Genomic DNA, 113,410 nt, shown 5'->3' on the forward strand with positions numbered 1-113,410 from the left:
CAGAACCGGCTAATGGGCTTCCGATAGGGCTTCAGGCTCTATTCTGGACGCCCTAACCGGCATGAACTTTCAGTCTTATCCCCAGCTCAGGTGAGTTGGGGTTTTGGAGAGAGACGATGGCAAAGGCTAAATTCGAGCGGACGAAGCCGCACTGCAACATCGGCACCATCGGTCACGTCGACCACGGCAAGACCTCGCTGACTGCTGCAATCACAAAGACGCTGGCAAAGACCGGCGGCGCTGTTTTCAGTGCATACGATCAGATCGACAAGGCGCCTGAAGAGCGCGCACGTGGTATCACCATCTCCACGGCTCACGTTGAGTACGAGACCGCGAAGCGTCACTACGCTCACGTTGATTGCCCGGGTCATGCTGACTACGTCAAGAACATGATCACTGGTGCCGCTCAGATGGACGGTGCTATTCTGGTCGTTTCTGCTGCAGACGGTCCGATGCCCCAGACGCGTGAGCACATTCTGCTCGCTCGCCAGGTTGGTGTCCCTGCTCTGGTTGTGTTCCTGAACAAAGTTGATCAGGTTGATGATCCCGAGCTTCTTGAGCTCGTTGAAATGGAAGTGCGCGAGCTTCTTTCATCTTACCAGTTCCCAGGAGACGATATCCCCATCGTTAAGGGTTCCGCTCTGGTAACTCTTGAAGATGGTGATCCGGAGCTCGGTGAGAAGCGCGTTCTTGACCTGATGGAAGCAGTGGATGACTACATCCCGCAGCCAGAGCGTCCGGTTGATCGCCCGTTCCTGATGCCGATCGAAGACGTGTTCTCGATTTCCGGCCGTGGTACGGTTGTGACGGGCCGCGTTGAGCGTGGTGTAGTTAATGTTGGTGACGAAATTGAGATCATTGGTCTCAAGGATACCATCAAGACGACAGTCACGGGCGTTGAAATGTTCCGCAAGCTGCTTGATCGCGGTGAAGCTGGTGACAACATCGGTGCGCTGGTTCGTGGCACGAAGCGTGAAGACGTTGAGCGTGGTCAGGTTCTTGCAAAGCCGGGTTCCATTACTCCGCACAAGAAGTTCAAGGCCGAGGCATACATCCTGACGAAGGAAGAGGGTGGTCGTCATACGCCATTCTTTACCAACTATCGTCCGCAGTTCTACTTCCGTACGACTGACGTCACGGGTGTTGTTCAGCTGCCGGATGGCGTTGAGATGGTCATGCCTGGCGACAACGTTGCTATGGATGTCGAGCTGATTGCTCCGATCGCCATGGACGAAGGCCTGCGTTTCGCTATTCGCGAAGGCGGCCGTACGGTGGGTGCAGGCGTGGTTGCTTCAATCAGCGCCTAAGTCCTGACTAGCCGTTGGAATGGAAGCCCCGGTCAGATTAAGTTCTGGCCGGGGTTCCCTTTCAGATGCAATGGCGGTAGGACGAGACCCGAATTTTTGAGTTGGACGAATTAAGACTATGGACAACCAGAACATCCGCATTCGCCTTAAGGCGTACGATCATCGCGTGCTAGACAATAGCACCAAAGAGATCGTAAACACTGCGAAGCGTACGGGTGCGCGGGTTCGGGGTCCGATCCCGCTGCCGACGCATATCGAACGGTTCACGGTGAACCGTTCGCCACACGTGGATAAGAAAAGCCGCGAGCAGTTCGAAATTCGAACCCATCGCCGGCTGCTCGACATTGTCGAGCCGACCCCGCAGACCGTGGACGCCCTCATGAAGCTCGACCTCGCCGCTGGCGTTGATGTCGAGATCAAACTCTAAGGTCCAGACGATGCGTACCGGATTGATTGCAAAAAAGCTGGGGATGACCCGGCTGTTTAAGGAAGATGGCACCCATGTGCCTGTGACGGTGCTGCACCTCGATAATCTCGAGGTTGTTGATACCCGCACGAATGAACGCGATGGCTACACCGCTGTTCAGCTCGGTCTTGGAACTGCCAAGGTGAAGAATGTCACCAAGGCCAACCGTGGCCACTTTGCCCGTACCAAGGTCGAGCCGAAGAACAAGCTTGTCGAATTCCGCGTAGCGGAAGATGCCCTGCTTGAGGCTGGAACCAAGATCTCGTCCAACCACTTTGTGGTAGGGCAGAAGGTCGACGTGACCGGTCAGAGCAAAGGTAAGGGATTTGCGGGTGTTATGAAGCGTCATAACTTCGCTGGTCTTGAAGCTTCTCACGGTGTTTCTGTAAGTCATCGTTCTCACGGCTCTACAGGCCAGCGCCAGGATCCTGGTAAGGTCTTTAAAGGCAAGAAGATGGCGGGTCACATGGGTGACGAACGCGTCACCACGCTCAACCTGGAGGTTGCTGCGGTGGATGAAGAGCGTAACCTGATTATGGTGCGCGGCGCTATTCCTGGTGCGAAGAACGGCTATGTGCTGATTCGCGATGCAATCAAGAAGGCCCGCCATGCGGACGCGCCATATCCGGCAGCGACGCTGGCGGCCGCCGGTTGAGGGCGAGGGGCATGGAACACGATATCAAAACCCTCGATAATGGCAGCGCTGGCTCAGTCGCGCTCCCAGAAGAGATTTTCGCCGTCGCGCCTCGCGCTGACATCATGGCTCGCGTCGTACACTGGCAGTTGGCCAAGCGTCGCGCAGGGACTCACCGTACCAAGGGTATGGGCGAAGTATCTGGCACGACCAAGAAGCCATACAAGCAGAAGGGTACGGGCTCCGCTCGTCAAGGTTCTCTTCGCGCTCCGCAGTTCCGTACTGGTGGCGTTGTCCATGGTCCTGTTGTGCGTGATCACGGATACGATCTTCCTAAAAAGGTGCGTCGCCTCGGCTTGATTTCTGCGCTTTCGCAGAAGGCTGCTGAAGGTAAGCTGGTCGTTCTTGATGCTGCTACCGGTATCAGCAAGACCCGTGAAGCAGCTGCGAAGGTAAAGGCTCTGGGCTGGTCCTCCGCTCTGATCGTCGACGGTGCTGTGGATGAGCAGTTTGCTCGCGCGATTGCCAATCTGCCGAAGATCGACGTTCTGCCGACGATCGGTGCCAATGTTTACGACATCCTCAACCATGACGTGTTGGTTATTACCCGCGCTGGTCTTGAGGGGCTTAAGGAGCGTCTGGCATGACCACGAACATCGTCATGAATGCGCAGAAGACTGCTGCAAATATGTCGCAGGAAGCTCTGTACGACGTCGTTCGCGCACCGTTGATCACCGAAAAGGCTACGCTTCTTTCTGAGCGTAACCAGTTGGTCTTCAAGGTCGCGCCGACTGCTACGAAGCCACAGATCAAGGCCGCTGTCGAAAAGCTCTTCAACGTTAAGGTTACTGGCGTTAATACGCTGGTCCAGAAGGGTAAGGCGAAGCGTGTCAAGGGACGTCCGGGTCGTCGTTCCGACATCAAGAAGGCGTATGTTCAGCTTGCCGAGGGTCAGTCAATCGACCTGACGGCGAAGCTGGGCTGACGCGCGGGGTAAGATACCATGGCACTAAAGCACTTTAATCCCACGACGCCGAGCACCCGCGGCACCGTGCTGATTGATCGCAGCGAGCTCTGGAAGGGCAAGCCGGTCAAGCAGCTTACGGAAGGTAAGAACAAATCGGGCGGCCGTAACAACCACGGTCGTACCACTGTTCGTTTCCGTGGCGGCGGGCACAAGCAGTCGTATCGTTATGTCGATTTCAAGCGTCGTAAGTTTGATATCGGCGCTACGGTCGAGCGTCTTGAATATGATCCGAACCGTACGGCATTCATTGCTCTCATTAAGTATGATGATGGTGAACTGTCTTACATTCTGGCTCCGCAGCGCATTAAGGCCGGTGATCGCGTGATCTCTGGACTTCACACTGACGTGAAGCCAGGAAATGCGATGCCGCTTGGTGCAATGCCAGTTGGAACGATCGTTCATAACATTGAGCTGAAGCAGGGCGCAGGTGGAAAGCTTTCCCGTTCTGCTGGCACATATGCTCAGCTCGTTGGCAAGGACGGCGGCTACGCTCAGGTTAAGCTACAGTCCGGTGAGCTACGTCTCGTCCGTGGCGAATGCATGGCAACAGTTGGTGCGGTGTCCAATCCGGACAACATGAACCAGCACATGGGCAAGGCAGGTCGTTCCCGTTGGCTCGGACGTCGTCCACATAACCGTGGCGTTGTCATGAACCCGGTCGACCATCCGCATGGTGGTGGTGAAGGTCGTACTTCTGGTGGCCGTCATCCGGTTACGCCTTGGGGTATTCCGACCAAGGGATATAAGACACGCGTTAACAAAAAGACGGATAGCCTAATTATCCGTCGCCGTAAGTCCGGCAAGTAAGAGGGGGCAAACAGAGATGGCACGTTCCGTCTGGAAGGGCCCGTTCGTTGACGGGTATCTGTTCGGCAAGGCAGAAGCATCACGTGCTTCTGGTCGTAGCGAAGTGATCAAGATTTGGTCGCGTCGTTCGACAATCCTTCCGCAGTTCGTCGGACTTACGTTCGGCGTCTACAATGGTCACAAGTTCCTGCCAGTGCAGGTGTCTGAGAACATGGTTGGGCACAAGTTTGGTGAATTCTCGCCGACGCGTACCTACACAGGCCATGGCTCTGACAAGAAGTCGAAGCGGGGCTAAAATGAGCAAGCCGAAGCATATCCGCACGCTCGCTGACACGGAAGCGCAGGCAGTTGCCCGCAACATCCGCGTAAGCCCCCGTAAGCTGAACCTGGTTGCGGCAATGATCCGCAATCAGCCAGCCGACAAGGCTATTGCAGCGCTGACATTTTCGCGTCGTCGTATCGCCCAGCAGGTCAAGAAAACACTTGAGAGTGCTGTCGCGAATGCGGAGAATAATCATCAGCTTGATGTGGATCAGCTGGTGGTCAAGACCGCTGAAGTCGGCAAGTCAATCGTCATGAAGCGTTTCCATGCACGTGGTCGTGGTCGTTCCGCTCGTGTTGAGAAGTTCTTCAGCCACCTGAAGATTGTTGTCGCTGAGCGTGCAGAAGCACCAGAAGAGACTAAGCCGTCTCGCGCGAACAACAAAGAACAGAAGGCAGCCTGACCCATGGGACATAAGGTCAATCCGATCGGGCTCCGGCTCGGTGTAAACCGCACCTGGGATAGCCGCTGGTACGCTGGTGCAGATTATGCCCGTCTTCTGCACGAAGATCTGAAGCTACGCGCATTCCTGCGTCGCAAGCTTTCAGGTGCTGGCGTATCTCGCGTAGTTATCGAACGTCCGGCGAAGAAGCCGCGTGTTACGATCTATGCAGCGCGTCCCGGTGTTGTCATCGGCAAGAAGGGGCAGGATATTGATGCTCTGCGTAAAGAGCTTAGCCGTATGGCTAAGGCTGACGTGGCGCTGAATATTGTTGAAATCCGCAAGCCGGAAATCGACGCAACTTTGGTTGCTGAGAACATCGCTCAGCAGCTTGAGCGCCGTGTTGCTTTCCGTCGTGCCATGAAGCGTGCAATCCAGTCTGCTATGCGTCTCGGTGCCCAGGGTATCCGCATCAATTGCGGTGGCCGTCTGGGTGGCGCTGAAATCGCTCGTGCCGAAAAGTATCGTGAAGGCCGTGTGCCATTGCATACTCTCCGTGCAGACATCGATTATGGCACAGCAACCGCAAAGACGACATATGGCACCTGCGGCGTCAAAGTCTGGATTTTCAAAGGTGAAATCCTGGCGCATGACCCGTTGGCTCAGGATCGTCGTGCAGCGGAGCAGGCTCCCCAACGCTGAGTACTATGGGCGAAAGCCCATAGTCCTTTCATTGTGGTGCTGATTTGAGGATTTAACATCATGCTTTCTCCAAAGCGGACAAAGTTTCGTAAGGCCCACAAGGGCCGCATTCATGGTCTGGCGAAGAGTGGCACGCAGCTGAACTTCGGTGCTTTCGGTCTCAAGGCTCTTGAGCCGGAGCGTATTACTGCGCGCCAGATCGAAGCTTCCCGTCGTGCCATTACTCGTGCGATGAAGCGTGCAGGTCGTGTATGGATTCGTATCTTTCCTGATACTCCGGTCTCGACAAAGCCTGCAGAAGTGCGTATGGGCTCCGGAAAAGGATCTCCTGAGTACTGGGCAGCTCGCGTCAGGCCTGGACGTATTCTTTTTGAGATCGAAGGCGTTCCGCCTGAGGTCGCTCGTTTGGCCTTGAGCCTGGGCGCTGCAAAGCTTCCTATCAAGACCAAGTTCGTTCAGCGTATCGGGGATGCTTCCTAATGGCAGACACGTATAAGCCAGCCGATTTGCGTGCGAAGAGTGAAGATGAGCTGAACGCTCTTCTTCTCGACCTCAAGCGCGAGCAGATCAACCAGAGATTCTCCGCGGCTACTGGTCAGTCGGAGAACACGAGCCGTGTTAAGGTCGTTCGTCGTGCAGTTGCACGCATCAAGACCCTGGCACAGCAGTCGAAGAACAGTGCGGGCGCAAAAACGTCCGCCTCTAAGTCCTGAGAGGAGACGGACGATGCCAAGGCGCGTCCTGACGGGTAGGGTCACGAGCGACAAAATGGACAAGACAGTTACTGTTCTTGTTGATCGTCGCATCATGCATCCGCTCTATAAAAAATTCATCCGCCGTTCCAAAAAATACGCGGCACATGATGAAGCTAACGAATGCCAGGTCGGCGATTTGGTTCGCATTGAAGAATGCGCACCGATCTCCAAGCGCAAGACGTGGGCGGTTGTTTCGCGTAACGGTGCAGATGTTGGCGTTGCCGCATCCGCCGCTACTGCATAAGGGGAAGATAAATGATTCATCCCGAGACCAACCTTGAGGTCGCCGATAATTCCGGCGCGCGTCAGGTGCAGTGCATTAAAGTGCTGGGCGGTTCCAAGCGTAAGACTGCCTCGGTCGGCGACGTCATTGTCGTTTCCGTCAAGGAAGCCATTCCCCGCGGCAAAGTGAAAAAGGGTGATGTTCATCAGGCGGTTATCGTCCGGACGTCATACCCGGTTCGTCGCGCCGATGGTTCGGCCATCCGTTTCGATAAGAACGCTGCTGTGCTGATCAACAAGCAGCAAGAGCCTATCGGTACGCGTATTTTTGGTCCGGTGGTCCGTGAACTGCGTGCTCGCAAGTTCATGAAGATCATCTCGCTGGCACCGGAGGTGCTGTAATGGCTGCTCGTATTAAAAAGGGCGATCAGGTTCTGGTGCTTTCGGGTAAATCCCGTGGTGCCCGTGGCGAAGTCCTTTCCGTTTTTCCGAAAGCGGAAAAGGCAGTTGTTCGCGGCGTGGCTATTGCCAAGCGTCATACGAAGCCTAACCGCGCGGGTGGAGAAGGTGGCATTATTGAAAAAGAAATGCCAATCCACCTTTCCAATCTGAAGCTGGTTGACCCGAAAAGCGGTAAGCCAACTGGTGTTGGTTTTCGTGTTCTCGAGGACGGTCGCAAAGTTCGTGTCGCTAAGGTGACCGGCGAAGTGATCGAAGGCTGAGGAGCATAACGATGAGCGATAACAAGAACGCCGTTCTGCCCCGTATGCAGCAGCGCTACCAGGATGAGCTGAGAACGCTTCTTCTTGAACAGTTCGGCTACAAAAATCCCATGCAGGTTCCCAAGCTCGAGAAAATCGTGCTTAACATGGGTGTCGGTGAAGCTGCAGGCGACCAGAAGAAGCTTGATGCAGCTGTAGCCGAAATGACGGCGATTGCCGGTCAGAAGCCAGTCAAGACACTTGCACGTAAGGCGATTGCAGGTTTCAAGATTCGTGAAGGTCTGCCCATTGGCTGTAAGGTAACTCTTCGTGGTACGCGTATGTATGAGTTTCTTGACCGTCTGGTGACGGTTGCGATGCCTCGTATTCGTGACTTCCGTGGTCTTCCGGCGAACAAGGGCTTTGACGGTCGTGGTAATTTTGCCATGGGCATCAAGGAACAGATTGTTTTCCCCGAAATCGAGTATGATAAGGTTGATGCCGTACGCGGTATGGACATTATTTTCGTGACTTCTGCGAAGACTGATGCAGAGGCAAAAGCTCTGCTTAAGGCATTTGATCTGCCGTTTACGGCTTGATCGACATTTTTCAGACCGATCACGGATAAAATATGGGATTCGGCCTTCCATTGGGAGGCCGCTTTCCTTTATAGACACGTTGATTGGAAAACCGTCGGGATTGGCCTGACAGGTTCCGGGAGAAAATTCGAGATGGCGAAGATCTCTGCGGTTAACCGTAATAACCATCGCGCTGCTCTGGCAAAGCGCGATAAGGCGAAACGGACCGCACTTAAAAATATCATCAAGGATCGCTCGCTTCCGGTTGAAGACCGGTTTGAAGCGACCATGAAACTCGCTCAGCTTCCCCGTAATGGTTCCGCTACTCGCGTGCGCCTTCGTTGCAAGCTTTCTGGCCGTCCCCGTGCCAACTATCGCAAGTTTGAGCTGAGCCGTATCGCTCTGCGTGATCTTGCGTCTGCCGGCCAGATTCCTGGCATGGTTAAGTCGAGCTGGTAAGGGATAGTCTGAATGTCTTTGTCTGATCCGCTGGGTGATATGCTTACCCGGATCCGCAACGCTCAGCGTGCCCGTCATGCTGCATGCGTAGCGCCTGCCTCTAAGCTCCGCGTCAATGTTCTTGAAGCTCTCAAGCGCGAAGGTTACATCCGCGGCTTTTCCTCCGAAGAGCTTCGTAAGGGTGTTTCGCAGCTTCGTATCGAGCTGAAGTACACTGAAGGCCAGCCTGTCATTAAGGAGATTCATCGTGTCTCCAAGCCAGGTCGTCGCGTTTATTCGAAGATCAAGGAACTGCCGCGCGTTTATGCCGGTCTAGGTGTCTCGATCCTCTCCACCCCGCGTGGCGTTCTTTCGGACGTCGAGGCCCGCGCTGCCAATGTTGGTGGCGAGGTTCTCTGCCGCGTCTTCTAAGGAGGGATGCATGTCTCGCGTAGGTAAATATCCCGTCGAAGTGCCCGCAGGTGTTCAGGTCGTGGTTGCTAATGGCGTTCTGACCGCTAAAGGCAAGCGTGGCGAACTGAGTGTTCCTCTCTCGCGCTACGTCGAAGTGAAGATCGAAGACGGTAAAATTGCCGTTGCTCCTGTCGGTGCGCGTTCTCGCGACAACTGGACGATGTGGGGGACAACTCGTGCTGTTGTCGCTAACGTTGTCAAGGGTGTCTCCGAGGGCTTCACTAAGGCACTTGAAATCCAGGGTACTGGTTTTCGTGCTGCTGTGCAGGGGTCCAATTTGGTGATGAACCTCGGCTTTTCGCATGATGTCGTTTATCCGATCCCGGCTGATATCAAGATCACCACGCCCCGTCCTACCGCGATTGTCGTCGAAGGTAACGATAAGCAGCGCGTTGGTCAGGTAGCTCTCGATATTCGTAGTTTTCGTAAGCCTGAGCCTTACAAGGGCAAGGGTGTCCGCTACGAGACAGAGGTTCTGCGTCGCAAGGAAGGTAAGAAGAAGTAATGGCATCGCAGCAAGGATTGCAGGAGCGTCGTCGTCAGCGACTGCGTTTCCAGCTTCGTCGCAAGAGCGGCGGCCGGCCGCGTTTGTCGGTCTTCCGCTCCAGCAAGCACATTCACGCACAGATCATCGACGACGCGCAGGGTATTACGCTTGCATCTGCCTCGTCGCTTGAAAAGTCTATTCGTGAAGCAGGCAAGACGGGCGCCAATGTTGACGCCGCTACGGCTATCGGTAAGCTCGTTGCAGAGCGCGCTGTTGCTGCGGGCGTCACCACGGTCGTTTTCGACCGCGGATCGTATCTGTATCACGGCCGGGTCAAGGCCCTGGCAGAGGCTGCCCGTGAGGGCGGACTCTCGTTCTAAGGAGGATCACACATGGCACGAGAGCCAAGAGAAGGCGGCCGTGGTGGTCGTGAGCGGGAGCAGGGCGACGACCTGGTCGACAAGCTCGTAACCATCAACCGCGTAGCCAAGGTTGTTAAGGGTGGACGTCGTTTTGCCTTTGCTGCTCTGGTAGTTGTCGGTGACCAGAAAGGTCGCGTCGGGTACGGTGCCGGTAAGGCGCGTGAAGTTCCCGAAGCTATTCGTAAGGCGACCGAGCGTGCGAAGCGCACCATGATCCGCGTGCCCATGAAGGAGGGTCGTACCCTTCATCATGACATGTTTGGTCATTATGGTGCGGGTAAGGTTATCGTTCGTGCCGCTGAAGCTGGTACCGGTATCATTGCTGGTGGCCCTATGCGTGCTGTTTTCGAAAGCCTTGGCGTCAATGACGTTGTTGCCAAGAGCCTCGGAACCAGAAACCCGCATAACATGATCAAGGCTACATTTGCCGCTCTCGAGCGTGCCAGCAGCCCACGTCATGTTGCGTCTCGCCGCGGCAAGAAGGCTTCCGAGCTTTTTGGTAAGCGCGAGCAGGCCGAAGTGGAGGCAACCAATGTCTGAAGCTTCTGGTAAGACTGTCCGCGTGACGCAAATTTCTTCTGTGATCGGTCGTAAACCAGGTCAGTCTCAGACTATTGTTGGTCTGGGTCTTCGTGGGATCGGTACGTCACGTACGCTGGAAGATACGCCTGCCGTTCGTGGGATGATCCGCAAGGTTGCCCACCTCATTACGGTGGAGGGTTGAAATGAACCTAAACGAACTGCGTGACAACGAGGGATCTCGTTATCGCAAGAAGCGTCTTGGCCGTGGCATTGGTTCCGGTAAAGGCAAGACTTCCGGTAAGGGTCATAAGGGACAGAAGGCTCGTGAGGGCGTTTCCCTTAATGGCTTCGAAGGTGGTCAGCTCCCACTTTATCGTCGTATGCCGAAGCGTGGATTCGTGAACATTTTCCGCAAGGAATATGCTCCGATCAACCTTGGTGCACTCGATAAGGCTGTAGCTGAGGGTAAGCTCGACAAGTCGGTTGCTGTAACAGAAGAAGTTCTGCGCAATGCTGGGCTTGTCAACGGTAGCAAGGTCGTTGGTGTTCGCCTTCTTGCGAAGGGTGAGCTTTCTCATGCTCTGACCATTGAGGTTGCTGGCGCATCTGCTGCTGCTGTTGCTGCTGTAGAAAAAGCCGGTGGAAGCATTAAGCTTCTGGCATCTAAGAAGGAAGAACAGGCTGCGGCTTGATTCTTCATCTCCCAGGCTTGTCTGGGATGTGGTTATCTAGTGAACAGCGTCCCGTACCTTGTGCGGTGACGCTGTTTTCATGAAAGGACAGGTGGATGGCTTCCGCAGCAGAGCAGCTTGCCGCCAATCTGAATATGAGTTCTTTTGCTAAGGCAACCGAACTTAAGAAGCGTATTTGGTTTACGCTCCTTGCTCTCGTTGTCTACCGTCTTGGTACTTATATTCCGGTGCCTGGAGTAGATGCGACGGTAATGGGCCAGCTTCTCGCTCAGCATCAGGGCGGGATTCTGGGTATGTTCGATATGTTCACGGGAGGTGCTCTTGGGCGCATGACTGTGTTCGCTTTGAACATTATGCCATATATCAGTGCGTCGATTATTATTCAGCTTCTCTCAACGGCTCTTCCCTCACTGGAAGCCATGAAGAAGGAAGGTGAGGCAGGTCGTAAAAAGCTTAATCAGTACACTCGGTATCTCACCGTGTTTATTGCGCTTTTCCAAGCCTATGGCATTGCTGTTGGACTTGAAAACATGACGTCACACGGTGCCGGTGCAGTGGTAACGCCAGGACCATTTTTTCTAACTTCCTGCGTGGTCACGCTGGTTGGTGGAACGATGTTTCTGATGTGGCTTGGTGAGCAGATTACCTCTCGTGGTGTTGGTAACGGAATTTCGCTGATTATTTTTGCCGGTATCGTGGCAAATCTTCCACACGCCTTAGCCAGTCTTTTTGAACTGGGGCGTACCGGGGCACTTTCTCCGATATTCGTCATTATCCTGCTTGTCCTTGCGATTGCGGTTATTGGTTTCATCGTATTCATGGAGCAGGCTCAGCGGCGTGTGGTAATTCAGTATCCTAAGCGTCAGGTCGGTAACCGGATTTTTGGGGGTGATTCGACGCATATGCCCCTTAAGGTGAATACTGCTGGTGTTATCCCACCGATTTTTGCTTCTTCAGTGCTTCTCATTCCGGTGACGATTTCTGGATTTATGAGCAGTCATTCCATGCCGGGGTGGTTGTCCGTTTTGGGGCAGCAACTGGGGCAGGGGCAGCCGCTTTATATGCTCTTCTACGCAGCAATGATTTTGTTCTTTTCGTATTTTTATGCTGCAGTGACCTTCAACCCTGAAGAGACTGCCGAAAATTTACGTAAACAGGGCGGATTTATTCCAGGGATTCGCCCCGGAGCAAGCACGGCTTCCTATTTCGACAAAATACTTTCGCGCCTGACGACAATTGGAGCGATTTATCTCGTTCTTGTGTGTCTGCTGCCGCAGATTTTGATCAGTAAATACAATGTTCCATTTTATTTTGGTGGGACGAGTTTGATCATCATTGTGTCAGTGACGATTGATACCGTTACACAAATTCAGTCGCATCTTGTGGCTCATCAATACCAAGGTCTTATTCGCAAGCAGCGCGGTCGTTCATCAGCGCGTGGACTGCCTCAAAAGGGAGGACGTCGTAAGTGAATATCATTCTTCTGGGGCCACCTGGCGCCGGTAAAGGCACGCAGGCCAAGCGGCTCGAGACCATGAGAGGCATGCGGCAGATCTCCACCGGGGATATGCTGCGTGCAGAGGTTGCCGCGGAGACCCCTATTGGTCTGGACGCAAAAGCCATTATGGCGAAGGGGCAGTTCGTTCCTGATCCAATTATGGTCCAGATGATTGAAAACAGGATTTCTCAGCCCGACTGTACACAGGGATTCATTCTGGATGGCTTTCCGCGTACGGAGAGTCAGGCTGAGGCGCTTGATGTCATGCTCCGAAAAAAGGACATGAATATTGCTGCGGTGATTCTGCTTGATGTTGCTGAAGATCAACTGGTTGAGCGCATTGCTAGTCGTCGTGATGAAGCAGGTATGCGTCGTCCAGATGATGAACCGGACGTAGTACGTGCGCGTCTGAAGGTTTATCGCGATCAGACGGCTCCGATTCTTCCTTACTATGAGAAGGGCGGCCGCCTGGAGCGCGTTGATGGTATGAAGTCTGTTGAAGACGTTGGTCTTGCCATCGACGCAATTTTGCAGAGAGTGTCTTAGAAAGGATATTCTTGATTATCTATCACGAAAAAGTGATCGGTAATATTTGACTCGGGGGGGCGTCACGGTATATTGCGCGCCCTCGACACAGGTGCAGCCTGACCGCGTGCCCGGAAGCAAGAATCGCTCCGGGAAATGTCCGATCAGCTGCGATGCAATCGATCCGGTTTCGGCCGGACAGGAAACAGGCTGACGCGACGAGATGTCGCGTCGATGGGAGTAAGTGGCGTGGCGCGTATTGCCGGCGTAAACATTCCGACCAACAAGCGGGTGGTCATCAGCCTGCGTTATGTCTACGGCATTGGCCCGTCGACAGCGCAGGCAATTTGCAACAAGCTCGAGATTCCTGATGCGAAGCGCGTCAATGAGCTTTCTGATGATGAGATCGTAAAGATCCGTGAACTGATCGATGCAGATTTCCGCGTCGAGGGTGATCTTCGTCGTGAAACTGCGATGAACATCAAGCGTCTGATGGATCTTGGTTGCTACCGCGGACTGCGTCATCGTCGCGGTCTTCCGGTTCGCGGCCAGCGCACTCACACCAATGCCCGTACCCGTAAGGGTAAGGCTGTTGCGATTGCAGGTAAGAAGAAGGTGGCGCGCTAATCTAGCGCTCCATTCTCTTTCCCGCTGCTATCTGCGAATATTTAGGACGAGTTCACTATGGCCAAGGCCGCCACTCCGCGCATCCGCAAAAAAGAGCGCAAGAACATTATCTCTGGTGTCGCGCACGTTCTTTCGACGTTCAACAACACCATGATCACCATCTCCGATGCGCAGGGTAATTCCATTGCCTGGTCGTCTTCGGGTGCGCAGGGCTTCAAAGGCTCTCGTAAATCGACGCCATACGCTGCGCAGGTCGCTGCAGAAGATGCAGGCCGTAAGGCACGTGAGCACGGTATGGAGACGCTGGAAATCGAAGTTTCCGGTCCTGGGTCGGGTCGTGAGAGCGCACTTCGTGCCCTTCAGGCTGTTGGATTCTCGATTACGTCGATCCGCGATATGACGCCGGTGCCGCATAACGGCTGCCGTCCGCGCAAGCGTCGTCGTGTCTGATTGACCTTTGGTCCTGTTGGCTCGAAACCTGACGGGACCAGCGTTGATAGAATTCTCCACCGCACTTCACGTGCGGGCCAGGCGCCGCCAATTCCTTGGCGGGCTTCGTTGTTTGAAAGGCCACGACCTTGGTTCTCCAGAAAAACTGGCAGTCCCTCATCAAGCCGGAGAAGCTTGAAGTCGAGCCCGGCCCGGTCGCTTCGCGCATCGCCACAGTAGTGGCAGAGCCGCTGGAGCGCGGTTTCGGTATGACGCTGGGTAATGCCCTGCGCCGTATTCTGCTCTCGTCTCTTCAGGGCGCTGCTGTAACGGCTATCCAGATTGATGGCGTTCTGCACGAATTCTCTTCCGTGGCGGGTGTGCGCGAAGACGTTACGGACATTGTCCTGAATGTTAAGCAGCTTGCACTGCGCATGCACGGCGAAGGCCCGAAGCGCATGATCCTCACGGCAACAGGCCCTGGTGAGGTGAAGGCTGGGCAGATTCAGGCAGGTCATGATATTGAAGTCATGAATCCTGACTTGGTGATCTGCACGCTCGACGATGGCGTAAAGCTGGGCATGGAATTTACCGTGAACATGGGTAAGGGTTATGTTGCTGCGGCAGCAAACCGTCCCGAGGACGCGCCTATCGGAATGATTCCGATTGATGCGATCTATTCCCCTGTTCGCCGTGTTTCTTACAAAGTTGAGCCAACGCGTGTTGGTCAGGTCACGGACTATGACAAGCTTTTGCTGACCGTTGAAACCAACGGTTCGGTCACGCCGGAAGACAGTCTGGCTCTGGCGGCTCGTATTCTTCAGGATCAGCTTCAGCTCTTCATCAATTTTGATGAGCCCCGTCCGGTTCGTCATGAAGAGCCGCAGGACGACCTGCCGTTCAACCGTCATCTTCTTCGCAAGGTTGATGAACTCGAGCTCTCGGTGCGTAGCGCCAATTGCCTCAAGAACGACAACATTGTTTACATTGGCGATCTGGTGCAGAAGTCCGAACAGGAAATGCTCCGTACGCCTAATTTCGGGCGCAAGTCGCTCAACGAGATCAAGGAAGTTCTCACCGGTATGGGGCTGTCGCTCGGCATGAGCGTTCCAGCCTGGCCGCCCGAGAACATCGAGGATCTGGCCAAGCGTCTCGACGAGACGTTCTGAGAACTTTCAAGGTAAGGAAAACTAGCAATGCGTCATGGTGTGAGCGGGCGTAAGCTCAATGTCACCTCTTCTCACCGCGCTGCCATGTTCCGCAACATGGCCGTGGCTCTCATCAAGCACGAGCAGATCACAACGACACTGCCCAAGGCGAAAGAACTTCGTCCGGTCGTTGAAAAGCTGATCACGCTTGGCAAGCGCGGTGACCTGCACGCTCGTCGTCAGGCATTTGCGCAGCTTCGTGACGAGGCTGTTGTTAGCAAGCTCTTCAGTGCTGTTGCTGAGCGCTACAAGGCCCGCGCAGGCGGTTATTCCCGCGTGCTCAAGGCTGGCGTTCGTTACGGTGACAACGCCGACATGGCAGTCATCGAGCTGATGGATCGCGATGCAGGTGCCAAGGGCCTTGATAGCGGACCGAAGCAGAATGTTGCTGAAGAACAAGAAGCTGCATAAGCTTTTTGAAGGCTTCTAAACGTTAAAAGGTCGATCTCCTTGGGAGATCGGCCTTTTTTTATGTAAAAAAGCGGTTCACATGAATCTGTGGCCCGTGATAGACATAATTATCTCTTGCAGGATAAATTTCGTCTTCTACGACGGAAAAGCAGACTTCTGAGCCTTCGGGGGCTTTTCAGAGACATCGCTTTGACCTGACCGGCACTTGATCGGTCTCTCGTGTCACCTGCATCATTCTGAGAAACGGGTTCGAGCACTCTCGTAGGACCCGCAACGACGCATCCCATATCACCTTCGGTAATGATGCCGGGGCAGGTTCGTGATGCGCCTATGTCTGGAGAGCTTTCAGTGTCCGAAATTACCGCCGCCAAACGGGGCATTGCGGAAATACTTGGTATCCCACGTCCTCTTTTTTGGGCTTTTGTTGGTCAGCTGCTGTTCATGGTGGGTGATGGTGTTGAGGCTGGATACCTTGATACTTACATGCTGCATCATGGACACACGCAAGGTTTCGTAAACGAACTGTTCACGTTCTATGGCATCACTGTCATGATCGCAGCATGGTTCTCGGGGCCACTTTCCGACCTGCTGGGCCCTAAAAAGGTCATGTGGATTGGCCTTGTACTCTGGGCCGTGCTTGAGGTTGGTTTCCTTGCGCTGGGGCTTGGACCAAACAACAGTTTCATGATTTTGCTGTTTTATGCGCTTCGTGGTTTTGCATATCCCTTATTCGCTTACGGTTTCCTTGTTTGGATTGCTGCTGCGACCCCCACTGCGATGTTAGGATCTGCGGCTGGCTGGTTCTGGTTCTCATTCTCTGCTGGACTGCCAACGCTCGGTTCCCAGTTCGCTCGTTTTGCCATTCCTGAGATTGGTGAACTCAAGACGTTCTGGTGTTCTTTGATTCTGGTGATTATCGGTGGTCTGATTGCACTGCTCTTCACAAATGAACCTACTGGTAAGAAGCGGCTCCTGCCGGCGCATATACCTACCAAGGAGATTTTCTTTGGTTCGTTGAGCATTATGTGGCGTGAACCGAAGACGCTGGTTGCGGGCATTGTCCGGATTATCGACACGTCGTCCGAGTACGCTTTTCTGGCAATCATGCCTGCCTTTTTTGTGGATCACCTTGGCTTCACGTTAGGGCAGTGGCTGAACCTTCTGTCGCTTGTTTTCCTGAGCAACATTTTGTTCAACCTTGTTTCCGGAATGGTGGCTGATACGCTTGGACATCGTTTCGTTGTTTCTGTTTTTGGCGGTATCGGTGGCTTCATCGCGATCCCACTGTTCTACTATGTACCGCTTTGGTACCCGGGAAATTTCTGGGCAGCGGCGGTCGTTGGGATTTTCTATGGTGCGACGGTTGCGGCGTTTGTTCCGCTTTCCGGTTTGATGCCTCAGATTTGCCCACGTGAGAAAGCTGCGGCACTTTCCGTCCTTGGTCTGGGGGCGGGTGCTTCCACCTGGGTTGGCCCTGCGATTGTGACGTTGTGTGAAGCAGTTTTTGGTCCGGGTTTGCAATATGTGATCTGGACGTTTGCGGGCATCTATCTCGCATCTGCTGGGATGACCATGTACCTGACTATTTCGCCTGAAGCGCGTAAATATACGGAAGAAGCTGACCGGCGAGGTGAGACGAGTGCGGTGATCGGTCACTGAGACTGACTCCTGTTGATCTCTCGCGGCATTAACGCATCTTTCGAAAGGAGCCAGTCTGGAAGCGGACTGGCTCTTTTTGCGTTAGGTTGGGGGAACAACAGAAAACAGGATTGTGCAGAATGAACGATGACCTTTCACCTTATCTCGATGCCGGAATTGAGCGACTTCAGGATGGAGCGAACACTGTTTTTGGTCAGGCTTTTGCCAGGCTATTTCGGACACTATTAAGAGAAATTGCGGATTTTTTGGCTGACCTCATGTCTGATCAGCCTGCTTTATGGATGACAGTTGCCTTTGTTGCAGGTTTATTTTTTGGAAAAACACTAACGCGACCAAAGAAACCTTTTTCTATTCGCTGACGTTACGCTGTGACCACGACTTATACGCAAGGAAACATTGGTCATGCTGCACTACGCTATCGTGTTCTTCATCATTTCCATCATTGCTGGCGTTTTCGGGTTCACGGGAATTTCGGCTGCCACGGCAGGCATCGCCAAGCTATTCTTCGTGATTTTCCTGGTTCTGGCAGTTCTTGCAATCCTGGCTGGCGTTGCAGGTCTTCACGCTCTCTAAGCCAGTATATCGCACCCACAAAAAAGGGCGGGGCCATCTGGCACCCGCCCTTTTTTTGTTCAGTTCTTGTCTTTTTGGATGAATGAAGGGAGCAGTGGATTGTCCGTCTGGAGCGAGGCCTTTGTAGGCAGTTCGCTAGAGTTCCAGCCGCCGCCCAGATCTGCGATCAGTTTTACTTCTGCAACCAGTCTCTGCTCTCGAATGGAAAGCTGGTTTTGTTCGTATTGAAGGGCGTTCTGCTGTGCTGTGATGACGGTTGTGTAGATTGCGGTACCAGCCAGATACTCGTTCATGGAGACCGTTACGGCCTGGTCAGCGCTCTGGACAGCCGCGTTTTGAAGGGCAAGCTGATCCTCAAGATATCGCAGATTGGACATCTGATCTTCGGTATCCTGCATGGCGCTCAGGACTGTCTGACGATATGTGGCGACAGCGTTGTCGTAGTCAGCTTCAGCTTCCCGGACAGCGGCGCTTCGTGCTCCACCGTTGAAGATCGTTTCTGAGGCACCGGCGCCGAGAGACCATGTGCGCGTGGCAGCCTGAATGAGTTGGCTCAGTGGGTTGCCGCTATAGCCATATGATGCGTCCAAAGTAAATTGTGGATAGAAAGCACCGATCTCGTATCCAATCTCGGCGTTGTAGCTTGCCATGTTGCGCTCTGCCTGCGCGACATCCGGGCGGCGTTCAAGCAGCATGGAAGGTACAGCGACTGGAGCAGGGGGGAGGCTTACCGGAAGCTTCGTGGCAGGAATCGTCAGAGCTGAAGGCGGGCGCCCTGTCAGAACAGCAATGGCGTGTTCGTATTGTGCACGTGCAATATGGGCGTTTGCTAGGCTTGCCTGAGTAGATTGCAGGAGGTAGCGCGCCTGTAGAACGCTGGTCGGATCTGCGACACCTGCGTCAAGTTGGTTTTGCAGTATTTTGAGATTGCGCTGATACAGGTTCACATTGCGTGCGTAGAGGTCGATCAGGCTATCCTGATAGAGTAGGCTGAAATAATCCGTTGCCAGTTCCGACTGATACGACAGGCGCATGTTTGCCACGATTGCGGCGCTGGCCTGTGCGGAGGTGACCTGCTCCTGAATCTGCCTGCGGATCATACCCCAGACGTCGACGGTCCAGCTTACTGAGGGGCCTGTAGTCCAAGTATTGGAGGTGTAGGAATGGCTGGTGGAATAGGTGAAGCCATTGGTGCTGTTCTGTGCGCTGCCTCCCTGGGCATTACGGGCAAAATCAAATTTTCCGCTCAGGGTGGGGAACAGCTGGGCACGCACGGAATCAATCATCGCACGTGATTTGCGGTATTGGGCTTCGTATTCTTTCAGGCTCTGATTTGATGTTGCTACCTGTTCCTCAAGACCGTTGAGGAACGGGTCATTGAAGATTTTCCACCAGTCGCCTTTGGGCATTGCAGCCACATCCGGACGCGCCTTCTGCCAACCAGGAGGCGGTGGAGCCTCTTTGAACTGTGGCGATATGATCGCTTGAGGGCGATGGTAATTCGGTCCGACCATGCAGCCCGACAGGAAGGGCAGGGCCGCCGCACCCAGCAGGAGAGTGCGCAGAGAAGTGTTGCGAAGGGCGGTCATCAGATTTCCGTTTCCCGGGGAGAAAGGTGAAGAGCGATGGCGAATTGTTGGCGGAGACGTTGAAGTGCCTTGCCGAAGCGATCGAGGTACAGGAACACGACTGGTGTGCTGTAGAGGGTCAGAAGCTGACTGACGATTAGTCCACCAAGGATCGAAATGCCGAGCGGACGACGCAGTTCGCAACCGTAGCCGTTGCCAATGATAAGCGGTACGGCGCCGAAAGCGGCGGCAAGAGACGTCATGAGGATCGGGCGGAAGCGCAGACGACTGGCCTCACGGATAGCTTCCGTTGCGGTTGCACCGTTGCGCTGTGCGACCATAGCGAAGTCGATCAGCATGATGGCGTTCTTCTTGACGATACCGATCAGCAGGATGACACCGATCATGGCAATGAGTGAGAATTCTTCACCGCAGACCTGAAGAGCCAGTAATGCCCCGACACCTGCTGAGGGCAGAGTAGAGAGGATTGTCAGGGGGTGGATCAGACTCTCATACAGGACGCCAAGTACAATGTAGACGGCGGCGAGGGCCGCAAGGATCAGGATGGGTTCGTCCCCCACAGATTTCTGGAATGCGGCAGCGTTGCCCGCGAACCCACCTTGAATGGTCCGCGGAACGTGCAGCTTGAGCAGAGCCTCCTGAACAGCACTGACGGCCGGGCCAAGGGCGGCGCCAGGGGCCAGGTTGAACGAAACCGTGGTGGCAACGAACTGTCCTTGATGGTTCACGGCCAGCGCAGCATTCGTTTTGTGCTGGAGTGAAACCACCGAGAGCGGGACCATAGTCTCCGCACTTGTTGTCACTGCCGCGCCGCTGGATGCGGATTTTCCGCCAGCCAGCGAGTTGGCGACCGAATTCTGATATGAGAGTTCGCTCTGAGAGAGTGTGGTGGCCGTGGTTGATGTGCGAACACGAATATTATTTGATGCGGTCCCACCTGCTGCCGTGCCACCTGAAACGCTGACCCACATCTGTTTCAGGGTCTCTGGATTGCTCCAGAACCGTGGGGCGGCTTCCATCACCACGCGATACTGGTTCAGGTTCCCATAGATGATGGACGCGGCACGCTGGCCAAAAGCATCATAGAGGGAATTGCTGACCAGCTGCGGGGTGACCAGATAACGGGCCTCCGTGTCCCGATCCAGACGAATGTCGACCATTTGGCCGCCCTCTTCGATATCCGACGTAACGTCCATCAATTGAGGCAAATGGGAGAGCGCGGTGACGATTTTGGGGGTCCACTCATAAAGCTCTTCAGCTGACGCCCCCTGAAGGGAGTACTGATATGCCCCATCGGAAGACCGTGCGCCCGTTCGAACGCTTCCCGGCGCCATGAGGCGCAGCTGTGCGCCCGGCACGTGGGAGAACTTCTGTGTAATTCGGCGAATTGTTGTTTCCAGGCTGTCCGTGCGCTCAGATTTTGGCTTCAGCGACACGAACATGTTCGCGGAGTTCGCTGCGCGGCCACCCAGTCCCCCCATTACACCGCGTACGTCAGGGTCGCTCGCGATGACTTTCTGTGCGCGGCTCGCGAGGTCTTGCAATGCATGGAATGAAATCGACTGATCTGTGACCAGTCGTCCCATGATCTGACCTGTATCCTCGGATGGGAAGAAGCCCTTGGGAAGCTTCACGAACAGAAAACCGGCGAGGACGAGCGTAGCGGGCAGGGAGAGTGCCACGAGGAAGCGGTGCTGCAATGACCAGTCCAGCGAACTTTCGTATCCCCTTGCAACGGCATCAATTGCCGCCTCAAGCTTGCGCCCAGTGCGGCTCCAGAAAGTATTGCTTTCTTCATCTGCATGTTTGAGCAGGTGTGCGCTGATCATTGGGGTCAATGTCAGGGAGAGCAGCATCGAAATGGCGAGGGTAATGACCATCGTGATTGCAAATTCGTGGAAGAGCCTGCCTGCAATACCGCCCATGAGGAGGATCGGGGTGAAGACCACGACGAGCGAAACGGTAATGGACACCACGGTGAATGCCACTTCGCTGGCTCCACGGATTGAGGCTTCCTCTCTCGAGTAACCCATCTCCATGTATCGTGTGATGTTTTCGAGAACGACGATTGCGTCATCCACAACGAAGCCCGTGGAGATTGTCAGGGCCATCAGTGACATGTTGTCGAGCTGGTAACCAAGAACAGCCATTGCCCCGAAAGTGCCTATGATTGAGACTGGGACAACGATGGCGGGCACGATGATAGCCCGCAGGCTCCGCAGGAAAAGAAGCACCACACCCACGACCAGTGCCACGGCAATGATAAGCGTCTGCTTGGTGTCATCGAGTGAGGCACGGATCGTAACCGAACGGTCGATCAGAACGCTCATATCCGTGTTGCCGGGAAGGGCTTCTTTTAACATCGGAAAGCGCGCGCGGATGCCATCAATCGTTTTGATGATATTGGCTCCGCCTTGCGAGAACACGGTACAGATAATGGCGCGCTGACCGTTGAGGAAGCCCGCCTGACGAAGGTCTTCAACGCTGTCATTGACTTCCGCCACGTCAGAAAGCCGCACGGGCTGGTTGTTGCGGTAGGCAATGATCAGATCACGGTAAGAAGCCGCTTTTGTAGCTTGATCGTTGGTCGAGAGTGTGAGGCGTGTGCCCTGTGCTTCGATAAAGCCCTTGGGCGTATGTGCGTTGGCTGAGGCGAGTGCTGCGCGGATGTCTTCGAAACCAATACCGTAGCGGAAGATACGCAGAGGATTAATCTCCACCCGCACGGCCGGGAGCGATGAGCCACGGATATCGACCTCACCCACGCCCTGAATCTGGCTCAGCTGTTGCACCAGCACGTTACTCGCGAAGTCGTAGAGCTGTTGAGGGGTGCGGGTTTTGGAGGTGAGAGTGACGGCGAGGATCGGTGGGCCGTTCGAGTTGGCTTTTTGATAGGTCGGATTAGCGCGGAGTGTAGTTGGCAGATCCTGACGTGCCGCCTGAAGAGCTGCTTCGACGTCTCGGGCAGCGCCATTGATGTCACGCGAAAGCTCGAACTGGAGCGTGATCCGCGTCTGGTTGACGGTAGACTGGGAGGTCATCTCCGTCAGGCCGGAAATAGCGCCCAGGTGACGTTCCAGAGGTTCGGCAATCGTGGCCGCGATCTCGGAAGGAGAACCACCGGGTTGGGTGGCCGTGACCACTATGACGGGAAAGTCCACGTTTGGAAGATCGGCAACAGGCAGGCTGAAATAGCCAAGAATGCCGCCGATCAATAACGCGACTGCCAGCAGGGTGGTGCCGACAGGGCGCAGGACGAAGAAGCGGATGGGGTTCACGGGGCTGTATGCTGTTCGCTGGAGACGCTGCTGTCGTTGCGGACACCCACGATGCCACGAACCTTTTTACCAACTTGATCCATGAAGAGGTAAATGACGGGTGTCGTGAACAGAGTCAGAAGCTGCGAGAGCAGCAGACCGAACACGATTGCCACACCAAGTGGACGGCGTAGTTCTGAACCCACACCATGACTGAGCATCAGGGGAAGGGCGCCGAAAAGTGCCGCAAGCGTTGTCATGAGGATTGGGCGAAAGCGTAGCAATGCTGCCTGTCTGATGGCCTCGAGCGGTGTATGTCCTTCAAGACGTTCGGCTTCGAGCGCGAAGTCGATCATCATGATGGCGTTCTTTTTCACGATACCGATCAGCAGGACGATGCCGATGATTCCCATGATGTCGAGGTCCATCCCGAAGAGATAGAGGCCGACGAGGGCTCCGATCGCTGCAGAAGGCAGGGTCGAGAGGATCGTGATCGGATGGATGAAGCTCTCATAGAGAATACCCAGCACGATATAGACGGCCACCACAGCAGCCAGGACCAGCCAGACTTCGTTGCCCAGTGACGAGCGGAAAGCCGCGGCTGTGCCCTGGAATGCGGTCTGGAATGCAGGCGGAAGATTTATCTGCTTTTCGACGCGTTCAATGGCATCCGTAGCCGCTCCCAGTGAGTAGCCGGGGCTTACGTTGAAGGAGACCGTTGTCGCCGGGAACTGACCAAAATGCGTGATCAGCAATGGTGACAGACTATGTGTTACAGTTGTGACCTGCTTTAGCGGAACCAGTCCGGATGTTGGCTGACGGGTCGGGCCCGACGTACTTCCGCCTGCAGATGATGAAATGCCAGGCAGGTAAAGCTGATCGAGCGCATTCAGGTTTGTCTGAAGTTTCGGATCTGCTTCTAGAATGACGCGGTACTGATTGGACTGTGTGTAAACAGTGGTGATCTGACGCTGGCCAAAGCTGTCATAGAGCAGGTTGTCCACGGTTTGCGGCGTGATGGAATACCGCGCGCCATTCGTGCGATCCAGAGATAGCATCGCCACCATGCCAGCAGCCTGTAGATCGGATGTAACATCCGAAAGGGCCGGCTCTTTGCGGAGCTCGTCTACAAACTTCGGAACCCAGGTCTTGAAGGTGTCATAATCCGGGTTTTCCAGCATGAACTGGTACTGCGTGGCCGCGATCGAGGAATCGAGCGACAGGTCTTGAATGGGCTGCACATAAAGATGTGCGCCAACCACCTGCTGCCCCTCGTCTGACAGGCGACGCAGGATGGTTGAAAGATCTGCAGAGCGCTGTGCGCGGGGCTTCAGATTGATCAGGAAACGGCCGACATTGAGTGTCATGTTCTGACCGTCAATGCCTACGAACGACGAAATACTGGCGACGTCCGGGTCCTTGAGGATGGCATCGCCAAGAGCTGCCTGTCGGTCCTTCATGCCTTCAAAAGAGATTGCCTGAGACATGACCGAAATGCCTTGAACCACGCCTGTATCCTGCGTTGGGAAAAAGCCTTTCGGAATGGTGATGGCGAGGACGGCAGTCAGTACGATTGTTGCCAGAGTTACCAGAAGCGTCAGGCCACGGAAGCGGAGCACGACATCAAGCCAGCGTCCGTAACCTGCAATCAGACCGTTTATCGCAGCTTCGGTAGCGTTGGAGAAGTGGCCCCAGAAGCCGTTCTTTTTTGATGGTGCATGCGTGTCCGTCAGCATACGGGCGCACATCATCGGAACCAGAGTGATTGACACGATGGCGGAAAGAACGATCGTGATGGCCAGTGTCATCGCGAATTCGTGGAACAGGCGCCCGACGACATCCTTCATGAACAGCAGCGGGATGAGAACAGCAATGAGCGAGACAGTCAGCGAGATAATCGTGAACCCGATCTCGCCAGCGCCCTTCAATGCTGCCGTGTAACGATCCTCACCAGCTTCCACGTAACGGGCAATGTTCTCAATGACCACGATTGCGTCATCGACGACAAAGCCTGTCGCGATGGTCAGGGACATGAGCGAGAGGTTATCGAGCGAGAAGCCCAGCAGATACATCGCCGCCAGTGTGCCGATCAGGGAAAGCGGAACAGACAGGCTTGGAATGATCGTGGCGGGCACATTGCGCAGGAATACGAAAATGACGCCCACGACCAGCAGCATGGCCAGTCCGAGTTCGAATTCGACATCCTCGACTGACGCGCGAATGGTTGTCGTACGATCCGTGAGGGGGGTGATGTCGATCCCAGGAGGCAGGTCGCGGCGCAGTTGCGGAAGGACGGCGAGGACGTTGTCCACAACGCCGATGACGTTTGCGCCGGGCTGGCGTTGTACATTCAGGATCAGCGCGGGCGTTCTGTTGGACCATGCCGCGAGTTGTGCGTTCTCAGCGCCCTCCACCACAACAGCCACATCGCGCAGGCGGATTGGGCCGTTGTTCTGGTAGGCGATGACCTGATTCATCAACTGGTCAACGGACTGGATCTGGCCATCAATGCGTAGTGAGGTCGAGCGCTTGGGGCCGTCGAATGTACCAGTCGGGGAGTTGACGTTAACGGTACCGATGATGGTTCGCAGCGTGTCGATTGCGATGCCGTATGAGGTCAGCTTCGGGATGTTGACCTGAATACGGTACGCCTTGCGATTTCCACCTGAGAGCGTGACGAGACCGACACCGGAAATCTGACTGATCTTCTGCTCAAGGCGTGTGTTGACGTAGTCTTCGACTTCCGGAAGCGGAAGGGTTTTGGACGTGATGCCAAGTGTCAGAACCGGTGTGTCAGCAGGGTTCACCTTGGCGTAGATTGGAGGCGCGGGCAGATCCGTTGGAAGCAGGGAGTTGGCGTTGTTGATCGCAGCCTGAACCTCTTGCTCGGCCACGTCCATGGACATGTCCAGACCAAAGCGCAGCGTGACCACCGAAGCGCCGCCCGATGACTGGGACGTCATCTGGTCGAGGCCAGCCATCTGCCCAAGCTGCGTTTCCAGGGGGGCTGTGACGGACGTTGTCATCACGTCCGGACCCGCTCCCGGGTAAAAGGTGGAGACGGTAATCGTCGGGTATTCGACCTGCGGCAAAGCCGAGATCGGCAGGAAATGATAGCCGAGCAGACCACTCAGCAGGATGGCGAGCATCAGGAGGCTGGTAGCCACCGGACGCTCGATGAACAGGCGGGACGGATTCACGGTCTTGCTGTTCCCTGTGGGCGATCAGTGTTTATCGGAAGTTGAGGCAGGGTCGTTGCTCTTGGCCGTTGCATCTGCGCTTTGCTGACCATTACGGTCCTTGCGATGCTGGCGGCCTGTGGCAGCGCTCTGCTCGGATGTGCTTGCAGCGGCGTTTGTATCGGGGATCGATACCTTCGCGCCGGGCCGCAGATGGCTGACGCCATCGGTCACGACGCGGTCACCGAGGCTGACACCAGAAAGAATTACAGCATCTGAATCGTTGGTGGCGCCAACCTTCACGGGAACGTCCGCAACTGTCATGTCTGGCTTCACAACATACAGGAACTGCCCGTCCGGGCCGGTTTGCAATGCATTGCCAGGTACCAGAAGGACGTTTTGCAGTGTGTTGACCAGCAGATGCGCGTTTACAAACTGGTTCGGGAAGAGCGTCTCGTCTTCGTTGGTGAAGATAGCACGCATACGGACGGTACCGGTGGCTGTATCAATCTGGCTGTCCAGTGCCTTGACGGTGCCGCTTGCGATCTTCTGTGTGTCCTCACTGTTCCAGGCTTCGACGTTCAGGCTGCCGCTTGCGCGGAGGTGCTCTGCAACAGAGCCAAGCTGGTTCTGCGGGACGGTGAAGATAACCGAAATCGGTTGCATCTGGGTGAGTGTCGTCAGACCACCGGACTGTCCAGCCGTTACGTAGTTGCCCATATCCAGCGCGCGGATGCCGACGCGGCCTTCCACGGGTGCGATAATATGGCAGTACATGACGTTCAGCTGGGCATTGCGAACGTTGGCTTCGTCAAATTTCACCTGGCCTTCAAGCTGCTGAACCGTGAATTCCTGATCCCGCGCGGTCATGGCGGATGTGGAATCCTGGCGAATCAGGCGTTGATAGCGAGCGTTGTCCACCCGAGCTTTTTCAAGCTGTGCACGATCAGCGGCCAGCGTACCTTCATACTGTGCGAGCGTTGCTTCGTATGGGCGGGGATCGATGAGTTCAAGCTCGTCTCCGGCATGCACGTGCTGACCTTCCTGATAATAAACTTTCAGGATGTGGCCGCTGACGCGCGGCGTAACCGTTACGTTCGTTACAGGAACGACGGTGCCGATCAGATGGAGAATGACCGGCATATCGCCCGTACGGACCGTGGCGACCGCTACAGGCTGGACGTCGCCTGCGCCAGCAGTCTGCGCATGCCGACGGCCAGTGCCTTTGTTCTGACCTGAATGAGGGCGCAGAATGGCAAAGGCGATCAGCAATGCCACGAGGGCAGCAATGCCGATGACAATCCATTTTCCACGGGATCGCCGGGGAGGAGGCGCTCCTGTCGTATGAGTGTTGCCATCAAGGCGGTCGTTTGAGCCGGCCGTCTGATCGTTCATGTTCGTTCCGTCTTTCCCGTGCACCAATGTGGCGCGTATCCCGCGATGCGCCCTTTTAACCTTATTCTATAAGCGAGGGATTTCGTTCTCGCCATGACGGGACCTTAAATCCTGTTCAGTTTTAGCAACGAATGACAGCAGATTTCATTTTGAGACGTGCTGTTACGTTGATTCAGCCCCTTGCGGGGGCGGTCAGGAAATATCATATCGCCTTGGAACTAGGCACCTGTCGTTCCGTTAGGGATCAGACAGAGGCACAAAGAGATTGCAGGAGAATTATCATGGCCGACACAACCACCATCAAGGCTGAAGGTCTCCTCGACGAAGCCAAGGGTAAACTGAAAGATGGTTTCGGTGGCCTGACTGGCGACGCGTCGACTCAGGCTGAAGGAAAATTTGACCAGCTTTCCGGCATGGCTCAGCAGGAATTCGCTGATCTTTATGATGAAAGCGAAACAAAGCTCGAGGCAGCAACGGCATTCGTTCAGGACCGCCCCCTGATTTCTCTTGCGATCGCGACGTTTGTCGGTGCTCTGATTGGCGCATTGTTCTTCGGACGCCGCAGTTCCTGATCCATCGCACCTAACAGCGATGATGTGCTAAGAAGCCTCCTGGGATACTCCGGGAGGCTTTTTTTATGGAATGGTTCTACGAGGATAACGGTCGGCAGGCAGGCCCTGTGTCACGTGCCGAGATCCTGCGTCTGATCCTTCAGAAACGGATAAATCCGGAGACGCTTGTCTGGACTGCGGCGTTCGGTAATGAGTGGAAGCAGGCATCTCAGGCAGGGCTGGTCTCGACCGTGACCGGGCTTGTGCGCCCGTCAGCAGGAATTGGCTCTCACTGGGCCTGGGTTGCTCTGGCTGCGCCATTCGCCATCGACTGGCTGACGCTAGCTATACTTGAATTTCGCCATCTGCCTGCAGATAAGTGGGGCGCTCCCCTGAACACTGTCATGTTGCTGCACATGGGTGTGTTTTTTACAGCATTGCTTCTGGATCGAAACGCGGTTCGTGAGGGCGGGGTTAAGCCGCCAAGCTTCTGGTGGTGGCTGTTCATGCCGGGTTATTTCTGGGTGCGTATGCGTCGGACCGGGCATGGGAAAGTGCTTTTTGCCATGAGTATCGCGTTGCGCCTCCTCGATATCGGCATAGGCATTGTTGAGATGCCAAAAATTCGTCAGGAAATTTCCCATTCAGTACATTCGCAGCAGGAGCCGCAGAAGAGTGGGGGAAACGACTCTCAAGAAAGCGATAACGAAGAAATCTAAACGCTTCTTGACAACGTAATTCGACCTAAATGTCATTTTTGGGCTTCCCTTTCGAGTCGCGTTGATTCAAAACCGATTCGGCCACCATCACGTGGGCCAGATCGGCCAGGGAGCGAACTGAAAATGCCAGACTATGCTCTCGAAGCCGCACATGGTGGTCTCGTTGCAGGAATCGACGAAGTGGGGCGTGGTCCGCTGGCAGGGCCGGTTGTCGCGGCAGCTGTCGCTTTCACCAAACCGCCTTCAGAATTACTTGCAGCGTTGCTTGATGATTCCAAGAAACTTACAGCTCGTCGCCGTAAGGTCGCATTCGCGGCGTTGATGAACGCGCCAGATATTCTGATCGGTATCGGAGCAGCTTCCGTTTCGGAAATAGAACAAATAAATATCTCACAGGCCTGCTATCTGGCGATGAGGCGGGCGCTCGAAAGGCTCGATCCCCAGCCGGATCTGGCTCTGGTCGATGGCAAGCACGCCCCAAGGCTCCCATGCCCGCTGAAAATGGTGATTGGCGGGGACGGCGTGAGCCTCTCGATTGCGGCGGCTTCCATCGTGGCAAAAGTGACCCGTGACCGTCTCATGGAGCGTCTTGCCGTTCGGCATGCCGCATACGGATGGGAGCGCAACGCTGGATATGGCACCGCGGCACATTTTCAGGGCCTGAGAACACAGGGCGTTACGCCTCATCATCGACGTGCATTCGCACCCATTAAAAATATGATCGCAGCAGAGGCACACGCAGCATGATTGGCGCACTTCCCATCGACCAGATTCTGCGTGGTGAATGCATCGAGACCATGAAAACACTGCCAGACGGCAGTGTGGACTGTATTTTCGCTGATCCTCCGTACAATCTTCAGTTGCGTGGAGAACTCCGCCGGCCGGATGAAACTGTCGTCGATGGCGTTGATGACGCCTGGGACAAGTTTGACGACTATGCGACGTATGACAATTTTACGCGTGAATGGCTGACAGAAGCACGCCGGATCCTGCACAAAGACGGCACGATCTGGGTGATCGGCTCTTACCATAACGTGTTCCGTCTGGGCGCGATCATGCAGGATCTTGGGTTCTGGATCCTTAATGACATCGTGTGGCGTAAATCCAACCCGATGCCGAATTTCAGGGGCCGTCGTTTTACGAATGCTCATGAAACGCTGATCTGGGCGTCACGTAGCCCTCAGAGCCGTTATCGTTTCAATTATCAGGCCATGAAGGCGCTGAACGACGATCTTCAGATGCGTTCCGACTGGTACCTGCCGCTATGCACGGGCAACGAACGTCTGCGAAACGAGCATGGTTTAAAGCTGCACCCGACACAGAAGCCTGAAAGTCTGTTGCATCGCGTTCTAGTGGCTTCGACCAATGCAGAAGATCTTGTTCTGGATCCTTTCTGTGGAAGCGGCACCACAGCTGCGATGGCGAAACGGCTTGGACGCAGGTTTATAGCGATTGAGCGCCATCCTGATTATGTGGATGCAGCGCGTGCGCGTGTTGAGAGGGAGGTGCGTCTTTCCTCGGATGAACTGGCCATCACCCCTGCAAAGCGTGAACTGCCGCGCATTCCTTTCGGCAGCTTTGTCGAAACGGGGGCATTGCCGGCGGGTACAAAGCTGTTTGATCGCCAGAAACGTCTGAGTGCAACGGTCACGCCTGATGGAACGCTGGTTTCCGGCAAGCAGCGGGGATCCATTCATAAGCTTGGTGCACTGTTGACGAATGCGCCGTCCTGTAATGGCTGGACGTTCTGGTATTTTGAGCGTGATGGTGAAGTTGTGCCGTTGGATGTGCTGCGTCAGGAAAATGTCGCCCTGCGTAACGCAGGATAATACGGGCTGCTCTCGGCCCAGACGCTACTGTGAAATCTTGGTGAAAAAGCGTGTCTCTGTCTGATCCAGAGGCACGCTTTTCTTTTAATGCGCTGCGAATCCGAGGAAACCCTCGGCCGTGTTGGCTGTGCCGCCATGTGTATCGAATTTTGCCGCAGGCTTCGTTGCTTTGGTGGCAGCGTGACCGCCAATGGTCAGATGGCCGCTGCCGTTCTTCATTTCGACACCGCTATCTGAAACGTTGGCGCTGTCGAGGCGGCCATCAGAATTGTATGTGCGCATGGAGAGCAGCAGAAACATGATGTCGCTGCGGTTGAGGTCGATCGCCATGTCGAGCGGGGTCTGATCGAGAACGTTATGGGCGTTCATGTCTGCGCCGCGGTTCAGGGATTCTCTGGCTGCGTTAAGTGACCCCCGGTTGATCGCGTCAAAAAGTGCGACTGTCGGGTTTACGTCCACGCGGGAGTGACCTGTATCGTCTTCGCTGGACTGCGCGCCTGGAAGCGCTGTTGGTGCCGCTGCACGTTGTGCTGCTTTGCGGGCTTCTGCTTTTTTCTGGGCCTCTTCGGCTTCCTGTTCAGCCTCTGCGTCATCAGCATCCTGCGCATGAGCAGCATGCCAGGGCATGAGAACGAGTGGTGTCGCTGCAAGTGCAGCGATCAGCATCAGGCGGGGCAGGTGCAGGGAGGGGAGCAGTCGCATTCAGACAATATAATGCGATCTGCGTCCGTGTGCGAGTCTCTACCGGCCCTCGCGCCACCATCCGAGCGCAAGAAATGCAAGAGCGAGCACAAGCGCGAACCACGCCGGCACCAGATCGCTTGTTCTTGTCTCTCCTGAGACGGCAGCGTGCGTGATTGGCAGGCCGATCCAGTCGCTGCCTGAGAGAACATTACCAGCTTCCACCTGACGCAGGTGCGGCGTGTTCTGTGCGATCCAGTCGGTGGCACCTCCCGATGCCTGAGCCAGTCCGGACATGACTGTTGCCGTCGCGCGAAGATCCTGTCGCTCCAGGGCGTCGCGTGTGACGGGACTTGCAAATGCGACCAGACCATCTTGTCGTATGGTCCAGATTCCACCAGCAGGAGCTGTCATCTCTCCGTGCCAGAGTCCATTACCGCCACGCATGGTAAGTGGAATTCTGGAGCCGTCTGGTGAAGTGACCATTGCCTGAGCAGAGGCTGTCTGGCCTGCGGCATGTCGTTCAACGGTCAATTGTCCGTCTTCTATACGTGCTGTCAGGCGGTTTTCCTCCAGCTCTGGTTCTTTCATGAGCCAGTGTGAGAGGCGGCGTAAGAGTTCAGCCTGTGGGCCTCCGCCGCCCTCGCCACGAGACCAGAGCCAGAGCTGATCAGACAGTAACATGGCAACGCGGCCATGCTGCACATGATCCAGAAGCAGAAGAGGCGATCCGTCTGGTCCATTCATCAGGTCTTCGCCATGTGACTGATCAGTGTGCAAAGCACGATACCAAGGGCCCCAGTCTGTGTTGAGTCCAGCCGTGACGGGATGTGTTTTGCCGAGAGCTGTAAGCGTGGGACGGAATGCCTGAACCATGACGCCATTTTCCGGGACATGTGCCGGAAATACCTGCGAAAGGGGTGTATCCTGAAGTGTACCGTCCTTGACGAATTCTGGTCCGGCAGTGAGCAGCAGACCGCCGCCGTTGCGAACGTAATCAGCAATATTGGTTAGATATTCTTCAGGTAGAATATTGCTGTTCTGGAAGCCGTCCAAAATGATCAGATCGAAGCTGCGAATTTTCTCCTGAAAAAGCTCTCGGATTGGAAAGGGGATCAGCGCCAGATCTGATAGTGGGGTGTTGTCGTCCGTATTGGGTGAACGAAGAATTGTGAAATGGACCAGATCAACGGACGGATCGGCCTTTAGCAGGCGCCGCCATACGCGTTCACCCTGATTGGGCACACCTGAGACAAGCAGAACACGGAGCCGGTCCCGCACGCCACGGATGCGGACAACAGCGGAGTTGTTCAGGTCCGATGATTCGCCACTCAGCGGTGATACGGACAGGCCGAGCAGCGTTTCACCTGGCTGACGAACAGTAACTTTGATGTCCTGCGGCTGCCCCGTGATAATTTCTTTTGTTGTGGGTGTTGACTCGCCGGAACGGACGGTCAGGGTTGCGTGTTCACCGGCGGCAGCGCCGAGGTCATCAACCTGCACGCGAACAGTCGCATCCTGTCCTACGATTGCGTAGGGAGGGGTGCTGAGGATTTTCAGGCGGCGGTCATGTTCTTCGCCCCGTGCTCCGAGAAGCAGATGCAAAGGCAGGGGTTTGCCGTCGGCGCTATGGAAGCGTGCAGGCAGACTTGCTGGTGTATCATGGTCCATGCCGTCCGTGAGAACGATCGCTCCGGCAAAACGCCCCTGAGGAATGTCAGCCTGATTTATGGCATTAAACAGACGTGTGCCATGACCGTCACCGCCGGGCACATCCACACGATGAAGGGTCAGACCAGGAAGACGCTCTGCTTCGGCGGTCAGACTCTTTGCGGCACGCTCCACAATGGCAGCGCGGTCTTGTACCTCCATAGACGATGAATGGTCGACGACGAGGAGTGCGTCCTGTGGAACGGGGCGCATCACCGGATGAACGCTTCTGGGGCCGGATAGCCATGCAATCATGACGAGGACTGCGAGGCCGCGCCACAGAAGTCCTCGTGCTCCGCGGATCATTCCATAGACCGTGCCAAGGAAAACGATGGCGGTGATTATGCCCAGAATCCAAAGCGGGAGGGCGGGCGCAAAATCAATGCTCATGGTGCGTCCTCCTCATCCTGATCGGTCGTTGGACCGGAGCTTTCAGGTGTTGCCCCTCCGCCGAGACGCCGGAGCATTTCCGGGTAATGAGCCTGATCGCTCTTGTAGTTCCCAGTCAGGGCATAAAGGACCATGTTCATGCCAAAGCGGTATGCCTGCGTGCGTTGGTCTTCACCTCCGGGCACAACGGCAAAAGGCGTGCCGCCTGAGGAGTCCACCGCCCAAGCATGTGCCCAGTCGGAGCTTCCGATAATGACTGGGCTCACATCATCGTTGGATTCGTCCCCATTGCGGGCGACGTAGACAGGTTGCCCGGCAAGGCGTCCCTGGAAGCCGTGGAGCAGGTAGAATGTATGTGCCAGAACGTGTTTGTCCGTCAGTTTTGCGAGGGGCGGGATGGTCAGGCCGTCGGTAACACGCTGAAGGGCTGCCTTGACGGCTGCCCCCGATCCGCCGTCGATATCACTGCCTGCGCCCTGTTCGTCGATCAGGATGATCCCGCCATGTTCCATGTAAGCGTTGAGGGCTTTAGTCCGAACGGGATCGGCCTGCGCATCTGCTGTGATGGGCCAGTACAGGAACGGGTAGAATGCAAGATCGTCTTTGCCCGGCACAACGCCATCTGGCTTTCCGAGCAGGGCTGAGCTGCGAGCACTGACATAGTCTGATAAACCCTGAAGGCCTTCGCGAGACACATTATCCACATCCTCATGTCCTGTAAGGACATAGGCCAGTCGTGTTTCAAGGGCGGCCTGCGGGACTTTGGACGTAGGGGTGCTCTGTGCTGATGCGCCTGCAATCGACGTGGCGCCAATTATCAGAACTGCGGCTATTGGGCCGAGTAGCCCACGCCTTTTGAGAGAGAGCAGTAGGTCCAGCATCAGGAGCAGGAGACCTGCTGCCATGAGCCATGGGCCAAACGGATGATCGGTCTGGGCACCATTCGGGTTTAGCAATTTTCCGAGCAGCCGTTCTTCTTTGAGTGGCGCCATGGTTTGAGCAAGATTCAGGGCCCGTGTGCCATGTGCGGGACCGTATAGTCCTGCCGGATGAGTGACGTTAACCATCGTGTTGGCAAGTGCATCGGCTCGTATCGCGCGGGCGGCCTGAGGTGGAGGCGCGAGTGTTCCGTCAATGGAAAGTGCCCGCCATGGTGCGAGTTCCGCTGGGCCATTGCCAGAAACACCTGCAGAACGCTCGATCAGTCGTTCCAGCATTTGCGGGAACAGTCCTGAGAGGGGCAGGTTGGACCAGTCAGGGGAGGCCGTTATGTGGAACAGAACGATTTCACCATTGCCCTCACTCCGAGCGGTGACCAGTGGGGTTCCGTCAGTCAGGGCAGCCCAGACGTGTTCGTCGAGACCCGTTTCCGGACGCGCCAGAACCTGACGGGACACCGTAACTTCAGCAGGTGGAGTGAGACCTGCAAAGGGGGACTGGTCTGCAAAGGGGGCAAGCTTCTGTGGTGCTCCCCAAGACATGGGGCCGCCGAGCTGGCGCATTCCGCTCATCAGCTTGACGGGCAGTAGTGGGTCGGGTGCAGCGTCAGGAGCGTTGGTTGCTTCAGGCGACTGGGCGGCCGCAAGACCCGCTCCCGCGAAGCGCACAAGCATACCACCATGTCGAACCCATGCCAGAACGCGAGCACGGGTTTGATCGCCCGAGAGTGCGCCGTCTGGAGCAATGAGCACTGAGAGGGGAGCTCCCAGCAGTGCTGGGGCATCGCCTGAATGAAGTTCGGCAATGGGGCTGAGAGCACGATTCAGAAAGAAAGCCGATCCGACCAGCGGCGTGCTGTCACCGGGTGTCTGTAATACGCCAACTGGCCGACGCTGGTCGGCTTCACCCATAAGGTGTGTAGTGGCGGGGCCGGGCAGCCCTTCGATTGAAAGGCGATCCAACTGGTTGCGTAAAAGAGCTGGTAGCGAAACAGGCTGTTCCTTGCCGACCGTAAATGGATAGGCTGCGAGGGTGCCGCCATTTGCTGACACGGCTCTGAGCATAACATTTCGTCCATTACAGCCAAGGCTGTCCACGCGGGCATGGAGTGCTCCGTCAGCGCCGTTACTGGCGTTCAGAAGTAGGACGTCACAGCCGTTCCAGCGCATGTCCTGCGTGATGGCTGCTTTCGTGACGACATTTTGCAGGTCATCATCGGACTGGGTGGCAAGGCCGTCAGACAATATAAGGAGCCTGCTCCGGGATAATTCGGGCAGGTTGCGAAGGAGGTTTGCAAGTGCAGTACGATCAACAGGCCAAGGTTGTGGTCTGAGGCGCGCTATATGCTCTGAAAGGGCATGGGGATCATGGGTTGTGAAAGGCTCGGGCATCGAACCGTCAGGCGCACGTGCCGCATGGAGTAAGGTTACATTACTCCCGTTACGGAGAGTGGGTTGTGCAGATGCCAGAGCGGCTGAAATCCGTTCATTCCAATGGGGCATTGCGGCCCAGCCATCGTCCAGCACCAGGACAAGAGGCAAGTTGCCCGTTTCGGGATCTCGCGCAATCAGGACAGGCCGTGCCAGACCGATAATGAGGAGGGCCACCGCGGCTACTCTGAGTAGGAGGAGCCATAGGGGGGAACGTGCAGCATCTTCCTGACGGGCCGTCAGACGCTTCAGAATGATCAGGGACGGGAAGCTGCGTTCCTGCGGAGAGGGTGGCGTAGCGCGTACCAGCCACCAGATGGCAGGCAGAGCCAGAAGACCAAGAAGTAAAATCGGGGCGAGCAGGATCATCGGCGGCTTCCCATCGCCATGACGAGAGCAAGAAGGGCGGGTAGTGGGTCCTGCCCGGTGGTGTGGATAATGCAGTCTGCCTGAACGGATGCAGCATTTCCGATCAGGGAATCGAGATGGTTTTGCATGATACGATCGTAGTGGGCGTCGAGCGTCTCAACGGCAGGAAGGGTCAGGACACCGCCTTCAAGCCCTTCGAAGCGGATACGTCCTGCGTAGGGGAGTGCTCGCTCTGCAGGATCTAGGATGCACAGCATATGCACGCGAACGGGCCGCCCTGCGCATTGCTTCAGGAGTGCGTCAATACGCTTTTCTTCCCACAGAAAATCCGAGACGATGACCAGATCTGCGTTGTTCGGTACGCGGAGAATATCTGGAAGCTCGTCATCGTGTTCTGATGGATGCAGAAGAGCTTCCCCAAGACGTGGCAAAACATGCCGCCCAGCGAAAGTACGACCGGCTTCAGGGCCTGTGAGCAGCCCAACCCGCTCTCCGCCACGAAGGGCGGACGATGCCAGCGCTAACGTAGAGAGCTGCGCCTGCTCACGTTTAGTCGGAAGGGAAGTGGAGGAGCGCCAGTTCATTGAGGCGGAGGGGTCACACCATAGCAGAAGCGACTGTGCGTTTTCGCGCTCGCGCTCCCGGACCCAGTATGTCTGGTCGATTGGTGCCCGGGCAGATTGACGCCAGTCAATCGACGTAGCCGGCTCACCGGCGCGATATTGCCGGAACTGCCAGAAATCCTCACCCGCGCCAGAACGTCTGCGGCCATGCACGCCTGCATACAGGCCTGTCGCGATTTTCTCGGCGGCAAGCAGTAGGTCGGGCAATGGCAGCGTCTCTGCTGGCGCAACCATGGCATCTGCAACAGTGTCGTTGCGACGGCCAAACAGGCCACGAAGCGTCTCGGTTGGGCTTTTCACGATGATCAGAGAATCACTGATGCCTGAGCGCGGATCAGGCCTGCGATATCCGTTCCGGAGGCGCGGGCACCAAAGCCCAGCCCTATGCGGTGAGACAGTACAGGTTCTGCGAGAGCTGCGACGTCATCAAGGCTTGGAGCGAGGCGACCGTCAAGCAATGCACGGGCTCGTGTCGCGATCATCAGGGCCTGTGCAGCGCGTGGGCCGGGACCGAAAGAGACTGCGTCCCGCACGGCGGCGGAAGCTGATGGATCTTCAGGCCGCAAGGAGCGTGTCAGGTTGAGGATTGCATCCACGACCTGATCTCCGACCGGGAGGCGTCGCACGAGGGACTGTGCAGCAAGAAGGGCATCTGCATTGAGAAGAACGGGTGCCTGAGCCTCGGCCGCACCTGTCGTTTGGATCAGCATGCGACGCTCTGCATTACGATCAGGGAAATCCAGGTTGATGCGTAGCATGAACCGATCAAGCTGTGCTTCAGGCAGCGGATAAGTGCCTTCCTGCTCGATTGGGTTCTGGGTCGCGAGAACGTGAAATGGGCGGGGTAGGGAATAATCCTTGCCGCCCTGGGTTACCCGATGTTCCGCCATGGCCTGAAGTAGTGCGGATTGCGTTCGAGGACTCGCGCGGTTGATTTCGTCAGCAAGCACCAGTTGTCCGAAAATTGGGCCGGGCAGAAAGCGGAAAGCGCGATGGCCTTCTGCGTTCTGGTCCAGAATTTCGGCACCCGTGATGTCAGATGGCATGAGATCTGGTGTGAACTGGATGCGTGTGGCTTCCAGACCGAGCACTTTTGATGCCGTATTGACCAGAAGCGTCTTGCCCAGGCCTGGCGCGCCGATCAAAAGGGCATGCCCACCGGAAAGTACGGTGACGAGAACCTGTTCGATCACCGCATCCTGACCCAGGACGATATTGCCAATCGCCTGACGGATCTGTTGAAGAACGGGTGTCAGGCGGTCGGCTTCTGCCACGTCCGCTTCGCCCCGGAGGGTTCCGGCATTATTGTCGGAGGAGATATGCTGATCGCTCATAGGACCCAATCTGACAGGTGTGGGGGTTTCATCAAGGCTCGATCGCACCCAACTTGGTGTGAGAAGAAAATTTTTCATCAGATACGGAGGGGAGAAGTGAGCGACTACCACTGCCGGGATATATCCGGATCCGGCGTGTCTGCGGTTTGCAGTCAGCCTGAACAGGATATGGCTGAAACATCTGCACCCCGGCTTCTTCCTTTTCTCATCCGTCGAGACGGCGTGTGGCTTTATCGTGGTTCCCCTGTTCAGCGCAAAGCGATGCTGTGCCTGTTCGGTTCCATGCTGACCCGTGATTCAGAAGGCCAATACTGGCTTAAGACACCGATGGAGAGCGGCATCATTCAGGTTGAAGATGCCCCTTTTGTGGCGGTTGAGCTGGATTTCCGGGGTGGTTGCGGGCGTCATCAGACGCTCTGTCTGCGGACGAATATGGATGAACTGATCTGCGTTGGGCCGAAGCATCCAATCATCTGTGAATGGGATCGTCCTTCAGACGAGGCCGCCTCAATTCCCTATGTGCACATGCGTGATGGCGAGGGAGATCTGCCCATCCGCGCCAGAATCAGCAGGCCAGTTCACTTCGAACTCGCAGCACTGGCGGTGCCGGGACAGGTTGAAGGTCGCCCTTGTCTTGGTGTCTGGAGTCAGGATTGCTTTTTCCCTCTTTCGCGTCAGTCATGACGGCACAGAGCGGTCTGCTTTCCAGACTTCCTGATATTTCCGGCCTCGAAAAAATATGGACCATCCTGCCGGAAGCTCGGCTGGTCGGAGGATCTGTCCGGGATCTTCTGCGTGGCCTCGCTGTGAATGATCTGGATATTGCGACACCTGAGCCACCTGAGGTGGTTTTGGAGCGTCTGAAGAGTGCAGCGATTCGCGCCATTCCTACCGGCCTCTCACACGGCACGATCACGGCGCTCATCAATCATATCCCCCACGAAATCACGACCCTTCGCCGGGATGAAGAGACCGACGGGAGGCATGCGGTCGTGGTCTGGACGAAAAGCTGGCAAGAAGATGCCGCCAGGCGGGATTTTACGATTAACGCCATGTCTCTGGACCGCCATGACAAGCTTCATGATTATTTTCACGGCGTGCAGGATCTGAAGGCGCGTCGTGTCCGTTTTGTCGGACATGCGGCCCGGCGGATCGAAGAAGATGCGCTGCGTGCACTGAGGTTTTTCAGGTTCGACGCGCGTTATGGCGAGGGCGAACCGGATTGCGAAGCCTGTGAGGCAATCGCAGATAATCTCAAGCTTTTTGGTAAGTTGTCTGCCGAACGTGTTGCATCTGAGTTTCTGAGAATTTTAACCGGTCCGCGCCTTCCGGAAACGCTGGCTGCTATGGAAAAAACCGGCCTTTTGAATGTTTTGATCCCGGGTGCACAGCGAGGAAGCCTTCAGAAATTGCTGGATTGCGCCGGGCCACCTGACGCTCTCCTGAGACTCTTTGCGCTCTCTGGGGAAAATGCTGTTTTGATGGGCGCGAAGCTCAAACTTTCGAATGCGGACAAAACTGCTCTCGGGGTTTTTGGAAACACTTTCCCGGATCTGGCCCCTTCATCATCGGACGATGATCTTCGTCGTGGCCGGGTTGCCCAGTCACTGGAACTTCTGATTTCAAGAAGCTGGCTTGCGCAGGCGCGCATTCTGGCACGGCCCGACCGTCAGTGGGATCACCTACGCATACGGCTGAAAAAGCTTCCTCAGCCCGTTTTTCCGTTAGGTGGGAAGGACGCTCAGGCGTTTGGTGTCCCCCCGGGACCAGCCATGGGAGCGTGGCTTAGGGTGGCGCGGGAATGGTGGTTGGAGCATGGGTGCAGGCCAGACAGGGAAGCATGTCTCGTTCATATGGGCTGCTCAACCCGCTCGTGAAGTTTCGCTCTTTGCAAACACCCTGCTAAACCCCCTCACATGACCAAAGAGAACGCCTTGGATATCGACAGTCGCTCCCTGATAGGGCGGATCTGGCGGGAAGAAATGCGCCAGCACGTTGGACAAATCGTGTCCGTTATCGTGTTGACCGTCCTGATGGCAGGACTGACTGCCCTTTATCCGTATGTGATCAAGCGCGCGGTAGATATGTTTGCTGCTCAGGATCCACGGATCCTGTATCAGGTTCCGGCCCTGGTGGTCATGGTGACGGGCGCCAAGGCACTCTCGCAATATGGGCAGACAATTGCCGTCCAGACGCTTGTGCTTTCGGTTATCCGCGGCCTGCAGTCGCGTATGTTTTCACATGCCCTGCGCGCCGATATTTCCCGTATCGAGCAGGACGCGCCAGCGCAGTGGGCGGCTCGCTTTACCACGGACGCAGTGTCTATTCGTGAGGCCATGATTCGCGTGGTCAATGCCCTTGGGGATGCTGTGACCGTGTTGGGTCTGGTGGTTTCCATGGTTTTGACAGACTGGGAACTGAGTTTGATTGCGCTCGTTCTCTATCCTGTTGCAGCCGTGCCGATCCAGAAGTTGGGCAAGAAGATTCGTCGTGCCTCTGGCGGTATGCAGGAGCAGATTGGTGAGACATCTGCACTTCTGAACGAAAGCTTTGCGCTGGCCCGGCAGGTTCGGATTTATCGCCTTGAGGATAGTGAGAGTGGCCGTATCGACCACTCCCTGGACCATCTGCATAATGCGTTCCTGAAAATTGCCAAAGGGCGTGCGCGCGTTGATCCGGTATTGGAAGTATTGGGTGGTGCGGCCATCGCTGCGGTTCTTGGTTTTGCAGGCTGGCGGGCAGCAATGGGCGGTGCAACGCTTGGCGACTTTACATCTTTCATTACGTCTCTCCTGATTGCCGCGCGACCTGTTCGTGCACTTGGTTCCATGAATGCTGCGTTGCAGGAGGGGCTTGCTGGAATGTCGCGGGTGTTCAACGTCATTGATGAACCACCTGCCGTGTCAGATCGTCCCGGCGCGCAGGACCTTCCCCTCGGGAAGGGGCATCTCGCATTTCGCGCAGCATCCTATGACTACGAAGATGGCCGCACGGGTCTGGCCGGGCTTACTCTCGATGTGTTGCCAGGTCAGACCGTTGCGCTGGTGGGACCCAGCGGAGCCGGAAAGTCCACGGCACTTTCCCTTATTCCGCGCCTTCATGATGTCAGCGCCGGGCAGATCCTGCTGGAGGGCGTTGATCTGCGGGAACTGAAGCTCACAAGCCTTCGCGATGCCATCGCCTATGTCAGTCAGGATACAACGCTCTTTGATATGTCAGTTCTGGAGAATATTCGGATCGGGCGTCCTACTGCCACGCGTGATGAGATCGAAGATGTCTGTCGTATGGCTGCGGTAGATTTTGTTGAGACGCTTCCTGCGGGGCTTGATACGCGCGTCGGCCCGGGTGGTCGGCGCCTGTCGGGGGGGCAAAGACAACGTGTGGCTCTGGCCCGCGCATTGTTGCGCGACCCGCGGGTATTGCTGCTGGACGAGGCTACCAGTGCTCTCGATTCAGAAAGCGAGGCACGGGTCCAGACTGCGCTGACTGCGCTTCGCTCAGGGCGGACGACTGTTATTGTTGCGCACCGTCTTTCAACGGTTCAGTCGGCAGATCTGATTGTGGTGATGAACGAAGGGCGTGCTGTGGAAGCCGGGACGCATGCAGACCTGCTCCGTCAGGACGGGCTTTATGCCCGCCTCGTCAGGACTCAATCGCTTGAGGCCGCCTGATAGAGAGCGACCAGTTCAGGGAGCAGTACTTCATATAGCGGGCGTTTGAAGCCAAGTTCCCGCTTAAGGAGGGCTTCGGGGCGAACCCACTCCCAAGCATCAAACTCTGCCGGGAAATGCGTATCGAGCTTGATGTCCATGTCCGAGCCATCGAAGCCGAGGATGAACCACTTCTGGGTTTGACCGCGATATTTTCCGCCCAGAGCGCGCCCAATGAGGTGTTCGGGCAAATCATACGCGAACCATTCTTCGCGTTCTGCGAGAAAACGTGCATTTCGGGTGCCGATTTCTTCTTCCATTTCCCGGAAAGCGGCGTCTTTCGGCTGCTCTCCATCGTCAATGCCGCCCTGCGGGCACTGCCAGATTCCCCCAGGAAGGTCGGCGCGTCTTGCAATAAAAAGCTCTCCCTTCCTGTTGAAAAGCGCGACGCCGACATTTGGACGGTAGGGCAGGTTTGCGAAGAGTGTCATAGAGATTTTGCTCCTGAAATCTGAGCAGCCTCGGCCTGCTTGTTTGTCGTCTGGCCATCATCAGTGAATGTGGACGGAGGGACGAGCGTGAAGGCTTTTGCGGCGGGACCTTTCAGCCAGTCTGACAGGTGCTGGATCGCAACGGGGGTAAGGGGGCCAACCATCAGTAATATGCGGGGAGCAGGGTTCGACGCGCTCGGTAGAAGCGCGGCCAGGTTCGCGTCCAGCGTTGCGGCATCTGTATCGCCATTCAGCCAGTTCGTGGCCGTCATGCCTTTGGTCTGGCGGCCATCGTCGGGTGAGCCCGCAAGGTAGAGAAGATTATGGCTGGCCATGATTTCGGCAATTGGCGCAAAATCCAGTGTGGTGGCGTAACCGCCGTTGGACTGGTCGTCACCGTTTTCGGAAACATCCGTTAGGCCTGTGGCACCCGCCGCCCGATCTAGGCACCATTGCAGCTCCTGCCGATCCTGCATTTCGGTATTGCCATATCCCAGAGCATGAGGGCCCTCGTCTACATGTTCGGGGTGGGCACTTTGCATGGGTAACGTGACGAAGACTTCCCGGCCCTGCGATCGTGCACGTTGAATGAGATCTGAGATGTCATCGACATACGGGGAAATGCCCAGAGCAACGGGCGCTGGAAGTTTTGCCAGCGCAATCTGTGTCAGCGTGTCTGAATACCCGATGCCCTGCATGACCACCGCGAGGGCCGGGCGATCTGTCGGAGGCGCAGCGGCGCTGTTGGGTTGCGGTAGCGCCATTGCCGTTGCAGGAGTATTCGGTGCGCCAATTTTCGGCAGAGAAGTCTCAGTGATTCCTGATGCTGTAATATGTGAAATGGGTTCCGGCTGAGCTTGAGAGATATCCCGGGCAGGCTGTGGCGTAATTGTTGTTTTGGCGCTTTCCGGTGCGGAAATGGGAGCTGTGGGGCGGTTTTTGATGCCGCCAACAGCAGGATGTGCAGCGCGGTGTCGGCCATAAAGCCCGACACCGGCAAGGGCTGTCAGGCTGACGGCCCAGAACATGATCAGGAGACGCCCGGCGGAGGGAAGGCGGCTCCAGATCCCTGAAGAACGATCATTAGAGGAAGAACTGTTCTGCACTGTCAGCCTGTATTTTCTTAATGATGTTCAGCGGGAGGCTTTGTCGGGGCAACGGCTGGAGCCGATGGCTTGGTAGCCTTGACCTCAGTTGCCTGTGCGATAGCTGGCGCGGGGTTTGAAATGCCAGCCATTGCATTCACGACCTTAATAGCCTGCTGTAGCTGGAAGTCTGTTGCAGGCTTTGTCAGATCAAATGTGGGCCAGTCTGCAGGCGGCTTCTTGGGAATGGAGCTTGCAATGGCAGGAAGGTCTGTACGAGGCGTTTCGGCCGTCCGGTTTCCGCCGATATTCGTCAGGATATGCGTGAGGTCTGCCTCACGATAGCCATAGGAATCGTCGTCCTTGGTTTCCTGCACTGCGATGTCTGGCACAATTCCGCGCCCCTGAATGGAGCGGCCTGACGGCGTGTAATAACGTGCCGTCGTAAGACGTACGGCGCCTTGGTCCCCGATGGGAATGAGGGTCTGCACCGAACCCTTTCCAAAGGTCTTTTCGCCGAGAATAACGGCGCGTCTGTGATCCTTGAGCGCACCTGCTACAATTTCACTGGCAGAAGCAGAACCACCGTTTGTCAGCACGACAATGGGCAGGCCGTCTGTAATATCCGTTCCTCGCGCATCCCAGCGCTGATTGTTTTCAGGGTGCCTCCCGCGGATTGATACGATTTCGCCATCCTTGATGAAGTCATCGGAAACCGCGATGGCCTGATCAAGCTTTCCACCGGGATTGGAGCGAAGGTCCAGAATAAGACCGGTTAGTTTGCCACCGTGTGCCTTGGCCGCATCGGCATGAAGCTTTTCGAAAGCGGCTTTCATGTCGCTTTCAAGGGCATCATCAAATTCGGTTAGGCGGATATAGCCGGTGCTGCCGTAAAGCGCAGACCGCACGATCTGAACGTGAACAATCTCGCGGGTAAGGTCGAATGTGAGGGTCTTGCCGGTTTTTGGACGAACGATTGTGAGGCTGATTTTTGTCCCCGGGTCACCACGCATCTTGCGCACGGCTTCATCCAGCGTCATGCCATCGATACTCTTGTGATCGACCATCGTGATGAAATCGCCGGGCTGGATTCCGGCGCGTGCGCCAGGCGTTCCGTCGATAGGGGAAACGACGCGTACATGTCCGGATTCTTCCTGAACCTGCAGACCCAGCCCACCGAACTTGCCCGAAATTTCGGTTTGCATGTCATGGAACTGTTTTGCGGTCATATAGGAAGAATGGGGATCGAGATTGCCCACCATTCCGTCCAGAGCGTTGTTGATGAGGTCCTTGTCCGTTACCGGCTGGACATATTCAGCACGAACCACGTCCATGACTGTTCCCAGAAGGGTTAGCAGGCGGACGGTTTCAGCGCTGTTGTCATGGGAAGACACTTCGCGTGCGATGGCACTGGTGAAGGTTCCAGATCCCGTCAGACGCAGGGTGGCCGGGCCTACAACCACGCCAACGACGAAGGCGGTGCCCAGCAGTAGGCCAGTTCGGAACTTCATGTGATCTCCATCCTCGGGAACGGGGCTTGAGGTCTGTTATGGGCAGACTACGCCACAGTAGATAACCGGTTCGTTAATCTACAATCTTACATTGTCCTGCGTCCGGCGGAAACCGGCGGCAAGCACCAAGGACACGTAGTTAGAGAAACGGTGCCGGATTAACGGTTTGTGCGCCATGTCTGAGCTGCACAAACAGCATTCCATTTGATGTTGGCATGGAGCCCAGTGCCGCCGAATGCCCAATATTCTGACCGGTGGTAACACCTAGCGTCTGTAGGCCGGACAATACGAAGCGGTAATTCCGCCCGCAATCCAGAATGAGCATCTGACCAAAGGAACGAAAGGGCCCGGCAAATTCGATTCGGCCCTTACATGGAGCATTGACCGTAGCGCCGGAAACGGTGGCGTAGGTGATGCCCGTTGCAGGACCAGCCTCAGTGTCCTGGCTCCAGCGGACAGCGACGCGCCCAGATACGGGTGCATGGCCGTTGCTGCCTGAGACACCTGTTCCATTGCTGGAAAGCGCTTTTGCCTTTGATGACGCGCGTTGTGCATCCTGAAGGCGATGGGCGCGGATGAGCGCACGAGCTTCTGCTTCGAGTGCCGCGCGGGCCTGAGCTTCCTGTTTTTCCAGTCTGGTAATTTCCTCCGACAGATCTGCGGCATCCTGCATGGCCTGAGCCACGGCGTGTCGGGCGTTGAGCGCTGCCTGATCAGCAACTGCCTCCTGTCGCGCGGACTGGTGTGTTCTGGCTGCCGCCGCATCGCGGACGTTCAGCTGCGATTGGCGAAGTGTCGTCAATTCTTTTTCATGCGATGCCAAAGATGCGCTGATCGTGCGCAACTCTTCCTGACGGGCCTGAAGTTGCTGGGCGCGCTGTTGTGTCAGGCGGGAAAAGCCCCCGATAATGGAAAGCGCCTCCACGCTCTCTGAAGCGGTTCCGGGGGAGGCAAACAGAGCAGCATTTGGTGCGACCGAAAGTCTCTCGGCAATTGGGAGAAGGGGTTGTAATGCAGCGTTCTGCTGGGCGATTTCCCTGGAAGCTTCGATCCGCCTGAGTTGGAGGGCGTCGATTGCCGCAGTGAGATCCAGAATTCGTTTCTGTGTATCGTTTAGCGCAGTTTGCGCGTGCTGTGTTTGATGGCTGAAAGTTGCAGTTTGCGCAGTTTGCAATTTGGCTCGTTGCTGCGCCTGTAAAGCCGCAGCCTGACGCGCACGGATTGTCGCCGCCTGCTGTACCTGCTTGGCGATGAGTGCCTTGCGGGCAGCCTCTGCACGATCAAGAGCGCGCTGCCCAGCGCTGGATGCTGGGGGTGCATGATGGGTGGTGTGGCTGCTTTTATGGGGGGGCGCTGCTCCTGCTGCCGTCACGCAGATGAGGGGCAGGAGCAGCCAGAAAGCCTTAGTGGCTTTCAAGCAGTGATACGCCCGTCATTGCAGGAGGCTGTGTCAGACCCAGAAGGGCGAGAATGGTTGGTGCAAGATCTGCGAGCCTGCCGTCATGGACCGTCTGGCCATCGGCGTGAGCCAGCAGGAATGGCACGGTATTGAGGGTATGTGCGGTGTGCACGCCGCCTGTCTGTGGATCGCGCATGGTTTCACAGTTTCCATGATCAGCCGTCACGAGCAGGATGCCACCGGCTTTGACGATCGCGTCGTTGATACGGCCCAGGCCCTGATCAACAGCTTCACAGGCCTTGATGGCAGCAGGAAGAGAGCCAGTGTGCCCGACCATGTCCGGGTTTGCGAAGTTCAGTATGATCATGTCGAAACGGCCCGATTCAATGCCTTCGACGGCTCGGTCGGTCAGTTCGGGAGCCGACATTTCCGGCTGAAGATCATATGTGGCCACTTTGGGTGACGCCACCATGATCCGTTCTTCTCCGGGTAGCTGCACTTCTCGGCCACCATTAAGGAAGTATGTGACATGAGGGTATTTTTCGGTTTCAGCCATACGAAGCTGTGTCATGCCCGCATGGGAAACGACTTCTCCGAGCAGATCCTCAAGCGGAATCTTCGGAAAAAGAACGGTCATGTATGGTGCCAGAACGTCCGAATAACGCGCCATGCCGCATGCAGCAGCAAAATTTATGAGACGACCGCGCTCGAAGCCCTCAAATTCCGGGATCAGAAGTGCATCCAGTAATTGACGAATGCGATCGGCGCGGAAATTGCATGACAGGATACCGTCACCATCTTCCATGCCACCGTAGTTGCCCAGTACCGTAGGAATGATGAACTCGTCGCCTTTGTCTTCGGCATAGTGCGCCTTGATAACATCAAGAGCGCTTTCAGAATGTGGGCCTACCCCGTCTCGCACGGCATAAAGTGCCAGACCCGTTCGTTCCCAACGGTGGTCGCGATCCATGGCGTAGTAGCGTCCACTGATCGTAGCAACCGTAACGGAAGCTGGCAGGTCGTGGAGCAGAGCTCCGATATAGTCTTCGCCTGAACGGGGAGGTGTGTCGCGGCCATCGCTGAAAATATGTAATGCAACGGGAACGCCGGAAGCGCTGACAATCTTTGCGAGCGCAAGGACATGATCCTGATGTGCATGTACACCGCCGGGCGATATGAGGCCCATCAGGTGACAGGTCCCACCTGATGCCTTGAGCGCATCAATAAAAGAGACAAGGACCGGATTCTCTGCAAGCGATCCATCGCGAACGCTGCGGGAAATACGCGGCAAGTCCTGCATGACGACGCGGCCTGCGCCGATGTTTAGGTGTCCGACTTCGGAGTTGCCCATCTGACCTTCTGGCAGGCCGACATCTTCTCCGCAGGTTTTCAGGAAAGCATGCGGGCTGGCAGTCCAAAGGGCATCAAACGTGGGAGTGTTGGCCAGCCTTACGGCATTGTCAGATTCATCTTCACGCCAGCCAAATCCATCGAGGATGGCAAGCATAACGGGGCGGCGAGATGGAGAGGAAGGCTGGGACACTGGAAAGCTCCTGGTCGGGAGGCGGAAATAGCACTCCTCCTGTTATGCCACTTTTCCAGCGTCATGCGAACGCTCCCCAGCATAGATGCGCGAGAGCGTGATGAGTGTCAGTGTCGTGTCACCTTTCGTGTCCCATAAATGATTACGGCTTGCAGTGTTTTCCATAGCCCTTTTTCGCGTAGGAACTTCCAGAATTTTTGCCGAAGAGTACGGTTTCGCAATGCCCCCGATAGCACCTGCTTGAAGAAGCGAGGCTTTAGCAGGTCGCTCCAGGTGAAGTAATCAGGGTTGAAAGGCGTGCTTTGATGCAGTTGTCCTTGCTGGAAAGCTCCCCTCATTTCAAGAGACAGATGCAGCGCGTAGGCAAGGGCGCTGCCCATCTGTCCCAGAGTATTCTGAACATATGGTCGGATATTGCGGCTATGATCGCGCTCGACTTCACCGCTCAGAAGCATACCGCTGTCGCTTGCCCGATAAAGAAAGAGGCTTTCTGGAACAACCTGAAGATTTCCACCATGCAAAACCGCGGCGGCAAAAAACTCCCAGTCCTCGTGGCCGATGCCGTAATCTTCAGTGAAGCCGCCAATCTTTTCAAACAAAGAACGACGTATGAGCGCGTTGGCGTCTCCGAAGCAGTTGTAGAATACCCCCAGGGACGGACAGGCTCCCAGTGGAAGCCAGCGGTATTCTGCCTTTTCCTTCTCATGGGCTGAAATGTCGCGGTGATAAATATCAAATGGGCAAGTTAGTATATCGGCATCAACCTGACGTGCACAGCGAGCGTATGTTTCTAACTCATGTGGAAGAGCGATATTGTCATCATCCATGAACATCAGGTATTCGCCTGTCGCGTGACTGGCAGCGAGATTTCTGGCAGCTCCAAGATATCGGTTCGTAGAGCGGATAAATTTCCACTCCAGTTCTTCATAATGTTTTGATAACCGATTGAGGCATTCTTTACTTGATTGTTTTACACTTCCGTCGTCCACAACGATGACTTCGAAGTTTTTGTAGGATTGCTGAAAAAGAGAATTGAGAGCTTCACCAAGCAGGTGCGGACGCTCGTAATGTGTGAGGCACACGCTAATGCGTGGCAATTCGGCTTTGGATAAGGCTTCAGGAGCGCTTAAATCAATCTTCTGGATCAGCTCAGACCATTTTTTTGCTATATCGTCGGGGCTAAACGAGAGCTTTGCGGGCTTGAAAGAAAAGCGCGTTTCAAAGCATTTTGTGAGGCATTCCGCCAAGGACTGTGGTTGTGGCTCAAACAGGACTCTGCTTTGATCTTGGTGAGCAATCAGTTCGGGAATGCCACCAATATTGGATGCGATGAATGCCGTTTCTTGTAATAAACACTCCATTACGGAATACGGTGAATTTTCTGATAGCGAGGCAATGACCGCCAAGCGACCAGGCTGCGACAGATATGTATTTGCTTGAGTGCGATCCATATTCGTAATTATACGAATCTCGACCGGCCAATTATTATTGGTTTTTTTCTCTATTAGCTTCTTAAATGCTAGCTCGTGAGAACTTTTCCCGAGGAATGTGACTTGACGGATATTGGTCCATGTTGCTGGGTCAAGGCGATCCAGAGCTTTGCAGAGGAGTGTTAAGCCTTTACGTTCTTCGAGGCGCCCAAAAAAGACAATTTCGTTAAGAGCGGTTGGAAATTTTCTAGACCCAATCGCGCTTTTCAGTCCGGCCGGTGCACAATTAGGGAGAGCTTCATAGGTCTCTGGAAGAACCCAGTTTCTTCGCTTCATCCAGTTGATAAGATAGACGCTTGGGCTGACCATGTGATCAGCTAACGCGATACATTGCCGCTCAAGAAACTCGGTTTCCAGGTCTTCCGGGCTACTGGGGAGCTTGTTGTTGCCTTCCTGGGCCCAGACGCTCGGACTATGCGTAACAACAATAAATGCTGTGTTTTGGAAATGTAGACCCATTTTGCGTGCTAGTAGCGCGTAGTAAGTTTCTCCGCGCCATTCTGGATAATAAATGACATCAAAAATCTCGTTGCAGCTTTTTAGCCATTCATAAACTAGCCAAGAGTTTATGCGCGGCATCGGAGCTGTGAGAGAAGGGCCGTCATTATCCGGGCGGGGAATGAAACGAATGCCATCTCTTTTGTATTGGCGCACCCAACCATCCATTGTGCCCTGCTCAATGTATGTACCGAGGGTATACAAGATAGTTACATCATGCCCTTGGCTCTTCAAGGCTCGTGCAAGTGCTGTAAAAGCCGTTCCAATGCCGCCGTTTCGGACTGGGCCTTCGATATCAGGACTTATGAGAAGGACGCGTCTTTTGTCTGTAATTTCTGCGTGCAGCGCGGACGATAGCGGGGCGATTGACGTCATTTAAAGCAGGTCCAGAGTTACAGAGTGCACAGATGTGCGTGAAGCCGAGGTGCTACAGCGCGTTAGCTGGTTACTCTTTTTAATAGTCCTATAACTTAGTGCAATACGGTCAGAAGAGAATATGAATCTCTAAGAAGTGGGTAATGGGCGATATTGGCAAGGAGCCGGGGGCGAGGAGGTTTTACTCTCTGGAAGCCGGGGGCGTGCCATTAGATAGGAGAATGCGCATAGTCATTTTTATTTCTTCCTGTTGTTTAAGAGTTTCGTGCGATGTTGATCTGAGCGCATTTAAAAATTCAAGTTCTCGAAGTTTTTCATGGTCTTTGAGATTCCTTAAAGAATAATAAAAGCATTGATTGTTAAATATTATATGAAATTTTTCATAAATATTATATGAAAATTCTGCGGGGAAAAAGTGTAATTTTGTGGTTGTTGATTGATTTTGAAGGATTTTAATTATTATAATATCTCGATCTTTATAATCTATTCCTGGTGTTAGGCTTTCGAAATTAATGATGGTTATGCCGGGATAATACTTACGAATTTTTTCAACGTTTAATTCATCCTCAAGTGTAAAAAAAGCGACTTTTGTGCTCTGATTAGTTTGAAAAAAAACGTCGAAAAAATCATAAGGAAAATTAATGCATGATAAGAAAAAAATGTCATTAAAATTTTTATTGTTTTTGATGCGGCAAATTTTAGCATAAGCATGCCCAGTTATTCCGGTGGTAGCATTGTTAAATGCACCAGTACTATAATGATAAAAATTATAAGGAAGAATAGCAGGGTCTATACTGTTTGCACGTCCCATCAATTCCATTTGGAAAGAATTATTTAGTACTTCTCTTCCTATTCCTGTTGGTAAAGAAGCTATTTTTCTAGTAATTTCATATTCTCTAAGAAAAATTTTATAGTCAAAAAAAGCTGATTTTGGAATTTGTTTAGTCGTTTTTTCTATGGTCTGTCGGAAGAGGCTATGCGTGCGAACCCGATAATACCATGCTGTTTCATCGACTGCTTGGAAACGATAACCTGATGCGAGTGCTTCGGTGGCTATAAGCCAGTCTTCGAATGCATAACCGGACTGGAACGGTATATCAAAATATGGATTATTTTCAAAAAAGCTGCGATGAGAGAATAGGCGTGCATTATATAAGTTCTGGCAAACCATATCGCCGATATTGATAAGATCTGAAGAAAAATACTCAACAATGAAGTAGGAAAGATCAAACCCAAATTTAAAGCGTGGGGTGAAAATTGTTTTAATTGGTGAATTTATAGCTGAACAATATAATTTTCTTAAAATTGAAAATGAAATTAAATCATCTGCATCCAATATGAATATATAATCTCCTTTGCTCTGTATTATGCCATGGTTTCTACTAAGGCTTACGGATTGATAATCTACTTCTATGATTTGAATTACGTCAACGCCGTTTAATTTTTTTTGTTTTATAATATTTCGAGTCTTCCCTTCGGAACTATCAAACACGAAGACGCATTCTACGGATAATCCCGCGTGGCAGGCATCAGTAGCTGCTTCGGAGATAGAAAGAAGGGTTCGCGGCAAGTACTGCCATTCATTATGAATGGTGACGATGACGCTGATATCGGGAGTGGAGGTCATTGGTGAATTGGCATTTTATCTGCGAATAGGAAATTTATCTGTTGCTGGTAATAACTGGGGGCGTGCTGTTTTTCCAGAAGTATCTGTGCCTCTTTGCAGAGATTAAGGCGTAGTTTTTTGTCTTTGAGAAGGATATTTATGGCTTGTATGTATAGTTCTGCGTCTTCGTCGTCCTGTCCTGAGCAGTCGAGAAGCATTCCAGTGTGGCTGTCTTTTACAAATTCACTCACGCCACCGACGTTTGGGGCAATCAGTGGTATTCCTGATGCGGCTGCTTCTAGCAATACATTTGGTAGCCCATCGAAACTGCTCGTGTAGAGAAAACAAAAGCTGTGCGTAGCATCTAATTTCTGGAAATTTTGGAATCCACCATGAAATTTAATATTTGGTTCCGAGACGATTTCCTCACGTAGGCCATCATTATCCATAATGAAATTTCCGTACACATCGATATACATGTCAGGGAGATATTTTTGTAGAAGTCGTGCAATTTTCAATAATAGCGATGGACGCTTCTGTTGATCTATTCTCGAGGCCCATATAATGCGTCGAGATTTCCCAGATGCTTTTATTTCTTTGTGCGTGACTTGTTTGGTAGTAGGCATGCGGGCGTAAAGTACCTGCCATTGTTCAGGAGATGCCCCAATGCGCTGCTGATCGAAGGCAGCAATATGAGCATTATCGCAGATCAGGGTCTGGATGTTCGGAATTGCAGTGGAAATAAAAGCAAACTGCCCAGCATCAATGAAGGTTCGGCCACCATGCTCAATCCTTCCATCGCAGAACCGGTATACAATCGGAGACATGTGTTTCAGAAGGTCGCCGAAGCGCAGAAAAAAGCGTTCGGAAAAGATGCTGCCTTTGATATGAAGGCGCCCATGAGGCGCCATATTTTGTATTATGCGGAGTGTCAGGATCTGCCGTTGATCTTCGGTGAAGTCAGGGAAGCGGTTGCATAAATCGACATGATTGGCACCAGTAGGTAAGCGCTCCATCCAAGCATATTTGGTGAAGAATTCCCCGAAAAGCACGAGAGTTTTGCAGCGTGGGTTCAGGGTGTGAAGGCTATTTATAACATCAAGAATGTATTTATCGGCTCCTCCTGTTGTCAGGAATGGGAGGAGGAAGACTTCGTCGTATGAGCTGTTGTTCAGCTCAGAACAAAGTTCAGCATAAGCACGACCGATCACAGGGGCAGGCTCATTTTCCGTTTTGACTGGAAGGTCAATTATCAGTTCTGGCACGACGAGTTGGGTAATGGCCTGAGCTGGGGGCAAAATTTTATAAAGGGTATTTTGAGGTAGACTATGTAGCGGCTGTGGGCCTGAGGTGTGTGAATGCGCGGTAGGATCTTGGGTAACGAGCAGTCGACGATAAAACTCTGGACGCAAAAGCAGAGAGTCCGGGAGAGGGGGAAAGCCAGACAGGTTCGACGAGGCGGCATGTTCAAAAATAGCCGTTTCGTTGCATCTCTCGACTATGCTTCCAACGGCGATCGCATCCGCCAGCATTCGTGCACTGTCGAAAGACGGCAGGCCACCAGCTGCCATAATTTTGGTCATTAAGCACGATTGACAGCTGAATACGGGCGGAAACGGTATATTTTCTACCAATACGTACGGTGAAATATTTTGCAGCTCGGGTATGCGTAATATCTCTGCTTCCAAGCCGTACTTTATTAGAAATTCTGGAACGAGCAGCGTATCTTGAGGCTTTTGTTGTAGAGTAACGAAAATTTCTCGTAAGTAGTTTTTCGATATAAATATGGAACTATCTAAAATGCATAGAAATGATTTTGTGGTAAAATCTATTTTATTTTTGGTATTTATATCGAATATTTCAATATAATTGAAAATTTCTTTGAGTTCATGGATCGAAATTTCAGGGGAAAGTGTCTTTTCTTCGCAAAAAATTACTAAACTAAGGCTCTTCGGGAGGTATTGCACCTCGCGTGCGGCCTCAAGGAGCGCTGAGACCGCATGGCCACGGTATCGGTCGTTATTCCGCACTGTCAGGATGATTGAAAGGTCGTGGCCGGACAAAATTTCCTCCGGGGCAGAAATTGCTTTTTTAAATAGCGGGTGCTCCAGGATCAAGCCATAGAAAAAGGCACTATCTTTGGGAAGACAGTGCCTCTTTGTTACTAATGCAGAGAAAGGCGTTAGATCTTGTCTATGCTGCTTTTCACTGCGTCTTTGACGTCCCCTTTGGTTTCCTGCGCTTTACCCTTGAGGTTTTGCGCTACACCTTCACCTTCAAGGGTTGGGTTGTCTGTTGCGCGACCGATATTTTCCTTGATCTTTCCTGCCACCTGATTGGCAGCGCCTTTGATCTTGTCTTCAATGGAGCTCATGATTCAGGTCCTTTCAAGGTAACGTCTGGTTTAAACGGCCGTCATGCGCTTGGGTTTTACGTCTAGTTGTCTGAAGCGGGTGACAAATGTGTGTCTTGCTTCCATATACTGCCTGAAGATTTTTCTTAGGTTTTCGGAGCACCTTCATGACACAGAGCTGCGATACCCTTTCGGGGGCAAATGGAGGCGGGTGCGGAGTTGGTCTCACGCCCGAACAGCGTCGTGTTCTGCGCGGACACGGTACTGAGCGACCGGGTTCGAGCCCGTTGAACGATGAGAAGCGTCAGGGCATTTATGCCTGTGCAGGGTGTGGGCGTGAACTATTCACCTCTGACAGCAAGTATGACAGTGGTAGCGGCTGGCCCTCTTTCTTCCGTGCCATTGATGCTGGCGTGGAGACGACGCAGGACTCCAGCCATGGAATGATCCGAACTGAAGTTCACTGTGCGGGATGCAAAGGTCATTTGGGGCATGTTTTTCCAGATGGTCCGCAACCAACAGGACTTCGTTACTGCATGAACGGTATCGTTCTTGAATTTCGACCAGCCACCCAGGGAGCGGGTTTATGAGTGAGGCGCTGAAGCCTGTTGTTCTCGATCATCCTCTGGTGCGCCACAAGCTGACGCGCCTTCGGGATCGTGATACGTCTACTGCCGGTTTTCGGCGCCTGACGCGGGAGCTCAGCCTTCTACTGGCTTATGAGGCAACCCGAAATCTGACGACTTGCCCGAAGACGGTGCATGTTCAGTCCGGGTTGATGGAAGGCGAAGAACTGGACGGGAAAAAGCTTTGCTTTGTTTCCATTCTGCGCGCTGGAAATGGGCTTCTGGATGGGATGCTCGATCTCGTTCCGTCTGCACGCGTTGGGCATATTGGTCTTCGCCGCGACCATGAGACGCTGGAAGTTAGCGAATATTATTTCAACATGCCTGGTGACGTTCCAGGGCGTACTTGTATCGTTCTCGATCCGATGCTTGCTACTGGACATTCTGCGGCTGCAGCAATTACGCGCGTCAAGGCTGCGGGCGCACAAAATCCAGTATTTGCGTGCCTTTTGGCTGCCCCAGAGGGGATCAGGTATATGGCCGAACTGCATCCTGACGTTCAGGTTGTTACGTGTGCGGTTGATGATAGGCTTGATGAAAACGGCTATATCGTGCCGGGCCTGGGAGATGCAGGCGACCGTCTTTTCGGTACGCGCTGATATCTTTCCAGCTTAGATTTAAAAAACGCGCAAAGGGCTGTGCCTGATGCGCGTTTTTTGTGTCTTGCAGGTTTTCTGAGTTCAGTCCCGGCGTACGATGTAGTGTCTGGCCAGATCAGTTTCGATCTGCTGGGCATGCTGGGTGTCGCGCGCTTCGACCATCACCACGAGTTCTGCCGTTTGCACGGAGGGGGATGCGAAGAGGCGATGATGTGAGACTTCGATAATGTTGCCGCCATAACCGCCGATACGGGTAGAGATATCCGCCAGCATTCCGGGGCGATCGGGGATCTGAAAAATCAGTCGAAGAATGCGGCCATCCCGCAGGAGAGAGCGCAGAACCGTGTTTGCGAGGATACGCGCATTGATGTTTCCTCCTGTGAGTGGGAGGGCGACGCGCTTGCCTGCAAAAAGCTCAGGGTTTGCAAGAATAGCAGCAAGGCCTGATGCACCTGCGCCCTCGCAAACCTGCTTGGCCTTTTCAGCCAGCGTTGTAATGGCGCTCTCGACCTGAAGTTCACTGACCACCAGGATCTTCGAGATCCGGTTGCGCATGTTATGCAGGCAGTGGTCACCCAGCTTTGTGACCGCGATACCTTCTGCGATAGTCGAGCCCCCAAGGACGGGAGTGTCTTCCTTTGGGTAGGCCGATAGCGAAGCATAAGCTTCAACCTGCACGCCAATGATCTCGATATCAGGGCGTAGCGCCGCAACGACAGCGGAAAAGCCTGCAATCAGGCCGCCGCCGCCAATAGGCACGACAATCACGTCCTGATCTGGTGCGTCCTGAAGAAGTTCGAGTGCGGCTGTGCCTTGTCCGGCAATAACGTCAGGGTCATTGAACGGATGGACCAGAACGCGACCTTCGTTTGCGCGTAGTTCTTCTGCGGTGATGCAGGCTTGCGTGAAATCATCACCCGCGAGAACGACCCGCGCACCCCAAGCCTGGGTTGCAGCGATCTTCGTTGCTGGTGTGAATCGTGGCATGACAATTGTTGCGTCAATGCCCAGAAGGCTGGCCTGTCGTGCGACGCCCTGCGCATGGTTGCCTGCAGATACTGTTACAACACCCTTAGCGCGTTCTTCCGGGGTGAGGAGTGCCATTTTATTGGCCGCACCTCGCTCCTTGAACGATCCAATCGCCTGAAGATTTTCAAGCTTGAGGGTAATCTCCGCTCCGGTCAGACGTGAGAGCGCCGGGCACGCAATCGACGGCGTCCGGACGACAGTCGAGGAAATACGCTCTTGCGCATTCTCGATGTCAAAGATGGTAACCTCAGGCAAGATCGTCAGGCTGTCAGACATTAGCGAAACGATACCTTAAGGATTTCGTAGGTTCTGTCACCGCCAGGTGCGGGGACAGAGACGGTATCGCCCTCTTCCTTGCCTATCAGGGACTTGGCAAGCGGGGAGGAGACGGAAAGAAGGCCTTGCTTGATGTCGGCTTCGTGTACGCCAACGATCTGGTATGAGCTCTCTTTCTCGCTTTCCTCGTCGAGGAGTTCGATATGAGCGCCGAATTTCACCTGACTGCCCGAGAGTGTCGAAGGGTCGATAACTTCGGCTGTTGAAACCAGCTCTTCCAGTTCGAGAACGCGCCCTTCGATAAATGACTGGCGGTCACGTGCGGCATGATATTCGGCGTTTTCAGATAGATCGCCATGAGCACGGGCTTCGGCAATGGCGCGGATGACGGCGGGGCGATCTTCGCTTTTGAGGCGACGCAGCTCGTCTTCGAGACGCTGCAGTCCCTGCGCGGTCATTGGACTCTTCTGCACTATAAAATCCTCAGGAAAGCGTATCGAGAAATTGGGAATAGCCAGACAATATAGGGTTTCCGTAGGATTTTTACAAGATCAGGCAAAGTTTGTTATCGAATTTCAATAATATAATCGCACTCATCCGGGCTTTCTGAAGGTGAGGACGTGCCTGATCTCGAGCGGATAAGTGTCTCGGTGCTAAAGAGGCTTTAAGTGAAAAACGCTATGCTCTCGATGGGCGGGCTGTCCGGGAAGATCTCCCCGGACAGCTAAACATTTTTAGAACGTTCCGCGGAAATAAGACTGAAGTGGAGCGACGCCCAACTCGCCTTCTTTCATCGCTGCTATCGCGTAGGTTGCTGCCCGAGCGCCTGCGATCGTCGTGTAGTGAGGAACGCCCATTGTTAATGCGCCCCGACGGATGTCGAAACTGTCGCGCGCTGCCTGGCCGCCTTTCGCGGTGTTGATGACCATCTGAACTTCGCCAGAGCGGATTGCGTCTACGCAGTTGGGGCGGCCTTCCAGGACCTTGTTGACGCGTGTCACCGCAATGCCGGCTTCTTCAAGTCGAGACGCAGTCCCGCCCGTGGCGAGAATGGTAAAGCCCATTCCCACCAGCTTGCGGGCGAGAGTCTGAATGTGGGGCTTATCGCTCTCGCGAACCGACAGGAATACTGTTCCGGAAAGCGGAAGCTTGACGCCTGCCGCAAGTTGGGATTTGGCGAAGGCACGCTCGAAGCTGGAATCCAGCCCCATGACTTCACCTGTAGAGCGCATCTCCGGACCAAGAATGGTGTCCACGTTTGCAAAGCGGTTGAACGGGAACACAGCTTCCTTGACCGCGACATGTGGAGACACGGCATCGCCGTCCAGCCGGAACTCGGACAGGCGTGCACCAGCCATGACACGGGCACCGATTTTGGCTACCGGAACGCCCGTCGCTTTGGCGACAAAAGGTACGGTACGGGATGCGCGGGGATTAACTTCAAGGACGAAGATTTCGTCATTTTTGATAGCGTACTGGACGTTCATCAGGCCACGGATGCCCAGTTCACGTGCCATGGCTTCGGTCTGCGAGCGCAGTTCCGTCACAATAGCTGGCGAGAGGGTATAGGGCGGCAGGGAGCAGGCTGAGTCACCGGAATGAATGCCTGCCTCCTCAATGTGCTCCATCACGCCGGCCACATACACCGTCTCACCATCGGAGATGCAGTCCACATCGGCTTCGATGGCATCGTTGAGATAGTGATCGAGCAGGACAGGGGCGTTTGCCACTTCGGGGCCGGCGGCGCGAAGAACGTCGTTCAGATAACGCTTCAGGCCTGCACGGTCATAGACAATCTCCATAGCGCGGCCACCCAGAACGTAGGATGGGCGAGCAACGATTGGGTAGCCGACTTCCTCTGCTACGGCTTCTGCTTCCGAGGCGTGGCGTGCAATGCCGTTGCGGGGCTGGCGGAGGCCAAGCTTGCGAAGCATGGCCTGAAAACGCTCGCGGTCTTCTGCGCGATCGATCGCGTCTGCCGGTGTGCCGAGGAGCGGAATGCCGGCTTCTTCAAGTGCACGAGACAGTTTGAGCGGTGTTTGTCCGCCATACTGGACGATGCAGCCAAGAATCTTGCCACCTTTTGCTTCTGTACGGATCAGGGCGATCACGTCTTCGGCGGTCAGGGGTTCGAAGTACAGGCGGTCCGAGGTGTCGTAATCCGTGGAGACGGTTTCTGGATTGCAGTTGACCATGACCGTTTCGAAGCCAGCTTCGCGCAAGGCGTAGGCAGCATGAACGCAGCAATAATCAAACTCGATGCCTTGGCCGATCCGGTTGGGGCCGCCACCAAGGATGATAATTTTGTCGCGGCCAGTGGGGCGGCTTTCACATTCCGGCGTGCCATATCCACCTTCGTAGGTGGAGTAGAGATAAGGCGTATCCGATGCGAATTCGGCCGCGCAGGTGTCAATGCGGCGATAGACTGGCGTTACTTCCAGCTTCTCGCGAAGGGTGAGGATGTCCTTGGCGGTCTGACCAGACAGGCGGCTCAGCTGTGCATCGGAGAAGCCCTGCGCCTTGAGGCGGCGCATACCATAGGCATCCTGCGGCAGGCCGTTCTTCTCGATTTCGCGTTCAGAAGTGACAATGTCCTGAAGCTGGCGGATGAACCAGGGCTCGAACTTACAGGCGGCGTGGATGTCTTCCAGCGACAGGCCTGCACGGATGGCCTGTGCAACCATAAGGATGCGCTCTGGGCGAGGCTCGGAAAGGGCAGCGCGGTAGGCGTCCAGTGATCCATCGCCCGGTGCCTCCACCGGATCGAGGCCCATGAGCCCCGTTTCCATGGAGCGCAGGCCTTTCTGAATGGCTTCTGCAAAGCTGCGCCCGACGGACATCGCTTCACCGACCGACTTCATGGACGTTGAGAGCAGCGCTGGAGTGCCGGGGAATTTCTCGAAGGTGAAGCGGGGAATTTTGGCGACGACATAATCGATGGTCGGCTCGAAGCTTGCGGGCGTCGTGCCGGTAATGTCGTTGCGCAATTCATCGAGCGTGTAACCAACGGCAAGCTTCGCGGCGATCTTGGCGATGGGGAAGCCGGTCGCTTTGGAAGCAAGTGCCGAGGAGCGCGAGACGCGCGGGTTCATTTCGATGACGACCATGCGGCCGTCTTTCGGGTTGATACCGAACTGTACGTTGGACCCGCCAGTCTCAACGCCGATGGCACGCAGGCACGCCAGCGAGGCATCGCGCAGGCGCTGGTATTCCTTGTCGGTCAGCGTCAGGGCCGGGGCGACCGTGATGGAGTCACCTGTATGAACACCCATCGGGTCGATGTTTTCGATGGAGCAGATGATGATGCAGTTGTCCGCAACGTCACGGACGACTTCCATTTCGTATTCTTTCCAGCCCAGAACCGACTCTTCAATGAGAACTTCGGTTGTGGGGGAGGCGTCGAGGCCACCTGTTACGATCTGATCGAATTCTTCGCGGTTATACGCGATGCCACCGCCCGAGCCGCCCATGGTGAAGGACGGGCGGATAATTGCTGGAAGACCAACGCTCGGAAGTGCTGCACGTGCCTCTTCAAGTGTATGGGCAATGGTGCTGCGTGGACTCTCGATGCCGATTGCGTCCATCGCTTCACGGAACTTGAGGCGATCTTCCGCGCGATCAATAACGTCCGCGCGGGCACCAATCAGTTCGACCCCGTGCTGTTCGAGGAAGCCGGACTTGTCGAGCGCCATTGCAGCGTTCAGGGCTGTCTGGCCGCCCATGGTTGGCAGGACGGCGTCCGGCTTTTCCTTGAGGATGATACGCTCGACGAATTCAGGCGTGATCGGCTCGATATAGGTTGCATCCGCCAAACCCGGATCGGTCATGATGGTGGCAGGGTTCGAGTTGATCAGGATGACGCGATAGCCTTCCTCGCGCAGGGCCTTGCAGGCCTGAGCGCCGGAATAGTCGAATTCGCAGGCCTGTCCGATAACGATCGGGCCAGCGCCGATGATCAGGATCGACTTGATGTCAGTGCGTTTGGGCATGGATCAGGCTCCTGCGTTGGCGGCGCGACGGTCCATGACCGCGACAAAACGTTCGAAAAGGTGGAAACTGTCGGAGGGGCCAGGGCTGGCTTCCGGATGGTACTGGACGGAAAACGCATCCAGTGTTGTGGAGGCAATCCCTTCGTTGGAGCCGTCAAAAAGGCTCACATGCGTGACCTTGACGTCCTGCGGTAGGGATTTGTCGTCCACCGCGAAGCCATGGTTCTGGCTGGTGATCTCGACACGGCCTGTTTCGAGGTCCTTGACGGGCTGGTTGGCGCCGCGGTGGCCGCGATCCAACTTGTATGTTTTGGCGCCCAGAGACAGGGCCAGAAGCTGATGGCCGAGGCAGATACCGAAGACGGGGATGTTCGCTTTCAGGACGCTGCGGATGGCGGGGACAGCGTATTCTCCAGTGGCTGCCGGGTCACCCGGGCCATTTGAAAGAAACACGCCTTCAGGCTGCAGCGCGAGGATTTCCTCGGCGGTGGCAGTTGCCGGCAGGACGGTCACATCGCATCCGGCTGTTACGAGGCAGCGCAGGATGTTGTTCTTGGCGCCGTAATCCATAGCGACAACGCGGCGGCGGTTCTCCGTGCGGGCGGGGCGAGTGGTTTCCCATACGCCTTCTGTCCAGCTGCGTTTGGGCTGGGTCACTTCTTTCGCGAGATCCATGCCTTCAAGGCCGGACCATTCGCGTGCCTGATTAAGCAATGCTGCAGTATCAATCAGGCCGTTTTCCGGAAACGCCAGAACGGCAGTCTGGGGGCCGTTGTCGCGTAGGGAGCGGGTAATGGCGCGGGTGTCCACGCCGCTGATGCCTGCGCGGCCATGCTGTTGGAGCCAGCCATCGAGCGATTGGAGGGAGCGCCAGCTTGCCGGAGCCGTGACGTCTTCTTTAACGACGGCGCCAAGAGCCGCGATCTTTGGCGCTTCGTTATCATCGGTGTTGGTGCCGGTGTTTCCGATGTGCGGGAAAGTAAATGTGACGATCTGACCTGCAAAGGATGGGTCCGTCAGCGTTTCCTGATACCCGGTCATGCCTGTTGAGAAGCAGAGTTCGCCAACCGCGCCGCCAGTATGTGCGCCAAAGCCGCGACCCCACAGGATTGTGCCATCTGCAAGGACTAGGGCGGCATTTGCGCCGGCAGGGCAGGTGTTGGGCACGTCCGTCTCTCTTTCCTGCCTTATCGGGGCAGAGTTATCTGTGGGGTTGAGGTCCTGGAGTTCGATTCCGGGCACACGGAGCATGGCTGGCCAGTGCTTTGTGGGTACCATCCGTGATTGTCGCCACTTACGGACTGCCTCTAGCCCGACGCCAGCAAGCGCTGCGATCTGCTCCGCGCCTCCGGCTTTTTCGATAATTTTGTCGATGTCCATGGTCGGTGTCCGTCCCCGGCTCCGTGTTCGCTCGGGGGTGGGATAATGGATTATGCAGCGCATGGGAAGTTTTTTCCCACGTGAGAGGTGTGATGGTTGGGGCGGAATGTTTTTACTGGGAATTCGTTGATAAGTGGGCCTTAGGTCCAATATTTCGTAGAGCGTACATGCAAAATGATGGTTCGTGAGATTTTAGTTCAGATGAAGAGATGAACCAAGTCTAGAGATGACGGATTGCGTAATTTCCAACTGTTCATCATGGGATTGAACGGCTGTTTCGCTCTCATAAAGAGCCTGTATTATCGCTGAATCAAAGGGCGTCATGGCAGGTGGCGCTGTTTTTTTTTGAAAAGTTCTGTTATTGTACAGGCTCATAATGGAAATTGCGTTGAAGTTTTTTCCAAGTTTTGGGCCAGCCAGCACTACGAAGCTTATGTAATCGGCGAGTTGTTTCCATGTTGCGCCGGATGCTTCCGTTATATCGATGATTACAATAACGGATGTGGTGCGTGCCTGTGTGTGTTGCAGGATCCGTGCCCCACCATCTATCGATGAAGTCGTCAATTTTCCTGAAAGAGAATCTTTTCCTACAATTGTGCCGTTAGCGGGTTCGGTACTGGTACTCCGATACCATCGAACTGGCCTGTCTGCCTGAAGTGCTTCGATTTCTCTTCTGCTTAGTTCCTCATAATCATCACGATTTAATCCGATGGAATTGTACCCCTTTATAAGGGAAGGGTATTTATTCAAAATTTTATTAAAGGACTACTACGTATTTTCAGAAAAGAAAATAATTACGTTTTTTATTCCGCAGTCTTTTGATAGTCCGTGGAGAACGATTTGAGCGTTGGAATGAAGGTGGCTTAGGACCACACCTTTGAATAGTTCCGGTGCACCTGCCACAAGTGGGCACAGCTTGCTGTCCCATCTTGCGAGTTGATGGTCCCATGATGGCGATGAAACCATTGCCTCGACAAGGTGCCTTACGGCCTTGGTTGATATTCGATGAACAACAATATTTTCGTTTTTCGGCCTTGGTGTCGAAGCTGCATATGTAGGTGACGTGTAGCCACCAAGTATCATGAATGTCAGGGTCGTAAGGGCGAGATTTCTTCGGAATGCTGTTTTCAATGGGAGGGGGCGCCTCACGTTGTGATGTCATGGGAATTATGCGATTTTATACCTGATTTAGAAACGGAATATTCTTGCGAAATAGCAATAATATACCTCGCGCAGGAGATTTAGAGCCGATGTCGCTTCGTACGCAGATTATGGATGATCTTAAGGCCGCTATGAAGGCCGGTCAGTCTGACAAGGTTTCACAGATCCGTGGGATCACTGCCAAGATCAAGGATCTGGACGTGGCATCACGCGTCAAAAACGCAGAGGTTACAGACACTGATATCATTTCTGCTCTGCGTTCCATGATCAAGTCACGCAAGGAATCTGCTACCATGTATCGTGATGGTGGACGTCCGGAGCTGGCTGATAAGGAAGAGGCCGAGATTGCCACAATTAGTGGCTATTTGCCGCCCGAACTTGATGAAACCACACTGAAATCGGCCATTGAGGAAGCTGTTGCTGCAACTGGTGCAACGGGCATGAAGGAAATGGGCGGCGTCATGGCGGCGCTTAAGGAGCGTTTTGGCGCAGATCTGGATCCGGCAAAGGCCAGCGGACTGGTTCGGGCGCGCTTGGCCTGAGAAACAGCGCCCTGAAGTCGGGGCATTAGAACGGCGCGCAATCAAATTGGCCGTGATGGAGGTCCTCCAATGCTTGGTTGGCCTCCCGCAAGGGGTATGGTGCGTTTGTCATCCTGCTTCTGATTTGCATTGAGAGCGACACGCCTTTTGCTCCCTTCGTAACGCTCTTTCAGAACTGTTATTTTGACAGCCATATCCCAGAATTCTCGCTCCCGTTGGCAAGAAAGCGGGCAGCCGGGTGTATTCCGGGTAATGTGCCCCCAACTGGAGCGCTAAGAAGCTCTATTCTTCTAGCCCTGCGAGACTATCTTCAGAATTATGGCTTTCGACCCCGCTTTCCTTGATGAGGTGCGTAACCGCACGCCGCTGTCGTCCTTGATCGGGCGCAGAAACAAGCTGGTCCGATCAGGGCGTAACTGGAAGACGTGCTGCCCGTTCCATGGGGAGAAATCTCCTTCCTTCTACGTGTATGATGATCATTTTCACTGTTTCGGCTGTGGCGCGCATGGCGATGCGATTTCTTACGTCATGCAGAGTGAAGGGCGCAGCTTTCCGGAAGCGGTGGAGCAGCTTGCCAACGAGGCAGGCCTGGATATTCCGAAATCAGACCCAAGAACTGAAGCCCGTGCCCGGGAGGTAAAGTCTCTTGGCGATGTTCTTAATCTGGTTCAGGCCAGCTATCGCCGTCGCCTTTTTTTGCCCGAGGGGAGGGAAGGGCTTGCATATCTGCGGGGGCGCGGACTGAGCGACGCCACGATCGAGCGCTTCGGGCTTGGCTGGTCCGGTGATGGGCGCAGGCTCGTCGAGGAATTGCGGGCACATGACGTCACTCCTGATATGCTGGTTCAGGCTGGCCTGATGCGCGTGGATGATCGTGGTGACGCAAAAGGGGAGCTGTTTTTCAATCGTGTCACATTTCCTATCCGGGACCGGCGTGGCCGCATCATTTCCTTTGGTGCGCGAACACTTGGTGACGGGCAGCCAAAATATCTGAACGGCCCGGAGACGGCCCTTTTTTCGAAACGGCGTACGCTGTTCAATCTCGATCTGGCGCGGGAAGGCGTTCACAGAGGCGCAGATCTCGTCGTGGTCGAAGGCTACATGGATGTGATCGCGCTTGATCAGGCCGGCTTTGGTGGAGCGGTGGCCCCACTTGGTACTGCGTTGGGGGAGGAGCAGCTGGAACTGCTCTGGCGGATGTCGCCGACTCCGATTCTGTGTTTGGATGGAGACGCAGCTGGAGCGCGGGCGGCTTTGCGGGTGTGTGAGGTTTCGCTGCCGCTTCTCTCTCCAGAACGCACACTGCGATTCTGTCGTCTGGATCCGAAGGATGACCCGGACAGCCTGATTCGGGCGCGTGGAGCCGCGGCGATGGGGGAGGTTCTGAAGGGGGCCTCGTCCCTCTCTCAGGAATTATTTGGCCTGTTGACTGGCGGAGAGAGTAACCCAACGCCTGAACGTCGGGCTGCGTTACGTGAGCGTCTGGTTGCGTTGGCAAAACTCATTCCAGACCGTTCCCTGTCTTCGGAGTTCCGCAGTACGTTTCTTGATATGTTCTTCGAGCGTTTTCGGAAGGGCAATGGCAAGAAACAGCAGTTCAAAGGCGATAGAAAATCGCTTTCCCTCTCACTCTCTCAAGAAAACGCCGGGGAAAATCGGCGGGTAGAGGCAGGTGCGGATGAGCGTTTGAATATTCTGACAGCACTGCTCCTGAAGCATCCAGACATCCTGCCGCATGTCGAGCAGGCCTATAGCCATCTGGTTTTGCCCGAGAGGCTGGACCTGCTTCGTGGGGCTCTGCTCGACTGGGCGGCGCAGGGTGGTGAACTCACGGATGAGAGCTGCCAGGCATGGCTCGAGGAGCATGGTCTGCAAGATGTGACCGAGGCTCTTCTCGCAGGCCCATTACCGCGGGAGGTGGGGAGCAAGCGGGAGAAAGATGACGTTCTGAAGGTTGAGATCATTGAAAGCTGGTGGCATTTTTACGGTCTTGTGAATTTTGCCTCTTTCGAACGTGAGGTGAAGCACGATATTCAGGAAGCAATTATGAAGGCTTATGCTTCAGACGCTCCTGCGTCTGACGATAGTGGCGGCGGAGCGGCATTTCCTGAGGGTCTGCTTGCCCGGATGCGCGTTCTGGATGCTCTTCGCAGAGGCGAGGAACCTGAGGAATAAGCCTTTCCACGGGGCAGTTTTAACCGCTTCCATGAAAAGGAAGTTGTATTCCTTGTCGTGAAAACCTTGACTTAGTGCGCAGGATCGCCCACCTGCACGCTGCCGAACTGCTGACTTCGGCGGAGTTGACGGAGAGACGCATGGCGACGAAAACAGCCTCTGGTACGGATCGGAACGCGCAGGATCAGGATGGTGATACGACTGTCCTTGATACGCAGTCCGGGGCCGTCAAGCGGCTGATCGCCAAGGGGCGTGAACGCGGGCATATTACTTTTGACGAGCTGAACGCCGTTCTGCCGCAGGACCAGATGTCCTCTGAGCAGATCGAAGACGTTATGGCTGCGTTGTCCGAAATGGGCATCCAGGTCGTCGAGAATGAAGAGCAGGAAGAGGCGGAGCCTGCTCAGGAAGAAAAAGAGACAGAGAGCGAATCTGACGAGCCTGCCAGCGGCAACGTCGATGCTGAGACTGCAAGCAGAACCGATGACCCTGTGCGGATGTATCTCCGCGAGATGGGGTCGGTGGAGTTGCTGTCGCGTGAAGGCGAAATCGCCATCGCAAAGCGTATCGAGGCTGGCCGCGACGAAATGATCGGTGGTCTCTGTGAGAGCCCGCTGACATTCCGTGCGATCATCTCCTGGCATGACAGCCTCAAAGAAGGCGAGATGCTACTGCGCGACATCGTGGACCTTGAAGCAAGTCAGGGTGGCGGTGAGCCAGGTGCTGAAGGTGAGGAAGGTGATGAACCTACCGATACCGATTCGGATGATGATACAGACGAAGTCGAAGGTGATGGCGAGCAGCAGGAAGGCAGTGGTCTGTCGCTTTCTGCGCTTGAAGAGAAGCTGAAGCCGGAAATTCTGGCCCGCTTTGAAGCTATCGAGCCGCTTTATCACAAGCTGCGTAAGCTGCAGGTTCGCCGCATTGAAGCTTTGACCTCCGGTGAAGAAGCAACGGATCGTTCAGAGAAGAGCTACGAGAAGCTTCGCGATGAACTGGTTGCTCTTGTGGAGCAGGTCCAGCTGCACAATAACCGGATTGAAGAGCTGGTTCTGGCCATCAAGCTGCACGTTCAGAGACTGAATGGCATTGAAGGCCGGATGCTGCGTCTTGCGGAGAGCTGCAAGATTTCACGTGATGACTTCCTGTTGAAATATCGCAGTCACGAGCTGGATCCGGGCTGGGTAGACTTTGTCTGCACGCTTCCGGGTAAGGGTTGGAAAACCCTGACGACGAAGCATATCGACCAGCTTCGCAGCCTGCGCGCCGAGATTGCTGAGCTCGCACACGAGACCGGCCTTCCAGTTGGTGAATTCCGTCGTGTGTATGCGACTGTCTCTCGTGGTGAGCGTGATTCGACGCGCGCCAAGAAAGAGATGATCGAGGCAAACCTGCGCCTCGTAATTTCCATTGCCAAGAAATACACCAATCGTGGTCTTCAGTTCCTGGATCTCATTCAGGAAGGCAACATTGGCCTCATGAAGGCGGTGGACAAGTTTGAATACCGCCGTGGTTACAAGTTCTCGACTTACGCTACGTGGTGGATCCGTCAGGCGATTACGCGTTCAATCGCTGATCAGGCAAAGACCATCCGTATTCCAGTGCATATGATCGAGACGATCAATAAGCTGGTCCGGACATCGCGTCAGATGCTTCATGAGATTGGTCGTGAGCCTGCTCCCGAGGAACTGGCTGAGAAGCTGGGAATGCCTCTGGAAAAGGTCCGCAAGGTTCTCAAGATTGCCAAAGAGCCTATCTCTCTCGAGACGCCGATTGGTGATGAAGAAGACAGTCATCTCGGTGATTTCATCGAAGATAAGACTGCTGTTATTCCTCTGGATGCAGCAATTCAGACTAATCTTCGGGAAGCGACCACCCGCGTTCTGGCGTCCCTCACGCCGCGTGAAGAGCGTGTGCTGCGTATGCGTTTTGGTATTGGGATGAACACGGACCATACACTCGAAGAAGTTGGGCAGCAGTTCAACGTGACCCGCGAGCGTATCCGTCAGATCGAAGCCAAGGCTCTGCGCAAGCTCAAGCACCCAAGCCGCAGCCGCAAGCTGCGGTCGTTCCTGGACGATAACTGAGAGTCGTCCGGATTTGCTACCGGATTGGCTCAAGCCAAAGGGGGCGTTCACCAGAGTTGAGGTGGACGTCACCTTTCTTGTAGCGGCGCATAGCCGTCCCTGGCCTTTCTTGCCCGATGGCATCTCGATCAGGCGGGTTCACAACCCTGATATCACGTTCTACCGCCATCTGTATGAAGGCGTAGGGGCAGAATATTGCTGGTGGATGCGCAGGGTCATGCCAGATGACCGCCTTGCGGCAATCCTCTCCAAAGATACTCTTCACGTTATGCTTTTGCAGAACGAAGCGGGCGAATCTCTGGGTTTTTACGAACTCGATCTTGAAGATTCGAGGGATGCACATCTGGCGTATTTTGGACTTCTACCATCAGCGCTGGGTAAGGGCCTGGGTGGTAAGTTACTGGATTGTGCGATAGCGCATGCATTCTCGAGCGGGGCTGCGTGTGTGCGGGTCAATACGTGTACGCAGGATCATCCGCGCGCGTTACCAAACTATCTGCGGGCTGGTTTTGAGATCACTCATGTCGAGCATGAGTGCTGGAACGTGCCTGTTGAGTTACTTCCTGAAAGACTGCGGGATTCGGCAAGTTAATCCTTGCCTTTAGGCGGGTGCCGTGGTTTATCGCGCCTTTCCCTGCCGGGCGATGTGGCGTCGCACCGGCTATACCCGCGTTCCACGAGAGTGGACGCCGTCACCCGGCATGGGCCGGAGCGGGGAGGGTTGACCGTATCCGAAGGGAGCTTTCATGCCACTGTACGAAAGCGTGCTCATCGCACGTAATGACGTGTCTCAGGCCCAGGTCGAAGGCATCGTCGAAAACATCAACACACTGCTGACCGAACATGGCGGCTCCATCCAGAAGCGTGAGTTCTGGGGCCTGCGTTCGCTCGCATACCGCATCAAGAAGAACCGTAAGGGCCATTACGTCCTGCTCGGTCTTGATGTGACCCCTGAGACCCTGCGCGAAATGGAGCGTCAGCTGAGCCTCAATGAGGATGTGCTGCGTGTTCTGACCCTGCGCGTTGACGAGATCGACGAGAACCCGTCTCCGGTTCTGGCTCGCAAGAGCGACGACCGTGGCGACCGTGGTAACTTCCGTGGTGGTTCCAAGCCTGCTGGTCGCTTTGAGAGCGGTCGTGGTGGTCCCCGCCGCAGCGAAGATCGTGAAGAGTATCGCGCTCGCGGTGAGCAGGGCGAAGCACTCACGGCTGAAGCGGAGTAATAGACATGTCCGACACCACAACAACCGAAGTAAATCCGGCCGCACGCCGTACCGCAGTTGGTGCACGTCGTCCGTTTTACCGTCGTCGCAAGTCCTGCCCTTTCTCCGGCCCGAACGCGCCGAAGATCGATTACAAGGACGTGCGCCTGCTGAGCCGCTTCCTGTCCGAGCGTGGCAAGATCGTGCCGAGCCGCATCACGGCAGTATCTGCCAAGAAGCAGCGTGAGCTGGCGCAGGCTATCAAGCGTGCCCGCTTCCTCGCCCTGCTCCCCTACGTCGTGAACTGAGGAGAGCGATCATGTCCCAGACTGCACTGATCCTGCTGCAGCGCGTCGAGCACCTTGGCCAGATGGGCGAAGTCGTCCACGTCAAGCCAGGTTACGCTCGTAACTTCCTTCTGCCACAGGGCAAGGCCATCCGCGCCAATGCCACCAACCGTGCACGCTTCGAGAACGAGCGGGTACAGCTGGAAGCGCAGAACATCAAGAAGCGCGAAGAGGCCGAGCGTCTTTCCGAGCGTATGCATGGCCTGTCCGTGACCATCATCCGTCAGGCTGGTGATAGCGGAAGCCTGTATGGTTCTGTGACTACGCGCGACGTCGCGAATGCTGCGACTGAAGCTGGTCTGACAGTTGGCCGTCAGCAGATCATTCTGCCGCACCCGATCAAGATGCTTGGTCTCACGGAAGCCCGTGTTGCTCTGCATCCTGAAGTTTCCATTCCGCTGACGGTCAATGTTGCCCGTTCCGCTGAGGAAGCTGAGCGCCAGGCACGCGGCGAAGCCGTGAGCCAGGAAGAAGAGGATGACAACATCCTTGGCGATCTGCACGCTGAAAATGCTGCAGAAGAAGCTGCTGATGCAGCTGGGGAAGAAGCGGCCGAAGCCGTCTGATTTCCGCCTATTCTGCGGAAAAGCCCGATCAGAAGAGATTCTGGTCGGGTTTTTTTTATGTCTGGATCGGGCATTTGCCATAATCTGTAGACATGTCATGCTCAGGGTTCTTCGAAGTCGAAGGAGTCCGTCGTGAAGCATCTTCTGAATATCGTTCTGAAGCATTTCATACAGACAGGCAGTCTGTTGGTCACATTCAGTGATGGTACGCGCCGTATTTACAAGGGGTCGGCAGATGGCCCGCAAGCCGGTATTCATCTGACAACCAGAAGAGCCGAACGTGCACTGGTTATCAATTCCGGGATGGCGTTTGGTGAAGAGTATATGGCAGGGGAAATCCTGCCGGACGGGTGTACGCTCGAAACGTTGATGTTGCTGCTCATGACCAATATCAATGGCCATGGGCACATTATCGAAGAAATTGAAGACCGCCTCCGCTATGTGACGCGCCTTCTCAGAACTTTGAATTCTCTCAAGCGATCCCGCAGAAACGTTGCCCATCACTACGATCTGAACGGAAAGCTGTATGATCTGTTTTTGGACAGGGACAGGCAGTACTCCTGTGCGTATTTCTCAAGGGAGGGAATGACTCTTGAAGAAGCTCAGGAGGCGAAGAAGCACCACATTGCTTCCAAGCTGAATTTCGATCGCGAAGGGCTTGAAGTTCTCGATATTGGATGTGGCTGGGGTGGGATGGCCATAACCTTGGCCAAAGATTATGGCGCGCGTGTCCTGGGAATTACGCTTTCGGTTGAGCAGCTACAGGTTGCTCGTCAACGTGCGAAAGACGCTGGCCTTGAAAAGCAGATACGTTTCGAACTGCTGGACTATAGAAAAGTCCGTAAGCAGTTTGATCGTATTGTATCTGTTGGAATGTTCGAGCATGTCGGGATTGCGCAATTCGATCAGTTTTTCAAAACTGTCCATGACTGCCTTAAACCTCAGGGTACTGCGTTAATCCATTCCATTGGTCGAATGGATGGACCAGGGACAACAAATCCTTGGCTGGACAAGTACATTTTTCCTGGGGGCTATTCGCCCGCATTGAGTGAGACCATTGCGGCTGTCGAGCGCTCTCACTTATGGCTGACGGACTGCGAAGTTCTTCGCCTGCATTACGCCAAAACGATTGCGGAATGGCGGAAGCGGTTCGATGCCAATCGTACGAAGATCACGGCGCTGTATGATGAGCGATTTGTACGGATGTTTGAGCTCTATCTGGTTGGAAGTGAGCTCGCGTTTCGAACGCAAGGGCACATGAATTTTCAGATGCAGCTTTCCCGGTCTGTAGATGCTGTACCGCTGACACGGGACTACATGCTGGACCGGGAAAGGGAAAAATTAGCCTGAGAGTGCTCTCAGGCTTTCTTTTTGTTGGCCAGGTGGAGTTCCGCAAGTCGATTGAATTCTTCGATCGTGAGTGTTTCGGCGCGTCTGGTGGCAAGGATCCCGGCTTTTTCGAGAAGAGCTTCTCCACCAATAGGTTTGAGCGAGGAGCGCAGCATTTTACGTCTTTGCCCGAAAGCTGCTGCCGTGACCTGTTCCATGGCCCTAAACAGGTCGGGTGATGGTTGTTGTTTGTGGGGAATCAGAAGGGCGATTGCCGAATTTACTTTGGGCGGCGGAGAAAAGGCGCCCGGTGGGATGCGCAGGACAACAGAGCAGGAAGCACACCACTGGGCAAGCACTGCAAGGCGCCCGTAAGCTGAACTGTCAGGTTCAGCGCAGATGCGCTCGGCCACTTCAAGCTGGAACATGAGAGCCATGCGCTCCCACTGGTCGGCCTGCCGTAACCATCCGACCAAAAGCGGGGTCGCGACGTTGTAGGGTAGGTTTGCGATGATCTGGCGTGGTGCAGGCCCGAGAGATGCAGCATCCAGTTTCAAGGCATCCTGCTGCACAATATGCAGGCGCTCAGGATAAAAGGAAGCGAGCTCCTCCAGCAGGGGCCAGGCACGGGAATCGATTTCCACGACGTCGACGCGTGAAGCTGGGCTGTCCAGCAGCGCGCGGGTCAAGCCGCCTGGGCCCGGGCCTATTTCAACGACACTGCGTCCCGTCAGGTCTCCACCGAGAGACGCAATACGGGCGCAGATGCTGGGATCCAGAAGGAAATGCTGACCGAGAGATTTCTTCGCATCAAGGCCGTGAGCATGAATGGTGTCGCGTAGGGAAGGAAGGTTCACGTCAGTTGAACACGGCTTTGGCTGCAGGACGCATTTCGATAACTGCACGGCGTTGAAGGTCACGTTGAAGCTGGCGGGATGCCTGTTCAACACGTTCGTTCATGAGCTGATCGGCGATTTCGCTTGGTGTCTGCTGGGCCAGATTTTTCTGCTGTCTGCTGCACACCATCAGGAGTGCGATACCGTCTGTCGATACAAGCGGGCGGCTCACGTGATTTGCAGGCAGGGGTTCAAGAATGGAGCGCATCTGTGGAGCGAGGCGTTCAAGGACCTGAGTGCCGGGATCGCTAGGGCGCTTTTCACCAAGAGACTTGTTCAGGGCTTCCAGCGCCTCGCAGCTGTGAATGCTCTGTTCGGCAGCGGAGGCGCGCTGCAGGGCGGCTTTCTGCTGATCTGTGGGGTTCTGTGGGTTCAGCGGGGTGTCAAACGGGAAGAATGCCTGACGCAGCGCCACCATCGTGCCCATTTGCTTTCCGACGACACGCTTGGCCTGAACTGTTGCGATAATGAAACCACCTGCGACCTGAATCGGGTTGGAGATCGCTCCGATTGGCATCTGCCTTACGACGTTGACGACTTGAGGGTCGAGGTTGTCTTCCTGAACCCAGCCCATAGAGCCACCGTCGAGTGCGGATTGTGCCTGAGAGAACTGCGCTGCGACGATCGGGAAAGGAGCGCCCTCACGAAGCTGATTGATGATTGTTTTAGTGAATGCCAGTTCCGTCTCATCGTGACGGGGATCTGGGACTGGCACAAAGATTTCACTCATCATGTACTGGGCGCGGCCTTGCTCACTTTGGAGCGCCTGTTCACGCTGTGTGATCTGAGTGGCGGTGATGCGGCCCGCGCCGCCCATTTCCTCACGCAGGACCTGCATCCATCCGATTTGAACCCTGATCTGGTCAATTAGGGTCGTCAAAGACACGCCGTCCGACGCAAGTCGGTTTCGCAGGGCATTTTTGGGCATGCCGTTGCGGGATTCAATGTTGCTGATTGCAGCTGCGATCTGCTCGGGCTCGATATTGATGTGTCGCTTGAGAATTTCCTGTGTTTTCAGGCGTTCTTCGACCAGCTGATGAATAATCTGAACCCGCATACGTGCCATGACGTCCGGGCTGACGGGAAGGCCCGTTGAAAGCACAAAAAGCTTTGCGCGGTTATTGACGTCCCGCTGTGTCAGGATCTGGCCGTTGATAACGGCGATAATCTGATCCTCAGGGGGTGCTTTGGGGGCCTCGGACTGCGTTTTCCCCGGCTTGTTGGCGGGAGTGGCGGGCTGTGCATGCCGTGCCATAGCGGGCATGGAAGCCAGGGCCAGAACTGCAACGAGTGCTGTAGATGCGGTGCGGTAGGTCATGGACATGCGTCAGCCGTTAATTCCAAAAGTGCCGATCGTTTTGAACGTAAAGTTGAACATCACGGTGGTGTTGCGCTGCTGCCCGCCGATGCGGGTGTATTGCTTGATATACATGATATCGAGACCAAAGCAGTCGTTGGCATAACCAATCGTTCCGCCGTTGGCGACAAATTCCTTTCTGGAGAGGCTACGCCGGGAGTAAGCGGAAGCATGGTAATTCCGCCAGTGCGCCGAGAACCCGGCGGTCACTTCATTGGTTTTTACCAGATAAGGGGCGTTTGGTCCGCTTTGGATGTAATTTGTCGCATAATAATAATATGGCGTGACGGGCGCATAAACGTACCCGGCCGTTAAGCGTAGCATCGGTATGCCGGTGCTCAGAAGGCCTTCGCCATAATCGACCTGATGCGTCCAGGGATTATAGCGGCCGCGCGCCGTGACATCGACATACTGGTTGGGGCTCACACGCAGGCTGCCTACCGGGTCTGAGAGATGATGATCGAGCCCGGAATAGGGAATGCGATTGTGGGTAATGTGCTCCTGGATGCTTTCGCCGACAAGCATCTCGACACTGTGTCCGTTCCAGATCCAGTTCTGGTGGATACCCACATTCGCGCGCAGGCCACCATCAAGACGGTCAGTGCCGAGGTAACGATTGAGCGAAAACAATGTGCTGTCTGTGAACTCATAAGACAGACTGTCTTCGTTCGGCATGTTCCGGTTGGTGGAGTTTCCGGTATTTGGGGCGGCAATAATTTGGGCGATCGGTTCGAAGATCTGGCTGCCATGTCCGTGCGCGAATGTGCGCAGAAATGGCCAGTTCATCTTCAACGCAATCGTTGGCAGAACCTGCCCGGTTACGTGACTGCCTCCGGTCTGTGCATACAGGGGCTGCTGATACAGGTGGGATGCGTTGTAAAGCGTTGAATCAACGCGTGCCGTAAGTAGCCACTGCTGGCCAAGGCTGTTCCGGAATGGACGGTCCCACTGTGCTGCGAATTGCCCACGCTGATCCGACACGCCTTTTGAGCGATAAACGTCAAAATCAGTAGTCTGAATACTCAGGCGACCGCCGAGAGCATCAGGTTGACCTTGGAAGGAGTAGCTGAATCGCGGGAGGACGAAGGGGAGGTCAGCGTTGCTGATGACGCCCTGGTTCAGGCCCTGATAGGCCTGCATATCCACGCGTGCATAGGAACCGACACCGAAGCCCTCAAGATAAACGTTCGAGTTCAGCGTTTCCATTCCGTAACCCTGCACACGGTAATCACGCATGTAGTTGGCGGAGGAGGCTAGGTTGATGTTCGCCCCTGCGCGCCAGTTGCGGTTGATCGAAAAATCACCCTTCGCGAACACATAGCCCTGAATGCCATATTCATCGGTTGCGCCGACGCTGTTACCGAAGGCGTTAACGTAACGGGTGCCATCATTGGTATCGTAGGCAACTCCGCCCAGTATGCTGATATTCCCGAAATTCAGGCGATTTCGGTACTGCGCAGTTATTTCAGGGCCAGTGTGGGATGAGACCAGGCCCCTGACAGTGAGGTCCTGCTGGTTATCGATCGCCCAGAAATAAGGAAGGGTGAAATAGGTGCCGAGGAAACGGTCATGAGGACTGAGGCCCGCCATCAGGAAGCCGCTCTGACGCTTTACTGAAGGGTCAGACATCGAAAAAAACGGAAAATAGAAGACAGGATAGCCGAGCATTTTCAGCCATGCGTGATCGAATTCTATGCGTTTATGCTGGACATCCTGCGTCGCGTTATAAGCTTGGAACTGCCAGAATGGCGGCGCATCCGGATTTTTTTCACAGATCTCGCAAGCCGTATAGACAGCGTGCGAGAGGTCATTCAACGCACCGTTGGTGCGGCGCAGACCGTTTCCAGCAAGCTTCGCATTATCCTGCATCCGTATGTAGATGGCCGTTCCGATGCCATCATGCATTCCATGCGTGAATTCCAGATAGTCCGCATAGGTTGTGGTGCCATCGGGCTCAACCAGAGCAACGTGGCCACGAGCAGCAAGCACGCCGCTGTTACGGTCGTACGTGATGGTATCGGCACGGAGGGCATGATCGCCCTGCCAGACGCGCACGTTTCCCTGCCAGGTTACGAGCCCATTTTTCGCGTAGCTCTCCTGATCTGCCAGGTAGGTCAATGGATCCTGCTGGGAGGTCGGTTTGCCAATCACGACGATATGGGACGTGTTAGCTCCGTGCATTCCTGCAGCAAAGAGTGTCTGCGGCGCCACGAGCGCAGTTCCAGCCAGAGCAGCGCCCGCGAGGGACGCACCTCTGCGGGAGCGTATTGGGAGCCACCACGGCACCGACATCAACCATCCTCCATGTGCAGTAAAAGCGCCACCGCGAGACAGAGCCCCGCACCGGTCGGCGCCCATGCCGCAAGAACCGGTGGCAGTGCACCGGATCGTCCAAACTGTTCAGCCACCTTCGATACCGTGAAAAGCGCGAAGCCTGCAGCTATTCCTGAACCCAGCATACGGGCTACGCCGCCTCTTCGGGCCGGCCGCATCGAAAACCCTGCAGATACCAATGCCATTGTACCCGCCAGGATGGGAAGGGCCAGAAGTGATTGGAAATGCAACCGATGTCGGATCGAAGGGAAACCGGATCTCTGTAGAAGGGCAATAAAGCCAGGTAATGTCCATACGGACAATGTGTCGGGAGACGCAAAACTTTCCTGGATGCGCTCAACCGTTAGGTCGGACGGGAGGATAAGCTGGCCTATTTTTACGGGAAAATGGTCAGGTTTCAGGTTCATGGCGTCCTGAAAATGCCATTCCTTTTTTGCGAGAAAGCCCTGTGGCGTCTCAACGCGCATCAGCAGGTGGTCATGATCATCAAGACGGAAAATTGTTACATCCGATACATTGATGGTGTTGTTCGCCATATGCATGTCGCGTGCGTGAATGATTGCGACACCGTGGGGAGCAAGCGATTCGTCTGATTGCCGAAGCCAGAGAGCGCCACCCGACATGGTCATGGGGCCTCCACCAGTGCGAAGATATGTCTGATCAAGAATTTCTGCCTGCCGATACATTGCCGATGACAATGCGGAAATACCGGTCGTTGTCAGAAGCCCGGTAAAGAGGGCGCAGGCAAGCGGGCTGGCAAGAAACTGCCAGGCTGAAATCCCGGCAGCTCGGGCCACGATCAGTTCCGACGAGCGTGTCAGGCGTGAAAAACAGACGATCCCACCCAGAAGCATCCCGAATGGCAGTACATACATGACGTAGTATGGGATGTGCAGAGCTGCGATTTCGAGAACGAGTGTCGTGGGAACGTTAGGGCGCGTCGCTGTGCGCCTGAGAAGGTCGATAAAGTCGAAAAGCGAGACAAGCCCGGTCAGCGCGCAGATCATGGCCATTGTCGAGAGCATGAAATGCCGGGCGATATAGATTGCAAGGGTGGTCGAGAAGCCGACATGTGGCTCGTTGGAACGCACCAGACGAAGGGTGCCAAGGATTCCGGAAATTCTGGATAACGGAGAAGAATTCATGGCGAGTTCTTCCGTGTCGATGAGCCGCCGGTCCACTGTTCCGCGAACAGAAGCACCAGACAGACAATTCCGGGCAGGAGGGCTTCGATCCAGATCAGGGGCACCAGTGCGAGATTACGCCCTGCAAGATTTTGCAGCATCAGGGAGAGCGCAAGAAGCCCTACAACCGTCAGAATCGCCAGCATGGGTCGTGTGATATTGCCATGCCGCGAAAACGCTCCTCTGAGCACGCAGACCAGCCCGATCAGGGCAAAAGAAAGAACCGTCAACGGCGATGTCATGCGATGCCATCCCTCGACTGCGAATTTTCCCCTATCGCGTTCGGAGACTTCGTGCGGGTCAGGATGGAAGAGATCATGGAGCGGCATTTCTGTTGCGTCACGTTCCTCATGGTCTTCTTTGCGAGATGACGAGAGATCAATTGTATTTCGCCCGAAGGAGAGGACGTTAAGGCGTCCGGTGTGTCTGTCGATTTCTTCGCGGGAACCATTATACAGGACGACCCGGGGCTGGTTCGCGACGATAATCATGGTGCCGTGTTCGGCAAGGATCGTCGTATGCGCATCCGGGTCCCGATCGTCTTCGACAAGGATACCGTGCAGAATGCCATTGGTGTCTCTGGAGCGGATATAGACGGTCAGGTTGCCGGATACGGTGGTGAAAACGCCGTCCTGCAGCAGGAAAGCTGCCATTCGATTACGGATCTGGAACTCATAGCGATGAAACGCATGATACGAAACTGGCGCGATCCACAGCGTCAGCAGGTAGCAGAAACCCACTGAAAGCAAGGTGCAGATGAGGCCGGGACGGGCAAGCTCCAGGGGAGAGAGGCCTGCGGCACGCATCACTGTGAGCTCTCTGTCTCCTGCCATGCGCTGGTAGGTGAACAGGATCACGAGGAAGGTGGTGATAGGCAGGATGACAGCCACAAAAGAGGGCAACATGAGGGAAGTCAGCTGCAGGAACACTCTGAGTGAAAGGCCATGCTGGACGATCATCGATACGAACTGAAGCGACTGGGTGAGCCAGATCAGTGCAACCGCTCCTCCGGTTAGCGCAAGCAGCCCCACAAGCAACTGCTTGAGTACATAGCGGTCGGTCAGGGAAAGCAGGTGCTTGCCTGAAAGGAGTGAAGGAGATCGCATTGCCTTCATCTATCCCTAGCGTGTGTCCGGAGGAAGGCGAAAAAGAATATGCGCGGTCAACGGAGATACGAAGCGCGGTCAATACGTACGGGGGCTGTCATTGTATGCACCACAGAAGTTGCTGCAGTTCCGATGAGAAGGCCTGCAAATAGTGCGACCCCGATTGCTGCATAACGCCAGGATTGTTGAGAACGGCCGAGAGCCGCTTCGGACAGGAGGTATTGGCTGTCCTGCTGGCTTTGGCTTAGCTGGCTCTGCAGTATACGCACACGTATTTCAGATTTCTGGACAAGCTTTTCAAGTTGGTCGCGTTCGCGCTGAAGGCGTTCAAGCAGCGCTGCTTGTCCCATATGATTTTCATCGACTGCGAGAGACATGAAAAGATTCTTCAGCGCGCCTCCTGTCATGTTGTGACGCTTGGCGCGGCTTCTGATCGTTTCAAGGGCCGCAATGGCCTGTCCGGGCTGCTCGTCTAGTACGAGTGCCAAGATATCCGACAATATCCTGACATCTTTCGGGTCGAGCTGTTCAGTCATGTATCAGGACGGGTCTGACGGCGGTCTGGGTTCGGCTGCGCGGCGGAGGCGATCGCGGATAGCCAGTCCCAGTCCTTGACGTGGCACTGTCTGGGCAGCGATGCGTGTCAGGCCTCTTCGGGCACCCTCGGCATCGAGAAAGCGTAGACCTGCAAAAAGGCGCGCTGCGGCTTCTTCCAGATTGCTGCTTTCGCTGAGGTTCCACGTCAGCGCTGCACCGGGGAGAGGCTTTCCGAAAGCGAGTTGCGCCTCGTTGCCCTCAATAGACGTCGCATCCAGTCGCACGGGCAGGGACGGGGCATAATGCGAGGCAAGGCGACCAGGCGAGGAAGGCAGGATCTCCGCAAAATCATCGGGATGATGAATTGTTCCGCAGAGTGCTGTCAGCTCTTCAAGTGTCACACCGCCTGGGCGTAAAAGCACTGGCGTCTCGCGGGTGAGATCCAGAACCGTGCTCTCAACACCTACCGAGCACGGGCCAGAATCGAGAATGGCGTCAATACGGCCCTCAAGAGAGCGTAAAACGTGGAAAGCGTCGGACGGACTGACAGTCCCTGAGCGGTTTGCTGAAGGTGCTGCAACCGGCGCTCCGACTTCCCGCAGAAGTGCCAGGGCGGTTTTTCCACGCGGTACACGGAGCGCCAGTGTCGGAAGCCCGGCAGCAGCAAGGTCTGATACCGTTGCGTTTTCACCGCGAGGCATGACGAGCGTAAGGGGGCCCGGCCAGAACTTCTCAGCCAGTGCACGGGCCATTTCTCCTGTCCGGCCACTGAGGTCGGCCTGCGCAAACGCGCTCTCGGCATCCGGGAGGTGATTGATCAGTGGATTGAAGCGTGGCCGGCCTTTTGCCGCGAAAATACGTGCGACTGCGGTATCTGATGAGGCAAGCGCGCCAAGTCCGTAAACCGTTTCCGTTCCGAATGCGACGAGTTTGCCTTGCCGCAGGAGGTCTGCTGCGCGCGAAATTCCTGCTGTGTCAGCTTTAAGAAGTTCGGTCATGCTTCGCTCCCCGTGCAGTAGAATGACGCGTTCAGGCGTCCGGGTTTACCATAACGCATCGGCGCACTGTGTTCGTCGAGCAGGTGACCACCTGCGGCTTCAAGAATGGCCTGCGGGGCACAGGTATCCCATTCCATCGTCGGACCGAGACGAGGATAGAAATCGGCCGTTCCTTCAGCAACGCGCATGAATTTTACGGATGATCCCATTTTCTCCAGCGAAAGAACTTTGCGTCCTGCGAGCCATGCATCGAGCAATTCGCTGTTTCCGTAGTGGCGTGAGGCCAGAACCCGCAACCCTTCCTCAGATGGTTTGGCTGTATGAATTGGCTGTACGCCAGACGCATCGTAGCGGTTTGCGCCAAGGCCCTGGCCGCCTGCATAGATCTGGCCGTGTGCGGGCAATGCCACAACACCCAGCACGGCATGCTCTCCGCGGACGAGGCCGATATTTACGGTGAAGTCCGCGCCACCGGACGAAAAATCGCGGGTGCCATCAAGCGGGTCAACGAGCCAGTAGGCATGTCCGGCTTCAACCTCGACGCCTGCGGACATTTCTTCCTCGCCTATTGCGGGGAGAGACGGGCAGGCGTCTCGCAGACCGCGCAGGATGTGGCGTTCTGATGCACGATCCGCTTCGGTGACGGGGGAAGCATCTGCCTTGATCTCTGTCTGAAAGCCGCGCGCGCGAATTTCGTTAATGATCTCAGCCGCTTCCGAGGCAAGTCGGAGGGCTAGTGCGAGGAGGGCGCGGTCGTCGTCTGGGGAGACCTGGGGCACGGACGAAAGGATCATCTTACAAAGCTACTGCAATATAAGTCATTCGTCACTCACAGCATGTGAGGTGCTGGCCTCTTGTGCAGACCGGGTGCGTTCCCGATAAAGAGCAACGCACCCAAATTCCCGAACGCAGGATATTCATGCTCGACATCACATTTGGCCCGTTTCCCGCTCTGAACGCCGAGTCTCCTATTGCTGTTGCCCTGCTCTGTAATGGCACTGAGGGGTTTCAGGCAGAGCAGTTCGCGGCATTGGACGCTGCATCTGCTGGCGCGTTGAAGCGTGCGGTTGCTCTGAAGGGATTCAAGGGCGAAGCTGGACAGACACTCAGCCTGCTCGCACCATCAGAAAGTGTTTCAGTAATCGTTCTGGTGGGATGTGGTGCCAAGGATGGCTCTGCCCTGAACGCTGTAGCTGCCGAAAATGCAGGTGGTGATGCGGCAAAGGCTCTCGGTGAGTTCGAGAAAGCTGTGATTGTTGCAGCAGGTTCTGTTGAGGCTTTCGCTGCCAGTGCGGCCCTTGGTGCCCGTTTGAACCGTTATGATTTCGACCTGTATCGCACTCAGGACGCCACGCCTCGGACGAAGCTTGCGTCGGTGTTGGTTGCCGTCAGCGATACATCAGTTGCCGAGGCTTCCTGGGCAGCGTGTGACGCGGTGTCGCGTGGTGTGATTCTGACCCGTAACCTTGTGAGCGAGCCGCCTAACATCCTTTATCCGGAGACCTTCACGGCGCGGATTGAAGAGCTTCGCGATCTTGGGCTCGAAGTCGAAGTGCTTGATGAAGCTGCGATGAAGGAGCTTGGTTTCGGTGCTCTTCTGGGAGTTGCTCAAGGTAGCTCCCAGCGTCCGCGCACAGTCATCGTGCGCCATAATGGTGGCGTAGAGGGCGCAGCTCCTCTGGCTTTCATTGGCAAGGGTGTGACGTTTGATTCCGGTGGCATTTCGATCAAGCCTGCTGCTGGCATGGACGAAATGAAGACGGACATGGGCGGTGCTGCCACCGTTATCGGCCTGATGAGCGCGCTGGCGCGCCGTAATGCGCCTGTGAACGCTGTTGGAGTGGTCGGACTTGTCGAGAACATGCTTTCCGGTGATGCACAGCGGCCGGGCGATATCGTTAAGAGCTACAGCGGCAAGACGATCGAAGTTCTGAATACGGATGCGGAAGGACGTCTGGTTCTGGCGGATGTTCTTGCCTATGCGCGTGAGCGGTTTGCGCCGAAACTGATGATTGATCTGGCCACGCTTACTGGGGCGATCGTGGTGAGCCTTGGCGCGGAGCACGCTGGCCTGTTCAGTAATAGCGATGAACTTGCAGCCGGGCTGACCACTGCTGGCAACAAGGTGGATGAGAAAGTGTGGCGCATGCCGATGGGTGAGGCATATGATCGGCAGATCCGTTCCGATATCGCAGACATGAAGAATATCGGTGGCCGACCGGGAAGCGCCATTCTGGCTGCCCAGTTCCTGCAGCGTTTTGTGGGAGATACGCCTTGGGCGCATCTGGACATCGCAGGCACGGCCTGGAAAACGACGGCGTCCTCGATCGCGCCAAAGGGCGCTACGGGTTTTGGCGTCCGTCTTCTGGATAATTTTGTCCAGACGCATGAAAACAACGCCTGAGGGTGGAAATCGGTTTTTACCACCTGACGCGCACGCCGGTTGAGGAGGCGCTTCCAGCGCTTCTGGGCCGAACGCTGGATGCAGGGGAGCGTGCCTTGGTGCGCTGCCCAGATACGGCAATCGTCACTGCGCTCGACAAGGCACTCTGGGCATGCCGGGAGCCGGTCTGGCTTCCGCATGGCACGGCGAAAACAGGTCACGAAGCCCGGCAGCCTATCTGGCTGACATCGGGCGAGGATTGCCCTAACGGCGCGCGGTTCCTGTTTCGGGTGAATGGCGCCGGGAGCGATGAGTTTTCGGAGTTCGTTCGTGTGTTCGATCTGTTTGACGGAAGCGACGATCAGGCCGTGCAGATGGCACGCCAGAGATGGGTCGCTTTGAAGGCCTCAGGGCACACTCTGGTGTACTGGAAACAGGAAGCCCGAGGGTGGAAAAAGTCCGGTTAGGGTATTTATATCGCATCTTTTTGGCGACGACGGTCGTTGTCTCAGGGCACAGCAAGGAGAAATCCGCATGAAAACCGTCACTCTGCGTAACGGTGTCACTGTCCCGGCACTGGGCATGGGGACCTGGAACATTGGAGATTCCGGCTCTCGTCGGGCTGGTGAAATTGAAAGCCTGCGCAAAGGTATCGAAAATGGCCTTCGGGTCATCGATACTGCCGAGATGTATGGAAATGGCCGTTCCGAAAGGCTTGTGGGTGAGGCGATTTCCGATCTTCGGGACGAGGTTTATCTCGTCAGCAAGGTTGTGCCCTCGAATGCTTCATACATGGGGGTACAGAAGGCGTGTCATCGTTCTCTAGAAAATCTGGGGACGGACCGACTGGATCTTTATCTCCTGCACTGGCGCGGCGGTGTGCCTCTTGAAGAGACCATCCGTGGGTTGGACGCATTGCAGGATGATGGCCTGATCGGTGGATGGGGTGTTTCCAACTTTGATGTCGACGATATGGAGGAAGCTGAAAGTCTTTCTGATCGCTGTCTCGTCAATCAGATTCTCTACAGCCTCGAATATCGTGGAACCGAGTTCGACCTTCTGGACCATGACGCCGATAGTGGAACGGTAACGATGGCTTATTCCCCGCTAGGACAGGGTGGCGACCTTTTGCAGCACCCCGTCCTTCATGAAATCGCGTCCCGTCATGAGACGTCGCTCGGGGCTGCCGATGCAGCACAGATTGCTTTGGCCTGGGTGATGAGACGCAGCAATGTGTTGGCCATTCCCAAAGCCGGATCTCCGGAGCATATGCCGCGCAACATTGCCAGCATGGAAATCAGCCTGACGGATGCAGATCTCAAGGCTCTTGATCGGGCTTTTCCAGCACCGAAGCGCAAGACATCACTCGCCATGATCTGACGGGCGTGGTTTGATGGGGCTCCATCAGTCATGAAGCCCGGATCAGACCCTGCATACCGTACTCGCCTTTTTCCATCTTGATCCGGTCTCTGTCTCACTTGCTGCGCTGACCTTTCCTGCGTCCCTGCGTGTCAGGGACGACGGGTGCAAAGGAAGCGGGCGGGTGGCGCTGGCCGCAGCACTGGTTGCTGCCCTTTGCGTTTCTCCCGCGCTGGTCGCAGTCGCCATCGGTGTGTTGCAAACACAGGAACGCGCGCGCTGCCCACAATACTGGGCAGTTCCGGCGCTTTTGCTATGGGTGCTGTTTCCCTCTTGCACGTCTGCGTTTCTCGGGCTGCTACCTGTCCTGCTCTGGCCAATAATCAATGGCAGGGTTATCGCGTCTTTCCCCGCATTAGGGGCTGTTCTGGCAGTGTCATGTCTTTGGCATCAGGGCGATCCATCTGCGTTTCTCGTCACAGCAGTAGTTGGGATATTGATACCGATACTGGCCTTTGGTGCCGTGATGCGTGCTTCAGCGCCGGGGGATCTGTCGTTTCTGCGACCCGTCCTGCTCCTTTCCATTGTCATTGCGGCCCGTGCGGAGGGGCTGGAGGCAAGCGCGCAGGCGGCGGCTCTGGGGCTGTTTCTGGATCTTGTGCTTCTTGTGCTGACGCCTCCTGCCATGAAACTGGTTCCTGAGGCGTCCTATCTGCGCCTGCCTTTACCGCCACTGCCCGGTTTCATTGTGTTGTGGCTAGGTATTCATGCCGCGCTGGGTATGGCCGCGGGGGTGCAGGGGTGGAGTGTGGCTGGAGTGGGCGTGGCGATGCTGCTCGGCCTGCTGGCATTGCTTGATGTTTCTTCAGTTCAGAAGCGATCGGGACGAGGTGTTCTTGATCTTCCTGCGGGAACGTTGCTGCTGACATTTTCTGCTGCCGTTCTCCTTCTTCCTGTGGCCGTCGTGCTGTTGTTCAGTGCGGCGATCCATCAGATTGGCGGAACACTTCTTTTGTCGGTTTTCTCACTGGGGGGAGGGGATGGCGCTCATCTGAGGCTGCCGCTTCTTGCTGCTCTGATGATGATGGTCTGGCTCCTTCTGACGCGGCCCTGGACGCCTCATGGACTGGCACGGCTGCAGGGGATCCAGTGGGGACAGTTTCCAAGGTCTGAGCTACTTTCATTTTTTGGCGGAAAGCCGATATTTCCTTGGGAGCTGCGACGCGTGCTTGCAGGTGCACGCCGTTTTTTCCGCAATGTCAGAAAGCTGCGTGGGTGGAAAATGCCTGATGGCCGCCGGGCAGGTATTGGTCTGTGGCTTTTCCTGCTGGCAGTCGTCCTTGCTGTTCTGGGGCTTACGTCATGATGGTGCACATTATTTCGTGGCTGGAAGCTCTGGCGCAGGACGTTTTTCAGATCGTGCTGCTTGCGATACTGGCCCCTTTCATCGCGTGGTGTCTGAGATGCGGTCCCGCATGGTTCGGGGGTATCGCGACCGTATCGCCATACCCGATAATCACGCAGCATCTCGCTTTCTGGCATCGTGGATGGAAGGTCGGTTTTTCAGGACGGGACGGTGTGTGTCTTGCTGCGCTCCTGACTGTAATGGCTGTTTTGCCCGCCATCACAACTGATCTCTTCTGGATTTCTTTGGCGGACCCTCTGTTAGTGGGCGTTCTGCTTTTGGCAATCCGGAGCATCGCTGTGCCCCCATTCACTGCGTTGGTGCGCGATGGGCGTATCGCTGGCAATACGAGGACTGGAATTCGGCCTCTTGTCCCAGCGTTTCTGCTGCTTTGTCTGGTCGAGGCACTTTCGGCACTTTCGGCGTCTGGTGCCGATGGCCTTGGGGGGCTATGTGCGATCCTTCATATTGAGCCCGGGCCGGGGCTTGAGGGTGCCCTTGCCGCGTGTGCGCTAGCATTGGGGATTATTTGTCCTCCTTTGCGACATGAAGATGTGATCATGGCGCTATCGGATGTGCGTGATCGCGAGGACAGAAACCAGCGGAGGGTGCTGGTCGAGCTTGTGAACTGTGGCTGGGTGCTTTTTTTGTCAGATCTGGCTTTCCCATCCGGAATTGCCCTTCCGGGAAGCGGCGTAACGGGGTGGTTCTCGGGCCTTGGTTTGCTGGGGGCGAGACTGATACTTGTGGTGCTGGTTCTTGGAGGGCTGCGTACAACAGGGCAGGAGCGCAGTTCGCGCCTTACGGCACTTTTCGCGGGTCTTGCGCTGCTTATCGCTCTGGCAGGAAGGTTTGCAACATGATTGCCGGATTTGCATTGCTTCTGCTGCTTGCTCTTGCGGCGCTGGGGCGTGATGGACGTGGCCTGCCGCTTTATGGCGTTGTCTGTGCGTTTACAGGTGCGACAGTGTGTGGCGGTTTGCTGGCGTTACTGACTTCCGTAGCCCTGATCTCGTTGAATATTGTGGCTTGGATCGGCTTGCGTCGCTTTGCACCCCACACGCCTGAGCGCAGTTCGGTTCTGCCTGTAATGGGCACAATCGTATTGTTGCTGACGCTTGCTCTCTCCGGAGCAAGTCTGGGCCTTACTACGGCTCTTGGTGCGGGAATCGTGCTCGCCGGCCTTTGCGGGGCTGCATTCGGGCCCCCTTTGGTACAGTTTGTGGGCCTGCTGATGGCATCTGACGGTTTGATCGTGATGGCTTGCGTCATGCAGTCCTGGGCGCTTTTTGCAACGGCTCTTGCGTTCTGGGGTGTTCTTGCCGCTCTGGGCTGCGTGCTTTTGCCAAGGCTTGCATGGCGAAGGGTGCTGGAGGAATGAGCCACCAAATAGCGCCAATCAACGTGCTGTCTGCGGTGACAACGTGGCCGTTATTGGCGGCATTCCTGCTTTTTGTGACGCCCGATTCCCGCCAGAAGGCCAGCGGGCTCACGTTTGCTGTCGCAGGTGCGCTTCTTACGCCGCTTGCGGTTGTGCTCATGCCAGGGACGGATGCATTCGCGGCAGCCTGTTCATGTGCTGTAGCGCTTATGCCGCTTCTGTTACCTCCCGGAGCAGATCGGGCCTCGCGCATTCTGCCTTTTTTGATCACCGGCTGCGCTCTTATTGCGCTGAACGTGCATTCGGCGCTGGCTGTGACCGTGCTTTGTGGCGCAGGTATTGTGCTCCTGGCCTGGCGAGAGGGGCGCGGCACGCAGAAGGCAAGCAGCGTATGGGATATGGCGCGCAGCCGCCTGTGTGGCGTTGTTTTGGGAGCGCTGGGGGCTGCATTGCTGCCGATGCAGCATCAGTCTCCTCTGGGGCCGGTTCTGCTGGCCATTGGTTTGTGTATGATGGCAGGGCTCGGGCCTTCTCCGGCTCCCCGCTCGGCTGCAGCACTTATGGATACGTGCCTGCGTTTTGCAGCGATTGTGCTGATGATGCGGCTGAATACGCAGCCTCTTGTTCATGTGCTTGTGCTGGTTGCTGGTTTTGCGAGCCTGCTGATGGCGGTTACCGCGTCGGGCGCGCGTGTGGCTCTGCCAATGCTTTCCGCTCTGGCTGCAATCAGTGCCGCAACGGGAGAAGCTGCTGCTGTGCTTCTGCTACTGATCGCGGCTCTTGGCACAACAACGCTGGAGACACGCGGAAAATCAACTGAAACTGACGCAATTTTCTGGGGGAGTGCGCCATGGCCTGTGTTCTGTGCGCTCATTCTGATCGGGCGCTCTCTTGAGGTTGCGCTTCTATGGCTGCTTGTGGGCTGTGTTGCCTTGGGGCTGCGAGGAGCCTCTCTGCCGCTGATCCTGCCTGCCTGGCAACGGGGTGAGCGAAACATGGCGGCGTTTGTGGAAGTGGCTCTTTTGTTATGCGGTCTGACTGCTCCGCTTCTGCTGGTGTGGCATCCGGTCGCAGGGTGGCGCCCGTGAGGGAAATGTCGTCTCTCATTCATTCCGGCGAGCGTGTCTCGCTGTTTCACTATCATCTGGATGCCGACCTTTGGCGCACCATGCTGGCTGCCCCTGGAGCAACTCTGCCGCTGGTTTCGGCGTGGGCGGACTCTTCGAGAATTTACATCCTGCTTCTTGAGGGCAATCGTCCGTTGATGGCGAGCTGTGCTGTGGAGGACGGTCGTTATCTGGCACCATCCTCACGCTTCCCCGCTGCGGAATGGGGGGAGAGGGTCGCGTATGATCTCTATGGCGTTGAAGGGATGGGCGCGCGCGATGATAGTCCTGCAGTGGATGAAGGGGGCTGGGATGCGACCTGGCCGCTCTCTGAGCGCCCGGGGCCGGGCCTGCCGGGTCTGAAACCACTTGCCGATCGGCCATTTCTTCGCCCTGAGCGAACAGGACTATGCGGGCCGTTGGGTCTGTCTTTTGATATTTGCGATGGGCGTGCAGAAGGTATTTCCGTTTCTGCAGGGTTTGCGCATCGGGGGGTATTGTCCCAACTCATTGGGAAGTCGCCGGAAGAGGGGCTGCGACTTGTTTCCCGTGTAACGGCAGGGGGATTTGTTGCTCACCCGCTGGCATTTGTGCGCGCTGTAGAGCAGGCGCGGGGTGAGCTTCCCGGCCCTGGTATTAGGGATACACGCTTCCTGTTGCTGGAGATCGAGCGGATTTCGGTTCATCTGCATGACATTGCTGTAACAATGCGCTCTGTTGAGGCAGAGATGTTTGCATCTCATTGCGATCATGCGCGTGAAGCGGTGGCGCAGGCCTGCGCTCGGGCAGGTGTTTCCCGTCGTCTGACGGATTTGGTGACATTCACTGGATTGAAGGACGGACTTGAGCCCGTTCCTCTGGCGCAGGCCGTCTGTGATGTGATGGAGCCAAGAATGCTGGCTCTGGCAGAGATGCAACGCACATTCGGCGTTCGCCTGCGAAAAATTGGCGCTCTGAGCGTGGAAGCCGTGCGTGAATATGCCGTGGGCGGTGTAACCGGGCGTGCTAGCGGACGGAGTCTGGACCTGCGTCGACGGGAGGCCGGGATGCGTCTGGACGCTTTGCGGGCTACCGGTGACAGCGCTGGAGACGCACAGGCGCGCAATGCTCTGCGTTTGGCTGAAATCCGCGATTCTCTGGCTTTGATGCGCCGTATACTGGCGAGTATCGGTATGGATGATGATGAACCTGCTCCACAGTCTTTGGAGGAGGGAATTGGTGCAGCTGAAGGTCCGCGTGGGGATGTGTGGTACTGGGTGCAGCTCAAGGATGGTCTGATCAAGGCCATTCAGGTCAGAGACCCATCCGCCTCTCTGTTGCCGGTGTTGGGGAAGGCTTTGGATGGTCTGACACCGGATCAACTGGTCACGGCCCTGCGTTCTTTCGGTCTTGCACCATCGGGAATTGCATTATGAAGATCCTGCCCGGAATGGGGCCTTCCAGTCTGCTTCAGGCTTTTCTGGATGTGACACGCTGGCGGGCCTCCGGGCAAGATCGTCTTGGCCGGCGCCAGCCTATTGCGCTTTTTCCTCTTGAAACGGGGGGGTGTGAAGGCTGCGCAATGGAAGTTTCCGCTCTGGCAGGCAGTGCTTTTGCGCTTGAGCAGCATGGCTTTTGTCTGGTGAGTGAGCCGGAAGACGCGGACTGGCTTCTGGTCACGGGGCCGGTGACGCGGGCGAGTGCGGATGCGCTTGATCGAAACTGGCGCGCAATGCCGCGTGGCAGGAGCCTTGTCGCGGTTGGTGATTGTGCGATCAGCGGCGGACCGTTCACTACTAATTATGCTGTTTTGGGGGGGCTGGATAAACTTGCCTCTGTGAGGATGCAAGTGCCGGGCTGTCCTCCATCCCCGCAGGATCTGCTTCTGGGGTTGGAGGCGCTGGCGACCGGTCAGGTCAGGACGTAACTGGTTCGTCTTCGACCGCTTCGGACATGTCTTCTGCGGCCTTCTTTAGTCGGTGATAAGAGCGCCGCGAGAAAGGCAGGATGGCGACGTACAGAACGCCTGCCACAGCGAGAGCACCCCACGGATCAGCCACCAGAACTGCTGCAAACAGACAGGTTCCCAGCATGAGCGGTAGCACGTAACGCGATGGGACCTTGAAGTTCTTGAACGACCAGACTGGTAGCGTTGATACCAGCAGTGCCGCAGTGAAAATCAGACAGATTGCAGAGACAATTGGCGCGCGTGCGAAGTCCGCGATTGCCGGAGTGCCCATTCTGTCTGCTTCGAGGCCTAGGAAAACTGGAAACAGCACAATTCCAGCACCTGCTGGCGCAGGGACGCCTGTGAAGAAACTGTGCGAATATTCGGGTTTATCTTCGTCATCTAGGCTTGCATTGAAGCGGGCCAGACGAAGCGCCATGCAGACCGTGAACATGACGCAAGGGACAAATGCATAACGCCCTGCGTTCTCAAGGGACCACATCAGCAGGACGAATGACGGCGCAACGCCAAAGCAGACAAAGTCTGAAAGACTGTCGAATTCGGCGCCGAAGCGGGTTGTGCCTCGGAGGAGGCGCGCAATCCGCCCGTCCAGCCCATCAATGCACGCAGCAATCAGAAGGGCCACGGCTGCCTGCCCGAAGCGAAGCTCTAGCGCAAAACGCATGCCGCTTAGCCCGGCGCACAATCCGAGCATCGTCATGATATTCGGAATCAGTCGGTTGAAGGACGGGCCACGGACGCGGTTACGCGGGCGGCGTCCGATCCTGCGAAGCCTGCGGCGGATACGACGGCGTCGGGCAGGAGGTGTGTCCTGCCGGATCGGCTCGGGGGCGCTCATCGTGCGGTCTGGTTCAGAGTTTTGCCAGGACGGTTTCGCCGCCGATCATTGTCTGTCCTTCGGTCACCAGCGGCTCCACGCCGGGCGGAAGATAGACGTCTGTGCGGGAGCCGAAGCGGATCAGGCCAAAACGCTCACCGGCTTCAAGGTGATCGCCTTCCTCTACGAAGCACAGGATACGCCGTGCAATCAGACCGGCGATCTGAACAACGCCAATATTGCGACCATCGGCGAGCGTCAGGCGCAGTTCGTTGCGCTCATTATGCTCGGATGCTTTGTCGAGGCTGGCGTTGAGGAACTTGCCTGCGTGATAGGCGACCTTCGTCACCTGACCAGCAACGGGCATGCGGTTGATATGAACATCCAGCACGGACAGGAAGGTAGAGACGCGCCAGACAGGAGCTGCTCCCATTTCTAGTGCGACCGGGGGAGCGACCAGCGACACGGAGGTGATGCGGCCATCAGCAGAAGCCAGAACCAGATCCGAGCCTGGTGGTGGCGTGCGCTTTGGGTCGCGGAAGAAATAGAGGCAGAACGCCGTGAAGGCGATGCCTGCGTTACCCAGAAACCGGGTGGCGCGCCAGGGTGTTGCCCGTCCCAGGAGGCCGACGAGCGTACCTGCTGCGAGGAAGGGAGTCGCAGCGCGATGCGGCGGCGACAGGACGAGCTTCAAGGATTGAATGAGGGACATATGCGCAGTCTTACGACACCGGTAGCCGGGGTCAAGAATCCTGATTGTAAGAGCACACTTTTCCGAAGTGTTTTTCAGGCCGGTTCCGCAATCTGACGGGAGATCGGTGCCCTGATGCCTTCTTCGAGCAGGGGAAGCCCCGCATAGGCATTTTTTCTGGCCAGAACCACATGCACACCCGCGAGGGGATATCCGGTAGCTCTTCCAAGACGCTCCGGGATGGTTCCGTTACTGGTATTGAGAAAAATCGGGGGCGCCATGAGTGCGCCGGTATGTCGTTCAATCCGGAACATGCCCTGACCCAGGACGCGTGCTAACTGATTTGTGCTGAAAGGACTGCCATGCCCGAAAGGTGTTGCATCCGTATGCGCCCAGGCTCCCGATCGGTTGGGCGTTACGAGGATGAGGCATCCATCGTCTGTCATGACACGCCACACGGCGCGTAAGAAGTCTGGAATAGAGCGCGCAAATTCCAGCCCGTGCACTACCATGACGGCGTCCATTGAAAGATCGTCGAAGGGCAATCGATTGCTTTCGATGATACAATCCGGAAGGATTCGTTCGATGGGAGACAGACGCTGGGTCTGGGGTGTTTGCAGTCGACCAGAGACGGCGAAAGACGCACTCCCGGGAAGGTATGGGTGTGTATAGCCTACGCCAAGGATGCGTCTGGCTGTCAGGGAGGGCATTACGGCCCGGAGCCGCCTATTCAGCAGAAATGCAGCGCGCTGACCTGCGCGGCTCTCGTAGAAAGCGGCGGCATCATCGGAACGGGATCGGGCCAGACGCGTCAGCATCATGATATCTAACCAGCAACATCCATGAAGGGAAACCGCCATGTCGGTCGATATTCTGCCAATCCCGGTTCTGTCTGACAATTATGCGTGGCTTGTCACTGTCCCTGATGGCACGCGGGCTTTGATTGACCCCGGCGAATCTGCGCCGGTTGAAGCTGTTCTCGGGGCCGGTAGGCTGGATCTGATTCTGCTGACGCATCATCACGGTGATCATACAGGGGGCGTAGAGAAACTGCGTCAGCGTTATGGAGCCAAGGTGTTTGGGCCTGCACAAAAGCGGGACTGGCTTCCTGCTCTGGATCGTGGGCTTGAAGACAACGATGTTTTCCAGATCGGATCGACAGATGTGCAGGCGCTTCTTACGCCAGGGCATGCTGTCGGCCATATTTCCTATGTTATCCCGGAGGTTCCCGCTCTCTTTAGTGGCGATGCGCTGTTCAGCGCTGGTTGTGGGCGATTGCTTGAAGGAACGGCTGCTGAACTCTTCAACAGTCTGCGGCGCTACGCTGATTTGCCAGACGAGACTCTGGTTTGCGCGGGGCACGAATATACGCGCTCAAATATTGCTTTTGCAGTGTCCGTCGATCCGGAAAACGAGGCGCTTAGAGCGCGTGCAGCGGAAGTGGAGCGGCTTCTTGAAGCGGGCCGACCTACATTGCCCGTCACTCTTGGGGTGGAACGCGCCACTAATCCGTTTTTGCGGGCTAAAGACGTTGAGACTTTTGCCCGACTGCGCAAGGCGAAGGACGTTTTCTGAACTGCTTCCAAGGATAGGACGAAGCCAAAAGAAAACCCCGCTCCATTTGGAGACGGGGTTTTCTTTGTCCTGATGGGGAGGGCTTTTCAGCCATGCCCCCCGAAGATGATTTTCTTGAGAAGTTCCGCGCCAACGCCGACGACGACGACCCCGGCAACCCAGAAGGCGATGAACCATCCCACCTTCTCAAGCCACATGCGCAGGCCCGCGAGAGGGCCGGTGCGGATAACAGGTTTGCCGTATTCGATCTTCATGGCGCGGTCTCCTGTAAAATCATTCCTCTGATATTAATGATAGTGCTGATCTGCCGTCACTTTTCCGCGGAACACGTAATAGGAATAGATCGTGTAGGCGAGAATTGTGGGCAGCAGGAACATCGTGCCGACAAGCAGGAACGCCTGACTGTCAGGCGGCGAGGATGCCTGCCAGATGGTGATGCTCGGGGGAACGATATAGGGCCATACGTTGATGCCCAACCCGCTGAAGCACAGGAAGAACAGGACCAGCGTGCAGATGAACGGCAGGATGTGAGACTTCGGATTGCGAAGGCCCAGAAAGAGAAATGCCGTTGCTGCAATCACTGCAACCGGGACTGGGGCTACGAGTGCGACCTGCGGCCAGTCCAGCCAGCGCTGCATGTAGGTGGCATGGAGCATCGGCGTCCAGATTGAGACGGCACCGATCATGACCAGCAGTAGACCTGCGAGGCCAAATGAGACCTTACGCATGGTATCGTGTAGATCCGTTTCGCAACGCCACATTAGCCAGGTCGAGCCGAGAAGGGCATAGCCTACCGAGACGGCCAGACCGCAGAACAGCGCGAACGGCGTGCACCAGTCGAGGCTGGAGCCAACGAAAACGTTGTTCTCGACTTTGATGCCCTGAACGAGTGTTCCGAGAATGATGCCCTGCATGAAGCTCGCAACGATCGAGCCGCCACAAAATGCAGAGTCCCAGAAGAACTGCGAGGATTCCTTTTTCATCTTGAAGCGGAATTCGAAAGAGACGCCGCGCAGGATGAGGGCAAGAAGCATGAACAGGATCGGAAGATACAGCGCCGGAAGAATGGTACCGTATGCCACAGGGAAGACCCCGTAGAGCGAGGCGCCACCAAAGATCATCCAGGTCTCGTTGCCGTCCCAGACGGGGGCCACGGTGTTGACCATGACGTTCCGGTGGTCGTGGTCACGCTCTTTGAGGAACAGGATGCCGATACCAAGATCGAAGCCATCCAGAACAACGTAGATGAAGATCGCGGTTGCTGCGAGGAAGGCCCATACGACGGGAAGCCAGAAGGCGGTGTCGGTCATGTTGGTTTACTCCGCCATGCCAGCGTGTGGATGATGGGAAACCTGCGTGGTTCCGGCGGACATGTGCGGTTCGTGCTCTGATGGCCCTTCCTCACCGGGATGAGGTTCCTGTGCGAAGGAATGCAGCAGGATGCCGATGCCACCGGCAAACACGATGAAATACACAATGACGAACGCAACCATGGAGGTGGCGATGCTCGGCAGAGCAATGGCGGACACGCTGTCGGAGGTCTTGAGCAGGCCGTAAACCGTAAATGGCTGACGTCCTACTTCCGTCGTGACCCAGCCGCAGAGCAGTGCGATGAAGCCGGCAGGCGACATCCACAGCGCTACGCGATGCAGGAGTGTGCTGTCATACAGACGGCCCTTCCAGCGCAGGTAGAGCGAGAACACGCCGATCAGCGCCATGAGCATGCCCAGGGCCACCATGATGCGGAACGAGAAGAACAGCAGCGGCGAGTATGGACGCAGGTCTTTGGGGTAGTCCTTCAGGCCCGGTACTTTGCCATCGAGGCTGTGCGTCAGGATCAAAGAGCCGACCAGCGGAATCGCGACCTTGAAGTGTGTGGTCTCGTTTTCCATATCCGGGATGCCGAACAGCAGTTCAGGTGCGCGTCCCTCGGATTCCCAGTCACCTTCCATCGCTGCAATCTTGGCAGGCTGATATTCAAGGGTATTAAGCCCCTGTGTATCGCCAGCCAGAACCTGCATCGGCGAAACGATGGCGGCCATCCACATCGCCATGGAGAACATCAGGCGGACCTGTTCGGAAGCCTGACGTCCCTCGCGACGTGCCTTGAGCAGGTGCCATCCACCCACGCCTGCCACGATGAATGCCACGCAGAGGAATGCTGCCAGGCCCATGTGTACGAGGCGGAACGGGAAGGAGGGGTTGAAGATGATCTTCCACCAGTTTCCCGGCAGGAAACGGCCGGTTGCGGTGTCGATGATGTAGCCCTGAGGTGTCTGCATCCAGGAGTTGGACGCCAGAATCCAGCTCATCGAGATGAGAGTGCCTATGGCAACCATGCAGGTTGCACCAAAATGCAAACCTTTGCCGACCCTGTTCAGGCCGAACATCATGACGCCAAGGAAGCCTGCTTCGAGGAAGAAGGCAGTCATCACTTCGTAGGCGAGCATCGGACCGAGTATCGGACCGGCCTTCTGAGAAAACTGCGACCAGTTGGTGCCGAATTCGTAGGACATCACCAGACCGGAAACCACACCCATCGCGAAGACGACGGAAAAGATCTTCAGCCAGTATTTGAAGAGATCGAGATATGCACTGCGTCCCGTGCGGAGCCACATGCCTTCAAGGACTGCAAGATAGGATGCAAGTCCGATGGAGAATGCCGGGAATACGATATGGAACCCGACCGTGAACGCGAATTGAAATCGCGCGAGAAATAAAGCCGATAGGCCAAACATGCCGAGCTTGCCTTCCGTCCGGACGACGGAGCACAGATTGCCGGCATGGCTGCGTCAGAGGCCGGGATACTGCGCTCGCGCCATGAAAAGAGCGTTAGCCACCGCAGCGATGCTGCGCGGGGCCTGGCCCATCCAAGTCAGAACAAGTGAAGGCAGCGGAAGTTTTCTTTTGCCGGACACAATTTTGACATGGATCAAACCTGATGCGGGTCTACCCCTGCCTGTGTGAGGCGTCAAACATTCTCGTGATAATTGATAAAATTTTCGTGTTACCGAAGGTTGGCGTACCTTGGTGCACATCTATCGGGAGCATTATGGGGCGGCCACGCGGATAGCTGGCCGAAGAATCGCCGTCTTGGACAAAGGCTGCGAGTTCTTCCTGAAATTTGGGAGGAAGCTGGCTCTGGAGTATCGGCGACTCAAGCAGCAGATGTGCTGCGTCATGCCATTGAAAGATCCGCAGAGTTGCGGTGCCGTCGAGGTTCGGCATGGAAAGGCGTGCGGACAGATCTATTGTTGGGTTACGATCCTGCCTGTGAATTGACGCCCGGCAGTGCTGCAGCAGCAAGGCACTGTAACCGGACATGGAGACAAGTGAACTGTGCCTGTTCTGAGTGCCCGCAAGAGACACTGCTATATCAAGATCGTCCACTGTTCCGCTCCAGCCTGCCAGCAGCCCCGAGCCAGATAAATGTTTTGCGGACAAGCGCAGGCCTGTGCGTGTTTCTGTAGGCCCGGCTGAGGGTTTCACCCAGCTCTGTGCGGTAAAGCCCGTCAGATCCATCTCAGTGAAAATATGCAGATTTTTTTGTGCGGTGAGGTGTGCACTCGCTCCACTGAAATGAATCTTTCCCGAGTTGAGAAAGAATCCATGGAGGGTATCTGTTGTCAGTGTGAGGGTAAGGTCCGGGGTGACGCTGCGGAACGCCTGACGTCCCTTGAGGGTGAATGCCAGACCCTGATGTGTCCAATCTAGCCAGGAACCTCCAAGAACAAGTGCGCTCCCAGCCCATGCGGCAGTAATGTCTCTGGATGGCGGCCTGACGTGGGGAGCATCAAAAGTCAGCTGAGCCCCGAAGGGCCACCCAGATTTACGGCGCCCGCTATCCGAGATTGTCCATCCATGCTGGCGGGCGTCTGCAATTACGAGATCTGCGGAAGCGCCGAGACGATTCTGTGCAATGCGCCACGCCAGTGCGTCTGTGAGGAGCATGCAGGTAACGGCAAGAAGCGTATAAAGAGCATAATGCAGGTAACGGACAGTAATCAATCTGTCTCGACTGCCCTTGTCCTTGAGGCGGAGCCAAAGCTCAAAGACGAGGGTGCGCATTTTTTATCCCCAAGAGAGGTTTAGTAGCCATTATTGAGCGCTTAAAAGGAGTCTGGAGGCAATATTTCGGAGAGTTTCCAGTTTTTCATCTGATCGTGAAGGCCCGTTAATGGCTGTATTCCGGGATTTTTATCATGGTAAAGTGCTTTGAAAAAAGAACGCGAAAAATTATGCCGGATTTTTCTCCGAAACTTTGTCAAGAGGTTGTGAAAGAAATAAATCAGCTGCCTCCACAGAGTTATCCACAGGATCGCGCGGAAGATCATAGGTTGCGCACAACTCGTCCCAACTCTTTTCCAGTGCGGGAATGAATTCTTTCCTGTCTTTCGTCGCTGGGAGAGGCTTACCGATGACAACATTCAGGGTGCCTGGGTTCTTTCGCCATTGGCTGCGCTCCCAGAATAGACCTGAGTCCGTTACGACGGGAATTACAGGCACGGAAGCCTGTCGGGCGATGCCAACGATTCCCGGTTGGATGGGATGACGTTCACCGGGCAGCGTGCGCGTTCCTTCAGGAAAAATGATGATGCCCCGCCCGTCTTCGTAAGCATCGGCAGTCGCTTTCATCATGCCGCGAAGCGCTTTGGCGCCATCACTGCGTTCGACAGAAATCATGCCGCTGAGAATCAGCATAGGCCCGACGAAAGGAATTTTGGTGAGCTCGCGCTTGATCACATAGGCCGGTCTGGGCAGCAAATTCATCCAGATGAAGCCGTCACAGAATGACTGGTGCTGGGACGCGATCAATACTGGCCCGATAGGGAGGTTTTCCCTGCCAACGACATTAATCCTGATACCGCAGATTTTCCCGAGCCCTGCCAGAACGGCTTTGGACCATAATTTTGCATAGCGGAGCGCCAGATTCCGTCTCCCCGAGAGGCGGATAGGCAGAGCCCCGATTCCCATGACGATCGTCAGCAGCAGTAGGTAGGCGTTAAACAGCAGGCCACGGAAAATGCTCATCATGGCTTTGTGCAGACCAGAAAACGCGCTTGCAGACAAGAGAGCGTTAACTGGAAGTGCTGCTTGTTCAGTGTTGGCTCAGCCCGTCAGTTCCGTCTGGAAGGCCGGTCAGGAAGCTGAGTTCAGCGCCAAGGAATTTACTGTATTCCCGGAGCAGTAGCCATATTGTTGGTCGGGACAGAGGGGAATCCAATGCCGGAGGAACAACCGGGTAAGGAATAAGAGTGAGGTCCGGGTCTGTGCGACTGATTTCAAGCAGTGCACGGCGCATATGATATCCGGCCGTGACAATCAGCAGCTTATGAAGCTCGTGAGTGTGCGCCCAGTCCGCTGTTTCATGGGCGTTTCCAATTGTGCTGACTGCGCGCCTTCCGAGTGTGATTCGTGCAGAAAGCGATTCTGGCAGGGGCTCCTGGCCCACTTTTGAAAGGTGATGCAGCGTGACATGGGGCCCCACCCCTGAAATCAGCAGCAACTGACCGTAGCCGCCTTTCAGAAGGGACACTGATGCATCGATCCGGGATTGTCCGCCTGTCAGGACGACGATGCCATCGCAGACAGGGGCAACAGGAGGTGGGGTGCGGGCATCCATGACGAACCAGACAAACCCTGCTGCCCAGAGTGCGACGCTGATCAGTATCAGGGCAAGCAGGCGCTTCACGGCAGGCGTCGTAGCCAGACAAGCACGACGCTCTGTGCCGTCAGCCAGCCAAGAAGTGCAGCCAGGAAGGGGAGTGAGGCCAGCATCTCAAGGAGAGAGTGTGGGAGCACGGACAGCGTAGCACTCCACGCTGCGAGCGTGTCAGCGGGAGGTGGCGGCTGAGCATTCTGGTCTTGAAACGGCGCGAGCAGGCGCGCGAGAAACATGAGGATGGGAGCGAGCGCGCCAAGCCCCATGATGCCACCCAAAAGGCTGAGGCCAGCGGCTCTACGCGCGATTTTTCCAGAGATCTGTCTGTCCGTCGCGCCAATGGCGTGAATGATTTCGACGGCTCTGCGCTGTGCGGAGACAGAGCGTCTTACGGTAATGCCGACCGAAAGTACGGCAACCGCTGCAATCAGGCTGACTGCTAGCCAGGCACACCCTACAAGGCTACGCCCCAGACGCTGCAACCGGATGCTCCAGCGCATATCTTCTTCGATGATGGCTTCGGGAAACAGGGCATGGACGACAGCTTCAAGGTCAATGCCATGTTCATGCCGCACGATAAGAACGGTGGGTAAACTGAGGGCGGGTGGTTTTCCAGCCTTGTCGTCGGTTTCGCCAAGCCATGGAGCCAGCAAGCTACGCACTTTTTCCGGTGTTAAGAGCTTGGTATCCGTAACGCCAGGGGTCTCGTGCAGGGTTTTGAGCAGGTGGTCCGTTCTGCTTTGTGCGTGATCGGCATCGGTGGGGATTTCGATTGTCGCCGAGCTTTGGGCAGCAGTATTCCAGCTTTCGGCCAGCGCCTGAATTCCTGTGAGGCCTGCTAGTGCAAGGCCCGCAAGCATGGTCATCAATGCGACGAGAACCGGAAGACTCCCGGATCGAAGGCCGGGTGAGATGGGACCACTCATGCGAAGTCCGATCTGTCGAGAGTGCCATTGCGCAGATTTATGGATGGCGCCGGTGCTTCCCGCACGAGCATTTCGTTATGGGTCGCAACAATAACTGTCGTTCCCATTTCCACCAGTTGCTGAAAGGTAAAGAGCAGCCTTCGTGCCTGCGACTCTTCCAGGGCATTTGTAGGTTCGTCTGCGAGGAGCAGGGAAGGGCGACCGATTAGTGCGCGGGCAATTGCGACGCGTTGTTGTTCCCCGCCAGAAAGTTCGCGGGGGGAATGCCGTGCAAGCCTTGCGACATCGAGCCATTCGAGAACTGAAAATGTTTCCTGCTCGATTTCGTCTTTTTTTGCGCCACGGAGGCGAAGTGGCAATGCAACATTGTCAAAGACGCTCCATTCACCAATCAGCCGGTAATCCTGAGGGACAAAGCCAATCCGACGCCTTAATTGCGTGAGCGAGTTACGCCGTGCATTGGTGACGGAGGTTCCAAGAATACTGAGTTTTCCGCCAGAAGGCTGTTCCCCGAGCGTGAGGAGTTTCAGAAAGCTTGATTTGCCCGCACCGGATGGCCCGAGGAGCCATCGGAAGCCGCCCTGTGGGACGTCTAGTGTCAGTCCGTACAGGATGGGTTTTCCCGTCCCGCGAGGTTGCATGGACACGTTGTCGAGGCGGATCATGGCCCGAACTTCACTTCAGGATGTATGGCGTTCACCGTTCATTAACTATTTTTCAGCATATTGCGTGAAAAAGGAAGAGCCTGGAAAGAATGTCCCTGCTTTCAGGTGTTTCGCAAGTCCAAGGAGCGATTACGTGCGCCTCGAATGCCCCCATTGTCATGCTGTCTTCGAGGTTCCTGAAGTTCTGCTTGGTAAAGCAAAGAAGTTTCGTTGTGCCAATTGCGGCGAGACATGGGAACCCGGTGACGTGGAAGCGGCTGAAGAGCAGTCTGTTTTGGAGCCAGAGGAACCTGCATCATCGGAGCCAGCAATGTCTTCTGGTGCAAGGCAGCTCTGTTCTGGCTTTGAAATGTCTTCGAAAGCGGCACATGATATGTCTGACCGCAGCGTCGTCGCAGAGCGTGAAGGGTTTGGCCAGCTTCGTTCCCAGAGAACGAGGAATGGAAATGTTTCTGTGGGCGACGAACAACCAGTGAAGCCCGTGGCGATGATTGGCAGCAAAGGCTCCTGGGCCGTAGCATGGTGCTGCAGCGTGGTGATTGTGGCGGGAAGTGGCGCTGCCCTGTGCCGCTGGTATGGCGTTTTTGGGCATATGTGGCCGAAATGAGCCATTAGCCGCCTCTCAGCGGCTACCGCCTGTTACATGTTGCGGGCAGCGAGTGCTGAAATCGTGGCACCAATAGCGGCGATGGCCATCAGCAGGAAGCCGTCAAAAATCAGCGATGCGGGAGTGAGCAGGTGGCTGCCGATCTGGAGCTGATAGGGAATCGTGCTGGCAACGTGGTTCATGATGTCGCGGGCCTGCGGATCTGCGTTGGCAGCACTCGTGGTAATCGCACCGACGATGTGGGGCAGGATATACCAGCCAATCCCCAGAATCAGGAGAAGCGGTGCAAGCAGTTCTGCGATTTGCTGAACGAAATAGAACGCAAAATAACTGATCGACCACATGCCGGTTCGGATCAGAGCGCCCACCGCGATGGGGCCTTTTGCGTCGTCGCGCGTGCCTATGAGACGATCCGCAACATGACGGGGGGGCTGCATATCCATGATACGACTTCCAGTAATCCGGTGTCGGGGGTTAGTCTTCGCCCCTTAGATAAGTCGGACGAACGCTCTGGTCCCGACTAGCTGCAAGAGACCGTCAATGCAAACTTTCCAGTGTTCCCATGCCGTTTTTTGAGGCCGATTATCACGCTGTGATGCCAGAAACACCCAAAGTGTTGCTGGTTGAGCCCGATGAGGTTCATTCCCGCCGAATCTCCCGTGTCCTCTCGCGGCAGGGGTTTTCCGTCGTGCGGTCCGTGAGTGGTGAAGCGGCGCTTGTCGCGATTGAGCGCTCGATCCCTGATCTGGTTGTTGCCTGCTCCGACTTGCCGGGCATGACGGGGGGACAGCTCGCGCGCAGATTGCGTCTGGACGCCCTAACGCGGACAATTCCCATTTTGATGCTGACGCAGGATGCGTCTGCGGGCCTTGAACGTGAGGGGCTGGAGAGTGGCGCAGACGCTTATATCTCCAAGTCCGCGCATCCAGACCTTCTGGTATTGCGTATGCGCGCGTTGCTGCGTGAAGGACCGGAGCTCGTGCCGGTGGATGAGGCTGCCCGTCTTCGTCGAGCAAGAATTGTCATTGTGAATTCCCCGCGTAATGACGACGGCGATGATGAACTGTCTGATGATGCGCCGGAGACGACCCTTGGAGAGTTGCTCTGGCGGGACGGTCACACTGTTACGTCCATAGAGCGCTCCAATGATCTGATTGAAGGCGGATGGCTGCGTGGTGCGGATGCGCCTGACTGTCTGGTGATCGAACTGGGAAGTGGGCGGGAGGATCTGGAGTTTTGCCGGTTGCTGGATGCACGCCGACAGGTTGTGCTTGAAGCCGGCGGTATTCCTTTCCGGACACTGGGAATAGTTGAGGCTGCGCGATTCAGGCGGCAGTCATCCGGAGAATTTTTTGAAGCCGGCATCGATGATTTGGTGCCGAGTGACATCGCTCTGGAAGCTTTGGCGCTACGGATCAGAACGCTGGCGCAGAGGCGCATGGCGCAGGACGAGTTCCGCCAGCAGGAAATAGAGCGTCAGCAGAATGCGCTTGCTCTTGAGGCTGCAAGAGCCAAGGCGGAGATGGCCGAGGCGCTTTCTCAGGCGAATACGGAGCTGGCCCGAACCAATGCCCAGCTGATACAGGCGCAGGCCAAGCTGGTTCACACGGCAAAAATGGCGTCACTGGGAGAGCTGGTCGCGGGCATTGCGCACGAAATCAACAACCCGCTCGCGTTTACGATTGCGCATGCAGATACCGTTTCCCGTACGCTCCGGAGTCTTCGCGCACTGGAGGGATCAGACGAAGCAAACGCCCTGACCGAGAAGGGGGCTGCGCGTCTCGATTCGATGAAGCTGGGTCTTCAGCGTATTCAGAATCTTGTGCTGAGCCTCAGGCGTTTTTCGCGTCTGGACGAAAGTGCGTTTCAGAAAGTGGATGTCCCCGCGGCACTGGAGACGGCACTTGCACTGCTTGCTCATAAGCTTGGCAAGGGCATTGAGGTGCTCAGGGATCTGCAGGCGCCTGTGCATCTGGTCTGCCAGCCTGCTTTGTTGAATCAGGTGGTGATGAACATCGTCTCCAATGCTGCGGATGCATTGGCGGATACGTCTGCTGAACGTGAGCGGCCGCAGGGCCGAATAGTCATTTCGTCTGTGATGGAAGACGGACGGTATGAAATCACGATTGCCGATGATGGACCGGGTCTGCCTGTTGATCTGCGTGCGCGGGTTTTTGAACCTTTTTTCACTACCAAACCCGTTGGAACCGGCACGGGGCTTGGGTTGGCTATTGCCTATGGGGTGATGGAAGCTCATGACGGGACCATCGAAATTACGGATGCCAATTTGCCGGATGGGCGTGGTGTGGGGGCATGTTTCCGCCTGAGCATTCCCGTTCGTATGACTGAAGAGGGGCCGGTTGCGATCGGTCGTCCATCATGATCTGGAACTCTGCCGAAGAACGGCCTTCAATTCTGCTGGTCGATGATGAGGAGGAAATTCTCGTTGCCCTGACGGATCTGCTGGAAGACCAGTATGACATCCTCTCGACAACGGACCCTCTGCATGCCCTGGAGATTCTAAGGGCTCATCCAGATATCGCGACCATCATTTCTGATCAGCGCATGCCTGGTCTGACAGGCGACCAGCTTCTTGCGAAGGCCCGGACGTTTTCGGATGCACGAAGCATCCTGCTGACGGGCTACGCGGATCTGGATGCTGTGGTTTCGGCGCTCAATCAGGGGCAGGTGCAGGCTTATGTGCACAAGCCATGGGACTCTGATGCCTTGCGCCCGCTTGTTGGGGAGGTCACGCAGCATTGTCTTGCACAGAGGGCATTGCGGACGGAGCAGGCTTTGCTTCGGGGATTGATGGAGGCGCTTCCAATAGGTCTCGTTTTTTCCGACGCGCAGGGACGCTGTATCCGCAGTAATGTTCGGAACCGGGCGGAAGTCGCGGGTGAAGATGAACTGACGCATTATCCCCGGCAATTGCGCTCCAGAATTAGAGAGATGCGCGAAGAGGTTGCCCGGCAAGGTCATGACGAGCAGATTGTTGCCGAGGAAATTCCCGATGTGGATGGGAAGGGCGGGGTCCAGACCCGTTGGCATGAGGTAACGCGGCTTGCTCTGGCCTGGCCGCAAGGAGCTCCATCGTCGGAGGCATGGCAGGTCTGCATGGACCGCGATGTTACAGGGCGCGTTCTGATGGAGAGCCGTCTACGGCAGGCTGACAAGTTGCAGTCTCTTGGCACGCTGGCAGGCGGTATAGCTCATGATTTCAATAATCTGCTGGCAGCGATTTCAGGCTCTTTGGAGCTGCTGGAAGACGTCACCGACTTCGATGAAACGGGCCGAAATCTGCTGAAAAATGCTGTGGATTCTGCGCAGCGCGGGGCTGTCCTGACGCGCCGTCTTTTGCAGTTTGGCCGCCCGCGTGAGGCACGTCTGGCGCCTGTGAAGATCGACGGGCTGCTGCATGATCTTCGTGATCTTCTGGCCCAGAGCCTGAAAAGACGCGACGGGGGCGCTGGCAAGGAAAAGCTGGCATGTGCGCTTTGTGTCAAGGATATGCCTGAGAACGTTCCGGATATCTGGTCTGACCCGGATCAGCTGGAAATGGCGCTTCTCAATCTGTGTGTGAATGCACGTGATGCCATGCCGCATGGTGGGCATGTTACGATCGAGGCTCGGGTGGTGCCGCAGCGGATGAAGGACCTGCCTGTGCAGTGTTCATCGTCTGTTGCTGTTGCGTTGGATGTTATTGATCAAGGTGAGGGCATGTCTCCTGAGGTCATGAAGCGCATCTTTGATCCGTTTTTCACAACGAAAGAGGTTGGGCGGGGCACCGGGCTGGGACTTTCGGGTGTCTATGGGTTCGTAAACCGGAGTTATGGTGAGGTGCTGGTGGAGAGCACGCCGGGGAAAGGAACGCGCATGACGCTTGTTCTGCCTGCCGCTCTGCAAAGCGCACCCCCTGCAGTCAATCCGCGCAAAATTGAAGAGCGTTCTGCAGCGAACTCCACTCAGGCGCAGAAAATTCTGGTTGTTGACGATGAGGATCCCGTCAGGCTCGTTACCGAAGGCTTTTTAAAGCTTGAAGGGCATGACGTTGCTGGGGCTTCGTCCTTGGAGGAGGCTTTGGCCAGTGTCGATGAACGGGGTGCGTTCGACGTCGCTGTGATCGATGTCAGAATGCCGGGGCATGACGGGGTGGCCTGTGCGGAAGCGTTGCGCCAGATCTTGCCTACGCTGAAAATATTGTTTGTTAGCGGTCATACTGGCGACGTCCTGGCGCGTGGGCTTGCAGATGCTCTGCCCAAACCGTTCACACAGGAAAGTCTGCGGCTGGCTCTGGCGCGTCTGGACTAGCTGTAAGGGGTTCCAGCGCAGGGGCCTCTTGCGTCTGCGGCTGGCACTCCCATCTTCTGGTGTGATGTCTTACCAAAACAACTCCCATGATCCGGTCGGCTGGCATGGCACGACCATTCTCTGTGTACGGCGGGGCGCGCAGGTCGCCATGGCTGGCGATGGACAGGTTTCCCTTGGGCCGACGGTCATCAAGGGGAATGCCCGGAAGGTCCGTCGGATCGGTCCTGGTGGCAACATCTTGGCTGGCTTTGCTGGTGCGACGGCAGATGCCTTCACGCTTCTGGAGCGTCTGGAAGCAAAGCTCGAACGTCATCCGGGACAGCTCGAACGCGCTTGCGTGGAGCTTGCAAAAGACTGGCGAACCGATCGTTATCTGCGTCGGCTGGAAGCTATGATGGCGGTGGCGGATGAACATCGCTCTTTTACCCTGACGGGAAATGGAGATGTTCTGGAGCCTGAGGACGGCATTGTGGCTATTGGTTCCGGCGGAAATTATGCGCTGTCTGCTGCCAGGGCGTTAATCGATATTGATGGCATGAGCGCTGCGGATATTGCGCGCAAAGCAATGCGGATCGCTGGTGATATCTGTGTCTACACTAATTATTCCGTGACGATGGAAACGCTAGGCGAGGAGAACGTCTGATGGATGTCCCTAACTTTCGTCCGGGCGAAATCGTCGCGGAACTTGATCGCTTCATTATCGGGCAGAATGATGCCAAGCGCGCAGTCGCCATTGCAATGCGCAACCGGTGGCGCCGGGCGCAACTCGCTGAAGTAATTCGTGACGAAGTCGTTCCAAAAAATATTCTGATGATCGGCCCGACGGGCTGCGGAAAGACCGAGATCGCAAGGCGGCTGGCGCGTCTGGCTCAGGCGCCGTTCCTCAAGATTGAGGCGACCAAGTTCACGGAAGTTGGCTATGTCGGGCGCGACGTGGACAGCATTGTGCGGGATCTGGTGGAGGTTTCGATCAATATCCTGCGCGACGTACTGCGGAAAGACGTTCAGGGAAAAGCGGAAGAGGCCGCTGAAAACAGACTGATCGAGGCTCTTGTCGGCGAAAAGGCATCTGCTGACACCAAGGTGAAGTTTCGCCAGATGCTGCGTGATGGTGCGCTGGAAGATAAGGAAATCGAGCTTCAAATCACCCCTGATCCGCAAGGGGGTGGAGAAAAGGGCGCAGGCGACTTGCCGGGTTTGCAGCCAGGGCAGGTTATCAATTTCAATGACATGGTGAAGGGCTTCATGAACCGGATGCCCAGCCGGAAGAAGCTGAAAGTATCCGTCGCGCGGGAGCAGCTTATTCGGGAGGAGGCAGACAAGCTTCTGGATGATGAGGCGCTCAAGCGCGAGGCTGTTGCCCACACGCAGGAGCATGGAATTGTTTTTCTTGATGAGATCGACAAGGTCTGCGCGAATTCCGAACACGGAACGCGGACGGGGGATGTCTCGCGTGAAGGTGTGCAACGCGATCTTCTCCCTCTGATCGAGGGCACGACGGTCAGCACAAAATACGGCCCCGTGAAAACGGACCATATCCTGTTCATTGCCTCGGGTGCTTTCCACATTGCGAAGCCTTCGGATCTGCTGCCGGAGCTTCAGGGGCGGTTGCCGATCCGCGTTGAACTGTCAGGCCTTACCCGCGATGACCTGAAGCGTATCCTGCTGGAGCCCGAGCACTCTCTCCTCAAGCAATATATTGCTCTGATGCAGACAGAAGGGGTGGCGCTGGAATTCAGTGAGGACGCCGTGGATGCACTTGCGGAATTGGCCGCAGATATCAACGAGCGTGTCGAGAATATTGGCGCACGCCGTCTGGCGACTGTTCTGGAGCGTCTTTTGGAAGACATTTCGTTCTCTGCGTCCGAGCGTAATGGCGAGGTGGTGCGGGTGACGGCTGCGGATGTTCGTGACAAGGTGGCGCCGCTTGCCCGCAAGGGCGATCTGAGCCGGTTTATCCTGTGACGGAGATCTGAGTTTGAGTGACCCTTTTTTGTTGCCGCAGGAAGATAGTGCGGCAGCTGCGATCAGTGAGATTGAGTCTGAGCTGGCGCTCTTTGATGACTGGATGGAGCGCTATCAGTACATCATAGAAATGGGGCGCAAGCTGCCTGCTTTCCCGGAGCAGTGGCAGGATTCGTCACATCGTGTGCCGGGATGTCAGAGCCAGGTATGGCTGGAAGCAGAAGAGCGCGAAGGCAGGCTTCTGTTTGCGGGTGCATCGGATGCAGCGATTGTGCAGGGGCTCGTTGCACTGCTGCTCAGAGTATATTCAGGGCGTTCCGCTGAGGAAATTCGCCAGACGAGCCCTGTTTTTTTACACGACATGGGGCTTGTCAAAGCACTTTCTACAAATCGTGGAAATGGTGTGGAGGCTATGGCGAACGCGATCCAGAAGCGTGCTGCCGTCATCTGATATGTATCAACTCATCTGAAGATGAAGCCTGCTGACAAATGTCAGCAGGCTTTTCTTGTTTAATGACCTTGAGTTGCCGGTGCTGCTGGCATTGAAGGCATGGAACCCATGGATGGCATTTTACCTGCAGAGGCAGGTGTTGCGCATTTCGTGAATTTGCCTTTTTCGTCACGGCAGGGAGCAGGTTTCTTAGGCGCTTCACACTTGGTGAATTTTCCCTTTGCATCCCGACACGGCTTGGCATGGGCAATCTGCCCACCGAATGCGGCGACGGCCATTGCAGCGAATGCGATCTTGCGGAGCATCATTGTTCCATATTTCCGTTATGGCTGCCCTCCATAAGGGCGGCGTTGTTACGGATTATGAAAGAAAAAGATCGACACTCGCAAGTTTGACGTAGCGAGTGGCGAAAAACTATTCGAAGCCGTTGTTTTCTTCTTTTCCTGTACTCCAGTTCAGGGTTCCGTGAAATTGAGCTTCCACGGGCTCACCGTTCTGGAGCGCGGGCAGATACCGGGCCAACGTGAAATATGCGAGCGTGGCCTGACGCAAAGTATCGGGACCGTCTGACGCCACGCAGTCGCGGGCTGCTCCGGCAATGCTTACAGTGCACGTTACGTGGAATGATCCCTGAGTACCGTTCCGCAGAGCTTCGAGCGGGTATCGAGGTTTGATTGTGTGTGAATGATCCAGAAGCGGCATGGTCGACGGCGCATGGAAGAGGTGGAAATTGATTGTTTCCTCCCATGTGGAAGCAACGGGCTTTCCATTGTCATAAGCTGGCAGAAAATGAGACGTCATGACCATCTGAAGTGCCGCCAGACCAAAATCGGGGGCACTGCTTTTCGTGACATTGCATTTCGTTGCGGTGCCGGCTTCCGAGATGTTGCAGGCAAGATGCGCTGATCCGTCCTGTCGTGCCACGGCTTCGGCTGGTGGGAAAAAAAGCCTTGTTCGGTGGTGTTCATCCAGCGTTGCCACTATCGGCGCGCAATAAGCCGACCCCGCAGAAAGGAACATGGACATGACAAGAAAAGCAAAGGTGCGGCGCAGGAGCATGGGGCTTGTCCGGGTCAGTCAATTATATTGCAACATTGAGCAACATTTTTGAGCTGTAAATGCTGTGCCCATAAAAAAGGGGCACCCTAAGGCACCCCTTTTCCGTCACGCGTGTCGCTCTAGAGGATCACTTTTGATCTGGCAGGGCGTAAGCGATGAGGTAGTCACCCATACGGCTGGGGAACGAATTGTGCCCACCAGCATATGTCACGATGTACTGCTTTCCGTTGATGGCATACGTCATCGGGGTGGACTGGCCACCAGCCGGGAGACGATCCTGCCACAGGGTCTTGCCGTTCGTGATGTCATAGGCACGGATGTAATAATCCATGCTGGACGTCAGGAAGCCGACATTACCAGCTGTGGAGAGCGGGCCACCAAGGCTCGGTACACCGATCTTGATCGGCGGGAGCTGGATTGGAAGCGCACTGCCATACATCGAGTCACGCAGGGTACCATTGCGGTGCTGCCATACGACCTTGTTGGTGCGCAGGTCGATGCCGGCAACATAGCCCCAGGGCGGCGTGCGGCAAGGCATCTTGATGCCAACCTTCAGCAGCACTGGATCCAGGAACGGATGGAGGTCTACTGCATACGGGATGCCGTAGTTGTGCTGTAGGCCAGTTTCGCCACCAGTGCCCTTTGCGTTTGCATCCGGCCATAGCGGGTTGCCCGGACCACGGGGTACAAGGCGGGAGACGAACGGTAGGGAGATCGGGTTAGCGAAAGCCACCTGACGCTGCGGGTCCACGGAGAGTCCGCCCCATTCGAACATGCCAAGGTCACCCGGGAAGATGAGCGAACCCTGAAGCGAAGGCGGCGTGAACGGGCCTTCGTAACGCAACTGGTGGAAATAGATCTGGCAGAACATCTGATCGAAGATGGTACCGCCCCAGATGTCGCCATTCGAGATCGGATTCTTCGGACGCAGCGAGAGCTTGGATTCCGGCTGGGTCGGGCTTACGTGGTCACCAGGAGCAGCGCCCTGGGGAACAGCAGTTTCCGGAGCAGGAACGATCTCTTTGCCTGTACGGCGATCGAGAACGAAGATGTCACCCGTCTTTGCAGGAGCATAGATCGCAGGGACGATCGAGCCATCTTTCTGGGTGATGTCCACGAGGCTCATCTGGGAAGGAAGATCCATATCCCACAGGTCATGATGAACCGTCTGATAGAACCAGGCCAGCTTGCCGGTGTCTGCGTTGAGCGCGATTACGCCCGGTGCAAAACGCTCGGACTCCTTGGTGCGGTAGCCGCCCCACTGGTCGGGTGTGCCAACGCCCATCGGAATGTACACAAGATTCAGGTTCTTGTCGTAGGACGACACGATCCAGGAATTTGGTGAATTCGGATGGAAATGCGGGTGATCGTCGCCCGGCATCTGGTTCGGATCAGGGTTGGAGGCGTCAAATACCCATACCAGCTTGCCAGTATAGACATCGTAGGCCTTCGTCGCGCCGGAAGGCTGACGAACTGAACCGTTATCGGTGATCGCGCTGTTGACGATGATCAGCTTGTCCGTGATGACCGGCGGAGACGTCGGTTCATACAGGCCGGCAGTCGTGAAAGGCTGGTGAGGGCCGGCGGGGTTGATTTCGCCGTCTTCGCCAAAGCCATGGCACTTTTCACCGGTTGCCGCATCGACTTCGACCAGGCGACCGTCGTTTACGGGCAGGATGATGCGCTTTGCACAATCGGTCGGAGCGGGCTGGCCGTCCGTGTCGGTTGCGCCGGCAGCAGTCTCATGGAAGCTGACGCCACGGCAGGTCAGATGCTGGAAGCCCGGATCAATCTGAAGCTTCGGGTCATAGACCCACTTCACTTTGCCGGTTGCACCATCAATAGCGAAAAGCTTCTGATGCAGGGAGCAGGTGTAGAGCGTGTTGTCGAATTCGATCGGGGTGGCTTCGTTAGTCGCTTCGCCCGGGTCATTCGAGTTCATCAGGTCGCCTGTGCGAATCTTCCAGGCAACCTGGAGGTTCTGCACGTTGGACGAGTTGATCTGCTTTAGCGGGGACCAGCGGTCACCGGCCTGCGTGCGGCCATAAGCATGCCACTCGCTGTCTGGTACGTTGTCCGGATCAGCAGGTGCAGCATTGGCGATCTGCGTCGGGAGCTGGCCGCTGATGTCGTACGGGTCTGTGAACAGGGATGCCAGCAGAGCCAGAACGCCGAGTCCAACAGAACCTGCCAGAGGAAGCACCGATGCGCGGGTCGCGCCAACCTGACGGTAAACGAAAGGAAGGAGGAGCCAGACGCCAAGAATCAGAACGATATCAAGGCGCGGAAGAAGGCCCCAGATATCGAGACCGACTTCGCTGAATGCCCAGCCAAGTGTTCCGAGGGTAACGAGAGCGAAGAGCCAGAGGGCTGCCTCGTTCTTGCGCCATGCCAGAAAAGCGGTCGCGAGAAGTGCGAGGCCGAGGATTACATAATAGAGGGGGCCGCCCAGAGAGGCCAGCCACGCGCCTCCCACGGTAAGAAACGCACCGCAAAGTGCGAATACCGCGGCCGTTATCAGAGCCCAAAGCCCTGGCCGGGATGTCGTTTTCATATTGTTCCTAGAGCTGTGTTTCGGATGCAGCACTGTGACTATCGGAAAAAGCACATGAAGGCGGGGGCGGGTCAAGATGTAGGAACCTTCATGTTCCTCACGTCTCCGTGATCAATGTCACGTGATCGTGTTTGTGAGTGCTTTGATATCAAGAGTCTTCTTGTATGTATGAAGGGTATCCGCTAAGGACCCCACTTCGCGCACGCGTCCGGGCCTCTAGGTGGCATGCCCGGCCGTGCAGTGTTGCATCCTGGTATGTGACCATTCGTTTACGGCGAGGGAGACCGAAATGCCCAAGATGAAGACCAAGTCGTCTGTCAAGAAGCGGTTCAAGATTACCGCAACTGGCAAAGTGATGTGCGGACCTGGCAACAAGCGCCATGGCCTTATCAATCGCCCCCAGAAGATGAAGCGCACCAACCGTGGTCCTCAGACCATGACGGATATGGATGCGAAGACAATCAAGCAGTGGGCGCCCTACGGGCTTTCGTAAGGAGATAAGGTACTATGGCACGTGTTAAGCGGGGCGTAACGTCGCACGCCCGTCACAAGAAAGTTCTCGAACTTGCCAAGGGTTACCGCGGCCGTTCTTCTACGAACTACCGTATTGCTCTGGAGCGCGTCGAAAAGGGTCTGCAGTATGCATACCGCGATCGTCGCAACAAGAAGCGTGATTTCCGCGCTCTCTGGATCCAGCGTATCAATGCAGCCGTTCGCGAGCATGGTCTGACCTACAGCAAGTTCATCTTTGCTCTGGACAAGGCTGGCATTGAGATCGACCGTAAGGTTCTCGCTGCTATTGCTTTTGATGATGCCGCCGCTTTCGGTGAAATCGTCAAGAAGGCCCAGGCTGCTATCGCCTAAGGTTTTCCACCTGACCTCCTTGTGGGGCTGGTGACTGGCGGGTCGTCCTGTTATCAGGGCGGCCCGTTTTTTATTTGTGCTGCAAGCGAGGGGCGGTATGGCCGACGATCTCGACACGCTGAAGAATGATACTCTCGCCGCGCTGACTGCCGCGCAGGACCACGCGCAATGGGATGCTGTGCGCGTTGGAACGCTGGGCAAGTCCGGTGCTTTGACAGGGTTGCTCAAACAGCTCGGAAAGCTGGATCCACAGGAGCGCAAAGAGCGCGGGCAGGCGTTGAACCGTCTGCGCGATGAACTCAATGCCGCTGTTGAAGTTCGTGGACGCGAAATAGAAGAAAAGGCGCTTCAGGCGCGTCTTCAGTCCGAACGCGTTGATGTCACCATGCCGGCACCCGCAATTTCCGTTGGCGCGATTCATCCGATCAGCCGTACGATCGAGGAAATGTCTGCCATTTTTGGTGCGATGGGTTTCAGCGTTGCTGAAGGCCCGGATATCGAGAGCCAGTGGCATAATTTCTCTGCTCTGAACACGCCCGAGCATCATCCTGCCCGCACTGAGCAGGACACGTTCTACCTCCCGCCCAAGCCCGGTCAGGCCGAACCACGTGTGCTGCGCACCCAGACATCGGGCGTTCAGGTGCGCACGATGCTTGGACAGGAACCTCCCATCCGCATTATCGCCCCTGGTCGCACATACCGCGCTGATCATGATGCGACGCATTCGCCGATGTTTCATCAGTGCGAAGGACTGGTGATTGATCGCGGAATTACGCTTGGCCATCTCAAGGGCTGCCTGATCGAATTCCTACGGGTTTTCTTTGACAAGCCAGATCTTCCGGTGCGTTTCCGGGCTTCCTATTTTCCGTTCACGGAGCCTTCCATGGAAGTGGATATCGGTTGGTCGAAGACAACCGGCGAAATCGGCTCCGGCTCGGACTGGCTTGAGGTCCTGGGGTCTGGAATGGTGCATCCGCGCGTTCTGGCCAATTGTGGCCTCGATCCTGCGGAGTGGCAGGGTTTTGCTTTTGGAATGGGCATAGAGCGCCTGGCCATGCTCAAGAATGGCATCCCGGATCTGCGTTCATTCTATGACAGCGATCTGCGCTGGCTGCGACATTACGGATTTTCGGCTTTTTCACCGGCTACGCTGACGGAGGGCGTGTAACATGAAGTTCTCTCTTTCATGGTTGCGCGAACATCTTGATTTTACAGCATCTGTTGAGGATATCTGCGCTCGCCTGAACGGCATTGGCCTTGAAGTTGAGGGTGTGGATGATCCGTCTGAGCGCGTCGTTGGTTTTCGCACTGCGAAAATTCTGGAGGCGCATCGGCACCCTGATGCGGATCGCCTTCAGGTTTGCCGTGTTGCTGGCGGGGCTGGCTCCGAGAATGTGCAGGTTGTGTGCGGGGCGCCTAATGCCCGTGCGGGTCTTCATGTTATCTTTGCCCCTCCAGGAACCTATGTTCCGGGCAGCGGTATCACGATCAAGGCAGGGCAGATCCGAGGGCAGGACAGCGGTGGCATGCTGTGTTCCCTGCGTGAGCTTGGGCTTGGAGAAGAAAGCGACGGTATTGCCGAGCTGCCAGATACGGCGCCGATTGGAATTCCTTACGCACAGTTTGCGAAACTGGATGATCCGGTCGTGGAAATCTCGATCACCCCAAATCGCGGGGATGCGCTGAGCATTCGAGGAATTGCACGTGATCTCGCTGCTGCTGGAATGGGGCATCTGAAGCCGTGGCTGACAGAAGCGGTCGAAGGAGATTTTCCTTCCCCGCTCGCCTGGAAAACCGAGCATCCCGGTTGCCCGTATATCGTCGGCCGTGTCATTCGCGGTGTGAAGAATGGTCCAAGCCCTGACTGGCTTCGGCGCAGGCTCGAATCCGTGGGGGTGAAGCCGATATCTGCTCTGGTCGATGTGACGAATTATCTCACATACGATCTTGGACGTCCGCTCCATGTCTTTGATGTTAAAAAGCTTAATGGCTCTACGCTGACAGTCACGCAGGCCGCTCGTGAGACCTTTCGTGCGCTTGATGGCAAGGATTACGTCCTTGGTACGGACGATATGGTTATCGTCGATGACGCGGGTG

Annotated in this window: 114 protein-coding genes (1 of these 114 cut by a window edge); 68 read left to right on the plus strand and 46 right to left on the minus strand. The window is 55.7% G+C overall.

Going from position 1 to position 113,410, the window contains the following annotated elements; all coding sequences use genetic code 11:
• The first annotated feature begins 116 nt into the window (after nt 1-116).
• From tuf to GWA01_RS10080, 31 genes are all read left to right on the plus strand, one after another.
• Nucleotides 117-1,307: an elongation factor Tu gene (gene tuf / locus GWA01_RS09930; RefSeq protein ID WP_146797124.1), complete on the plus strand. Its 1,191-nt coding sequence runs from the start codon at nt 117-119 to the stop codon at nt 1,305-1,307.
• Between the two features lie 118 nt (nt 1,308-1,425).
• On the plus strand, nt 1,426-1,734 hold the full coding sequence (gene rpsJ / locus GWA01_RS09935) for a 30S ribosomal protein S10 (RefSeq protein WP_007282720.1): 309 nt from the start codon (nt 1,426-1,428) through the stop codon (nt 1,732-1,734).
• 10 nt (nt 1,735-1,744) lie between these two features.
• On the plus strand, nt 1,745-2,428 hold the full coding sequence (rplC, locus tag GWA01_RS09940; protein WP_146797127.1) for a 50S ribosomal protein L3: 684 nt from the start codon (nt 1,745-1,747) through the stop codon (nt 2,426-2,428).
• An 11-nt stretch (nt 2,429-2,439) separates the two neighbouring features.
• Nucleotides 2,440-3,054: a 50S ribosomal protein L4 gene (gene rplD, locus GWA01_RS09945; RefSeq protein WP_146797130.1), complete on the plus strand. Its 615-nt coding sequence runs from the start codon at nt 2,440-2,442 to the stop codon at nt 3,052-3,054.
• A 41-nt stretch (nt 3,055-3,095) separates the two neighbouring features.
• Nucleotides 3,096-3,392: a 50S ribosomal protein L23 gene (locus tag GWA01_RS09950; RefSeq protein WP_186819551.1), complete on the plus strand. Its 297-nt coding sequence runs from the start codon at nt 3,096-3,098 to the stop codon at nt 3,390-3,392.
• A gap of 18 nt (nt 3,393-3,410) precedes the next feature.
• Nucleotides 3,411-4,241 (plus strand): 50S ribosomal protein L2, encoded by an 831-nt coding sequence (gene rplB / locus GWA01_RS09955; RefSeq protein WP_146797136.1) that lies wholly within the window; start codon nt 3,411-3,413, stop codon nt 4,239-4,241.
• A gap of 16 nt (nt 4,242-4,257) precedes the next feature.
• The gene (rpsS, locus tag GWA01_RS09960; protein WP_146797139.1) at nt 4,258-4,536 is read left to right on the plus strand and encodes a 30S ribosomal protein S19; all 279 of its coding nucleotides are present in this window, start codon (nt 4,258-4,260) and stop codon (nt 4,534-4,536) included.
• Between the two features lies 1 nt (nt 4,537).
• Nucleotides 4,538-4,966 (plus strand): 50S ribosomal protein L22, encoded by a 429-nt coding sequence (gene rplV / locus GWA01_RS09965; protein WP_146797142.1) that lies wholly within the window; start codon nt 4,538-4,540, stop codon nt 4,964-4,966.
• 3 nt (nt 4,967-4,969) lie between these two features.
• Nucleotides 4,970-5,647, plus strand: a complete 678-nt coding sequence (rpsC, locus tag GWA01_RS09970; protein WP_146797145.1) for a 30S ribosomal protein S3 — start codon at nt 4,970-4,972, stop codon at nt 5,645-5,647.
• A gap of 60 nt (nt 5,648-5,707) precedes the next feature.
• Nucleotides 5,708-6,127: a 50S ribosomal protein L16 gene (gene rplP, locus GWA01_RS09975; RefSeq protein WP_146797148.1), complete on the plus strand. Its 420-nt coding sequence runs from the start codon at nt 5,708-5,710 to the stop codon at nt 6,125-6,127.
• The gene (rpmC, locus tag GWA01_RS09980) at nt 6,127-6,360 is read left to right on the plus strand and encodes a 50S ribosomal protein L29 (RefSeq protein WP_146797151.1); all 234 of its coding nucleotides are present in this window, start codon (nt 6,127-6,129) and stop codon (nt 6,358-6,360) included. Before rplP ends, rpmC begins: the two co-directional genes overlap by 1 nt.
• A gap of 13 nt (nt 6,361-6,373) precedes the next feature.
• Entirely contained in the window at nt 6,374-6,646 is a 273-nt protein-coding gene (gene rpsQ, locus GWA01_RS09985; RefSeq protein ID WP_146797154.1) for a 30S ribosomal protein S17, read from the plus strand.
• An 11-nt stretch (nt 6,647-6,657) separates the two neighbouring features.
• Entirely contained in the window at nt 6,658-7,026 is a 369-nt protein-coding gene (gene rplN / locus GWA01_RS09990; protein WP_146797157.1) for a 50S ribosomal protein L14, read from the plus strand.
• Nucleotides 7,026-7,346 (plus strand): 50S ribosomal protein L24, encoded by a 321-nt coding sequence (rplX, locus tag GWA01_RS09995; RefSeq protein WP_146797160.1) that lies wholly within the window; start codon nt 7,026-7,028, stop codon nt 7,344-7,346. The genes rplN and rplX overlap by 1 nt, the downstream gene beginning before the upstream one ends.
• 11 nt (nt 7,347-7,357) lie before the next feature.
• A complete protein-coding gene (gene rplE, locus GWA01_RS10000) occupies nt 7,358-7,924 on the plus strand; it encodes a 50S ribosomal protein L5 (RefSeq protein WP_146797163.1) in 567 nt (188 codons plus the stop codon).
• Between the two features lie 132 nt (nt 7,925-8,056).
• On the plus strand, nt 8,057-8,362 hold the full coding sequence (gene rpsN, locus GWA01_RS10005) for a 30S ribosomal protein S14 (RefSeq protein WP_146797166.1): 306 nt from the start codon (nt 8,057-8,059) through the stop codon (nt 8,360-8,362).
• A gap of 12 nt (nt 8,363-8,374) precedes the next feature.
• Nucleotides 8,375-8,773 carry a 30S ribosomal protein S8 gene (rpsH, locus tag GWA01_RS10010; RefSeq protein ID WP_146797169.1) on the plus strand — a complete coding sequence of 133 codons (399 nt, stop codon included), beginning with the start codon at nt 8,375-8,377 and terminating at the stop codon, nt 8,771-8,773.
• Between the two features lie 10 nt (nt 8,774-8,783).
• Nucleotides 8,784-9,320 carry a 50S ribosomal protein L6 gene (gene rplF, locus GWA01_RS10015; protein ID WP_146797172.1) on the plus strand — a complete coding sequence of 179 codons (537 nt, stop codon included), beginning with the start codon at nt 8,784-8,786 and terminating at the stop codon, nt 9,318-9,320.
• Nucleotides 9,320-9,682 carry a 50S ribosomal protein L18 gene (rplR, locus tag GWA01_RS10020; protein WP_146797175.1) on the plus strand — a complete coding sequence of 121 codons (363 nt, stop codon included), beginning with the start codon at nt 9,320-9,322 and terminating at the stop codon, nt 9,680-9,682. The genes rplF and rplR overlap by 1 nt, the downstream gene beginning before the upstream one ends.
• A 12-nt stretch (nt 9,683-9,694) precedes the next feature.
• Complete coding sequence (gene rpsE, locus GWA01_RS10025) at nt 9,695-10,264, plus strand: 30S ribosomal protein S5 (protein WP_146797182.1); 570 nt, start codon at nt 9,695-9,697, stop codon at nt 10,262-10,264.
• Complete coding sequence (gene rpmD / locus GWA01_RS10030; RefSeq protein ID WP_146797189.1) at nt 10,257-10,448, plus strand: 50S ribosomal protein L30; 192 nt, start codon at nt 10,257-10,259, stop codon at nt 10,446-10,448. The genes rpsE and rpmD overlap by 8 nt, the downstream gene beginning before the upstream one ends.
• Nucleotide 10,449: 1 nt before the next feature.
• A complete protein-coding gene (gene rplO, locus GWA01_RS10035; RefSeq protein WP_146797194.1) occupies nt 10,450-10,938 on the plus strand; it encodes a 50S ribosomal protein L15 in 489 nt (162 codons plus the stop codon).
• A 95-nt stretch (nt 10,939-11,033) separates the two neighbouring features.
• A complete protein-coding gene (gene secY, locus GWA01_RS10040) occupies nt 11,034-12,410 on the plus strand; it encodes a preprotein translocase subunit SecY (RefSeq protein ID WP_146797199.1) in 1,377 nt (458 codons plus the stop codon).
• Complete coding sequence (locus GWA01_RS10045) at nt 12,407-12,982, plus strand: adenylate kinase (protein WP_146797204.1); 576 nt, start codon at nt 12,407-12,409, stop codon at nt 12,980-12,982. Before secY ends, GWA01_RS10045 begins: the two co-directional genes overlap by 4 nt.
• Before the next feature lie 228 nt (nt 12,983-13,210).
• The gene (gene rpsM / locus GWA01_RS10050) at nt 13,211-13,588 is read left to right on the plus strand and encodes a 30S ribosomal protein S13 (RefSeq protein WP_146797209.1); all 378 of its coding nucleotides are present in this window, start codon (nt 13,211-13,213) and stop codon (nt 13,586-13,588) included.
• Nucleotides 13,589-13,645: 57 nt separating this feature from the next.
• Nucleotides 13,646-14,038 carry a 30S ribosomal protein S11 gene (rpsK, locus tag GWA01_RS10055; RefSeq protein WP_146797215.1) on the plus strand — a complete coding sequence of 131 codons (393 nt, stop codon included), beginning with the start codon at nt 13,646-13,648 and terminating at the stop codon, nt 14,036-14,038.
• Nucleotides 14,039-14,166: 128 nt separating this feature from the next.
• Nucleotides 14,167-15,186 (plus strand): DNA-directed RNA polymerase subunit alpha, encoded by a 1,020-nt coding sequence (locus tag GWA01_RS10060; protein ID WP_146797220.1) that lies wholly within the window; start codon nt 14,167-14,169, stop codon nt 15,184-15,186.
• A 27-nt stretch (nt 15,187-15,213) separates the two neighbouring features.
• Entirely contained in the window at nt 15,214-15,636 is a 423-nt protein-coding gene (rplQ, locus tag GWA01_RS10065; protein ID WP_146797227.1) for a 50S ribosomal protein L17, read from the plus strand.
• A 330-nt stretch (nt 15,637-15,966) separates the two neighbouring features.
• A complete protein-coding gene (locus tag GWA01_RS10070) occupies nt 15,967-17,295 on the plus strand; it encodes an MFS transporter (protein ID WP_186819533.1) in 1,329 nt (442 codons plus the stop codon).
• Between the two features lie 119 nt (nt 17,296-17,414).
• Nucleotides 17,415-17,654 carry a hypothetical protein gene (locus tag GWA01_RS10075; RefSeq protein ID WP_146797233.1) on the plus strand — a complete coding sequence of 80 codons (240 nt, stop codon included), beginning with the start codon at nt 17,415-17,417 and terminating at the stop codon, nt 17,652-17,654.
• Between the two features lie 43 nt (nt 17,655-17,697).
• Nucleotides 17,698-17,868, plus strand: a complete 171-nt coding sequence (locus GWA01_RS10080; protein WP_146797236.1) for a DUF1328 domain-containing protein — start codon at nt 17,698-17,700, stop codon at nt 17,866-17,868.
• Between the two features lie 59 nt (nt 17,869-17,927).
• Here GWA01_RS10080 and GWA01_RS10085 read toward each other — a convergent pair whose 3' ends face one another.
• Genes GWA01_RS10085 through GWA01_RS10100 form a run of 4 tightly spaced genes read right to left on the minus strand, consistent with a single transcriptional unit; the run spans nt 17,928 to nt 27,288 of the window.
• Nucleotides 17,928-19,457, minus strand: coding sequence for an efflux transporter outer membrane subunit (locus GWA01_RS10085; RefSeq protein ID WP_146797239.1), 1,530 nt, complete (start codon nt 19,455-19,457; stop codon nt 17,928-17,930).
• Nucleotides 19,457-22,735 carry an efflux RND transporter permease subunit gene (locus GWA01_RS10090; RefSeq protein WP_146797242.1) on the minus strand — a complete coding sequence of 1,093 codons (3,279 nt, stop codon included), beginning with the start codon at nt 22,733-22,735 and terminating at the stop codon, nt 19,457-19,459. Before GWA01_RS10090 ends, GWA01_RS10085 begins: the two co-directional genes overlap by 1 nt.
• The gene (locus GWA01_RS10095; protein ID WP_146797245.1) at nt 22,732-25,914 is read right to left on the minus strand and encodes an efflux RND transporter permease subunit; all 3,183 of its coding nucleotides are present in this window, start codon (nt 25,912-25,914) and stop codon (nt 22,732-22,734) included. Before GWA01_RS10095 ends, GWA01_RS10090 begins: the two co-directional genes overlap by 4 nt.
• A 24-nt stretch (nt 25,915-25,938) precedes the next feature.
• Nucleotides 25,939-27,288: an efflux RND transporter periplasmic adaptor subunit gene (locus tag GWA01_RS10100; protein ID WP_146797248.1), complete on the minus strand. Its 1,350-nt coding sequence runs from the start codon at nt 27,286-27,288 to the stop codon at nt 25,939-25,941.
• A 281-nt stretch (nt 27,289-27,569) separates the two neighbouring features.
• Between GWA01_RS10100 and GWA01_RS10105 the strand changes: the two genes are divergently transcribed.
• The 4 genes from GWA01_RS10105 (at nt 27,570) to GWA01_RS10120 (ending at nt 30,387) form a co-directional block, all read left to right on the plus strand.
• The gene (locus GWA01_RS10105) at nt 27,570-27,860 is read left to right on the plus strand and encodes a CsbD family protein (RefSeq protein WP_146797250.1); all 291 of its coding nucleotides are present in this window, start codon (nt 27,570-27,572) and stop codon (nt 27,858-27,860) included.
• A 65-nt stretch (nt 27,861-27,925) separates the two neighbouring features.
• Entirely contained in the window at nt 27,926-28,558 is a 633-nt protein-coding gene (locus tag GWA01_RS10110; protein WP_146797253.1) for a DUF4339 domain-containing protein, read from the plus strand.
• Nucleotides 28,559-28,681: 123 nt separating this feature from the next.
• Nucleotides 28,682-29,305: a ribonuclease HII gene (locus GWA01_RS10115; RefSeq protein ID WP_146797257.1), complete on the plus strand. Its 624-nt coding sequence runs from the start codon at nt 28,682-28,684 to the stop codon at nt 29,303-29,305.
• Nucleotides 29,302-30,387 (plus strand): site-specific DNA-methyltransferase, encoded by a 1,086-nt coding sequence (locus GWA01_RS10120; RefSeq protein ID WP_146797260.1) that lies wholly within the window; start codon nt 29,302-29,304, stop codon nt 30,385-30,387. The genes GWA01_RS10115 and GWA01_RS10120 overlap by 4 nt, the downstream gene beginning before the upstream one ends.
• 84 nt (nt 30,388-30,471) lie before the next feature.
• On the opposite strand, the gene GWA01_RS10125 is transcribed toward GWA01_RS10120, so the two are convergent.
• From GWA01_RS10125 to GWA01_RS10145, 5 genes are read right to left on the minus strand one after another with little or no spacing between them, the layout of a single operon-like run.
• A complete protein-coding gene (locus GWA01_RS10125; RefSeq protein ID WP_146797263.1) occupies nt 30,472-31,089 on the minus strand; it encodes an ankyrin repeat domain-containing protein in 618 nt (205 codons plus the stop codon).
• Nucleotides 31,090-31,128: 39 nt separating this feature from the next.
• Entirely contained in the window at nt 31,129-33,168 is a 2,040-nt protein-coding gene (locus GWA01_RS10130; protein WP_146797266.1) for a VWA domain-containing protein, read from the minus strand.
• The gene (locus GWA01_RS10135; RefSeq protein ID WP_146797269.1) at nt 33,165-35,906 is read right to left on the minus strand and encodes a DUF4159 domain-containing protein; all 2,742 of its coding nucleotides are present in this window, start codon (nt 35,904-35,906) and stop codon (nt 33,165-33,167) included. Before GWA01_RS10135 ends, GWA01_RS10130 begins: the two co-directional genes overlap by 4 nt.
• Nucleotides 35,903-36,829 carry a DUF58 domain-containing protein gene (locus tag GWA01_RS10140; protein WP_146797272.1) on the minus strand — a complete coding sequence of 309 codons (927 nt, stop codon included), beginning with the start codon at nt 36,827-36,829 and terminating at the stop codon, nt 35,903-35,905. The genes GWA01_RS10135 and GWA01_RS10140 overlap by 4 nt, the downstream gene beginning before the upstream one ends.
• A 5-nt stretch (nt 36,830-36,834) precedes the next feature.
• Entirely contained in the window at nt 36,835-37,863 is a 1,029-nt protein-coding gene (locus tag GWA01_RS10145) for an AAA family ATPase (RefSeq protein ID WP_146797275.1), read from the minus strand.
• Nucleotides 37,864-38,031: 168 nt separating this feature from the next.
• Between GWA01_RS10145 and GWA01_RS10150 the strand changes: the two genes are divergently transcribed.
• The 3 genes from GWA01_RS10150 to GWA01_RS10160 are packed head-to-tail and all read left to right on the plus strand — an operon-like array spanning nt 38,032 to nt 41,534.
• Nucleotides 38,032-38,547: a DUF1285 domain-containing protein gene (locus GWA01_RS10150; protein WP_146797810.1), complete on the plus strand. Its 516-nt coding sequence runs from the start codon at nt 38,032-38,034 to the stop codon at nt 38,545-38,547.
• On the plus strand, nt 38,544-39,740 hold the full coding sequence (locus GWA01_RS10155) for a CCA tRNA nucleotidyltransferase (protein ID WP_146797812.1): 1,197 nt from the start codon (nt 38,544-38,546) through the stop codon (nt 39,738-39,740). The genes GWA01_RS10150 and GWA01_RS10155 overlap by 4 nt, the downstream gene beginning before the upstream one ends.
• A gap of 39 nt (nt 39,741-39,779) precedes the next feature.
• On the plus strand, nt 39,780-41,534 hold the full coding sequence (locus GWA01_RS10160; protein ID WP_146797278.1) for an ABC transporter ATP-binding protein: 1,755 nt from the start codon (nt 39,780-39,782) through the stop codon (nt 41,532-41,534).
• On the opposite strand, the gene GWA01_RS10165 is transcribed toward GWA01_RS10160, so the two are convergent.
• The 9 genes from GWA01_RS10165 to GWA01_RS10205 form a co-directional block, all read right to left on the minus strand.
• Nucleotides 41,513-42,004: an RNA pyrophosphohydrolase gene (locus GWA01_RS10165; protein ID WP_146797281.1), complete on the minus strand. Its 492-nt coding sequence runs from the start codon at nt 42,002-42,004 to the stop codon at nt 41,513-41,515. The two genes, GWA01_RS10160 and GWA01_RS10165, sit on opposite strands and share 22 nt — an antisense overlap.
• The gene (locus tag GWA01_RS10170) at nt 42,001-43,032 is read right to left on the minus strand and encodes a divergent polysaccharide deacetylase family protein (protein WP_244945720.1); all 1,032 of its coding nucleotides are present in this window, start codon (nt 43,030-43,032) and stop codon (nt 42,001-42,003) included. The genes GWA01_RS10165 and GWA01_RS10170 overlap by 4 nt, the downstream gene beginning before the upstream one ends.
• A 95-nt stretch (nt 43,033-43,127) precedes the next feature.
• Nucleotides 43,128-44,600, minus strand: a complete 1,473-nt coding sequence (locus GWA01_RS10175; protein WP_146797287.1) for a S41 family peptidase — start codon at nt 44,598-44,600, stop codon at nt 43,128-43,130.
• 139 nt (nt 44,601-44,739) lie between these two features.
• The gene (locus GWA01_RS10180; protein ID WP_146797290.1) at nt 44,740-46,017 is read right to left on the minus strand and encodes a murein hydrolase activator EnvC family protein; all 1,278 of its coding nucleotides are present in this window, start codon (nt 46,015-46,017) and stop codon (nt 44,740-44,742) included.
• The gene (gene gpmI / locus GWA01_RS10185) at nt 46,004-47,506 is read right to left on the minus strand and encodes a 2,3-bisphosphoglycerate-independent phosphoglycerate mutase (protein ID WP_146797814.1); all 1,503 of its coding nucleotides are present in this window, start codon (nt 47,504-47,506) and stop codon (nt 46,004-46,006) included. The genes GWA01_RS10180 and gpmI overlap by 14 nt, the downstream gene beginning before the upstream one ends.
• A 143-nt stretch (nt 47,507-47,649) precedes the next feature.
• Nucleotides 47,650-49,905, minus strand: a complete 2,256-nt coding sequence (locus GWA01_RS10190) for a glycosyltransferase (protein WP_146797293.1) — start codon at nt 49,903-49,905, stop codon at nt 47,650-47,652.
• Nucleotides 49,906-50,086: 181 nt separating this feature from the next.
• The gene (locus GWA01_RS10195; protein WP_146797296.1) at nt 50,087-51,532 is read right to left on the minus strand and encodes a glycosyltransferase family 2 protein; all 1,446 of its coding nucleotides are present in this window, start codon (nt 51,530-51,532) and stop codon (nt 50,087-50,089) included.
• Complete coding sequence (locus tag GWA01_RS10200) at nt 51,529-53,574, minus strand: glycosyltransferase family 4 protein (RefSeq protein ID WP_186819534.1); 2,046 nt, start codon at nt 53,572-53,574, stop codon at nt 51,529-51,531. The genes GWA01_RS10195 and GWA01_RS10200 overlap by 4 nt, the downstream gene beginning before the upstream one ends.
• 119 nt (nt 53,575-53,693) lie before the next feature.
• Nucleotides 53,694-53,885, minus strand: coding sequence for a CsbD family protein (locus tag GWA01_RS10205; protein WP_146797302.1), 192 nt, complete (start codon nt 53,883-53,885; stop codon nt 53,694-53,696).
• Between the two features lie 146 nt (nt 53,886-54,031).
• Here GWA01_RS10205 and msrB point away from each other — a divergent pair, with 146 nt between their 5' ends.
• Entirely contained in the window at nt 54,032-54,454 is a 423-nt protein-coding gene (msrB, locus tag GWA01_RS10210; RefSeq protein WP_146797305.1) for a peptide-methionine (R)-S-oxide reductase MsrB, read from the plus strand.
• A complete protein-coding gene (upp, locus tag GWA01_RS10215; protein ID WP_146797308.1) occupies nt 54,451-55,089 on the plus strand; it encodes a uracil phosphoribosyltransferase in 639 nt (212 codons plus the stop codon). The genes msrB and upp overlap by 4 nt, the downstream gene beginning before the upstream one ends.
• A gap of 81 nt (nt 55,090-55,170) precedes the next feature.
• On the opposite strand, the gene GWA01_RS10220 is transcribed toward upp, so the two are convergent.
• The 5 genes from GWA01_RS10220 to GWA01_RS10240 form a co-directional block, all read right to left on the minus strand.
• The gene (locus tag GWA01_RS10220; protein WP_146797311.1) at nt 55,171-56,394 is read right to left on the minus strand and encodes a threonine ammonia-lyase; all 1,224 of its coding nucleotides are present in this window, start codon (nt 56,392-56,394) and stop codon (nt 55,171-55,173) included.
• Nucleotides 56,394-56,867, minus strand: coding sequence for a transcription elongation factor GreA (gene greA, locus GWA01_RS10225; protein ID WP_146797315.1), 474 nt, complete (start codon nt 56,865-56,867; stop codon nt 56,394-56,396). The genes GWA01_RS10220 and greA overlap by 1 nt, the downstream gene beginning before the upstream one ends.
• A 261-nt stretch (nt 56,868-57,128) precedes the next feature.
• The gene (gene carB / locus GWA01_RS10230) at nt 57,129-60,383 is read right to left on the minus strand and encodes a carbamoyl-phosphate synthase large subunit (RefSeq protein WP_146797318.1); all 3,255 of its coding nucleotides are present in this window, start codon (nt 60,381-60,383) and stop codon (nt 57,129-57,131) included.
• Between the two features lie 3 nt (nt 60,384-60,386).
• Complete coding sequence (gene carA / locus GWA01_RS10235; protein ID WP_146797321.1) at nt 60,387-61,763, minus strand: glutamine-hydrolyzing carbamoyl-phosphate synthase small subunit; 1,377 nt, start codon at nt 61,761-61,763, stop codon at nt 60,387-60,389.
• 192 nt (nt 61,764-61,955) lie between these two features.
• Nucleotides 61,956-62,327, minus strand: a complete 372-nt coding sequence (locus GWA01_RS10240) for a hypothetical protein (protein ID WP_146797324.1) — start codon at nt 62,325-62,327, stop codon at nt 61,956-61,958.
• A 686-nt stretch (nt 62,328-63,013) separates the two neighbouring features.
• Here GWA01_RS10240 and GWA01_RS10245 point away from each other — a divergent pair.
• The 8 genes from GWA01_RS10245 to GWA01_RS10280 all read left to right on the plus strand — a co-directional run bounded on the left by GWA01_RS10245 (nt 63,014) and on the right by GWA01_RS10280 (nt 71,193).
• Nucleotides 63,014-63,466 (plus strand): GatB/YqeY domain-containing protein, encoded by a 453-nt coding sequence (locus GWA01_RS10245; protein ID WP_146797327.1) that lies wholly within the window; start codon nt 63,014-63,016, stop codon nt 63,464-63,466.
• A 318-nt stretch (nt 63,467-63,784) separates the two neighbouring features.
• Nucleotides 63,785-65,641: a DNA primase gene (gene dnaG, locus GWA01_RS10250; protein ID WP_146797330.1), complete on the plus strand. Its 1,857-nt coding sequence runs from the start codon at nt 63,785-63,787 to the stop codon at nt 65,639-65,641.
• A gap of 140 nt (nt 65,642-65,781) precedes the next feature.
• On the plus strand, nt 65,782-67,728 hold the full coding sequence (rpoD, locus tag GWA01_RS10255) for an RNA polymerase sigma factor RpoD (RefSeq protein WP_146797332.1): 1,947 nt from the start codon (nt 65,782-65,784) through the stop codon (nt 67,726-67,728).
• A gap of 61 nt (nt 67,729-67,789) precedes the next feature.
• A complete protein-coding gene (locus tag GWA01_RS10260; protein WP_229316041.1) occupies nt 67,790-68,320 on the plus strand; it encodes a GNAT family N-acetyltransferase in 531 nt (176 codons plus the stop codon).
• A gap of 154 nt (nt 68,321-68,474) precedes the next feature.
• Entirely contained in the window at nt 68,475-68,951 is a 477-nt protein-coding gene (gene rpsF / locus GWA01_RS10265) for a 30S ribosomal protein S6 (RefSeq protein ID WP_146797336.1), read from the plus strand.
• A 5-nt stretch (nt 68,952-68,956) separates the two neighbouring features.
• Complete coding sequence (rpsR, locus tag GWA01_RS10270; protein WP_146797338.1) at nt 68,957-69,238, plus strand: 30S ribosomal protein S18; 282 nt, start codon at nt 68,957-68,959, stop codon at nt 69,236-69,238.
• Nucleotides 69,239-69,249: 11 nt separating this feature from the next.
• Nucleotides 69,250-69,843 carry a 50S ribosomal protein L9 gene (gene rplI, locus GWA01_RS10275; RefSeq protein WP_146797341.1) on the plus strand — a complete coding sequence of 198 codons (594 nt, stop codon included), beginning with the start codon at nt 69,250-69,252 and terminating at the stop codon, nt 69,841-69,843.
• A 132-nt stretch (nt 69,844-69,975) separates the two neighbouring features.
• A complete protein-coding gene (locus GWA01_RS10280) occupies nt 69,976-71,193 on the plus strand; it encodes an SAM-dependent methyltransferase (RefSeq protein ID WP_146797343.1) in 1,218 nt (405 codons plus the stop codon).
• An 8-nt stretch (nt 71,194-71,201) separates the two neighbouring features.
• Here GWA01_RS10280 and rsmA read toward each other — a convergent pair whose 3' ends face one another.
• The 8 genes from rsmA to GWA01_RS10320 all read right to left on the minus strand — a co-directional run bounded on the left by rsmA (nt 71,202) and on the right by GWA01_RS10320 (nt 80,378).
• Nucleotides 71,202-72,029 carry a 16S rRNA (adenine(1518)-N(6)/adenine(1519)-N(6))-dimethyltransferase RsmA gene (rsmA, locus tag GWA01_RS10285; protein ID WP_146797345.1) on the minus strand — a complete coding sequence of 276 codons (828 nt, stop codon included), beginning with the start codon at nt 72,027-72,029 and terminating at the stop codon, nt 71,202-71,204.
• 1 nt (nt 72,030) lies between these two features.
• The gene (locus GWA01_RS10290) at nt 72,031-73,392 is read right to left on the minus strand and encodes a peptidylprolyl isomerase (protein ID WP_146797348.1); all 1,362 of its coding nucleotides are present in this window, start codon (nt 73,390-73,392) and stop codon (nt 72,031-72,033) included.
• Nucleotides 73,393-73,395: 3 nt separating this feature from the next.
• Nucleotides 73,396-75,717 (minus strand): LPS-assembly protein LptD, encoded by a 2,322-nt coding sequence (locus tag GWA01_RS10295; RefSeq protein ID WP_146797351.1) that lies wholly within the window; start codon nt 75,715-75,717, stop codon nt 73,396-73,398.
• Entirely contained in the window at nt 75,717-76,784 is a 1,068-nt protein-coding gene (lptG, locus tag GWA01_RS10300; protein WP_229316065.1) for an LPS export ABC transporter permease LptG, read from the minus strand. The genes GWA01_RS10295 and lptG overlap by 1 nt, the downstream gene beginning before the upstream one ends.
• Before the next feature lie 116 nt (nt 76,785-76,900).
• The gene (lptF, locus tag GWA01_RS10305; protein ID WP_146797358.1) at nt 76,901-78,049 is read right to left on the minus strand and encodes an LPS export ABC transporter permease LptF; all 1,149 of its coding nucleotides are present in this window, start codon (nt 78,047-78,049) and stop codon (nt 76,901-76,903) included.
• 56 nt (nt 78,050-78,105) lie between these two features.
• Complete coding sequence (locus GWA01_RS10310) at nt 78,106-78,585, minus strand: hypothetical protein (RefSeq protein ID WP_146797361.1); 480 nt, start codon at nt 78,583-78,585, stop codon at nt 78,106-78,108.
• Between the two features lie 3 nt (nt 78,586-78,588).
• Nucleotides 78,589-79,584 (minus strand): L-threonylcarbamoyladenylate synthase, encoded by a 996-nt coding sequence (locus GWA01_RS10315; protein WP_146797364.1) that lies wholly within the window; start codon nt 79,582-79,584, stop codon nt 78,589-78,591.
• Nucleotides 79,581-80,378, minus strand: coding sequence for a 3'(2'),5'-bisphosphate nucleotidase CysQ family protein (locus GWA01_RS10320; RefSeq protein WP_146797367.1), 798 nt, complete (start codon nt 80,376-80,378; stop codon nt 79,581-79,583). The genes GWA01_RS10315 and GWA01_RS10320 overlap by 4 nt, the downstream gene beginning before the upstream one ends.
• A gap of 125 nt (nt 80,379-80,503) precedes the next feature.
• Here GWA01_RS10320 and GWA01_RS10325 point away from each other — a divergent pair, with 125 nt between their 5' ends.
• The 9 genes from GWA01_RS10325 (at nt 80,504) to GWA01_RS10365 (ending at nt 89,124) form a co-directional block, all read left to right on the plus strand.
• Entirely contained in the window at nt 80,504-81,988 is a 1,485-nt protein-coding gene (locus tag GWA01_RS10325) for a leucyl aminopeptidase (protein WP_146797370.1), read from the plus strand.
• A 2-nt stretch (nt 81,989-81,990) separates the two neighbouring features.
• Nucleotides 81,991-82,434: a DNA polymerase III subunit chi gene (locus tag GWA01_RS10330; protein ID WP_146797373.1), complete on the plus strand. Its 444-nt coding sequence runs from the start codon at nt 81,991-81,993 to the stop codon at nt 82,432-82,434.
• Nucleotides 82,435-82,501: 67 nt separating this feature from the next.
• A complete protein-coding gene (locus GWA01_RS10335) occupies nt 82,502-83,347 on the plus strand; it encodes an aldo/keto reductase (RefSeq protein WP_146797376.1) in 846 nt (281 codons plus the stop codon).
• 163 nt (nt 83,348-83,510) lie between these two features.
• Complete coding sequence (locus GWA01_RS10340; RefSeq protein ID WP_229316040.1) at nt 83,511-84,692, plus strand: hypothetical protein; 1,182 nt, start codon at nt 83,511-83,513, stop codon at nt 84,690-84,692.
• On the plus strand, nt 84,689-85,594 hold the full coding sequence (locus GWA01_RS10345) for a hypothetical protein (protein WP_146797379.1): 906 nt from the start codon (nt 84,689-84,691) through the stop codon (nt 85,592-85,594). Before GWA01_RS10340 ends, GWA01_RS10345 begins: the two co-directional genes overlap by 4 nt.
• Nucleotides 85,591-86,112 (plus strand): hypothetical protein, encoded by a 522-nt coding sequence (locus tag GWA01_RS10350; RefSeq protein WP_146797382.1) that lies wholly within the window; start codon nt 85,591-85,593, stop codon nt 86,110-86,112. Before GWA01_RS10345 ends, GWA01_RS10350 begins: the two co-directional genes overlap by 4 nt.
• Nucleotides 86,109-87,200 carry a hypothetical protein gene (locus tag GWA01_RS10355; RefSeq protein ID WP_146797385.1) on the plus strand — a complete coding sequence of 364 codons (1,092 nt, stop codon included), beginning with the start codon at nt 86,109-86,111 and terminating at the stop codon, nt 87,198-87,200. Before GWA01_RS10350 ends, GWA01_RS10355 begins: the two co-directional genes overlap by 4 nt.
• Before the next feature lie 5 nt (nt 87,201-87,205).
• The gene (locus tag GWA01_RS10360) at nt 87,206-88,633 is read left to right on the plus strand and encodes an NADH-quinone oxidoreductase subunit D-related protein (RefSeq protein WP_186819535.1); all 1,428 of its coding nucleotides are present in this window, start codon (nt 87,206-87,208) and stop codon (nt 88,631-88,633) included.
• On the plus strand, nt 88,630-89,124 hold the full coding sequence (locus tag GWA01_RS10365; RefSeq protein ID WP_146797389.1) for an NADH-quinone oxidoreductase subunit B family protein: 495 nt from the start codon (nt 88,630-88,632) through the stop codon (nt 89,122-89,124). Before GWA01_RS10360 ends, GWA01_RS10365 begins: the two co-directional genes overlap by 4 nt.
• On the opposite strand, the gene GWA01_RS10370 is transcribed toward GWA01_RS10365, so the two are convergent.
• The 3 genes from GWA01_RS10370 to GWA01_RS10380 all read right to left on the minus strand — a co-directional run bounded on the left by GWA01_RS10370 (nt 89,114) and on the right by GWA01_RS10380 (nt 91,495).
• Nucleotides 89,114-90,004 carry a CDP-alcohol phosphatidyltransferase family protein gene (locus GWA01_RS10370; protein WP_146797392.1) on the minus strand — a complete coding sequence of 297 codons (891 nt, stop codon included), beginning with the start codon at nt 90,002-90,004 and terminating at the stop codon, nt 89,114-89,116. The genes GWA01_RS10365 and GWA01_RS10370 overlap by 11 nt on opposite strands.
• Nucleotides 90,005-90,017: 13 nt before the next feature.
• Nucleotides 90,018-90,695 (minus strand): phosphatidylserine decarboxylase, encoded by a 678-nt coding sequence (locus GWA01_RS10375; RefSeq protein ID WP_146797395.1) that lies wholly within the window; start codon nt 90,693-90,695, stop codon nt 90,018-90,020.
• 74 nt (nt 90,696-90,769) lie between these two features.
• Nucleotides 90,770-91,495, minus strand: a complete 726-nt coding sequence (locus tag GWA01_RS10380) for a class I SAM-dependent methyltransferase (RefSeq protein WP_146797398.1) — start codon at nt 91,493-91,495, stop codon at nt 90,770-90,772.
• A gap of 37 nt (nt 91,496-91,532) precedes the next feature.
• On the opposite strand from GWA01_RS10380, the gene gloB reads away from it, so the two are divergent.
• Nucleotides 91,533-92,249 (plus strand): hydroxyacylglutathione hydrolase, encoded by a 717-nt coding sequence (gloB, locus tag GWA01_RS10385; RefSeq protein ID WP_146797401.1) that lies wholly within the window; start codon nt 91,533-91,535, stop codon nt 92,247-92,249.
• An 86-nt stretch (nt 92,250-92,335) separates the two neighbouring features.
• Here the strand turns inward: gloB and GWA01_RS10390 are convergent, their stop codons facing one another.
• The 8 genes from GWA01_RS10390 to GWA01_RS10425 all read right to left on the minus strand — a co-directional run bounded on the left by GWA01_RS10390 (nt 92,336) and on the right by GWA01_RS10425 (nt 99,502).
• Nucleotides 92,336-92,503, minus strand: coding sequence for a DUF2474 domain-containing protein (locus GWA01_RS10390; protein WP_146797404.1), 168 nt, complete (start codon nt 92,501-92,503; stop codon nt 92,336-92,338).
• 33 nt (nt 92,504-92,536) lie between these two features.
• The gene (cydB, locus tag GWA01_RS10395; RefSeq protein ID WP_146797407.1) at nt 92,537-93,559 is read right to left on the minus strand and encodes a cytochrome d ubiquinol oxidase subunit II; all 1,023 of its coding nucleotides are present in this window, start codon (nt 93,557-93,559) and stop codon (nt 92,537-92,539) included.
• 6 nt (nt 93,560-93,565) lie between these two features.
• Nucleotides 93,566-94,987 (minus strand): cytochrome ubiquinol oxidase subunit I, encoded by a 1,422-nt coding sequence (locus GWA01_RS10400; RefSeq protein ID WP_146797412.1) that lies wholly within the window; start codon nt 94,985-94,987, stop codon nt 93,566-93,568.
• Between the two features lie 211 nt (nt 94,988-95,198).
• The gene (locus GWA01_RS10405) at nt 95,199-96,317 is read right to left on the minus strand and encodes a DUF2125 domain-containing protein (protein ID WP_146797416.1); all 1,119 of its coding nucleotides are present in this window, start codon (nt 96,315-96,317) and stop codon (nt 95,199-95,201) included.
• Between the two features lie 168 nt (nt 96,318-96,485).
• Nucleotides 96,486-97,280, minus strand: a complete 795-nt coding sequence (locus GWA01_RS10410) for a lysophospholipid acyltransferase family protein (RefSeq protein ID WP_146797820.1) — start codon at nt 97,278-97,280, stop codon at nt 96,486-96,488.
• A gap of 67 nt (nt 97,281-97,347) precedes the next feature.
• Entirely contained in the window at nt 97,348-97,941 is a 594-nt protein-coding gene (locus tag GWA01_RS10415; protein WP_146797419.1) for a YdcF family protein, read from the minus strand.
• Entirely contained in the window at nt 97,938-98,837 is a 900-nt protein-coding gene (locus tag GWA01_RS10420) for a cell division protein FtsX (protein ID WP_146797422.1), read from the minus strand. The genes GWA01_RS10415 and GWA01_RS10420 overlap by 4 nt, the downstream gene beginning before the upstream one ends.
• A complete protein-coding gene (locus GWA01_RS10425) occupies nt 98,834-99,502 on the minus strand; it encodes a cell division ATP-binding protein FtsE (protein WP_146797425.1) in 669 nt (222 codons plus the stop codon). The genes GWA01_RS10420 and GWA01_RS10425 overlap by 4 nt, the downstream gene beginning before the upstream one ends.
• 133 nt (nt 99,503-99,635) lie before the next feature.
• Between GWA01_RS10425 and GWA01_RS10430 the strand changes: the two genes are divergently transcribed.
• A complete protein-coding gene (locus GWA01_RS10430) occupies nt 99,636-100,109 on the plus strand; it encodes a zinc-ribbon domain-containing protein (protein ID WP_186819536.1) in 474 nt (157 codons plus the stop codon).
• Nucleotides 100,110-100,141: 32 nt separating this feature from the next.
• Here GWA01_RS10430 and GWA01_RS10435 read toward each other — a convergent pair whose 3' ends face one another.
• Nucleotides 100,142-100,552, minus strand: a complete 411-nt coding sequence (locus tag GWA01_RS10435) for a hypothetical protein (RefSeq protein ID WP_146797431.1) — start codon at nt 100,550-100,552, stop codon at nt 100,142-100,144.
• Between the two features lie 119 nt (nt 100,553-100,671).
• Between GWA01_RS10435 and GWA01_RS10440 the strand changes: the two genes are divergently transcribed.
• The 5 genes from GWA01_RS10440 (at nt 100,672) to GWA01_RS10460 (ending at nt 106,836) form a co-directional block, all read left to right on the plus strand.
• Nucleotides 100,672-102,492, plus strand: coding sequence for an ATP-binding protein (locus tag GWA01_RS10440; RefSeq protein WP_146797434.1), 1,821 nt, complete (start codon nt 100,672-100,674; stop codon nt 102,490-102,492).
• Complete coding sequence (locus tag GWA01_RS10445; protein WP_186819537.1) at nt 102,489-104,420, plus strand: response regulator; 1,932 nt, start codon at nt 102,489-102,491, stop codon at nt 104,418-104,420. Before GWA01_RS10440 ends, GWA01_RS10445 begins: the two co-directional genes overlap by 4 nt.
• A 64-nt stretch (nt 104,421-104,484) precedes the next feature.
• On the plus strand, nt 104,485-105,063 hold the full coding sequence (gene hslV / locus GWA01_RS10450) for an ATP-dependent protease subunit HslV (RefSeq protein ID WP_186819553.1): 579 nt from the start codon (nt 104,485-104,487) through the stop codon (nt 105,061-105,063).
• Entirely contained in the window at nt 105,063-106,385 is a 1,323-nt protein-coding gene (hslU, locus tag GWA01_RS10455) for an ATP-dependent protease ATPase subunit HslU (RefSeq protein ID WP_146797443.1), read from the plus strand. Before hslV ends, hslU begins: the two co-directional genes overlap by 1 nt.
• A 13-nt stretch (nt 106,386-106,398) precedes the next feature.
• The gene (locus GWA01_RS10460) at nt 106,399-106,836 is read left to right on the plus strand and encodes a SufE family protein (RefSeq protein ID WP_146797449.1); all 438 of its coding nucleotides are present in this window, start codon (nt 106,399-106,401) and stop codon (nt 106,834-106,836) included.
• A 59-nt stretch (nt 106,837-106,895) separates the two neighbouring features.
• Here GWA01_RS10460 and GWA01_RS10465 read toward each other — a convergent pair whose 3' ends face one another.
• From GWA01_RS10465 to GWA01_RS10475, 3 genes are all read right to left on the minus strand, one after another.
• Nucleotides 106,896-107,144 carry a hypothetical protein gene (locus tag GWA01_RS10465; RefSeq protein ID WP_146797454.1) on the minus strand — a complete coding sequence of 83 codons (249 nt, stop codon included), beginning with the start codon at nt 107,142-107,144 and terminating at the stop codon, nt 106,896-106,898.
• Between the two features lie 106 nt (nt 107,145-107,250).
• Nucleotides 107,251-107,895 (minus strand): energy transducer TonB, encoded by a 645-nt coding sequence (locus GWA01_RS10470; RefSeq protein WP_146797460.1) that lies wholly within the window; start codon nt 107,893-107,895, stop codon nt 107,251-107,253.
• A gap of 127 nt (nt 107,896-108,022) precedes the next feature.
• Nucleotides 108,023-110,449: a glucose/quinate/shikimate family membrane-bound PQQ-dependent dehydrogenase gene (locus tag GWA01_RS10475; RefSeq protein ID WP_146797464.1), complete on the minus strand. Its 2,427-nt coding sequence runs from the start codon at nt 110,447-110,449 to the stop codon at nt 108,023-108,025.
• A 289-nt stretch (nt 110,450-110,738) separates the two neighbouring features.
• Here GWA01_RS10475 and rpmI point away from each other — a divergent pair, with 289 nt between their 5' ends.
• From rpmI to pheT, 4 genes are all read left to right on the plus strand, one after another.
• On the plus strand, nt 110,739-110,942 hold the full coding sequence (gene rpmI / locus GWA01_RS10480; protein ID WP_011251850.1) for a 50S ribosomal protein L35: 204 nt from the start codon (nt 110,739-110,741) through the stop codon (nt 110,940-110,942).
• A 14-nt stretch (nt 110,943-110,956) separates the two neighbouring features.
• Entirely contained in the window at nt 110,957-111,313 is a 357-nt protein-coding gene (gene rplT, locus GWA01_RS10485) for a 50S ribosomal protein L20 (protein ID WP_146797469.1), read from the plus strand.
• 97 nt (nt 111,314-111,410) lie between these two features.
• Complete coding sequence (gene pheS, locus GWA01_RS10490; RefSeq protein ID WP_146797473.1) at nt 111,411-112,481, plus strand: phenylalanine--tRNA ligase subunit alpha; 1,071 nt, start codon at nt 111,411-111,413, stop codon at nt 112,479-112,481.
• Nucleotide 112,482: 1 nt separating this feature from the next.
• On the plus strand, nt 112,483-113,410 hold the 5' end (the start) of the coding sequence (gene pheT, locus GWA01_RS10495; protein ID WP_146797478.1) for a phenylalanine--tRNA ligase subunit beta. It continues 1,541 nt past the right edge of the window; the window shows 928 of its 2,469 coding nt (coding positions 1-928); its start codon is at nt 112,483-112,485; the stop codon falls past the right edge of the window.

Origin of the sequence: Gluconobacter wancherniae NBRC 103581 (genome assembly GCF_007988885.1) — a bacterium.
Classification (GTDB): domain Bacteria; phylum Pseudomonadota; class Alphaproteobacteria; order Acetobacterales; family Acetobacteraceae; genus Gluconobacter; species Gluconobacter wancherniae.

Bases quoted from the DNA above. Each gene is read 5' to 3' on its own strand.
- GWA01_RS10405 (WP_146797416.1), bottom strand. From the start codon at position 96,317: ATGCGCACCCTCGTCTTTGAGCTTTGGCTCCGCCTCAAGGACAAGGGC.
- pheS (WP_146797473.1), top strand. From the start codon at position 111,411: ATGGCCGACGATCTCGACACGCTGAAGAATGATACTCTCGCCGCGCTG.
- GWA01_RS10315 (WP_146797364.1), bottom strand. From the start codon at position 79,584: ATGACCGAACTTCTTAAAGCTGACACAGCAGGAATTTCGCGCGCAGCA.
- GWA01_RS10075 (WP_146797233.1), top strand. From the start codon at position 17,415: ATGAACGATGACCTTTCACCTTATCTCGATGCCGGAATTGAGCGACTT.
- cydB (WP_146797407.1), bottom strand. From the start codon at position 93,559: ATGACCGACACCGCCTTCTGGCTTCCCGTCGTATGGGCCTTCCTCGCA.
- GWA01_RS10105 (WP_146797250.1), top strand. From the start codon at position 27,570: ATGGCCGACACAACCACCATCAAGGCTGAAGGTCTCCTCGACGAAGCC.
- GWA01_RS10290 (WP_146797348.1), bottom strand. From the start codon at position 73,392: ATGTCCATGACCTACCGCACCGCATCTACAGCACTCGTTGCAGTTCTG.
- GWA01_RS10410 (WP_146797820.1), bottom strand. From the start codon at position 97,280: ATGAGCATTTTCCGTGGCCTGCTGTTTAACGCCTACCTACTGCTGCTG.
- GWA01_RS10155 (WP_146797812.1), top strand. From the start codon at position 38,544: ATGACGGCACAGAGCGGTCTGCTTTCCAGACTTCCTGATATTTCCGGC.
- GWA01_RS10110 (WP_146797253.1), top strand. From the start codon at position 27,926: ATGGAATGGTTCTACGAGGATAACGGTCGGCAGGCAGGCCCTGTGTCA.
- hslU (WP_146797443.1), top strand. From the start codon at position 105,063: ATGGATGTCCCTAACTTTCGTCCGGGCGAAATCGTCGCGGAACTTGAT.
- rpsF (WP_146797336.1), top strand. From the start codon at position 68,475: ATGCCACTGTACGAAAGCGTGCTCATCGCACGTAATGACGTGTCTCAG.
- GWA01_RS10350 (WP_146797382.1), top strand. From the start codon at position 85,591: ATGATTGCCGGATTTGCATTGCTTCTGCTGCTTGCTCTTGCGGCGCTG.
- rplV (WP_146797142.1), top strand. From the start codon at position 4,538: ATGAGCAAGCCGAAGCATATCCGCACGCTCGCTGACACGGAAGCGCAG.
- lptF (WP_146797358.1), bottom strand. From the start codon at position 78,049: ATGCGATCTCCTTCACTCCTTTCAGGCAAGCACCTGCTTTCCCTGACC.
- GWA01_RS10135 (WP_146797269.1), bottom strand. From the start codon at position 35,906: ATGATCCTGCTCGCCCCGATTTTACTTCTTGGTCTTCTGGCTCTGCCT.
- msrB (WP_146797305.1), top strand. From the start codon at position 54,032: ATGACACAGAGCTGCGATACCCTTTCGGGGGCAAATGGAGGCGGGTGC.
- gpmI (WP_146797814.1), bottom strand. From the start codon at position 47,506: ATGCTTGCCATCCTCGATGGATTTGGCTGGCGTGAAGATGAATCTGAC.
- GWA01_RS10440 (WP_146797434.1), top strand. From the start codon at position 100,672: ATGCCGTTTTTTGAGGCCGATTATCACGCTGTGATGCCAGAAACACCC.
- rplT (WP_146797469.1), top strand. From the start codon at position 110,957: ATGGCACGTGTTAAGCGGGGCGTAACGTCGCACGCCCGTCACAAGAAA.
- GWA01_RS10125 (WP_146797263.1), bottom strand. From the start codon at position 31,089: ATGCGACTGCTCCCCTCCCTGCACCTGCCCCGCCTGATGCTGATCGCT.
- gloB (WP_146797401.1), top strand. From the start codon at position 91,533: ATGTCGGTCGATATTCTGCCAATCCCGGTTCTGTCTGACAATTATGCG.
- GWA01_RS10070 (WP_186819533.1), top strand. From the start codon at position 15,967: ATGTCTGGAGAGCTTTCAGTGTCCGAAATTACCGCCGCCAAACGGGGC.
- rplI (WP_146797341.1), top strand. From the start codon at position 69,250: ATGTCCCAGACTGCACTGATCCTGCTGCAGCGCGTCGAGCACCTTGGC.
- GWA01_RS10085 (WP_146797239.1), bottom strand. From the start codon at position 19,457: ATGACCGCCCTTCGCAACACTTCTCTGCGCACTCTCCTGCTGGGTGCG.
- GWA01_RS10355 (WP_146797385.1), top strand. From the start codon at position 86,109: ATGAGCCACCAAATAGCGCCAATCAACGTGCTGTCTGCGGTGACAACG.
- GWA01_RS10245 (WP_146797327.1), top strand. From the start codon at position 63,014: ATGTCGCTTCGTACGCAGATTATGGATGATCTTAAGGCCGCTATGAAG.
- GWA01_RS10175 (WP_146797287.1), bottom strand. From the start codon at position 44,600: ATGAAGTTCCGAACTGGCCTACTGCTGGGCACCGCCTTCGTCGTTGGC.
- tuf (WP_146797124.1), top strand. From the start codon at position 117: ATGGCAAAGGCTAAATTCGAGCGGACGAAGCCGCACTGCAACATCGGC.
- dnaG (WP_146797330.1), top strand. From the start codon at position 63,785: ATGGCTTTCGACCCCGCTTTCCTTGATGAGGTGCGTAACCGCACGCCG.
- rpmC (WP_146797151.1), top strand. From the start codon at position 6,127: ATGGCAGACACGTATAAGCCAGCCGATTTGCGTGCGAAGAGTGAAGAT.
- GWA01_RS09950 (WP_186819551.1), top strand. From the start codon at position 3,096: ATGTCGCAGGAAGCTCTGTACGACGTCGTTCGCGCACCGTTGATCACC.
- GWA01_RS10100 (WP_146797248.1), bottom strand. From the start codon at position 27,288: ATGAACGATCAGACGGCCGGCTCAAACGACCGCCTTGATGGCAACACT.
- GWA01_RS10120 (WP_146797260.1), top strand. From the start codon at position 29,302: ATGATTGGCGCACTTCCCATCGACCAGATTCTGCGTGGTGAATGCATC.
- GWA01_RS10425 (WP_146797425.1), bottom strand. From the start codon at position 99,502: ATGATCCGCCTCGACAACGTGTCCATGCAACCTCGCGGGACGGGAAAA.
- GWA01_RS10145 (WP_146797275.1), bottom strand. From the start codon at position 37,863: ATGAGCGATCAGCATATCTCCTCCGACAATAATGCCGGAACCCTCCGG.
- GWA01_RS10375 (WP_146797395.1), bottom strand. From the start codon at position 90,695: ATGTCCCTCATTCAATCCTTGAAGCTCGTCCTGTCGCCGCCGCATCGC.
- GWA01_RS10465 (WP_146797454.1), bottom strand. From the start codon at position 107,144: ATGATGCTCCGCAAGATCGCATTCGCTGCAATGGCCGTCGCCGCATTC.
- GWA01_RS10400 (WP_146797412.1), bottom strand. From the start codon at position 94,987: ATGTTTGGCCTATCGGCTTTATTTCTCGCGCGATTTCAATTCGCGTTC.
- GWA01_RS10445 (WP_186819537.1), top strand. From the start codon at position 102,489: ATGATCTGGAACTCTGCCGAAGAACGGCCTTCAATTCTGCTGGTCGAT.
- GWA01_RS10435 (WP_146797431.1), bottom strand. From the start codon at position 100,552: ATGGATATGCAGCCCCCCCGTCATGTTGCGGATCGTCTCATAGGCACG.
- upp (WP_146797308.1), top strand. From the start codon at position 54,451: ATGAGTGAGGCGCTGAAGCCTGTTGTTCTCGATCATCCTCTGGTGCGC.
- carB (WP_146797318.1), bottom strand. From the start codon at position 60,383: ATGCCCAAACGCACTGACATCAAGTCGATCCTGATCATCGGCGCTGGC.
- rpsC (WP_146797145.1), top strand. From the start codon at position 4,970: ATGGGACATAAGGTCAATCCGATCGGGCTCCGGCTCGGTGTAAACCGC.
- GWA01_RS10470 (WP_146797460.1), bottom strand. From the start codon at position 107,895: ATGCTCCTGCGCCGCACCTTTGCTTTTCTTGTCATGTCCATGTTCCTT.
- GWA01_RS10220 (WP_146797311.1), bottom strand. From the start codon at position 56,394: ATGTCTGACAGCCTGACGATCTTGCCTGAGGTTACCATCTTTGACATC.
- secY (WP_146797199.1), top strand. From the start codon at position 11,034: ATGGCTTCCGCAGCAGAGCAGCTTGCCGCCAATCTGAATATGAGTTCT.
- rpsJ (WP_007282720.1), top strand. From the start codon at position 1,426: ATGGACAACCAGAACATCCGCATTCGCCTTAAGGCGTACGATCATCGC.
- rplB (WP_146797136.1), top strand. From the start codon at position 3,411: ATGGCACTAAAGCACTTTAATCCCACGACGCCGAGCACCCGCGGCACC.
- rpsE (WP_146797182.1), top strand. From the start codon at position 9,695: ATGGCACGAGAGCCAAGAGAAGGCGGCCGTGGTGGTCGTGAGCGGGAG.
- GWA01_RS10320 (WP_146797367.1), bottom strand. From the start codon at position 80,378: ATGATCCTTTCGTCCGTGCCCCAGGTCTCCCCAGACGACGACCGCGCC.
- GWA01_RS10475 (WP_146797464.1), bottom strand. From the start codon at position 110,449: ATGAAAACGACATCCCGGCCAGGGCTTTGGGCTCTGATAACGGCCGCG.
- GWA01_RS10165 (WP_146797281.1), bottom strand. From the start codon at position 42,004: ATGACACTCTTCGCAAACCTGCCCTACCGTCCAAATGTCGGCGTCGCG.
- GWA01_RS10335 (WP_146797376.1), top strand. From the start codon at position 82,502: ATGAAAACCGTCACTCTGCGTAACGGTGTCACTGTCCCGGCACTGGGC.
- carA (WP_146797321.1), bottom strand. From the start codon at position 61,763: ATGGACATCGACAAAATTATCGAAAAAGCCGGAGGCGCGGAGCAGATC.
- GWA01_RS10360 (WP_186819535.1), top strand. From the start codon at position 87,206: ATGTCGTCTCTCATTCATTCCGGCGAGCGTGTCTCGCTGTTTCACTAT.
- GWA01_RS10420 (WP_146797422.1), bottom strand. From the start codon at position 98,837: ATGAGTGGTCCCATCTCACCCGGCCTTCGATCCGGGAGTCTTCCGGTT.
- rplQ (WP_146797227.1), top strand. From the start codon at position 15,214: ATGCGTCATGGTGTGAGCGGGCGTAAGCTCAATGTCACCTCTTCTCAC.
- rplE (WP_146797163.1), top strand. From the start codon at position 7,358: ATGAGCGATAACAAGAACGCCGTTCTGCCCCGTATGCAGCAGCGCTAC.
- rpsR (WP_146797338.1), top strand. From the start codon at position 68,957: ATGTCCGACACCACAACAACCGAAGTAAATCCGGCCGCACGCCGTACC.
- rpsH (WP_146797169.1), top strand. From the start codon at position 8,375: ATGTCTTTGTCTGATCCGCTGGGTGATATGCTTACCCGGATCCGCAAC.
- rpsN (WP_146797166.1), top strand. From the start codon at position 8,057: ATGGCGAAGATCTCTGCGGTTAACCGTAATAACCATCGCGCTGCTCTG.
- GWA01_RS10080 (WP_146797236.1), top strand. From the start codon at position 17,698: ATGCTGCACTACGCTATCGTGTTCTTCATCATTTCCATCATTGCTGGC.
- rplP (WP_146797148.1), top strand. From the start codon at position 5,708: ATGCTTTCTCCAAAGCGGACAAAGTTTCGTAAGGCCCACAAGGGCCGC.
- GWA01_RS10160 (WP_146797278.1), top strand. From the start codon at position 39,780: ATGACCAAAGAGAACGCCTTGGATATCGACAGTCGCTCCCTGATAGGG.
- GWA01_RS10390 (WP_146797404.1), bottom strand. From the start codon at position 92,503: ATGAAGATCGAATACGGCAAACCTGTTATCCGCACCGGCCCTCTCGCG.
- GWA01_RS10345 (WP_146797379.1), top strand. From the start codon at position 84,689: ATGATGGTGCACATTATTTCGTGGCTGGAAGCTCTGGCGCAGGACGTT.
- rplD (WP_146797130.1), top strand. From the start codon at position 2,440: ATGGAACACGATATCAAAACCCTCGATAATGGCAGCGCTGGCTCAGTC.
- GWA01_RS10310 (WP_146797361.1), bottom strand. From the start codon at position 78,585: ATGACTGAACAGCTCGACCCGAAAGATGTCAGGATATTGTCGGATATC.
- GWA01_RS10170 (WP_244945720.1), bottom strand. From the start codon at position 43,032: ATGTTCTGGGCCGTCAGCCTGACAGCCCTTGCCGGTGTCGGGCTTTAT.
- lptG (WP_229316065.1), bottom strand. From the start codon at position 76,784: ATGCTCTCGACAATGGCCATGATCTGCGCGCTGACCGGGCTTGTCTCG.
- GWA01_RS10130 (WP_146797266.1), bottom strand. From the start codon at position 33,168: ATGAGCATTGATTTTGCGCCCGCCCTCCCGCTTTGGATTCTGGGCATA.
- rplX (WP_146797160.1), top strand. From the start codon at position 7,026: ATGGCTGCTCGTATTAAAAAGGGCGATCAGGTTCTGGTGCTTTCGGGT.
- rplC (WP_146797127.1), top strand. From the start codon at position 1,745: ATGCGTACCGGATTGATTGCAAAAAAGCTGGGGATGACCCGGCTGTTT.
- GWA01_RS10380 (WP_146797398.1), bottom strand. From the start codon at position 91,495: ATGATGCTGACGCGTCTGGCCCGATCCCGTTCCGATGATGCCGCCGCT.
- rpmD (WP_146797189.1), top strand. From the start codon at position 10,257: ATGTCTGAAGCTTCTGGTAAGACTGTCCGCGTGACGCAAATTTCTTCT.
- GWA01_RS10365 (WP_146797389.1), top strand. From the start codon at position 88,630: ATGAAGATCCTGCCCGGAATGGGGCCTTCCAGTCTGCTTCAGGCTTTT.
- GWA01_RS10115 (WP_146797257.1), top strand. From the start codon at position 28,682: ATGCCAGACTATGCTCTCGAAGCCGCACATGGTGGTCTCGTTGCAGGA.
- rpoD (WP_146797332.1), top strand. From the start codon at position 65,782: ATGGCGACGAAAACAGCCTCTGGTACGGATCGGAACGCGCAGGATCAG.
- rpmI (WP_011251850.1), top strand. From the start codon at position 110,739: ATGCCCAAGATGAAGACCAAGTCGTCTGTCAAGAAGCGGTTCAAGATT.
- rplF (WP_146797172.1), top strand. From the start codon at position 8,784: ATGTCTCGCGTAGGTAAATATCCCGTCGAAGTGCCCGCAGGTGTTCAG.
- rplN (WP_146797157.1), top strand. From the start codon at position 6,658: ATGATTCATCCCGAGACCAACCTTGAGGTCGCCGATAATTCCGGCGCG.
- GWA01_RS10295 (WP_146797351.1), bottom strand. From the start codon at position 75,717: ATGTCGGTGCCGTGGTGGCTCCCAATACGCTCCCGCAGAGGTGCGTCC.
- rplR (WP_146797175.1), top strand. From the start codon at position 9,320: ATGGCATCGCAGCAAGGATTGCAGGAGCGTCGTCGTCAGCGACTGCGT.
- GWA01_RS10195 (WP_146797296.1), bottom strand. From the start codon at position 51,532: ATGACCTCCACTCCCGATATCAGCGTCATCGTCACCATTCATAATGAA.
- rpsK (WP_146797215.1), top strand. From the start codon at position 13,646: ATGGCCAAGGCCGCCACTCCGCGCATCCGCAAAAAAGAGCGCAAGAAC.
- hslV (WP_186819553.1), top strand. From the start codon at position 104,485: ATGTCTTACCAAAACAACTCCCATGATCCGGTCGGCTGGCATGGCACG.
- GWA01_RS10325 (WP_146797370.1), top strand. From the start codon at position 80,504: ATGCTCGACATCACATTTGGCCCGTTTCCCGCTCTGAACGCCGAGTCT.
- GWA01_RS10150 (WP_146797810.1), top strand. From the start codon at position 38,032: ATGGCTGAAACATCTGCACCCCGGCTTCTTCCTTTTCTCATCCGTCGA.
- GWA01_RS10190 (WP_146797293.1), bottom strand. From the start codon at position 49,905: ATGACGTCAATCGCCCCGCTATCGTCCGCGCTGCACGCAGAAATTACA.
- GWA01_RS10205 (WP_146797302.1), bottom strand. From the start codon at position 53,885: ATGAGCTCCATTGAAGACAAGATCAAAGGCGCTGCCAATCAGGTGGCA.
- rpsQ (WP_146797154.1), top strand. From the start codon at position 6,374: ATGCCAAGGCGCGTCCTGACGGGTAGGGTCACGAGCGACAAAATGGAC.
- GWA01_RS10370 (WP_146797392.1), bottom strand. From the start codon at position 90,004: ATGAGCGCCCCCGAGCCGATCCGGCAGGACACACCTCCTGCCCGACGC.
- rpsS (WP_146797139.1), top strand. From the start codon at position 4,258: ATGGCACGTTCCGTCTGGAAGGGCCCGTTCGTTGACGGGTATCTGTTC.
- rplO (WP_146797194.1), top strand. From the start codon at position 10,450: ATGAACCTAAACGAACTGCGTGACAACGAGGGATCTCGTTATCGCAAG.